Consider the following 111,134-nt stretch of genomic DNA (forward strand, 5'->3'; position numbering starts at 1 on the left):
AGACGTTGTTGTAGATCAGCGGGCCGGCGGCGTTCTCCCGACCGGCCCGGTTCAGCAGGTTGAACAGCACGATCAGGCCGATCTGGCTGACCGCGACGTAGCAGAACATCCACGCCCCGAGCCGGCCCAGCTCGCGCAGGCCCAGCTCGCGGAAGTCGAAGCGCAGTTTCCAGCGGAAGCCGACCTTGCGCAGCGCCGGCAGCAGGCCGGCGGCCTGGATGGCGACGCCGAGCAGGGTGCCGCCGCCGATCAGCAGGATCCGCCCGGTCGTCATTTCCTCCGGCTTGATGATGTCCGCGCCGAAGATCGCGATGTAGAGGCCGGCGGTGGCGATCACCACCAGGTTGTTCAGGATCGGCGCCCACATGGGGGCGGCGAAGTGACCCCGGGTGTTGAGCACCGCGCTGATCAGCGCGCTCAACCCGGAGAAGAAGATCATCGGCAGCATCAGGCGGGCCAGCGCCGTGACCAGGCCCGAATAGCCGTCGGTCGACTCGCCGCTGCCGTAGAGCCAGGTCAGCGTCGAGGCGAACCCGACCGCGAGCAGGGCCGCCACGCCGAGGGCGAGGACCGCCAGGGTGAGCAGCCGCTGGGCGTACGCCTGGCCGCCGTCCGCGTCCGACTTGCGCCGCCGTACGAGCACCGGGATCAGCACGCTGGTGAGCACGCCGCCGAGCAGGAACTCGTAGACCATCCCGGGCAGGATCTGCGCGGTCGTGTACGCGTCACCGACCAGCGCGCCGCCGAGCGCCGCCGCGATCACCAGGTTGCGCAGGAAGCCCGTACCCCGGCTGACGAGGCTGCCGATCGCCATCACCGCGCTGTTGGTCGCGGCGCTGGCCTCGCCGACCTGCTCCTGCGGCGGCGCGGTCGACTCCAGGGCCGGCTGGTTGAGCGGCTCGGCGGAGATGAACGTGGCGCCGTCCGACGGCCGGCCGGGCGCGGCGCCGCCCTGGGCGGCGTTCGCGCTGCGGTAGAGACCGCCGCTCATCTTGTCGCCTCCAAGGCAGAGAGGTACGTCGCGGCCGGGGCCCGGCCCGCACGCCACAGACGATAGTCAACGGGCACCCGTTACCCGCGCCCGGCGGACCGCATCCCCGCCGGGACCGATAGTCTGGCGCTCCCATGTCCGAAGCCTCCGCTCCCCACGCCGCCGACCGCCGCGAACTCACCGCCGCGCAGCGCAACGCCGTCGCCGAACTGCTCCGGGTCTCGCCGGTCGCCGACGAGCTGGGCCGCCGGTTCGCCCGGGCCGGCCACGAGCTGCACCTGGTGGGCGGTTCGGTACGCGACGCCCTGCTCGGCCGCCTCGGCGACGACCTCGACTTCTGCACCGACGCCCACCCCGACGAGACCCTGCGTGTCGTACGCGGCTGGGCCGAGTCGATCTGGGAGACCGGCCGGGAGTTCGGCACCATCGGATGCCAGCGCGACGGCCTGCGGCTGGAGATCACCACCTTCCGCGCCGAGTCGTACGACCAGGTCAGCCGCAACCCGATCGTCGAGTACGGCACCGACCTCGCCGAGGACCTGCGGCGGCGTGACTTCACCATCAACGCGATGGCGGTCAGCCTGCCCGAGCACCGGTTCACCGATCCGCACGGCGGGCTGGACGACCTCGCCGCCAAGGTGATCCGCACCCCGGGCACCCCGGCGGAGTCGTTCGGCGACGACCCGCTGCGGATGCTGCGCGCGGCCCGCTTCGCCGCCCAGCTGCGCTTCGCGGTGCACCCCGACGCGTACGCGGCGATGACCCGGATGGCGCGCGACCTGGACCGGATCACGGCCGAGCGGATCCGCGACGAGTTCACCAAGCTGCTCTGCGGCGCGGACCCGATCACGGGGCTGCGGCTGCTGGTCGACACCGGCCTCGCCGAGCGCTTCCTGCCGGAGTTGACCGGGCTCAAGCTGGAGATCGACGAGCACGCCCAGCACAAGGACGTCTACGAGCACACCCTCACCGTGGTGAGCAACGCCGTCTCGTACGAGACCGAGGGGCCGGACTTCATCCTGCGGATGGCCGCGCTGATGCACGACGTCGGCAAACCGGCGACGAAGGCGGTGGGCTCGGACGGCCGGGTCAGCTTCCACCACCACGAGGTGGTCGGCGCCCGGCTCACCAAGGCCCGGATGAAGGCGCTGCGGTACCCCAAGGAGATCACCTCCAAGGTCACCGCGCTGGTCGCGCTGCACCTGCGCTTCTACGGCTACGGCCGGGGCGAGTGGACCGACTCGGCGGTGCGCCGCTACGTCGCCGACGCCGGTGACCTGCTGCCGCGCCTGCACAAGCTGACCCGCTCGGACTGCACCACCCGCAACCGGCGCAAGGCGGCCCAACTCGCCGCCGACTACGACGCGCTGGAGGAGCGGATCGCCCGGATCGCCGCCGAGGAGGACCTGGCGCGCGTCCGGCCCGACCTGGACGGCAACGCCATCATGGAGCTGCTGGGCGTACCGCCGGGGCCCGTCGTCGGCCAGGCCTGGAAGCACCTCAAGGAGCTGCGCCTGGAGCGCGGCCCGCTGGACCGCGACGAGGCCGAGGCGGAGCTGCTGCGCTGGGCCCGCGAAGAGGGCATCGTCGGATAGCGCGGCCGGGTGCCGTGGGATACGCCGGCAGCGGCGGCACGGCCCCGCACGAGAAGGGCGCCGCCCCTGGTGGGGACGGCGCCCTGTCGCGCTCAGCGGTCCGACCGCTGCCCGGGTGGCGTCAGCGGGTCTCGACCGCCGTGCCGTCGACCGGCGGCTTGCCGTTGCCGGTGGCCGCCGACGCGGACCCGAGCTTCGCCAGCAGGCCGGCGAGGTCGATGCCGGTCAGGTCGCTGCCGAGCTGGAGCCCCTGGGCCACGTTGCCCGCCACCGACTTGGTCAGCGACGAGGCGCCGTCGGTGGAGATGACGGTCATCTTGTCGATCGCGCCGATCGGGGCGCTGGCCGCCTCGACCACCTGCGGCAGCACCTTGACCAGCAGGTCCAGCACCGCGGCCTCGCCGTACGCCGCGAAGGCCTCGGCCTTGCGGGCCATCGCGTCGGCCTCGGCCTGACCCTTGGCCAGGATGGCCGCGGCCTCGGCCGCACCCTCCCGCTCGACCGCCTCGGCGATGGCGGAACGGCGACGCTGCTCGGCCTCACCCTCCTTGGCACCCTCGATCGCGTTGGCCTCGGCCAGCGCGGCCCGGCGGGCCCGCTCGCCCTCACCGGTGAGCCGGGCCTGCTCGGCGGACGCCTGGGCGGCGGCGATGACGGCCTGGCGCTGCGCGTCGGCGTTCAGCACGGCTGCGTTGCGGGCCGCCTCGGCCTCCTGCTCCACCTTGTAGCGGGCGGCGTCGGCCGGCTTGCGCACCTCGGTGTCGAGCTGACGCTGCTTGAGTTCGGCGTTGCGCTCGGCGACCTTCTGCTGCTCGGAGAGGATCGCCTGGTCCCGCTCGGCCTGGGCCAGCGGCCCGGCGGCGGCGGACTTGGCCTTGGCCGCGTCGATCTCCGCCTGGATGGCGGCCTGCTTCAGCGACAGGTTCCGGTTGGCCTCGGCGATCGCCTCCTCGGCGAGCAGCCGCTCCTGCTCGGCCTGCTGCCGGGCCCGCGCCTCGGCGATGGCCGCGTCCTTGAGCACGCGGGCCGCCTCGGGCCGGCCTAGGTCCTGCAGGTAGGAGCCCTCGGCGAGGATGTCCTGGAGCTGGAAGGTGTCCAGCACCAGGCCCTGGTTAGTCATCGAGTGCTCGGCCTCCTCGGCGACCGCGCTGGCGAACGCCGCCCGGTCCCGGATGACCTCCTCGACGGTGAGCCGGCCGACGATCGAGCGCAGTGCGCCGGCCAGTACCTCCCGGGTGAAGTCCTCGATCTCGTCCTGCTGGTGCAGGAAGCGCTGCGCGGCGGCCCGGATGGCGTCCTCGGTGCCGCCGACCTTGACGATCGCGACGCCGTGCAGGTCGGCACGGATGCCCTGCTTGCTGACCGCGCCCTTGATGCCCACGTCGATGCGCCGGCTGGACAGGTCGAGCGACTGGAGCTTCTGCACCACGGGCAGCACGAAGACGGACGCGCCGAGCACGACCTTCTGCCCGGAGTTGTCGGTCGACCGGCCGCCGTCGGCGGTCTGCGTGGTGCGACCCTTGCGGCCGGTGACGATGAAGGCCTCGTTCGGCCCGGCGACCTTGATCCGGGAGAGCACGAAGAGGACGAGGACGAGGACGAGGAGAACCGCGCCGCCGATGGCGATGAGAAGGGGCATGTGACCGTCCTGTTTTCTATGAGGGGGTTCAGTAGGTCTCGACGTGCACGCTGGTCTCGCTGAGCGCCTCGACCACGAAGATCTGGGCGCCGACGGGGATCGGTCGGTCGGCGCGGGCGTTGAGCTTGACCGGCTGGCCGGCCACCCGGACCCGGACCTCGCCGTAGCCGTCGGCGGGCACCGGGGTGACCACCAGGCCGAGCGCGCCGACCAGGTGGTGACGGGTGGGGGTGGGGTCGGTGCGCATGTCGCGGGCCGCCCGGCTCAGCCGGGCCGCGGCCCAGGCGGTGGGCAGGGCCGCGACGACGCCGCCGGCCAGGGCCACCGCGATCATGCCGGGGGTACGCCCACCGACCAGCTCGTTGACGATCGCGGCGCCGAAACCGAGCGCCCCGGTGAAGCCGGCGACAGCCTCGACCGACACCGGACCGTCGAAGTCCGGGTTGCCGAAGTGGAACAGCTCGGCGCCGAAGAGGGCGAGCGCCAGGACCGCGACGCCCGCGCCGCCGATGATGAGGAAGATCAGCGTACCCGTGGCCACGGCCTGCACGGTATCGCTGCTCCGCAAGGTCGTCTTGGGGCGTCGGCCGGCCAGCGGGAGCGCTCGTCATCACGTCGACGCCTCCGGTCGCACGTACCCCCGGCGGCTCGGGCGGAGGGTGTCGGGGCCTCGGGGACAATCGGTGGATGCGCTGGACCGTGCTCGACTCCCCGATCGGCGAGTTCTCCGTCGCCACCGACGGGGCCAACGTCTGCCGGGCCCACTTCGGCCGGGCCCCGGGAGCCGTCGAGGAGCCGGGCGACGAGGCGGCCCGGCAGGCGTTGGCGGAGCTGCGGGCGTACTTCGCGGGCGAGCTGCTCGCCTTCACCGTGCCGCTGGCGGCGCCGGACGGGTCCGACTTCGAGCGGGGCGTCTGGCGGGAGATGACCCTCATCCCGTACGGGGAGACGCTCACCTACGGCGAGGTGGCCCGGCGGTTGGGCGACCCGGGCGCCGCCCGCGCGGTCGGGGTGGCCTGCAACCGCAACCCGATTCCGGTGCTCGTGCCGTGTCACCGGATCGTCGGCGCGGGCGGCAAGCTGGTCGGCTTCGGCGGTGGCCTGGAGCGCAAGGTGAAGCTGCTGGAGCTGGAGGCCGGGGTGGCCCTGCGGCGCGCCTGGTCCTGACGCGACGCACCGCGCGGCCCGGTCAGTTCGGTGCGGGTAGGCAGCCGCCGTCGGCGATGCGGGTGCCGATCTCCACGACGACGGCGTCCGCCCGGACGCTGCCGAAGACGCACGCCCGGCCGGTCCAGCCCGCGAAGACGAGCCCGCCGGCGGGGCCGAGGTCGAGTCGCCCCGGTGCCCGCACGGTGATCTCGGTCAGCCCGGTCGCCTCGACCGTCCGCCGTACGGCCTCCTGCCCCGGCTGGTCCCGGCCGCCAGCGGTCAACAGGTTGAGACTCCTCCTGAGTTGCGCCGCGCAGGCCCGGGCGCCGCTGGCCGCCTCTTCGCCGAGCGTGCCGCGCTGCCGGAAGCCGTCGTTGGCCGCCTGCTGGCGGCGGAACTCCTCCGCGCGACGCTGCTCGTCGGTCGGGGGCTGTCGGGGAACGGACGAGCCCGACGCCGCGGTGCCGCCGGGCTGGGCGACCGGCCCGGGACGGGTGGCCGGGGTGCCCTTCCTGACGCAGTCGGCCTGGGCCGGCGCTGTGGAGGTGGCCGGCAGGCCCGGTGCCGCGATGCCACCCGGTGCCACGACGCCACCCGGGGCTGTGCCGCCTGCCGGCACCACGTCCCCTGCCGACGTGGCGCCCGGACCGGTGCCCGGCGCCGCGCATCCGACGAGGACGGGAAGGAGCACCGCGCCGGCGACCGCCGCCACGACCCGTCGTGCCCCACGGGGCGAAAGGGACGTCACGGCGGTCAGCCTAACGGCACGTCGCCGACCGTTCGACCCCGTGTGACGCCGGCACCCGGTTGCGCTGGGCAGGGTGGACGCGGCGAGGGCCGGGTCCCTCACGGACCCGGCCCTCGATGGTGCTGCTGTCGGCGCGTCAGCGCTCGACGTCACCGGCGATGAACGCCTCGACGGCGGCGTGCGCGTCGTGGTCGGCGTACTGCACCGGCGGGGACTTCATGAAGTACGACGAGGCCGACAGGATCGGGCCGCCGATCTTGCGGTCCAGCGCGATCTTCGCGGCCCGGACGGCGTCGATGATGACACCGGCCGAGTTCGGCGAGTCCCACACCTCGAGCTTGAGCTCGGCGTTGAGCGGGGTGTCACCGAAGGAGCGACCCTCCAGGCGGATGTACGCCCACTTGCGGTCGTCGAGCCACGGCACGTGGTCCGACGGGCCGATGTGCACGTCGCTCTTGCTCATCTCGTGGGGGATCTGCGAGGTGACCGACTGGGTCTTCGAGATCTTCTTCGAGACCAGGCGGTTGCGCTCCAGCATGTTCATGAAGTCCATGTTGCCGCCGAAGTTGAGCTGGTACGTGCGCAGCAGCTCGACGCCCCGGTCCTCGAACAGCTTCGCCAGCGCCCGGTGCACGATGGTGGCGCCGACCTGGCTCTTGATGTCGTCACCGACGATCGGCAGGCCCGCGTCCTCGAACTTCTTGGCCCACTCCGGGTCGGAGGCGATGAAGACGGGCAGCGCGTTGACGAACGCGCAGCCGGCGTCGATCGCGGCCTGGGCGTAGAACTTGTCGGCCTGCTCGGAGCCGACCGGCAGGTACGAGACCACGACGTCGACCTGCGCGTCGCGCAGCGCCTGGGCCACGTCGACCGGCTGGGCGTCGGACTCCTCGACGATCTCGCGGTAGTACTGGCCCAGGCCGTCGAAGGTCGGACCGCGCTGCACGGTGACGCCCGTCGGCGGCACGTCGCAGAGCTTGATGGTGTTGTTCTCGCTGGCGACGATCGCCTCGGCGAGGTCCATGCCCACCTTCTTGGCGTCCACGTCGAACGCCGAGACGAACTGCACGTCCGAGACGTGGTAGTCGCCGAAGGTGACGTGCATGAGACCCGGGACGCGGTCGTTCGGGTCGGCGTTGCGGTAGTACTCCACGCCCTGTACGAGGGACGAGGCGCAGTTACCCACACCGACGATGGCGACGCGGACGGAGCCCATAGCGTCTGCCTCCTTCTTCTTCATCACGGCCGCTCTGTCCTGGACTCTCCAGGCGGAGGCGGGCTGTTGTCTTCTCGTCGACCGCCGGCTGTCCCGGTTGACGGGACCGTCGGGGCACGGCCGGAGCGCTCGTTGGCGATGAGCTCCTCCAGCCAGCGGACCTCGCGCTCACAGGCGTCCAGGCCGTGGCGCTGCAGTTCCAGCGTGTAGGCGTCGAGCCGCTCGGCCGCCCGGCCGAGCACGTCACGAAGCCCTTCGCGGCGTTCCTCGATCTTTCGCCGGCGGCCCTCCAGGATGCGGAGTCGGGTCGCCTGGTCGGTCCGGGCGAAGAACGCGAAGTGCACGCCGAAGCCCGTGTCGTCGTACGTCTCCGGCCCGGTCTGTGCGATCAGTTGGGCGAAGCGTTCCTTGCCTTCCGCGGTGATTTCGTAGACCACCCGACCCCGTCGGCTGGTCAGGGCGGGAACCTCCTCGGCGGTGGCGGGCGCGTCACCGGCCTCGGCGATCCATCCCGCCGCCTGCAACCGGCGCAGTGTCGGGTAGAGCGAGCCGTAACTGATCGCCGCCCTGATCGCGCCGAGCTTGGCGGTCAGCTCCTTGCGCAGCTCATAGCCGTGCATCGGAGTTTCCTGCAGCAGGCCGAGGATGGCGAGCTCGAGCACGGGCCATCCTCTCTGTACCCTCTACGCGGAGCGGTAACCGCCGCGATGTATCGGACCGATACATCGCACGCTAGCGGATCCCCGTGATCAGGGCAATTCCCCGCTCCGGGGTGTCCTGGTCACGCATCGTCACCGTGGTCGCCTCGCCCGGCCGGACCGCGTACCCTTCTCCGCATGCGTACGCAGCGCCAGGTGGTCGACTACTCGCTCCGGAAGCGGGCAGTGCTGCGTGAACTCCTCGCCGGCCGGATCGGCACGTACGACGTCTGCGACGCATCGCCCTACCTGAAGAATGCGGCCCGTTTCCATGGCGAGCCGACCGACGAGCGGTGCCCGATCTGCCGGAGTGAGAACCTGACCCACGTCCACTACATTTACGGCGACGAACTCAAGCAGTCCGCCGGGCAGGCCCGGACACTGGCCGAGTTGCCGGTGCTGGCGATGACGGTGCGTGAGTTTCAGGTCTTCGTGGTGGAGGTGTGCCTCGGCTGTGACTGGAACCATCTCGTCGAGCAGTACCTGCTCGGCCGGGACGGGCTGACCGGGAGCCCGGAGGGCGGGCCGGAGCAGGACGCGGTGGGCGGCACGGCCGCCTCGGGCAGCGGTGCGGGCGGCCCACGGAGGCGAGAGGCGCAACGGTGATCTTCGTTCGATCGGCCGACCCCGAACGGCGTACGCACGCCTGGGGGGACCGACGGATCGTTGGTCTGATTGGCCCGATTGATTCGCAAGTGGCACTGGTCGACCGGCACGCACGTGCCGCCCTCGACAGGTGTCCCATCTCACGGCAAACCGGTGGCGGCGCAGCTGCGTCCCACCGCGACGGCAGGGTGTGAGGAATGAACTCGTACGGCGATTCCAGTTCCCCGCGCGGGCGGGCCCAGATTCCGGGCCAGCACGGCGACCCCGGCGGTGACGCCCGCGGGGACGGCTGGTCGGCTGCACAGGACGGTACTGCACCCGCAGGCCGCGCCTCGGTCGCGCCCCGGCCCGCCGGAGGGCGGGCCTCGGTCGGCGGCTCGGCGGCCGTTCCGCCCACGTCCGGCTCGGCGGCCGTTCCGCCGAGGCACGGCTCCGCGTCGGCGGCCGTCCCGCCGCGCGCCGGATCCGCTGCGGGCTCGGCCTCGGTGGGCTCCACAGGTCGGGCAGGGCCGGGCCGCGCGTCGGTGCCGGTTCCGCCCGCGCCCGGCGCGGGCCGGGCTGCGGGCGCGGGTCGCGCGTCGGTGCCGGTCTCCCCGGCTGCCGGCGGGTCGGCCGGGCGTGCCTCGGTGGGCTCCGCCGCCGTGGGTGCCGCCCCGGCGGGGCGGGCCAGCGTCGGGTCGGCAGCCGTCGGCGGCGTCAGCGCCCGGGCCTCGGCCCGGGCGAGCGTCTCGCCGGCCGCGGGCGGCCCGGGCGGGCCCGGCGGGCCGACCGGCCCCGGTCGGCGTGCGCGCGGCGCGGGCGACCCGGCCGCGGCGGCGCGGGCGAAGAAGCGCAAGCGGGTGAACATGCTGATCGCCGCCTTCGCGGTCTTCATCATGCTCGCCGGGGTCGGCGTGGTCGGCTTCACCTACTACTCGACCAACGTCGTCCTCCCGGACGAGGTTCCGCTGCCGCTCTCCACCACGATCCTGGCCAGCGACAAGAAGACCCAGGTGGCCCGGCTGGGTAACGAGAACCGCACCTTCGTCACGATCAACGACATTCCCGACTACGTCGAGAACGCGGTGGCGGCGGCCGAGGACCGTAACTTCTACAAGCACTCGGGCGTGGACTACAAGGGCATCGCGCGGGCGGCCTGGAACAACCTCAGCGGTGGCGACAAGCAGGGCGCCTCGACGATCACCCAGCAGTACGCCCGCAACGCGATCGAGAATCTCAAGGAAGACACGTACGCCCGGAAGGTGAAGGAGGCGATCTTCGCCTCCAAGCTGAACGAGAAGTACACCAAGCCGGAGATCATGCAGCACTACCTGAACGTGATCTACTTCGGGCGCGGCGCGTACGGCATCGAGGCGGCCGCGCAGACCTACTTCGGCAAGCCGGCCAGCAAGCTTACGATCGCCGAGGGGGCAGTGCTCGCGGCCCTGATCAAGCAGCCGCAGTCCAGCGCGACGCACAAGGGCTACGACCCGGCGGTCAACCTCCCCCAGGCCAAGGAGCGGTGGGACTACGTGCTCGGCGGCATGGTCGAGGAGGGCTGGTTGAACGCCGCGGAGCGACCGACCGCGTACCCGAAGGTGCTGGCACCGAAGAAGGACGGCAACGGGTTCGGCGTGAAGAGCCCACGGGGCAACGTCGTCAACTACGTCCGCCAGGAGATGGAGCAGTGGGGGATCTGCTCCGACTCCAACGCGCCCGGCAAACCGACCTGCGTCGACGAACTGCGCTCCGGCGGATACCGGATCACGACCACGATCAACGCCAAGATGCAGGACGCGCTGGAGAAGGCCGCCCAACCCGACCGGAAGGGGTCGGTGCTCAACGGGCAGCCGAAGAACCTGATGGCGGCGGCGGTGTCCATCGATCCGAACTCCGGCCGGGTGCTCGCCTACTACGGCGGTGACAGCGGCGCCGACTTCGACTACGCGGGCAAGAACACCAACGCCAACGGCGACATCGTCGGTGGGCACCCGCCGGGCTCGTCGTTCAAGGTCTACACCCTGGCGGCGGCCATCGAGGCCGGCATCTCGGTCAAGTCGCGCTGGGACGCCACGCCCTTCAGGCCGGAAGGCTTCAAGGACAAGGTGCAGAACGCCGGCCGTAACGCCACCTGCGGCAAGTCCTGCACGCTGGAGGAGTCGACGATCAAGTCGTACAACGTGCCGTTCTTCCACGTGACCGAGAAGATCGGTGCCGACAAGGTGGTAGGCATGGCGCGGCAGGCCGGCGTCAGCACGATGTGGACGGTTGACCCGCCCCAGCCGTACGACCTGGTCAAGGAGAAGCCGGAGAACCTCGCGCCGAGCAAGTTCGACCGGGTCGTCGGCTACGGCCAGTACCCGATCACCGTGCTCGACCACGCCAACGGGCTCGCCACCATGGCCAACGACGGCGTCTACCACAAGGCGCACTTCGTTCTCAAGGTGGAGAAGCAGAACAAGTCCACCGGTAAGTGGGAGCAGGTTCCCGGGACCGGTGAGAAGCTCAAGCCGCAGCAGCGCATCAAGAGGGAGGTCGCCCAGGAGGTGACCGCGGTGCTGAAGGAGATCCCGGAGAAGAGCAACGCCAACCTCGACAACGGGCGGGACGCGGCCGGCAAGACCGGCACCTGGGAGCACAACGGCACTCCCCGTAACGCCCACGCCTGGATGGTCGGCTACGACGACAACGTCGCCACCGCGGTCTGGATCGGCAGCCGTGACCCCAGGAAGCCGACCATCGTCGCCAAGAACGGGAGCGACATCGGTGGTAGCAGCTTCCCGGCGGAGTTGTGGAAGCGGTACATGGACGAAGCGCTGAAGGGCAAGGAAAGGTCGTCCCTGCCGAGCGTCACCGGCATTGGTGACGACAAGGCCGGCAACGGCGAGGAACCGCCGCCGCCCGCGCCTGAGCCCGGTCAGCCGTGCACCGACCCGACCGGCCTGTTCTGCCCGGGCGGTGGGAACAACGGCGGCGGCAACACGCCCGGTGGCCCTCCCGGCGGCCCTGGCGGAACCACCACCCCGACCGACCCACGGCCGGGTGGGAACGGCGGAGGCGGGCTGCTACCGAGCCTGACCCCCCGACCCGACGACAACTGATCGACGAACGCCGCCGGCGGCCGGAGCACCTTCTCCGGCCGCCGGCGGCGTTTCGCGTACGGACGTGTCGTGAGCGGGAGGGGACGCGGAGGCCCGACGTACGGCAGGATGCACCCTCATGAGGACGCAGTCGACGCGAGGCATCGACGACGCCGGTGCCCCTGACCACCCGTCCCGCTCCGACGGCTTCGTCCGGGGCGTCTCCGGCGCGATCGGCGGCCCGCTGGGCGACCACGCCGTCGCGCTGGACCGGCCCGTGGGCAGAGAGAACAGATTCTGGACGGCGGCCCGGATCGTCCTGGCGCTGGTCTGCCTGACCCTGGCACTGCACTGGGTGCAGAAGTCGCCCTGCCAGGACGGCGCCTGGCAGAACAACGTGCAGTACACCCGGTTCTGCTACACCGACGTGCTGGCGCTCTACTACGCCGAGCGGCTCAACGAGGGCGCCGTGCCCTACCGGGACCACCCCGTCGAGTATCCCGTGCTCACCGGGTACTTCATGGGGGCCCTCGGCCTGCCCGTGCACGCCCTCGGCCAGAACGACCCGGGGCTCAACCAGGGCCAGTGGTTCTACAACCTGAACGCGCTGGTGCTCGGCGCGCTGGCGGTCGCCACGGTGGCGGTGATCCTCGCCCTGCGCCGCCGTCGACCATGGGACGCCGCGCTCTTCGCGCTCGCCCCCGCACTGATGCTCACCGCCACGGTCAACTGGGACCTGCTCGCCATCGGCCTGGCCGCGTTCGGCCTCCTCGCCTGGGCCCGCAGCCGACCGCTGGCGGCCGGCGTCCTGCTCGGCCTCGCCGGGGCGGCCAAGATGTGGCCGCTGTTCATCCTCGGCCCGATCCTCGTGCTGGCACTGCGCACCGGGCGCCTCCGTGCCGGCCTCACCGCTCTCGGCGCAGCCCTGGCCTCCCTGGTCCTCGTGAACCTTCCGGTCGCCATTCCCTACCGGGAGAACTGGGACCGCTTCTTCGAGCTGAACTCGACCCGGCCCATCGACTGGGGCACCCTCTGGTACATCGGGCGTTACGTGGACGGCAAGTTCGGCAACGCCAACCCCGCCGACCTCGGGCCGTTCGAGTGGCTGAACGTCAACATCCCGACGTTGAACTACCTGTCGTACGCCCTCTTCGGGCTGGCCTGCCTCGGGGTGGCCGCGCTGGGGCTGCTGGCCCCGCGCCGGCCCCGGCTCGCCCAGCTCGCGTTCCTGGTGGTCGCCGCGTTCCTGATCTTCAGCAAGGTGTGGTCGCAGCAGTTCGTGCTCTGGCTGCTGCCGCTGGTCGTGCTCGCCCGCCCGAAGTGGGGTGCCTTCCTGGCCTGGCAGCTGGCCGAGGTCTGCTACTTCGTGGCGTTCTACGGCGAACTGCTCGGCGCGGCGACCGGCAAGCCGGTCTTTCCGGAGGGGGTCTTCGTGCTGGCGGCGACGCTGCGCCTGACCACCGTGGTCGTGCTCTGCGTGCTGGTGGTCCGGGAGATCCTGAACCCCGGGTTGGACGCGGTCCGCAACACCTATCCGGATGATCCGGACGGCGGCCTGTTCGACGGAACCAGGGACGCACCCTGGGTGGCCCGCTGGCGTCGACGCGCCCCGGCCTCGCCGCAGCCGGCGGAGCCGGTGGCCGGCTCGACACTGCCGGCCTCGCTCGCCGATGGCGGGGGGTGGGCGGACGGTGGGCGGAAGATGAAGTCCTGATGGCGGCCTGTCGGATCCTTCGGGCGTTCGACAGGAGCCGGAAGGATCGTCATGTTGAGGAAGAAGTTCGCCCACCTGAGCGCTGCGCTGGCGATCGGCCTGACCAGCGTCGTCGCCCCACAGGCAGCGTTCGCCGCCCCGCCAGCTGCCCCGAGTTCGGCGGTGGAGCAGCCGGCAACGGTGACTGCCGAGGAGTTGGACCCGCAGACCGCGACCATGATCCCGGAGGTCGAGCTGGCGGCGACCGGCTGCGGATCGGTGTGTGACGGCAAGAATCCCGCGACATACAAGATCTACCACAGCGGGTGCTCGACCTGTTACCACTACTGCGCCGACGATGCGGAGACCGTCGCGAGCAACACCAGCGGCATCAACCTCGAACTGCGGTACAGCCCTCGCTGCCGGACCGCCTGGGCCCGGGTCTCCTCGGACTTCTACTACCCGACCGTTCGCAGCTACCACCTGAGCGGCGCGGTCCGGACCTCGTACAGCGGCTTCGCGGGCGCCTACTACACGCTGATGGTCAACGACGCGGGTCTGCTGGCCCGGGCAGAGGCGAGCGCCGGGCCCACGACCTGGTACACGTCGAAGTACTGAGCCTGCAACCAACCGCGTCGGTGCCGGGGAATCACCCGGACCGCAGAGCGTGGCCAGGGTTTCTTCCCAGTCCAAGGACCGGTGACGGCAGATACGCGCGATCGCCCGCGCTTCCAGGAAGCGCGGATGGTCGCGCGCGTCTGCCTTCAGGTCGAACTCGCGTTCATCGGCACGACAGACTCAGGGAGTTTCACATGACCGACGAGATGGTGCTCCGGGCGCAGCAGTGGGTGAACGCCACCTATGGCGGGGTGCCGGGTTACAACAGGTGCACCGAGAACGGCCGGACCGGATGGCAGACCATCTACTCGCTCACCCGAGCGCTACAGCACGAACTCGGCATCACGGCGTTGTCCGACAGCTTCGGCCCGACCACCCTGGCCAGACTGACCGCGTACGGCACCGTGGGGCAGAACTCCGGGAACATGAACATGCGGACCATCGCCGAGGCCGCCCTCTACTGCAAGGGCTACAGCGGCGGTCAGATCAACGGCGCCTTCGGGCTCGACACCCAGTCCGGGCTGGCCGCGATGGTGGGCAACATGGGCCTCCCGGTTCCGCAACTGCCGCTGATGCTCAACGGGGTGGAGCCCAAGGTCTTCAAGGCGCTGTTGAGCATGGACGCCTACGTCCTCGTCAACAACGGCAGCGCGGCCATCCAGGAGTGCCAGCGCTGGCTCAACGGCGCCTACATCGGCCGGGGACAGTACTTCATCGGCCCGTGCGACGGGCACTTCTCCCGCAACGTCCAGCAGGCCCTCGTGCTGGCCATCCAGTACCAGTTGGGCATGACCGACAGCCAGGTCACCGGCTACATCGGCCCGGGCACGCGCAGCGGTCTCCAGAACAGCGCCCTCGTGCAGAGCGGCTCCCAGGACAGCGGCCCGACGGGCTGGGTCCGGCTCTTCCAGTGCGCCATGGCCTTCAACCGGTACGGCAACCGTTGGGGCGAGGGCGGTGGCGTCTTCAACGATGAACTCGCCCGCATCGTCAGCGTCTTCCAACGGTTCTGCATGCTCCCGGAGACGGGGAAGGGCGACTACCAGACCTGGATGTCGTTGCTGGTGTCGACGGGCGACCCGGAACGCAGAGGCACCGCCATCGACTGCATGTACCCGTTGAACAGCACGACGATCCAGACCGTGAAGAACGCGGGCTACAAGTACGCCGGCCGGTACCTGACCGGAGGCACCAACAAGGTGCTGACGCACTCCGAGATCGCCCTCATCTTCGACAACGGGCTTTCGATCTTCCCCCTCTACCAGGAGTGGGGGGACGCCGTGCAGTACTTCGACTACACGCAGGGCTTCACGGCCGGTACGGCGGCCTGCGCGGCGGCCCGCGGTTTCGGCATCCCGTACGGCACCGTCATCTACTTCTCGGTCGACTTCGACGCCCTCGACGAGGAAATCACCAGTGCGGTGATCCCACACTTCAAGGGGGTACGCGACGCGGTGGCCGCAGATGGCAACCGCTTCGCCATCGGCGTCTACGGGTGCCGGAACACCTGTCTGCGGCTCGAGGCGGAAGGCCTCACCACCCGTAGCTTCGTCAGCGGCATGTCCACCGGCTACAGCGGCAATCTGGGCTACCCGCTGCCGGGCAACTGGGCGTTCGACCAGATCAGCAACTTCGTCCTGGGCGCGGGCACCCCGGGGGCCCTGGAGATCGACAACAACATCGTCTCCGGCCGCGACCTGGGGGTGGACAGCGTCACCCGCCCACGGGACCCCAACGACGGCTTCTACACGATGCTGATCTGGCTGGAGGCTCGCGCCAAGCAGTGGCGCGAGGACCACGGTCACACCGCCCGGTCGGCGCCCGAGCTGGTGGCCCAGTTCCTTCGGATGCGATCGAACCAGTACGCCTTCACCGGCTCGAACACCGTCTTCGGCGAGTTGGACAGCGGGTTCATCGACTTCGTCCGGGGCTACCCCGGGCGTCCGGACGACCGCCCGTTGCGGGACCCGAAGCACCTGTGGGACCTGGACATCGACCACTTCGGCGCTTCGTTCGGGGCGATCCTCAACCACAACCTGGTGTCGGACCTCACCGAGGTGAACCTCGCCGACTTCGGTTCCTGGGGCGGTGACGTGCTCAGCGTGCTGGGTCAGTGGACGACGAGCGGGCTCCCGGCCTCGCAGGCGTACGCCTTCGCCATGGAGCGGATCGCGACGAGGGCGGACAACTCCTTCCTGACGCTCAGCGACCTCTTCGCCGACGTGGACGCGTTGGTGCTCGGGCACCAGAGCCGGGCCAATCCGCAGGTGCCGCTCTCCACGCTCTTCCAGAACTGGTACGCGACACCCGCGGCCGCGGAGGCACGCTTCGCGAACTTCTACGCGCGCCGGTTCAAATCGTCCGCGAGCATCGCCGACGCGGCCTGCAACCGCATGTTCGGACTGATCGTGGACACCAGTACGGGGCCGATCCGGGACGCGTTCTGGGTCGAGCAGTTCAGCGACAACTACCTGCACCCCACCCTGGTGCCCGAGGAGGCCCGCAAGGGCACGGCCAGGGCGTTCGTCGATGTCGTAAAGAACTATGCCGGTGTCAGCTGAGCCCGGTGCCGCCGCTGCCAGAAGGAGATTCTCGTGACGATGCCCCAGCTGTCCCGCCGGCAGGCGCTGACGATCGCCGGGTTCTCGCTCGGCGTGGGTGTCATTGAACTGGGTGTACCGATGGCTCCGGCGTCGGCCGCCAGCTCCGTACCCGTCCTGGAACCGGTCGGCGGCCAGCCGGTCCGCGTCCTCTCGGGGGACGGTGCGGCCCCCGCGGTGTGCCCCCGGCAACTCGCGGTCAAGGTGGTCCGCAAGACGCCGCTGCCGGCGGGCACCCGGATCACCGTGACGTTCGATCCACGCGTCTACGCCCCCGCGCAACCGGCAGTCATGACGCTCGACGGGCGGGTCGTCGCCGCCGGCAGCACCACGAGCACGGACCCTGCCACCGGGCTGCGCTCCTGTGTGGTCGAACTCACCGAGACGGTACCGGCCGCCGGTGACCTGGTGGCGGTGATGGGCACCGCGCATCCGCTCCGGTACCCCCAGGACCTCGTCCGCGATCCCGCGGAGGCCAGCGCCAAACTGGGGAGCAGCTCCCGGCGTAGCCTCCAGCCGGCCCGTCCCTCGTCCTTCGGGGGGCCCGCTCGCCCCTGGGGGATCGAGCTGTCCGGGGCGTGGGGCCGGAAGACCTGGGGCGACGGCGACCGGTTCCGCTACGACTACCCGGTCCGGGTCACCCTGCGCGGCGTCGGGCCCGGTAGGTCTCCATCGTCGACGGTGTTCGGCATCTCGGTCGATCCCCAGGTGGTCGCCGACATCCAGGTCGCCTCGGTCAGGCTCAACGACCGGAGCCGCCCCGGCGCGGTACGCCCGCAGGCGACGACACGCCACTCCTCCGTCTATCACGTCGCCTGGCGGGCGGCGGTGCCGTTGGGGCCGGACGATGTCCTGGATGTCGTGTTCCGGGTGTCGACGTTGACGCCGGCTGGTGCGCTGAGCACGATCAAGCATCCGGTGGTCGAACTGATCTCCACCGCCGCTGGGGCTGCCCAGCGGCGTACCGGTCGGGAGTCCCTGACCCGGTCGGACGCGGTCTGGGAATGAGCCGGGACCACACGCCGGACCGGGTGAGGGGGCGGTGACGGAAGGACTGACATGGATGTGGCCGGTGTGGGCGCCGTCGACGTGATCCTGCCGGCGTTGCTCCTCGCGACCTGGCTCGGCCTGGCCCTCGCCCACCGGGTGTCCGGCTGGTTCTTCGGCCTGGGCGGCTGCGTCGCTCTGCTCTGCCTTCCCGCCGGATTCGTCGCTGGCCGGTTCGAGCTCGGCGACACCGACTGCACGCCGGGGAACCTGTGCTTCTCCGCCACCATGGTCGACTGGTGGCTGAACGGGCTGTTCGGCCTGTTGACGGTCGCGCTGTTGGCGGTCCTCTCCGGGGTCCGCAAGCTCTTCGCGGGCGTGGACGCGCGGGAAGCGGATCCGGAGGAACGAGAATGACCCGGTGCCGGAGGAGGCTCTGACGCGTCAGAGCCTCCTCCGGCGCTCCCCGGGCCGGTCCGGGATCGGCGCGCGTCGTGCCTGCCCGTCGTCCGGCGGGGCGCGTTGTCAGCCGGGCGTCAGGGAATGCGCCCCTTCGCCGCGACGATCTCCGCCGAGCCCTTGGTGCCCGCATCGTTGATCAGAGTCTGTACCGCCTGGGACAGGTCGACGAGCGCGGCCTGGATCGCCTTGAGCGTGGGCAGGTCCGCCGTCTCGCTCGGGTGGGCGTCGTGTGCCGGAGCCCGCAACTGTGTCTCCAACCGGAGCAGGGCGGGACCCGGGCCGAGCCCCAGTTCCTGCTCCAACCGCTGCCCGAGTCGGCGGAGCACCTCCAGCGCTTCGGCCGTCCGGGACGCGTGGTGCAGTGCCTGGGCCAGGCAGGAGTGCAGGAACTCGTTGTAGGGATAGATCTGCGTCCACAGGCTCAGATCAGGGATCAGCTCCGCGTACCGGCCCTGACGGAACTCCCAGTCGACCAGTTGTTCCAGGGCCCGGACCCGTACCTCCTCCAGCCGGACGACCTCACCGGCGAGGCGCTCGGAGTCGATGTCCTCCATGGCGCCACCGCGCCAGAGCGCCAACGCATCCCGGAGGCGCTCGATCGCCCGGGCGTGGTCGCCGGTCTGCGCGGTCTGCGCCGCCGCCTTGTATTCGGCGCAGAAAAGGCGCTCGTCCACCGAGCTTTCGTCCAGTTCCAGAATGTATTGGGAACCGTATCTCAGTACGGTCCGCGGATGCCCGTATTCAATTAGTCGAGAATTGAGTGAACCGATGCAGTTCTGCACCTGTTGACGAGCCGTGGCCGGTGGATCGCCCGGCCAGATGACATCGATCAGTCGGTCCACCGACACGGCGGCGTTGTTGCTGATGAGTAGGGCGGCCAGGAGTTTCCGTTGGCGTGGGCTGGAGAGCGGGACAAAGGTGTCCCCACTGGAAATCGCCAATGGGCCGAGAATTTTGAACTGCACCATATGCACCCCCGTACTGGCGTAGTCACGCGACTGTGTCAGCAAAACACCGGCAAGTCAAGAGACTCGATGTCTTCACCGGGGGATGCTTCGGGTTAATGTGATCGTGACGAATGTCACAAGCGATAAAGCACGGTGTTCCCTATTTCCTCCCGCGTGATGCCCAGCCCGTCGACCGGCGCGTCGACAGTGATCTCCCAGGGCGTGCCGGCGATGTGGTCGCGCATCAGCAGCACGTTGCGGACCCCGAGGACGCGCAGGTAGTCGACGCTGGCCTGGTCGGGGAAGGCGAGCGTCACCCGGCGTACGTCGTCGAGCTGGCTCGGGGTGAAACCGCTGCCCCCGTTCACCACGTCCTGGAACCTGCTGGTGGACCACAGCATCACCGGCTGGTCGAGGCTCTGGTTGCTGGGCAGCACCAGCAGCGGCCCCTCCACGGTCCGCATCGCGGCCGGCTGGGGCGGCACGATCGGGTGCGGGGTGGAGTTCAGCCCCTCGCCGATCACCAGCACCAGCGGCAGCAGGGTGGCCAGCCGCAGCCACGGGCTCGGCCAGGAGGGGATCCGCTCGGCGGAGATATCCCGGACCCGGGCGGCGAACGCGCTGACCGCCCCTGCCGCGAGCAGCCCGAGCAGCAGCGTCGTCCAGAGCATCAGCCGGCCCGGCGTACGCAGGCCGTTCCAGCCCGGCACGTACTCGAACAGCGGCACGTAGGTGAAGGTGCCGTCGAAGAACCGGGTGCCCATGGCGAGCACCATCGTCACCACCACCCCGGCGAGCAGCAGCAGCCGGTGGCGCAACTTCCACACGGAGAAGAACAGTCCGCCGGCGGCGAGCGCGTAGAGCACGAAGCCGGGCAGCAGGGTCATCTCCGGGTGCCAGGGCAGCAGCGCCCGCGCCCCCTCGTGCAGCCCACCCCAGACCCGCGACTCGGCCGGCGCGGTGAAGAAGCCACTCGCCGGCGGGGAGAAGATGTCGATGTCGCCGATGGAGCGCTTCGCGTTCGGGTGCGCCTCCGCCACCGTGAAGAACGGGATGGCCAGCAGCACGCCGACGCCGGCGAAGAGCAGGCCGCCCACCAGGTCCGCGATCAGCAGCCGCCGGCCGAACGGGCGCTTGACCGGCCGCACCACCCACCGCCGCAGGAACCAGGTCACGGCCGCGACCAGCACGGTCCCGGCCAGGAAGTACGCGAACGGCAACCCGATGCCGAAGCCCAGACTGAGTTGCCAGGCCGCGACCAACCAGCCGGTGTAGACCCAGCCGTCGTGCCGACGCTCGGGCCGGTACCCGTGCCGCAGCGACCAGCCGTGGCCCCGGGCGAGCATGGCCAACGCCAGCGGGATGCCACCGTTCGAGATCACGTGCAGGTGCCCGGCCTGGGCCAGCAGCCAGGGCGCGTACGCGAAGCTCACCCCGGCCACCGCGGAACCGATCCGGCCCGCGCCGAGCTGCCGGGCCAGCGCGTACGCCCCGAGCGTGGCGAGCGCGTGGGCCAGCACGAACATGATGTTGTAGCGGAGCACGGCGGCCTCGGGCCCGGTGCCGATCATGCCCGCCGGGGCGTACCCGAGCAGGGTGTCGGAGAAGGCGAAGCTCCAGGGCTCGGGGAAGAAGGTGTTCGACTGCCACAGCTGTGCCGGGTTGGTCAACAGGATGTGCCCCGACCAGGCCATCTGCCACGCCTGGAGGCTGGGGTCCCAGTAGTCCTGCGGCAGGGTGTGACGCGGGTAGCGCAGCGTCGGCCAGGTCAGCAGTACGGCCAACGCCAGCGAGGCGAGCGACGCGAGCGTCCACTCGTGCACCAGCAGGCGGCCGGTCGCCCGGGTCCCGGCCCGTACGACGCGTCCCAGCCAGGAGGGCACCGGTTCGGGGGCGGACGCGAAGGCCTTCCACCGGTCCGGCTTCGCCTCCTTGCCGCCCCCGTCCTCGTCGGCGCCGTCGGCACCCTTGTCGCCTGCCTTTTCGCCGGCCTTCGTCGTGCCCTCGGTGCCGGTCCCGGTCGTACCGGCTGCGCCCGCCTTGGTCTCCGTCCTGCCGGTTGCGTCCGACGTGGTTTCGGTCCTGCCGGCTGCGCCCGCCTCGGCGTCGTCCTTGTCGGCCCCGCCCGCTCCGGCTTCGGCCTTGCCGTTCTTGGCCTCGGCTTGGTCGTTCCCGAGCTTGGCCTCGGCTTGGTCGTTCCCGACCTCGGCTTTGCCGTTCCCGAGCTTGGTCTCGGCCTGGCCGTTCCCGAGCTTGGCTTTGCCGTCCCCGGTCTTGGTCGGGTCGGCCTTCTCGGCCTTGCCGTTCCCGGTGTCCGTCGCGTCGGCCTTCCCGGTCAGCTCGGTCTTCCCGGCCGGGTCGGTCTTCCCGGCCGGGTCGGTCTTCCCCGTCGGATCGGCGGGGGCGTCGCCACGGGAACTGCCGGTGGCGGACTGCTCGGTCGTCATGCCGCCGGGCTCCCCGCGCCCAGCCGGTCACGCAGGAAGGTGATGTCGGCGCCCTGACCGTCGACCCCGCCCGGGGTCTCGACGATGACGGGTGCGTCGGCCGCGCGGATCACCGCCACCAGCAGCTCCGGGTCGATCGTCCCGCCGTCGAGGTTGTCGTGCCGGTCCTGGCCGGAGTTGAACGCGCCCTTGGAGTTGTTGGCGTGCACCAGGTCGATCCGCCCGGTGATCGCCTTGACCCGGTCGACCAGCCCGAGCAGTTCCTCGCCGCCGGCGTGGGCGTGGCAGGTGTCCAGGCAGAAGCCCACCTCGTAGTCGCCGAGGGCGTCCCAGAGCCGGGCGAGCGCGTCGAGTCGCCGGGCGCAGGCGTTGTCGCCGCCGGCCGTGTTCTCGATCAGGACGGGCACGCCGAAGCCGCCGGAGTCCGCCGCGTACGCGAAAGTCTTGCGCCAGTTGTCGAAGCCCACGGCGAGGTCGTCGCCGGCGTTGACGTGCCCACCGTGCACGATCAGCCCCTTCGCGCCGACGGCGGTGGCCGCCTGGGCGTGCCCGAGCAGCAGCTTGCGGCTGGGGATCCGGATCCGGTTGTTCAGGGTGGCGACGTTGATGACGTACGGCGCGTGCACGTAGAGGTCGACGTCCGCGGCCCGCAGCCGGTCCGCGTCCTCCCGTGGCTTCGGTGCCTTCCACCCCTGCGGGTCGGAGAGGAAGAACTGCACGGCCTCGGCCCCTCGGGCGGTCGCCTCCGCCATCGGGTCGGTCGAATCGACGTGGGCTCCGATACGCATGCACGGGAGCCTACGTCGCATCGCTGACAGCCGGGTTGACGGCGGTGGCGGACGCGCCGCCCCCACGCGTCACCTCCCGCCGTCGGCCGTCGTTGATGCGAGTGGGATCCACGGTTGGCGCAGCCCGACTGGAAACGGCCGCTGGTCGCCTGGCGGAGCACGGGTCGCATGGCATGCGTGAATCGCCCGAGAGCAGGGGCACCCCCGTCGCGCGGCCCGGCGGGGCGGGGGCCTGCCCTGACGGAACGGGCTCAACGGGAAATTTGTCGGAGAATTCCGCCATTTCCCCCGACAAGGGGCAAGAGCCGTTGTAACGTCAGGTAACAACACGATAAAGCTCCGCGGGGCGTCCCCGGTCCAACCTCATCGGTGTGGTCGTTCCTCCCCAGGTCCCACCCAAGGAATGCGGACGGGACGCCCCGCGGCCTCGTGCACGGGGGCTCGCATCGACACCGACGTCGACGCGGGCCCCCGTCGCCTCGTCGGGCGGGATCGGCCCGCCGGGCACCTCGGGCATGATCGTCGGGACCGGCTATCCTGGTCCGGTTGTCCGCGTCCGGCCGGGTTCCCCCGCAACCGGTGCGGGCCACGACGCACGACCTCCTGCCACGGAAGGACCGTGGCCGCTTAGCCCACAGGAGGTGAGCACGTCTTGCGTCATTACGAAGTCATGGTGATCCTCGACCCCAGCCTCGAGGAGCGCACCGTCGCCCCGTCGCTCGACACGTACCTGAACGTGATCCGGACCGCGGGTGGCTCGGTGGAGAAGACCGACGTGTGGGGCCGCCGGCGCCTCGCGTACGAGATCAACAAGAAGGCCGAAGGCATCTACGCCGTCATCGACCTGCAGGCGACGCCCGCAGCGGTGGCCGAGCTGGACCGTCAGCTGCGGCTCAACGAGTCCGTGCTGCGCACCAAGGTCATCCGGCCGGAGATGCGCTAAAGCATTCAACCCGGTTCACCCGGATCAGCCTCATCGGCACTGTCGGAGGGCTCTGAGAGCCTGTACGGCGGAACTGATGAGTGCGCGAGGAGATGGTCATGGCAGGAGACACCACCATCACGGTCATCGGCAACCTGACCGATGACCCCGAGTTGCGGTTCACCCCCTCCGGTGCGGCGGTCGCCAAGTTCCGGGTCGCTTCGACGCCCCGGTTCATGGACAAGGCCTCCGGCGAGTGGAAGGACGGCGAGCCGCTCTTCCTGGCTTGCACCGTGTGGCGGCAGGCGGCGGAGCACGTCGCCGAGTCGCTCCAGCGGGGCGCCCGCGTGATCGTCTCGGGCCGGCTGCGTCAGCGGTCGTACGAGACGCGCGAGGGCGAGAAGCGCACCGTCATCGAGCTCGAGGTCGACGAGATCGGCCCGTCGCTGCGCTACGCCACGGCGAAGGTGCAGAAGATGTCCCGCTCCGGCGGCGGTGGCGGCGGCTTCGGCGGCGGTGGTGGAGGTGGCCAGGGCGGCGGCGGAGGCAACTTCGACGACCCCTGGGCCTCGGCTGCACCGGCACCCTCGCGCGGTGGTTCGGGTGGCGGCAACTTCGACGAGGAGCCCCCGTTCTAATGGCGCCGAGCGCCCGCGATCGCAAACCAGGAGCACGAGCAATGGCCAAGGCCGCTGCACTTCGCAAGCCGAAGAAGAAGGTGAACCCGCTCGACAAGGACGGGATCACCTACATCGATTACAAGGACACCGCGCTGCTGCGCAAGTTCATCTCCGACCGCGGCAAGATCCGCGCTCGGCGGGTGACCGGCGTGACCTCGCAGCAGCAGCGGCAGATCGCCCGTGCGGTCAAGAACGCCCGTGAGATGGCGCTCCTGCCGTACACGGCCACGGCGCGCTGAGAGGAGGCACCGAAATGAAGATCATCCTGACTCAGGAGGTGTCCGGCCTCGGTGCCCCGGGCGACATCGTCGAGGTCAAGAACGGCTACGGCCGTAACTACCTGCTGCCGCAGGGCTTCGCGATCGCCTGGACCAAGGGTGCGGAGAAGCAGGTCACGGTCATCCAGCGGGCCCGTTCGGCCCGGGAGATCCGCGACCTCGGCCACGCCAACGAGGTCAAGGGCCAGCTCGAGGGCCTCAAGGTCAACCTGAAGGCCCGCGCCGGCGACGGCGGGCGGCTCTTCGGCTCGGTCACCCCGGCCGAGATCGTCGAAGCGGTCAAGGCCGCCGGTGGTCCGACCCTCGACCGTCGTCGGCTGGAGGTGTCCGGTCCCATCAAGTCGACCGGCTCCTACCCCGTGCAGATCAAGCTGCACCCCGAGGTGACCGCCAAGTTCGACCTCAACGTCGTCCAGGGCTGACACCTCACCCAGCACCATCGACAGGGCCCGCACCGACCAGGTGCGGGCCCTGTCGCGCTGCGGAACCGTCCCGCCTCTGGTTCGCCCCCTGTCGAGCTGAATCGTCCGCCGGGACACGTCAGGTCTTCGGCCTCCCGCACCCCGAACGACAACCCGGTCTCATCCGCGCGCAACCAGCCGTACGACACGACCGCCGGGCGGATTCTCGGCGGCCTCGCACACCCGCGGCCCGACCCGGCGGCGGCCACCGCCTGGCAGGCCGCCCTCAGCCGATCGGCTGACCGGTGAACGCGCTGATCATCACCGTCGAGAGGCCGCCGCCGACCACGGCCGCCGCCAGCGCGACGCTGGCCGAACGCCATGTCGTCCCGACCCGGCGCAGCAGCAGCGCCACGACCAGACTGCTCGCCAGCGCCAGCCCGAAGCGCGGCAGACCCGCCGCCAGCGAGCCCAACGCTCGCGACCGGGGCGAGTCGCAACCCCCTCCGGTGATGTCCGTGACGCACCCCGCCGGCACCTGAGCGTCCAGCGTCAGCAGCCACACGAAGACGAGCACCGCCGGCACCAGATAGCAGCCGAACGTGTAGAGCAGCGGCAGCCACGGGCCACCCTGATCGGGATCGAGCAGGTCGTCCTCGATACGACGGCCCCAACCCTCCGCCCCGGCCCGACGTCGTACGGCCGCCGCGTCGCCGACCGGCTCCGCCACCCGGCGACTCGGCCTCGGACGCGGCGCGGTGTAGGGCACCACCGGTGACCGGGGCGCCGACACCGACGGATCCGCCCACCGGGGATCGTCGCCCGCCAGCCGGGTGCCCGACCAGAAACCCTCGCTCCCGTCGTCCCGCCCGGCCCAGGACCAGCCCTCCGCGGGACCTCCGCCGGAGCCCGGCGCGGCCCGCTCCCCCGCGACACCGTCGGCGTACCGATCCCACGGCCCGGGGCCGTCCGGCCGGTCCCACTGCCCGGTGTCGTCCGGCTGGCCCCACCGGCCGGTTCCGTCGGTGCGCTCCCACCTGCCGGAGTGCTCCCAGCGGTCGACCTCACCAGCCGGCCGCCACGCGTGCACCCCTGACGCGTCCCAGGCGTCCACGGTCGGAAGACGGGCGGGCGGGATCTCGGACGCGGCGGGCTGCGACTCCCGGTCCCACGGATCGACGGCAGGTGGGTCCTCCGCCGCCCGCCGGCCCCGGCGGCCCTCCCGACGCGGCACGGACTCCGCCGCCTGCCCCTCCTCCAGCCCCGACCAGACGACCTGGGGTCGCTCCGACGGCAGGCGCCTCGGCCGGCTCGGCGGCACTGCTCCCGACACGGGGTCGTCCGCAGCCCGCCGCCGCCCGGAGTAGCCCGGCTCCCGCAGGTCGTCGAACGTCCACTCCCCGGTGTGCTCCGAGTCGCCACCGGTGCCGACCGCCGGGTCCTCAGCCCAGTTCGTCTCGCTGACCCGACGCCAACTGCTCGTGGTCTCGGTGGTCCGCCAGGCGGCACCGGAAGGCGGCCAGGCGACCTCGACCTGCTCCTCGTCGTCGGGAGCGGCGTGCCGGCCCCCGCCGTCCGCGCTGCGGACTCCCGACTCCAGCGCCCAACGCGGCAGGTAGCTGTCAACCGGCTCCCGCTGGCCGCGCTCGACGGCCCGACGCCGACTCGGCGTACCGTGCCGGTCGGAGCCGCGCTCCCGGGGATCGACCGGTGACGGATCGGCGGGGTCGTCCCAGGGGGCGACCGGTCGCCCGCGCGGACCATCCTCTCCGCGTCCCCAGTCCCGGTTACTCACGGCCGGAGCGTGACCCTTCTCAACCGATGGCGCAACCCGCCGTTCAGGTGTAGCCGTTCGCTGGAGATAGTACGGGACGTTCGATCCCGTAGTTCGACCGAAAACTTTCTGTCCACAGGCTGGGGATTGCGTTTGTGCAGCTCAGAGGCGTGCGCTGGAGAATTCCCCAGTCGTTGTCCACAGGCTGTGCACACCCTGCGCACATGTTCTCCACCGGCGTCCACAGGTTGTCCCGAGGCTCGTCCACCGGCGTGCTTGAGGGGCTGACCTCGGGTTCCGTATGGTTGGCCCCCGACCGGCCGTACGATGCCCCCGATCGACCGGCAGGTCGAGGTTGTCGTACCTGGTGGTAGGGCTCAATCCGGATCCGACGCTGTGGAGGGGGAACCCGTGTCGGTCACCGACGACATGCGGGCGGACTCGCGATCGGGCGGGGGGCAGGCGTCCCCGCCGCCGCAGCGCGACGGCCAGTTCGACAAGACCCCACCGCAGGACGTCGCCGCCGAGCAGTGCGTCCTCGGCGGCATGCTGCTGTCCAAGGACGCCATCGCCGACGTCGTCGAGATCCTCAAGACCAACGACTTCTACCGGCCGGTGCACGCCACCATCTTCGACACCATCCTGGAGATCTACGGTCGGGGCGAGCCGGCCGACTCCATCACCGTGGCGGCGGCCCTGGCCGACTCCGGTGACCTCGTCCGCATCGGCGGCGCCCCCTACCTGCACACGCTGATCGCGAGCGTGCCGACCGCCGCGAACGCGGCGTACTACGCCCGCATCGTCAGCGAGCGGGCGGTCCTGCGGCGTCTGGTCGAGGCGGGCACGAAGATCGTGCAACTCGGCTACGGCACGGGGCAGGGCGGCAGCCGCGACGTCGACGACATCGTGGACCTCGCCCAGCAGGCGGTCTACGACGTCACGGAGCGGCGCGTCAGCGAGGACTTCGCCGTGCTCGCCGACATGCTCCAGCCGACCCTGGACGAGATCGAGGCCGTGGGCGCCCAGGGCGGCGTGATGACCGGCGTACCCACCGGCTTCACCGACCTGGACCGCCTGCTCAACGGCCTGCACGCCGGGCAACTTGTGATCGTCGCCGGACGCCCTGGCTTGGGCAAATCGACCGCAAGTATGGATTTCGCGCGGAATGCTGCAATTCGGGCTAATCAGGCATCGGCGATCTTCTCGCTGGAAATGAGCAAGGTCGAGATCGTCATGCGGCTGCTGTCGGCCGAGGCGCGGGTGCCGCTGCACGTCCTGCGTAGCGGCCAGCTCTCCGACGACGACTGGACCAAGCTCGCCCGCTGCATGGGAGAGATCAGCGAGGCCCCGCTCTTCGTCGACGACACGCCGAGCATGAACCTGATGGAGATCCGGGCCAAGGCGCGCCGGCTCAAGCAGCGCCACGACCTCAAGCTGATCGTGGTCGACTATCTCCAGCTGATGACCTCCCCGAAGCGCACCGAGAGTCGGCAGCAGGAGGTCGCGGACCTGTCCCGTGGCCTGAAGCTGCTCGCCAAGGAGGTCGAGTGTCCGGTGATCGCGGTGAGTCAGCTGAACCGTGGCCCGGAGCAGCGTACCGACAAGCGACCGCAGTTGTCGGATCTGCGTGAATCTGGCTGCCTGACGGCAGAGACCCGATTGATCCGGGCCGACGACAACTCCGAGGTCACCCTCGGCGAGCTACTTGCCAGCGGAGCCAAGGACGTCCCGGTGTGGGCGCTGGACGAAAGTCTTCGCTACACCCCGCGAACGATGACGCACGTCTTCCCGAGCGGCAAACGGGAAGTGTTTCGCATGACAATGGCGTCGGGTAAGCAGATCGACGCCACGTCGAACCATCCCTTCCTCACCCTTGCTGGATGGAGGCCGCTCGGGGAGTTGGCGCCCGGGGCGCGTCTCGCCACCCCCCGACACATACCACCTCCACTCGCAATCCGGCCGTGGCCGGAGGCCGAGGTCGTCCTGCTGGCACACCTCCTGGGCGACGGCTCATTCGTACGCCGCCAGCCGATTCGATATGCCAGTCGCGACGAGCAGAACCTTCAAGCTGTGGCGGAGGCAGCCAAGCACTTCGGCATTACGGCCATCCGTGACGAGTACGAGGCGGCCAGAGTTACGACCCTCCGGTTGCCCGCGCCCTACCGTCTCGCTCGCGGCCGTCGCAATCCGATCGCCGAATGGTTGGACGGTCTGGGCCTGTTCGGCCTTCGGTCACACGAGAAGTTCATCCCGGCGTCGGTCTTCGGCATGCCGAAGGAGCAGGTCACTCTTTTCCTCCGGCACCTGTGGGCAACGGACGGCTCGGTGAACGTGAACAAGTCCGGTCGCGGTGGTCGCGTGTACTTCTCGTCAACAAGCCGCCGGATGCTTGAGGACGTATCCCGTCTGCTGCTGAGGTACGGCATCAGCGCTCGTCTCAGGGTGGTACCTGTCGAGCGTCATCGACCCCAGTACACCCTTGACGTCTCCGGACGGGATGACCAGTTGCGGTTCCTCCGGGAGATCGGCGTACACGGGGACAGGGCACGCAACTGCGCCGACCTGCTCGCATCCCTTGCGGCGATGCAAAGCAACACCAACGTCGACACGGTCCCGCGCGAGGTGTGGAGCCGAGTTCGGGAGATCCTGGCGGAGAACGGGATGACCCACCGCGAGTTCGCGACGGCGATCGATTCTCAGTTCTGTGGCAGTGCCCTATGGAAGCATGCACCTAGTCGATCCAGGCTTGCGAAGATCGCTTCGGTTCTAGACGCTGCTGATCTGGATCTGCACGCTACCAACGACATCTTCTGGGACGAGATCGTGTCGATCGACTCCCTGGGCGAGCACGACGTCTTCGACGCCACCGTCCTGGGAGCTCACAATTTCATCGCCAACGGCATTGCCACCCATAACTCGATCGAGCAGGATGCCGACGTTGTCATCCTGCTGCACCGCGACGACTACTACGACAAGGAGTCGCCGCGGGCCGGGGAAGCGGATTTCATTGTCGCCAAGCACAGAAATGGTCCGACCGACACGGTGACGGTGGCCGCGCAGCTCCACCTGTCGCGCTTCGTGGACATGGCCATCGTCTGAGGCCGGTCGCGCCGGTCGGCCAGCAGCGCGGGAACGGGTCAGCCCAGCAGCGGGAACCAGCCGGCGACCTCGCCGAGTTCGAGCTGGTCGCGGTCGGTGAGCGGCATTCGTCCGGTGGCCTTGAGCAGGTACTCCGCGTCGCTCCACGCGGCCGGTCGTACGGCGTCGTCACTCAGCAGACCGTCCATGGTGGTCACGGCGACGCCGGTCGCGAGCGCTCCGGGCAGGGGTGCTCCCGGCAGGTCGAGGACCAGGTCCAGGTGGTGCACGACGGCCTCGGTGGTGAGAGTGGCGAGCAGGTCCGGCACCCGCAGCACGTGCCCCTGCGTGGTGACGTGGCCGTCGGGATCGGCCACGCTCGCGGCGCGTACGGCGGCGGGGGCGGTGTCGGCCCAGAGCCGGACGATCCCGTGGGGGCGGTCGAAGGCGGCGGCGGAGCGGCGGGCACACCAGGCGTGCCGCGCGTCGTCCCCGTCGGGCGGGAACCCGCGCCAGTAGCTCACGTCGTCCACGTCGGGCGGGCCGTCGGTGGGACTGGCCAGCGCGACCAGCGCCCGCTGGGCGTCGCAGAGCACGTGGAACAGCAGGTCCGCGACGAGCCAGCCCCGGCACCGGGTGGGCCGTTGCAGGTCGGCGTCGTCGAGGTCCGCGACGACCCGGGTGATCCCGTCGTACGCCTGCGCCAGCGGGTGGTGCAGCCTGTGCGGCGTCATGGAGGGCAGCGTCGCACGGCCACCGCCGGTCGGCACGGCGAACGGTGGCGGCGGGTGGTGTGCGACCACGGGTGACCGGGCCGGTCGAGGCGCCGGCCCGGTCGACGGGAGTGGCTCAGCCGAACATCTCGTCCAGGAAGCTCTTGTGCTTCTTGCGCTTGTAGTGCCCGTGGTAGCCGTAGTGCTGCTGGCCGTAGGCGGGGGCCGGCGGGTAGCCGTGCGCGGGCGGGGGCGGCGGCGGGACGGCGCCGTAGCCCGGCTGGTGCGGGGCGGGGGCGGGCGGCGGCGGGGGCGGCGGAGGCGCGTAACCGCCCTGCTGGTGGCTCGGCTGGCCGGGGTGGCCACCGTGCTGCTGGGCGGGCTGCGCCGGGGCCGCCGGGGCCTGCTGGCGGTTCCAGTTGGCCTCCGCCTCGAACAGCTTCTCCAGCTCGCCGCGGTCGAGGAAGATTCCCCGGCACTCGCCGCACTGGTCGATGACGACGCCGCTGCGCTCGTACTGGCGCATTTCTCCGTGGCACTTGGGACAGGTCAGGCTCATCCTCCGACCGTACCCGGTCCGGTCATGCGGTCGCTGTCAGCGCTTCCGCGACTTCGGAGTCCGACACCTCGTGGAAGTCCTCGTAGTAGGCGCTCACCGCCATGAACTCGGGCGGATGCTGGGCGCAGACGACCTGGTCGGCCTCGGCGGCCAGCATCTCGTACGCCTCCTGCGAGCCGACCGGGACGGCGACCACGACCCGGCGGGCGCCGAGGTGGCGGGCGACCTGGATGGCGGCGCGGGCGCTGGCCCCGGTGGCCAGTCCGTCGTCGACGATCAGGGCGATGCGCCCGGTCAGGTCGAGCGGCGGCCGGCCGGCGCGGTAGAGCCGCTCGCGTCGCTCCAGTTCGGTCTGCTCGCGGTGGACGACCTCGGCGACGTCGCCCTCCGTGAGCCGGCTGGCCACGACGTCGTTGAGGACCCGCACGCCGTCGGGGCCGAGCGCGCCGAAGGCCACCTCGGGCGCTGCCGGCATGCCGAGTTTGCGGACGACCAGCACGTCCAGAGGTGCGCCGAGACGTTCGGCGACCACTCGGGCCACGGGCACACCGCCGCGTACCAGCCCGAGCACGATGACGTCGGGTTCACCGATGAGCGCGGTGAGCCGTTCGGCGAGGATCCGGCCCGCCTCTTCGCGGTCGCGGTAGGTGGTCATGCCTCAGGTCTACGCCGTGTCGCCGGCCTCCGCCCGCCAGTTGCCGGAACCGGGGTGACGCAGGGCGGGGGCCCAGGCCAGGAGGGCGAGTGGGTAGAGCAGGTAGCCGAAGCGGGTCGAGGGCATCAGCAGGATCGCGGCGAGCAGACCGTACCCGCAGATCAGGGCGGTGGTGACGGCGGTGCGGGGCGGTCGGCGGGCGAGCCGGACGGCGATAGCCAGCCCGGCGGCGAGGAGCAGCGCGGCGGCGACGGCGCGGCCGGCGGGCAGGGTGGTGGCGATCAGGTGGCCGGGGAACGGCGACTGTGCGGGGCTGGTGACCAGGCCGTGCCCGAGCGGGAAGCGGAGCACGTTCTCGACCAGCGCGTCGCGGTCGACGAGCAGGGCCGGCAGCAGCGCGGCGGCGGGCAGGCCGATTGCGCCGGCGGCGACCCGCAGGCCGGCCCGCCGGGTCAGACCCCAGATGATCAGTACGAGGGCGACCGGCCACGCGAAGAGCTTCAGCGCCCCGGCCAGGCCGACCGCGAGGCCGGCCCGACCCGGCCGGTCGGTGGCGGCGAGGGCGAGGGCGAGCAGGCAGAGCGCGAGTACGGGCAGGTCGTCGCCGCCGGTGGCCAGGGTGAGGGCGCAGACCGGGAGGACGGTGGCGGCCTGTACGCCGCGCAGCACGGCGGCGCCGGTGCGGTGGTCGGTGGGCCGGTCGGCGCGGCGGGTGAGGACGCGGACCGCCAGGGTGAGGGCCAGCGCGGTGCCGACGGCGAACCAGACGCGGGCGTCGGTCAGCCAGGTGTCGACGGCGGCGCGGGGCAGCCCGAACAGGGCCATTCCCGGCTGGTACGGGGTGTAGCCGAGCAGTTGTTCGCCGGGCGGCAGGGCGGCGATCGCGTCGTGCCCGAGGTAGGGGGTGCCGGTGTCGACCAGCCGCCGGCCGGACTCCTCGACGACGAGCACCTCCTCCTGCGCCCGGTCGGTGCGTCCGCCGGAGCGTTGGATGCTCTGCCAGGCCAGGGGCAGCAGGGCGGTGGTGGTCCAGGCGAAGCCGGTGACCGCCCAGCGTGCCCGCAGCCCGGTCAGCGGCGATCCGGGGGCGCGCCGCCGGAGCAGGAGCTGACCTGTCGCGGCGAGGGCCGCGAGGAGGTATCCGACGGCGGCCACGGTGCCCCAGGCGCGGTGCGGGACCAGGGTGGACGTGGCCGCGGTGACCGCGGCGAAGGTCGCGGAGGCGGCGTAGAGGGTGAGGTCGAGGGCGAGGCCGCCGGCGGCGGAGTCGAGGCGTTGCCAGCCGCGGCGGCGGGCGGTCGGGGCGGCGGTCACGCCGGCCAGTCTGGCAGCAGGCGCGCGTCGCCGTGTCAGGCGGGCAGGTGGCGGTCGTTGCGCCCGCGTCCGACTTGGCGGCGGCCCGGGGCGAGCCGGATGACGGCTCCCGCGTCGTGCAGCGGGGGCGCGAGTGTGCCGGGGCTGCCTCCGGAGCCGCGCCGGAAGGTCGCGAGGAGCGTGCCGGCGGGTACGGGCCGGGCGAAGAGGTGCCCCTGGCCGGCGGTGCAGCCCAGTTCCCAGAGGGCACGGCGCTGGGGTTCGCTCTCCACGCCCTCGGCGACCACGTCGAGCCCGAGGCTGCGACCCAGGTCGAGGGTGGAGCGGATGACGGCGGCGGCCTCGGCGGAGCTCTCCATGGCGGTCACGAAGCTGCGGTCGATCTTCAGCTCGTGCACGGGGATGCGGGAGAGCAGCGACAGGGAGGAGTAGCCGGTGCCGAAGTCGTCGAGGGCGAGCCGTACCCCCTCGTCGCGCAGGCGGCTGAGCACCCGGTCGACGACGTCGAGCTGGCTGAGGGTGAGGGTCTCGGTCAGCTCCAGCACCAGCCGGTCGGGGGGCAGGTCGTGGGCGCGTAGCCGGGCCAGCACGGAGCCGGGGAACCGGGCGTCGAGGAGGCTGCGCGGCGACACGTTGACCGCGACGGGTACGTCGAAGCCGGCGTCGCGCCAGTTGCCCGCCGCGATCAGGGCCTGGTCGAGGATCGCCTCGGCGAAGGCGGGGAGCAGGCCCGAGCGTTCGACGGCCTCCAGGAAGCGCAGCGGGTCGATCATCCCGTGGGTGGGGTGGTGCCAGCGGGCGAGGGCCTCCGCGCCGGTGACCCGGCCGCTGCCGAGGTCGACGATGGGCTGGAAGTTGACGGTGAACTCGTGGTCGGCGACGGCGCGTGGCAGTTCGCCGCCGAGGGTGAGCCGGCCGAGGTCGGCGGTGTCCCGGGTCGGGGCGTACGTCGAGATGCGCTGGCCGGCCCGTTTGGCCTGGTACATCGCCACGTCGGCGCGGCGCAGCAGTTCGGGCATGCCTCCGGTGGCGGGTGCGGCGGCGATTCCGCCGCTCGCCTCGACGCTGATCCGCATGCCGTCCAGGTCGAAGGGCTCGTGCAGCGCGGCGAGCAGGCTCTCCGCGCGGTGCGCGGCCACCGCCGGGGCCGGCAGACCCCGCAGGAGTACGGCGAACTCGTCGCCGCCGAGCCGGGCCACCAGGTCGCCGTCCTGGGCGGCGTCGCGTAGCCGCTCGGCGACCTGTATCAGGACCTGGTCCCCGGCGGCGTGCCCGAGCGTGTCGTTGACCTCCTTGAAGTGGTTGAGGTCGATCAGGACCAGCGCGGTCACTCCGTCGGCGTGCCGGGTGTTGAGGTGTTCGCTGCCCTGGTCGAGCAGGTGCCGGCGGTTGGCCAGCCCGGTCAGGGCGTCGTGGGTGGCGGCGTACGCGTGTTCGTCGGCGACCCGGGCGAGTTCGGCGTACGCCTGCGCGTTGCGTACGGCGGTGCAGAGCGCCGAGGCGAAGGTGCGCAGCGTGTACTCCTCCCGCTCGGAGAGCTGCACGGGCCCGCGGAAGCGCAGTCGCAGTACGCCCACGTCGACGGTGCGGTCGTGCCCTTCGAGCGCGGCGGGGATCACGGTGCCGTCGACGGAGGTCGGCTCGCCGGCCGGCCCGTCGTGGGTGATGGCGACCGCGCCACCGCGCACGGTCCGGCCGCCGTCGCGCAGTTCGATCTCCACCTCGTCGGCGGAGAAGAGTTCGGCGGCCTGGGTGACCGCGGTGGTGAGGACCTTGTCCAGGTCGACCACGTTGAGCGCGTCGGTGGTGCGGGCCAGGCGCTGCCACGCCTGCTGTTCGGTGCGGGCCTTGACGCGGTTGGAGTAGAGCAGGTGGAGGCTGAGTACGAGGGGCGGCACCGCCAGCAGGAGCCGGGCGTCCGCGTGGAGGATGAACAGCGTGGTGACGATGAGGACGAAACGCGCCAGCGCGCTCGTCAGCCGCAGTCCGAGGTCGTCGCGGAAGAGTCGCCGGAGCCGGGTGCCGGTGGCGAGTGCGATGACCGGGAGGGTCAGCAGTTCGTCGAGGACCACCGTGACGGCGTAGGCGAGCGCGAGCGGGCCGAGGGCCGGCCAGAGGTCGTCGACCGGTGGAGACGCGCCGGCCGCGTGCAGGGCCGCCCCGCCGCCCACCGCGAGCAGCATGGTCTTGGCCACTCCGAAGGCGGCCTTCAACGGCGGGAGCTTGGCGAGGTACTGGGCGATCGCCACGCCGATGCCGGTGGCCAGGATCACCAGCGGGGTCGGTGCGACCGCCAGGCTCAGGATGATCGCCGTCTCGCTCCAGGAGATCGCGTGCACCGTCGCACGGATCCGGATCCGCCACTTGATCGTCATCGCGAGGAGGGCGAGACAGATCAGAGTGACCGAGAGTGTGAGGTGGTTGCGGGACCAGTCGAGCTTGGTCAACTCGCGGAGACACAGGGCGGCCGCGAAGGCCGCCACAACGCAGACGAGGCCGACGTGCAGCGTCAGCCGCCGCTCGGCCTCTGTCTTGCCCACGTCCGGTCGTGTCACCGCGCCCGACTGCTCTCCCTTGCTAAGCAGGCCAAGATTACCCGCGGTCACGCGCCAGCCACAATGCTCAGTTCCACTCGTGTGCCGACATCGCTACCCTCCCCGGTTTCGCGTTGGCCCTTGCGCGGCGGTGTTCCGCGCCGCCGACAGCCTAAGTGCGGTTCGGGCAATTATGGAGGGATATATGTGACTATGGGCAATGGATGAGAACCGTGCCCCGTGACGTGACTTTCTGCTTCTGCGTGGGAACTCAGTGCTGTGTTTCTGTCGTCTTCCGTTAACGCTAGATAATGAACCGTCGATGGCCGCGTGGGTATCGGACACGACGGTGCAGTTTGCACGGCCGACAGCTTCGGCACCGGGGCCGTGGGGCGCGACCCGGGCCCGCCGAGTGGCCGGGTCCACCGCTTCCGCGCCGGTACGCGCGATCCGCCAACCGGTTCCGTGAGCGCCGACGACGCGCGGGCGAACCCGGCGACGTCACGGAAATGACGCGGCAAGATGCACTCCGTACCTTGCTCCCTGTCGCTCCGGCCGGCCGGTCGCCGGCCAATTCCCCTCGATGGCGATGATCGCTTTCCGGGGCGGCGGAGAGCCTATGCCGGCACACCGTTGCGGCACGGCATCCCGGTCCACCGCCCCACGGGGACCGCTATCGCGTCACACCCGGAAGCGGGATGGAAACGGTTCGTGGGGTGGCGGGCCGAAACGCGTTCCTACTTGCGTCCAATTCACGACAGCGTGGCGTACCGGAAAGATAGGCTCGCGACCGTGACCGATCCCGCGCAGCTCACCCACGTCGATCCGGCGGGCGCGGCCCGCATGGTCGACGTCTCCGCGAAGGCGGTCACCGGCCGCCTGGCCGTCGCCGCCGGCCGGCTCCGCACCACGTCCGAGGTCGTCGAGCTGCTGCGCCGCGACGGGCTGCCCAAGGGCGACGCGCTGGCGGTCGGCCGCCTCGCCGGCATCATGGGCGCGAAGCGCACCCCCGACCTGATCCCGCTCTGCCACCCCATCGCCCTGCACGGCGTCACGGTCGACCTGGCGCTCACCGACGACACCGTCGAGATCACCGCCACCGCGCGGACGGCGGACCGCACCGGCGTGGAGATGGAGGCGCTGACGGCGGTGGCCGTCGCCGGGCTGGCGCTGGTCGACATGGTCAAGGCGGTCGACCCGGCGGCCAGCGTCGACGCGGTCCGGGTGCTGCGCAAGGAGGGCGGCAAGACCGGCCTGTGGGTCCGGCCGGAGGAGCGGCCGTGATCCGGGCGCGCGTGGTGGTGGCGTCCAACCGGGCCGCCGCCGGGGTGTACGCGGACACCAGCGGCCCCCTGCTCGTCGCCGGCCTGCGCGATCTCGGCTGCGAGGTGGACGGGCCGGTGGTGGTGCCCGACGGCGAGCCCGTGGGCGAGGCGCTGCGCGCCGCCCTGGCCGACGGGATCGACGTCGTGCTGACCAGCGGCGGCACGGGGATCAACCCGTCGGACCGTACGCCCGAGGTGACCCGGGCGCTGCTCGACCACGAGGTCCCCGGCATCGCCGAGGCGATCCGGGCGCACAGCCGCGACAAGGTGCCCGCCGCCGCGCTCTCCCGGGGGCTCGCCGGCGTGGTCGGCCGGATGCTGGTGGTCAACCTGCCCGGTTCGACCGGCGGAGCCAGGGACGGCCTCGCCGTGCTCGCGCCGATCCTCGCCCACGCCGTCGACCAGCTCCGCGGCGGCGACCACTGACGACGGACGCGGGCGGACCGACCGGTGGGTGCGGGCGGACCGACCGGTGGGCGCGGGGCCGCTGACGGCGCGACCGGCGTACCGCACCGTTAGGCTCGGCCGGTGAGCACGGAAACCGCACCGGCCGCCGAGCCGGTCAGCGCGCCCCCGCCCGCCGGCTGGGAGGAGGCCCGGTCCCGGGTGTACGCCGTCGGTCTGGCCGCCGCGCTCACCGCCGTCAGCCGGCCGCTCGCCGAGATCGACGGACACACCCTCGCCGAGCCGCTGACCACCCGTACGGACCTGCCCGCCTTCCCCACCTCCAGCGTCGACGGCTGGGCGGTGCGGGGCGCCGGGCCGTGGCGGCCGGTCGGGCGGGTGCTGGCGGGCGGCACCCCCGCCCCGCTGACCGACGACGGGACGACCGTCGAGATCGCCACTGGCGCGATGGTGCCGGAGGGCACCACGGCCGTGCTGCGGGTGGAGGAGTCCCGCCGTACGCCGGAAGGGCTGGTCGACGGCACGCCGCGCCCGGCGCCGGAGTGGCGCGAGCCGGGCGAGGAGGCGTACGCCGGGGAGGAACTCGTCCCCGCCGGCACCCCGGTGGATCCGGCGCTGATCGGCCTGGCCGCCTCCTGCGGGCACGACCGTCTGCTGGTGCGACGGCAGCCCCGCGCCGCGCTGCTGGTCTTCGGCGACGAGCTGCTGACCGCCGGCCCGCCCGGCGCCGGCCGGGTACGCGACGCGCTCGGGCCGGCGGTGCCGGCCTGGTTGCGCCGCTACGGCTGCCTGGTGCGCCCCTCGGACGTGGTGGGACCGGTGGCGGACACCCTCCCCGCGCACGTGGCGGCGCTGCGCGCCGCGCTGGGCACCGCCGACCTGGTGTGCACCACCGGCGGCACGATGCACGGACCGGTCGACCACCTGCATCCGACGCTGGAGGCGCTCGGTGCCGACTACGTGGTCAACACGGTGGCGGTGCGCCCCGGGTTTCCGATGCTGCTGGCGCGGCTGGCCGACCCCGACGGCCGGGTCCGGTTCGTCGCCGGGCTGCCCGGCAACCCGCAGTCCGCCATCGTCGCCCTGGTCTCGCTGGTCGCCCCGCTGCTGGCCGGCCTGACGGGCCGTTCGATGCCGGTGCTGCCGCACGCCACGCTCGCCGAGCCGGTACGCGGGCGGGGCGCGTACACCCATCTGGCGCTGGTACGGGTGGACCGGGTCGCCGGCACCGCGCACCCCGTCCGGCACGTCGGCTCCGCGATGCTGCGCGGGCTGGCCGGCGCCGACGGGTTCGCCGTCATCCGACCCGGCAGCTCCGGCGAGCCCGGCGACCGGGTGCCGGTCGTACCGCTGCCGCTGCTGCCGGGGGAGCGTGCGTGGTGACCGCGCCGACCACCGACGCGGCGGACCGTCGCCCGAGGACGTTCGGCGAGGTCACCGACCGCCCGCTCGACCTCGCCGCGCACGAGGCGGCGGTCGCGGACCGCCGGGCCGGCGCGGTGGTCTCGTTCCAGGGGGTGGTCCGCGACCACGACCACGGTCGCGCGGTGACCAGCCTGGAGTACGAGGGCCACCCGAGCGCCGGGCGGATCCTGCGCGAGGTCGCGGCCGAGATCGCCGCCGATCCGGACGTGTACGCGGTCGCGGTGTCGCACCGGGTCGGTCCCCTCGCCATCGGCGACGTGGCCCTGGTGGCGGCCGTCAGCACCGCCCACCGGGCCGCCGCGTTCGCGGCCTGCGCGCGGCTGGTCGACGAGGCCAAGGCGCGGCTGCCGATCTGGAAGCGGCAGGTCTTCGCCGACGGCACCGAGGAGTGGGTGAACTGCCCCTGAGCGGGGCGGCTCGGCTCCACCCCGTCAGCGGCGGACGCCCGTCATGGCCTGGCGGCCGAACCGGTCGGCGTAGAAGGCCGGCTCGGCGCCGGGGCGCCACGGCAGCGCGGCGACCAGCAGGATCAGGGCCAGCGCCAGCGAGTTCTCCATCAGGGCGCCGAAGAGGCCGTCCTGGTAGTGCGACACCTCGGGGAGCTGGTGCTCGTACGGCCAGATCGGGGAGATCAGGAAGAGCAGGTAGAGCCCGATCGCGGCGCCGCCGTGCCGGAGCCCGGTCAACGTCGGGTACCAGATCGGCGAGCGCAGCCCGGTCACCCCCGGCGGTCCGCCGTACCCGCCCTGGCCGGTTCGCAGCGCCGGCCCGCGGCTGGCGTCGCGACGGCGTACGGCCGCGTCGGCCAGCACGATGATCGCGGGGATCACCCAGACCAGGTGGTGCGTCCAGGAGATCGGGCTGATCACGTTGGCGGTGAGACCGACCAGCGTGAACGCGGTCAGCTCGTCGCCGTCGGCGCGGGCGTTGACGGCCCGGGAGAGGCCGAGCGCCAGCATCAGCACCGAGAACGCCAGCCAGAGCAGGCCGGGCGTCTCGATCGAGTCGTACAGCCGGGCCAGCAGCCCCGCCAACGACTGGTTGGGAGTCATGTCGGCGGCCCCGACCCGCTCGGTCTGCCAGAGTACGCCGCCGAAGTAGGCCCGGGACTCCGTGCCGACGACCGCGAAGGAACCGACCGTCACGGCGATCGCGGTGCCGATCGCGGTGGTCGCGGCCCGCCACTGTCGGGTGATGACCAGGTAGGCGATGAACAGCGCCGGGGTGAGCTTGACCGCGGTGGCCAGGCCGATGCCGACGCCGGCCCAGGCGCCGCTGTAGACGAAGCGCAGCAGCAGGCCGTCGCTGGGCGCGATGTGGGTGCCCCGGCGGGACCGCCAGCGGAGGCCGATCAGGTCGGCCATGATCAGCGCGAAGAGGAGCAGGTTCACCTGGCCGTAGCCGAGGGTCTCCCGGGCCGGCTCGACGGCGACCGCCAGCGGCGTCGCGATCCCCACGGTGAACCACAGGGGCCAGCCGAGCCGGTCGACGATCGGGCGGAGCAGCCCGGCCAGCACGATGGCCAGGGCGGCGATGCTCGCGAGGGCGTTGACCATCCCGGCCAGCTCGACCGGCAGGTGCGCCATCGGCAGCATCACCAGGCCGCCGAACGGCGGGTAGGTGAAGCCCAGGGTGGTGCCGGGTGCGATGAACTCGTAGAGCTCGTGACCGCTCGCCCACCACACCACCGCGCCGTGGTAGATCTTCATGTCGAAGAAGTTGTACGGCCGCCCGAAGGCACCGATGGCGAGCCATGCGGCATAGGCGACGGCGGCCACGATGCCAGCCCGTACGACTGTCCTACGATCGATCCCACGCGTTACGCGACGGACTGGGGCGAGGCGGTCCACCCGTCTTCCGACGGTCGCCGGCATGGCGTGGCCACCCCCGTACCAAGGTCGTCCTACCCGTCCAGGTCCTGCACGGAGCCTAGAACGGCGCCTCACGTTAATGCCTCCCGCGTTATGCGACCGTGTCCGATCCCACACAAGTTTTTGACATTTCCACCGCGTTAACGCCTGTCGGGTGGTTCAGGTGATTCGCGGTGTTGACGCGTGAGGGGTCGGCCGGGGGAAGGTATCGACGCAGGTCAGCCGGGCAGTCGTCGGGCCGTCGCTGCTGATCGTACGGCGATCCGGGCCTCCCTGCGGGCGGTACGGACGGCTCGCTGCACGGAACGTCGGGAGTGGCCGATCCGGTGTCCGGTCCGCCAGCGCAGTCCCGGCCTGCCGCCGGTGTCCGCGGCGGCGAGCAGCAGCCCGCCGAAGAGGCCGAGGTTCTTCAGGAAGTGGACCTGGTTGGCGCGCCGCGCCGCCGGGTCGTCGTTGTTCCAGAAGGGATGCCCGGCGAGGGTCACCGGGACCAGCGTGCCGGCGAGGACGAGCGCCGCAGGCCGGGCGAACCGACCGGTGGCGAGCATCAGCCCGGCGCCCACCTGCACCGCCGCGTTGATGCGGATCAGCGTCTCGGTGTCGGTCGGGATGCGGGGGTCGGCCTTCTCCAACAGCGGCGTCACCCGGTCCGTCACGGGCTTCGCGGCCGGGACGAGCTGCCCGGGGTTGCGGAGATTCGTGAACCCGCTGACCACGAAGATGCCGCTCAGCATGGCGCGGGCGAGGGAACGTACGGGTTTCATGGGTCAGTCATACCCCGTCGCCGGCCCGGCTACCCCCGCAACCGCCGATCCGGATCGGCGGCGGTGCACGCCACGCCACGCCGATCCGAGCGACCGTCGCTGATGGACCGCCAGTGAGGGGTAACGTGCCCCGCGTGACGACGCTGCGGCTGCGACCCGAGGACCCGGCCGACATCGGCGCGGTCCGGCGGGTGCTGGCCGCCGCGTTCGCCCGCCCCGACGTGGCCACGCCGCCCGAGGTCGGGCTGGTCGAGGAGTTGCGCGGCAGCGACGCCTGGCTGCCGGAGCTGGCGATGGTCGCCGAGTACGGCGGCGAGGTCGTCGGTTACGCCCTGCTCTCCAGGGTGCGGGTGAAGTCCGACGACCACACCGCGCCGGCCCTGGCGCTCGGCCCGGTGGCGGTCGCGCCGCACCGGCGGCGGATCGGGCTGGGCGCGGCGGTGGTGCAGGCCGCCGTCGAGGCGGCCACCGAGCTGGGCGAACGGCTGGTGGTGGTGCTGGGTGACCCGGCCTACTACCACCGGTTCGGCTTCGGGCGGGCCGACCGGTTGGGCCTGAGCAGTCCCTGGTCGGGCCTGGGCGACCCGTGGCAGGCGCTGGTGCTGCCGCCGTCCACGAGCGGCGAGGGGCCACCGCCGCGCGGTGAGGTGATCTTCCCACCGCCCTGGTCCAAGGTCTGACGCCGGCCTGATCCCACGCGCGAAGCCCGCGCCGCGCCGGACCCGGCCGTCCCGCGCCGCGCTCATCGGGTGTGCGCCCGTCGCGGCCCGTGGTGGCCGGTCAGGCCGGTTGGGTACGCAGGTAGCGGCCGAAGTGGGGGACGGTGAAGGCGACCGTGCCGCGTTCCCCGGAGTAGATCAGGCCCTTCTTGATCAGCGCGTCCCGGGCCGGGGAGAGGCTGGCCGGCTTGCGCCCCAGGGACCGGGCGATCTCCGCCGTCGGTACGGCGGCGTCCATGTCGTCGCGGCCCCCGCCGTCGGTCTCGCCCTCCACCAGGGACAGGGTGGCCATGGCCCGCATGTATTCGCGCTCGGCGGGGGTGGCCCGTTCGAAGCGGGAGCCGAAGAAGCCCACCGCCAGCTCGGCCTCGGCCTCGGGCGCGGCGACCCGTACGTCGGCGGCGGTGATCGGCGAGCGGGGCGCGTGGTCCCAGGTCGCCTTCCCGTACGCCTGGACGAAGTAGGGATAGCCGCCGGACTTCTCGTAGAGCAGGTCGAGCGCCTTCTGCTCGTACTCGACCTCCTCGCGCTCGGCCGGCGCGCAGAGCGCCTGGTCGGCGGCGATCCGGTCGAGCCGGTCGATGCGCTGGTAACGGAAGAGCCGCTCGGAGTACGACTTGGCCGCGCTGAGCACGGCCGGCAGGTGCGGCAGCCCGGCGCCGACCACGATCAGCGGCGCGCCGAGCTGGGACAGCTCGTGGCAGGCGGCGCAGAGCGCGGAGACGTCCTCCGGGCCGAGGTCCTGCATCTCGTCGATGAAGACCGCGATGCCGGTGCCGACGTCGGCGGCCACCGCCGCGGCGTCGGTGAGCAGCTCGACCAGGTCGATCTCGATGTCGCCGGAGTCGGCGCGGCCGCTGGCGGCGGGCACGTCGATGCCGGGCTGCCACCGGTCGCGCAGCTTCGGGGCGGCGTTGCCGCGACCGGTCGGCGCGGTCCGCTGGGCGAACGCCTTGAGTACGCCGAGGAAGGCGTCGATCCGGTCGGGCGCGCGGTGCCGGGGTGCCAGCTCACGGACGGCCATGTGCAGCGCGGCGGCGATCGGGCGACGCAGCGACTGGTCCGGCCGCGCCTCGATCTTTCCGCTGCCCCAGAGGTGGTTGATCGCCTGGGAGCGGAGGGTGTTGAGCAGCACGGTCTTGCCGACCCCGCGCAGGCCGGTGAGCATCAGGCTGCGTTCGGGCCGGCCCCGGGCGATGCGCTCCAGCACGACGTCGAAGACGTCCAGCTCGCGCCCCCGCCCGGCGAGTTCGGGGGGACGCTGGCCGGCGCCCGGCGCGTACGGGTTGCGGACCGGATCCACGCATCGCACAGTATCGGGCCGTCTAGCTGCGGGACTAGACATGCGTAGAGGGGGCAACCGGCGTGTCGGGCCCTCGGGAGGAGTCTCGACGCAAAACTAGGGCTGTCTAGCGTGGATGCTAGACAGCCCTAGTTTCGGCAATCAGCGCTTCTTCAGGCAGAGCACGTAGTCGAGGAAGTCCAGCGAGTTGTTGTGCGTGTAGTTCGCGGTCGCCTCCGGAGCCCGGGTCTTGCAGAGGTTGCCGTTCGCCGTACCGGGGATCCGCAGCAGCACCTCGTACGTGTTGGGGCCACAGGGCACCTTCCGCAGCTCGGCGTCGCTGGCCGTACCGTCGTTGACCACGCAGTCGCCCTTGGCGAACTCGGCCCTGGTGGGGCTCGGACGGGCGGAGGTGGGTGCCGGGGTGGGCTCGTCCGTCGGCTCGGTGGTCGGCTCGACCGTCGGCTTGGCGGGAGCACTCATCGTCGGGGTCGCGATCGGGTCCTCGTCGTCGTCGGACTGCCAGAACGCCCAGCCGGCGAGGCCGAGGCACGGGCAGAGCAGGAGCACCACCACCAGGCCGATGACCAGCGCGATCTTGCCGCCGCCGCCTTTGGCCGGCGGGGCGGCCGGGGGCATCCCGTACCCGCCCGGCAACGGCGGCGGCGGGGCACCCCACTGGCCGCCGGGCGTCGGCGCGGGCCCCGGCCCGGCCGGCGGGTAGCTTCCGTGGACCCCGGCCGGCGGATACCCGGCCCCGGCTCCGGAGGTCGGCGGCGGCGGATAGCCGGCCCCGGACGTGGGCGGCGGCGGGTAGCCGGCCCCGGAGGTCGGCGGCGGATAGCCGGCCCCCGACGTGGGCGGCGGGTAGCCGGCTCCGGAACTCGGCGGCGGGTAGCCCGGATCCTGGGCCGGCGGCGGCGGGGACTGGTTCCACATCGGGTCCGGCTGGCCCCACTGCGGGGCGGCCGGCGCTTCACCACGGGACGGCGGCTGACCCCACTGCGGTTCGCCCCCGGACTGCTGGCCCCACTGGCCGGCAACCGGCGGCTGGCCCCACTCGGGCAGCGTCGGGTCGATGGGGGGCGGGCCGCCCGGAGTGCCGGGCTGGCGCTGGTAGGGGTCGTCCGGCTGCGCGGGTGATCCGTAGGTCGTCATCTCTTCCTCAGGGGTGCGGTCGCCCAGGGGCGCGGTGGTTCAGGGGTTGGTCGCTCAGGGGACGCTGCGGCTCAGCGCTGCGGCGCAGCGCGCTGGCCTAGCGCTGCTTCAGGCAGAGCACGAAGTCGAGGGTGTCCAGCTCGCTGTCGAAGAAGTACCAGTTGGTGTAGCCGTCAACCTTGGCGCACTTCGCCGCCGCGTCCTTCTCGCCGCTGGTCGCGCCGTCGATCCGGCGCAGCACCTCGTACGTCTGCGGGGCGCAGTCGCTGATCAGCAGCTTGGGCTTGCCACCGGCCGGGCCGTCGTTACGGACGCACTGGCCGGCCTTGACGAAGCGCGGGTCGGCCGAGGAGTCGGGGGCGGGCGTGATCGGTGCGGGGGCCGTCGCGCTGGCCGGCGCGTCCGACGGGTCGGCCTTCGCCACGGGCGCGGATCCGGTCGGCGTGGCGACGGGCGTCTCGTCGTCCTGGTCGAGCAGGTAGAGCACCGCTGCCCCGCCGACCAGGACCAGCAGCACCACCGTGGCGAGCACCGCGACGACCGGGGCCGCCCGTCCGCGTCGGCGCTGCGGGGGCGGGCCGGGACCTCCCGCGTACGGGTCACCCCAGGCGTCCGGCCAGGACCCGTCCGACGGGCCGTACGGCTGATCGGGGCGCCGCCCGTGCCACGGGTCCGGGTCCCCGTGACCCGGTGGTCCGTAGTTCGCCATGCACGCCTCCCGTGCGAGTGGTGAGAGGCCGGCCACCAACGAGGGACGCCGACGCCCCCGTCACCGTAGCGTGTCCACCGATGAGCCCACCTCCACCGAGCGCACCGCCGCCGACCGCGGCCGGGACCGGAACCGGACCGGTCGCCGGGGCGGGTCGTACGGCTGCCGCCGGGCCGGCACTGCTCTGGACCGCGTTGCTGCTGGTCTATGTCCTCTGGGGCTCCACCTATCTGGGCATCCGGATCGCCGTGGAGTCCATGCCGCCGCTCACATCGGCGGCTGCCCGGTTCGCCGCCGCCGCCCTGGTGCTGGCGATCGTGCTGCGGGTGCGGCGGGGGCGCGGCGCGCTGCGGGTCGACCGGCGGCAGCTCGCCTCGACGGCACTGGTCGGGGTGCTCCTGCTGGCCTGCGGCAACGGGCTCGTGGTGCTCGCCCAGTCCGGTCCGGCGGGAGTCGCGGTGCCCTCCGGGATCGCCGCGCTGCTGGTGGCCACCGTTCCGCTGCTGGTGGTGCTGCTGCGTACGGTCACCGGCGACCGCCCCCGGTCGTGGACGCTGGCCGGGGTGACGGTGGGCTTCGTCGGCCTGGTGCTGCTGGTGCTGCCGACCGGAGGGGCGGGCGCCGTACCGCTCACCGGGGCGCTGACCGTGGTCGCCGCGGCCACCTGCTGGTCGATCGGCTCCTTCATCTCCGGGCGCATCCGGATGCCCGCCGACCCGTTCGTCGCCACCGTCTACGAGATGCTCGCCGGGGCGGTCGCACTCGCCGTCCTCGCCGTGGGCCGTGGCGAGTTGCGCGGCTTCGACCTGGGCGCCGTGACCACCCGGTCGTGGCTCGCGCTCGCGTACCTGACGGTGGCCGGCTCGCTGGTGGCCTTCACCGCGTACGTCTGGCTGCTGCACAACGCCCCGATCTCGCTGGCCTCCACGTACGCGTACGTCAACCCGGTGGTCGCGGTGACGCTCGGCGCGTTGTTCGTCGCCGAGCCGGTCACCGCGCGGGTGGTGCTCGGCGGCGCGGTCATCCTCGCCGGCGTGGCCCTCGTGGTGAGCACCGAGAGACCGCGACGTCCCGCCCGGGGTACCGCGCCGGAGCCGTCGCGCCGGTAGCGTCCGCCCGTGTCGACCGGGCTGCTGGCATGCGTGGCGCTGCTCGGTGCCCTGAGCGGCCTCGCCGCGCCCCGGGCCGCCCGCCACTTCACCGCCCCGCCCGCGCCGCGCGAACGAGATCCGGCCCGAGATCACGCCGCCGGCACCGGGACAGTGCCGGGCACGGTTCCGCACGCGGAGGACACGCCAGCCGTGGCGCGAGACGCGGACAAGGCGCCAGCCGTGGTGCGAGACGGGGAGGCCGGGCCGTCCGTCGTACGCGTCGTCAAGGCCGCGTGGGGCGCGTCCGCGGGAGCCCTGGTGTTCGCCGGGCTCGCCGCGACCCTGGGGGCCGACCCCGCCCTGCCGGTCCTCCTCGCGCTGGCGGCCGTCGGGCAGGTGCTCGCCCTGGTCGACCTGGCCTGCCTGCGGCTGCCCGACCCGCTGGTGGGCACCGCCGGGCTGGTCGCCGCCGTCGGCCTGACCGGCGTGGCGGCAACCTCCGGCAACCCCGGGCACCTGCTCGGCGCCGTGGCCGGGGCCGTGCTCTGCTTCGCCTGCCACGTGCTGCTGGCGTTGCTGCCCGGTTCCCGGCTGGGCTTCGGCGACGTGAAACTCGCTGCCGTCCTCGGCCTGCCGCTCGGTTGGCTCGGCGGGCCGACCCTGGCGCTCGGGCTGCTCCTGCCGCACCTGCTCCACGGTGTGGTGGTGCTCGTCCTGCTGGCCGCAGGAAGGGTGCGCCGCGACACGCCGCTTCCGCTCGGCCCGGCCCTGCTCACCGGCGCCTGGCTGGCCGCCCTCACCGCCTGAGCCGCGCTGACCGCGTACACCGCATCGACAGTTAGGCCGCACGGGCAGGCCCAACCCGCGCCTGGCCGGCCGCGCCCTGACCGCCGGACGCTGTGTCGCACGTCAGGCGGGGCGGTGGAGCCGGCGGGATCAGATGAGGCGGAGCTGGCGGTCGCGGGGGCGGCGGGGCTCGGTCTCGCCGAAGCGTTCGAAGAGGCCCGGGTCGATGACGTCGAGGAACGGCGACGGGGCGCACTCGCGTTCCGTGCCGTGCCGGCTCCGGCGGGCGGCGTGGGTCACGTAGAGCCGGTCCTGGGCCCGGGTCAGCCCGACGAAGAAGAGCCGCCGCTCCTCGGCGATCGCGTCGGAGTCGGGCGTGCTGCCGGGCCAGCGCAGCGGGAGCAGGCCGTCCTCGGCACCGACCAGGAAGACCACCGGGAACTCCAGCCCCTTGGCGGCGTGCAGGGTGAGCAGGGTGACCGCCTCGGCGCGGGGGTCGAGCGCGTCCACCTCCGCCCCGGTGGCGAGCTGGGAGAGGAACAGCGGCAGGTCGTCGCCGCAGCGGCGGGCCAGCGGGGTGAGCAGGTCGACGGCCGAGCGGACGTCCTCCGGGCGTACGGCACCGGCGCCGTCCAGCGTGGGCACGGCGAAGCGCTCCGCCAGCACCTGACCGGCCAGCCGGACGCGGGCGGCGAGCGAACCGTCGAGCCCGTCCGCGTGGCGCAGCTCGCGCGCGATGGCGGCCACCCCGGGCCGGTCCCGCAGCCGGTCGTGCGAGCGCTTCTGCACCGGGATGTTCGCCCGTGCCAGCGCGTCCACGATCGGGGCGGCCTGCGCGTCGGTGCGGTAGAGCACCGCGATGTCGGAGAAGGAGAGCGAGGTGGACCGGCCGTCGATCCGCCCCGAGTCGAGGGACCGGTGCGACAGCCCGCCGACCAGCTCGTCGATGGTGCGTACGACGAAGTCGGCCTCGTCGGCGACGGACGCCGCCGGGTAGCGACCCACCAGCGGGGCCTCCGGGTCGAGCCGGGCCGGGTCGAGCCGGCGGCCCCGCACCAGCGACGACGGCGCGATGGCCTGTACGGCGGCGGCCAGGATCGGCGCCGACGAGCGGTAGTTGCGGTTCAGCCGGACCAGCCGGGCGTCGGTGAAGTCCTGCGAGAAGCGCAGGAAGTAGCCGACGTCGGCGCCCCGGAAGGAATAGATCGCCTGGTCCGGGTCGCCGATCGCGCAGAGGTTGCCGTCGGCGGGGCTGAGCAGGCGCAGCAGCTCGTACTGCACCTCGTCGACGTCCTGGTACTCGTCGACGAAGATCCACCGCCAGCGCTCCCGGTACCGCTGCACCAGCTTCCGGTCGGCCTTCAGCAGCGCGACCGGCAGGGTCAGCAGCTCGTCGAGGTCCACCAGGTCCTGCTTGCGCAGCAGCGCCGCGTAGGCCGCGTCGTCGTCGCCCGCCTCGGCGCGGGCCTCCGCCCGCTGGGCGTCGTCGGCGATCCGGAAGTCTGCCGGCAGGCCGGCGGCGTCGGCGTTCTCCCGCAGGATCGTCAGACCCAGCGAGTGGAAGGTGCCGACGGTGACGTCCTCGGCGACCGGCCCGAGCAGCCCGTCGAGGCGGTGCCGCAGCTCCTCGGCGGCCCGCCGGGTGAAGGTGATCGCCAGGCACTGCTCGGGGAAGACGTTCAGCTCCGCGCAGAGGTAGGCGATCCGGTGGGTCAGCGTCCGGGTCTTGCCGGTGCCCGGCCCGGCGACGATGAGCAGCGGCCCGCCCGGCGCCGAGGCGGCCACCCGCTGCATGGCGTCCAGCCGGTCCAGCAGGCCCGTGCCGACCTCCTCCATGCCGGCGAGCATCGGCTCGAACGGCTCGTGCGGTGAGGGCGTCGGCGCGATCGGGGGCGGCGGCGCGGGCGGCGCGGCCTTGCGCTTCGGCTCGGCCTTCGCCGCCGCCGGGCGCTTGGCGCGGGGCTTCGGCGCCGGCTCCGCCGGGGTGCGCTGCGCCGGCACGGGTACGTCGAAGAGGGTCTCCTGCGCCGCACCCGCGTTGCCGCCCAGCTCGGCCGGGTCGAAGAGGGTGATGACGCCGTACTCGCCGTCGTAGCCGGGGACCCGGCGCACGTCGCCCCGGCGCAGCCGGCCGATGCCCTCGGCGAGCAGTTCCCCGCCGACCCGGCCGATCTCGTCGAGCGGCGTGGTGGTGAGGATCTCCAGCTCCGGGCCGAGCGCCGCGACCAGCTCGTTGAGTTTTCCTTCGACCTTCTTGGACCGGGCACCCACCTTGTTCAGCTCGCCGAGGATCTCGGCCAGCGGCACCAGGTGGGTGACGTCGCGGGCGTGCGCGGGGCGGTGCCCCGACGGCCGGTCGGCCAGCTCCTCGACCCGGCTGAGTACGCCGACGGTCAGCGGCTTGCCGCACTCCGGGCAGCGGCCACCGGCGGCCCGGGTCTGCTCGGGCGACCAGTTGACCCCGCAGAGGCGGTGCCCGTCCGCGTGGTACTTGCCCTCCTCGGGGAAGAACTCGATGGTCCCGGCGAGCCCGTCACCGGTACGCAGCGCGTCCCGGATGGCGAAGTAGTCGCGGGCGGTGGCGAAGACGGTGGCCTCCCGGGCCAGCGCCGGCGGCGAGTGCGCGTCCGAGTTGGACACCAGCCGGTAGCCGTCCAGGCTGCCGACGCGCCAGTTCATCTCGGGGTCGGAGGAGAGGCCGGTCTCCACCGCGAAGATGTGCTCGGCGAGGTCGGCGTAGCAGTCGGCGATCGCGTCGAAGCCCGACTTGGAGCCCAGCGCGGAGAACCACGGGGTCCAGATGTGCGCCGGCACCAGGTAGCCGTCGGCGCTGGCCTCAAGGGTGATCTCCAGCAGGTCCCGGGAGTCCAGACCGAGGATGGGCCGGCCGTCCGAGCCGAGGTTGCCGATCCGCCCGAGCGCGGTGTTGAACCGGGCCACCGCGTCCAGGTCGGGCAGGTAGATCAGGTGGTGCACCTTGCGGGTGCGGTCGTCTCGCTTGTAGATCGTGGAGATCTCCACGCTGAGCATGAACCGGACCGGGTCCGCCTCCGCCTCGCTCGCCAGGCGGGGCGGCAGCCGGCGGGCGATGTCGCGCTCCGCCTCCGGGCTGAGCCGGTGCAGGCCGGGCTCCGCCGGGTGCAGCGTCTCGCGGAGGTGGTCGTACCAGGCGGGGTGGGTGAAGTCGCCGGTGCCGAGCACCCCGATGCCCTTGCGCCGCGCCCACCAGCCGAGGTTGGGCAGGGTGAGGTCACGGCTGCACGCGCGCGAGTACTTCGAGTGGATGTGCAGATCCGCGACGAACGGCGAAGGGCCGCCGGGGGGTGCGGGACTGAACGGAGGCACGCCGCATCCTGTCACGCCCGCGCCAATACCCACCTGTCGCCACGCACACCCGTGACCTGAGCATCCGGTGCTGGACAACACCGGCCGCCCGCGCTATGGGCTCAGCGGGAGCGCAGCTCCACCAGGGTGATCTGGGGTTCGGCGCCGACGCGGACCGGCGGGCCCCAGAATCCGGCGCCGTTGGTGACGTAGACCTTGGTGCCGTCGACCTCGCCGAGCCCGGAGACCACCGGCTGCTGGAGCTTCACGAGCAGGTTGAACGGCACCATCTGGCCGCCGTGGGTGTGCCCGGAGAGCTGGAGGTCGACGCCGAACTTCGCCGCCTCCACGGCGGCGACCGGCTGGTGGGCGAGCAGCACCACCGGCCTGCTCGGGTCGCGGTCTCCGAGGGCCGCCGCGTAGTCCGCCGGGGCCGCCAGGCCGGTGCCGGAGGCGGTGACGTCGTTGACCCCGGCCAGGTCGAGCACGCCGCCCCGGGCCTGGATCTCCGTCCGCTCGTTCTGCATGACCCGCAGGCCGAGCCGGTCCAGCTCCTGGACCCACTCCTCGACCCCCGAGTAGTACTCGTGGTTGCCGGTGACGAAGTAGCTGCCGTGCCGGGAGCGCAGGCCGCGCAGCGGCTCGGCGGCCTCGCCCAGTTCGGCGACCGAGCCGTCGACCAGGTCGCCGACGACGGCGACGATGTCGGCGTCCAGGCGGTTGATCGCGGCGACGATCCGCTCGGTGTGCGCGCGTCCCCGCAGCGGGCCGAGGTGGATGTCGGAGACGGTGGCGATCCGCAGGCCGTCCATGCTCCGGGGGAGCTTGGCGAGCGGGATCTGCACCCGGTCCAGCTGCGGCGGGCCGAGGGCGGTGCGGATGCCGTACCCGGTCAGGCCGGTGGCGGTGAGCCCGGCGAAGATCGCCGCGCCACGGGTCAGCAGCAGCCGGCGGGCCGGGTCGTGGTCGGGCTGCCCGACGGCGCCGGCGGCCGGCGGGCCGGCCGGACCGGCCGCGCCCCCCAGGATGGGCTCGGGCGCGGCGGGCTCCGCGGCGGGGACCATGGCGGGCTCCGGCGCGGCGGCCGTGGGCTCCGCGGCGGCGACCCGGCGACGCAGCACGAGCTTCGCCACCGCCATCGGCACTTCCAGCGCCACGAGCAGGACGAGCAGATAGAACATGATGGCGAGCCAGAGGTAGCCCGGCCACGCGAGCCAGTAGAGGCCCGCCTGGGTGCCGGCCATGGTCGCCGGTACGAGCAGCGCGAGCACCAGGGCGGTGACGCCGCCGATCCGCCGCCAGCGCCCGGGGACGGTGGTGTCCCTGACCAGGCGCTTCCACAGGTAGAGGTGGATCAGGCCGGTGATCAGTGCGATGGTGGCGACGAACGCCAGTGCCGCCAGCATGTGTGCGCCTCTCCCTCAGCCGCCCGCGAAGGGCGGCAGGACGTCGATCGTGGCCCCGGCCGGTAGCGGTGCCCGCCGATCATGACAGGTCACGCCGTCGACCAGGAAACTCGCCACCGCCAGGACGGCGGCGAGCCGCGCGCCGTGCCGGTCGGTCAGTTCCACGACGATTTCGTCCAGGGACCGGCCGGCGGATGCGGGCTCCTCGGACCTGCCGGCGGCGGCCCGCGCCCCCGCGAAGTAGCGGACGGTCAGCGTCGTTCCGGAGCCGGTCGCCTGCCCGGCACCACGGGCCGGGGGTGTCGATGCTGCCACGGGTCAGCCTCCGATCGCGGACATCGGCCGGGCCGGCTGGAGGAAGGCCGGGTCGTCGATGCCGTGCCCGGCCCGTTTGCCCCACATCGCGGCCCGCCAGCGCCGGGCCAGCTCGTCGTCGTCGGCCCCGGCCCGCAGGGCGCCGCGCAGGTCGGACTCCTCGGTGGCGAAGAGGCACGCGCGTACCTGCCCGTCGGCGGTGAGCCGGGTGCGGTCGCAGTCGCCGCAGAAGGGCCGGGTGACGCTGGCGATCACGCCGACCCGGGCGGGGCCGCCGTCGACCAGCCAGGTCTCGGCCGGTGCCGCGCCGCGCTTCGCCGGGTCGGGTGCCAGGTCGTACGCGCCGCGCAGGGAGGCCAGGATCCCGTCGGCGGTGACCATGCTGTCGCGGTCCCAGCCGTGCTGGGCGTCCAGCGGCATCTGCTCGATGAACCGCAGCTCGTAGCCGTGGGCGAGGGCGAAGCGGAGCAGCTCGGGGGCCTCGTCGTCGTTGACACCGCGCATCAGCACCGCGTTGATCTTGACGGGGGTGAGGCCGGCGGCGGCCGCCCCGGCCAACCCGGCCAGCACGTCCGCCAGGCGCGGGCGCCGGGTCAGCCGCGTGAACCGCCCCGGGTCCAGCGTGTCGAGCGACACGTTCACCCGGTCCAACCCGGCGGCGCGCAACGCGGGGGCGAGCCGGTCCAGCCCGATGCCGTTGGTGGTCAGCGAGATCCGGGGGCGCGGCTCCAGCGCCGCCACGGCGGCCACGATGCCGACCAGGCCGGGCCGGATCAGCGGCTCCCCACCGGTGAACCGCACCTCGGTCACGCCGAGCAGGCGCACCGCGACGCCGACCAGCCGGACGACCTCGGCGTCGCCGAGCAGTTGCGGGCCGGGCAGCCACGCCAGCCCTTCGGCCGGCATGCAGTAGGTGCAGCGCAGGTTGCACTTGTCGGTGAGGGAGACCCGCAGGTCCCGGGCGACGCGGCCGTACCGGTCGGCGAGGGCGCCGTCGGTCGGCGGGGCGGCGGTCACCCGTCGACGGTAGCTCGCCCGAGCCCGGCCAGGGCCGACCGGGCGGTGCGGGCCACCGCATCGCGGTACGCCCCGCCGAACAGCGCGGCGTGCACCAGCATCAGGTGCAGCTGGTGCAGCGGCACCCGCTCGCGCCACCCGTCGGCCAGCGGCCACTGCTCGGCGTACGCGGAGCGGATCCGGTCGAGGTGCGGTGCGCCGCCGAAGAGCGCGAGCTGCGCCAGGTCCGTCTCGCGGTGCCCGCCGTGCGCCGCCGGGTCGACCACCCAGACCCGGTCGTCCGCGCCCCAGAGGACGTTGCCCGGCCAGAGGTCCCCGTGGATCCGCGCCGGCGGCTCGTCCCCGCCGAACTCGCCGATCCGCTCGACGACCTGCTCGACCAGGCGGGCCTCGCTGCCGGTGAGCGCGCCGCCGTCGACCGCCGCCCGGAGGTACGGCGTGAGCCGCGCCCGGGCGAACCAGGCCGACCAGGGGCCGTGGTCGGGCGTGTTGTCCGCCGGCAGCGCCCCGATGAACCCGCTCCACCCGGCGCCGAAGGCCGACGCCCCGGCCCGGTGCAGCCCCGCCAACTCCCGGCCGAACCGCTCGGCCGCCTCGGGCGTCGGCTCGCCGGGGTCGACCCACTCCAGCGCGAGCAGCCCGGGCAGCGCCACGATCACCTCCGGTACGGCCACGGCGCCCGCCTCGCCGAGCCAGCGCAGACCGGCCGCCTCGGCGGCGAAGAAGCCCTCGGGCGCGGGCCTGCCGGCGCTCTCCGGCCAGCTCTTGGCGAAGACCGAGTGCCCGTCGTCCAGCGTGAGCCTCGACGCCGCGCAGATGTCGCCGCCGGCGACCGGCGTCTCCCGGATCCGCTGGTGGGTCAGGAAGGTCGGCAGGTGCTCCGGGTGCGCCCGTAGGTACGCCAGATCCATCTGCGCAAGGTAACGCCTCCCGCCGGCCGTGCGGCTGCCGCCCACACCATGTCGCGGGGCATTTCAGGTTCAACGTGTATTACTGGGTGTCCGACAACGGCGTATTCGACGCTGCGGCCCAGCGGCAGAACGTCGCATGTCATGAACTAGGTCACAGTGTTGGCCTCCGCCACAGGAGCGATACCACCGCGAGTTGCATGTGGACCTACGCCGGCGATAACGGTGGCGCCACTTACGATGGACACGATCGCGCGCACATCAATGCTCAATGCTGACGATTAGGGGACGCTCATGAACTCGACGTGGAGAACAAGGATCACCGCAGGTCTCAGCGTAATTGTCATCGCGGGTTCTGGTTGTGCAAGTCAGCCGGGCGTCGGGGACAAGGGTGCGCAGATACAGAACGAGCCAGCACCAGGTGCTATAACGAGCGTTGACCGGTATCACCCTGGGGACGAAAAATTCTACGACAGCCTGCGGCTCGACGGGGCGATGCTCGTCGCGCCTCCGGCGGACGTCCGAGCCGCTACCGGCAATGCCGATGCGGTGGTCGTCGCAACCATCACCGACGTCAAGCTTCTACGGGTCATGAGTGATCTGCAAACCGTTGGCCTCAGTCTCGGTGTCTCGGAGACGATCAACGGCAGTCTGCAGCCGGAACTGATGGGAAAGATTGTCGTGGAGTTTCCACTGGGGGAACCCCAGAGCGCTGCGAAGCAGTTGGCAGAGCTGCAGTCGAGTCTTCCACAGGGAAGCGCCGTATGGTTCCTCGAGTGGCAGGGGAACAAGAGGCCGGTCACGAAGCCCGAAGTCACCGAGAACACCGACCCTGCAGATCCGGCCCTGTACGCTCCGCTGCACATGCACGCGATGTTCGCGCAGGGAGACGCAGCAGTCGTGAAGCCGCTCGGCGAGCACGGCGAGAACGACAAGCCTCTACCCGGGGTGCAGGCGGACGGCGAGAGGTTCGACAAGCTCAGCAGTCTGATCGGACACATTCGCGCAATTGGTGGATAGTTCTTCCGCAACGTCTCGACGTGAAGCCGATAACCGGCGTTGTCCCGGGCCGCGCTCCGGGTCACCCGGTGCCGCACCTCGGGGGCGGGGTCGCCGCCGCGGAGCTTGAACCCGTTGCCGCCGCCCGCAAGTCGAAGGGCTCGGCGTTCAACCCGAGCAGCTTCTACTCGTACACCCTGCACAACGCCGCGGACATCCCGGCCCTGCTGCGTACCCACGCCGGGCCGCAGGCCAGCATCGGTGCCTGACCGGTTCGCGGTGGCGTCGGCGGTCCCGCCGGCCGGCGCCACCGCACCCCACGCGACCTCAGCCGCCGTCGGCCACGGACACGGCGGCGCGCCCGCGCCGGGCGGCCAGCAGCGCCAGCATCCCGGCGGCCTGGACCACCGTGAGCACCACCAGGGCGGTACGGAAGCCGGCCAGCCCGCCCCCGGCGGCGGTCCAGCACAGCGCGGCGACCGCCGGCGCGAGCGTCGTCGCGATCATCCGGACGGTGCCGCCGACGCCGCCGGCGGCACCCGTCGAGCCGGCGGGCGCCGCCGCCATGACCGCCGCGATGACCGGGGTGTTGAACAGGCCGAATCCGACGCCGAGCAACGCGACCTGCCAGGCGAGGTGCGCCAGCCCGGAGTCGGCGGAGAGCGTGACCGGCAGCAGCGTCGCCCCGGCCGTCAGCGCGGCGCCCGTCGCCGCCGCCGGCAGCGCGCCGACCCGGTCGGCGAGCCAGCCGGCGACGGGCGAGGTGACCGTCATGGCGCCGATCTGGACCAGCAGCAGCATCCCGGCCACCTCAGGTCCCTTGTGCAGCACGTCGGCGAGGAAGTACGGCAGGAGGAAGACCGTCAGCGCGACGTTGAAGCACACCAGGAACAGCCCGAGGGCGGTGAACCCGAAACGGCGGGCGCGGACCAGCGCGATGACCGGCCGTGAGGCGGGCAACCGCGCCCAGGTCACGCCCAGCCCCACGGCCAGCGCGCCGAGCCCTGCCGCCACCACCGGCCGGGTGACGATCTCGTCGACGGCGACGAGCACCGCGGCGACCGTGCCGCCCAGCAGCACCGCCTCGCGCAGCAGCGGCAGCCCGGGGACGGGCAGACCCCGGCCGTCGCGGGGCAGCGCCCACAGGCCCAGCCAGAGCGCGCCCGCGACGAGGGGCAGCTTCAGCAGGAACACCGCGCGCCAACCGGAGGTGCCGGCCACCAGCCCGCCCAACGAGGTGCCGGCCATTCCGCCGATGGTCATGATGGTCACCACCGCGCTGATCGCGCGGGCCCGCTGGTCCGCCCGCACGGTCGCGGCGATCACCGGCAGGTAGACCGCCAGCGTCAGACCGCCCGCGACGCCCTGGAACAGCCGTACGGCCAGCAGCACCCACAGCGCCGGTGCGCAGGCGGCGAACACGCTGGTGACCCCGACACCGGCCATGGACACGGCGAAGATCAGCCGGGCATCCGCCCGGTCGGCCCAGCGGCCCGCCGGGATGGCGATCGCGGCCATCGGCAGCGCGTACGCGAGCAGCACCCAGGTGGTGGCGGCCGGGTCGGCGCCCAGGTCGGCGCCGATCGAGGGCAGCACGACGCCGGCCATGCTCATCTCGGAGGTCGCCACGAGCATGGCGAGGGCGACCGCCACGACCGGCGCCCAGCGGGTGTGCACGACCGGGGTCGACGGCTGCGGTGCGGGTGCGGCGGTCATGGGCACCGACGGTAGGGACGCGGACCCTCGCCGGGCATCTGTCGAACGACCGTAGCGGCCACCGGCGCGGGGCCGGGCCCGGCGACCGGTCAGTTGACAGATGGCGGGGCCCCGCCGGCTGCCTAGCGTGGTCGGCACATCCACCCCGAGCACCCAGGAGAGCACCATGACCACGCAGAGACTGCGGCTCGCCGTCATCGTCGGCAGCACCCGGCAGGGCCGCTTCGGCCCGGTGGTGGCCGAGTGGTTCGTCGACCAGGCGTGCCGGCACGACGGCTTCGAGATCGACGTGGTCGACCTGACCGAGGTCGACCTGCCGCCGTCGCTCGGCGGGTTCGGCGCCCCGCGGCCGGCGGCGGTGGAGGCGCTAGCGCCACGGCTGGCCGCCGCCGACGCCTTCGTGGTGGTGACGCCGGAGTACAACCACAGCTACCCGGCCTCGGTCAAGATCGCGATCGACTGGTACCGCGACGAGTGGCGCGCCAAGCCCGTCGGTTTCGTCTCCTACGGCGGGGTCTCCGGCGGCCTACGTGCGGTGGAGCACCTGCGGCTGGTGTTCGCCGAGTTGCACGCGACGACCGTACGGGACACCGTGAGCTTCCACAGCTGCTGGGAGCGGTTCGACGAGTCGGGGACGCCGGTGGAGCCGCAGGGCTGCAACAACGCCGCCAAGACCGTGCTGGACCAGCTCGGCTGGTGGGGGTGGGCCCTGCGGGACGCCCGGGAGCGCATCCCGTACGCGGCCTGAGGTTCGCGCCGGCTGCGCCCGGGAGCGCCCTGCGGGGGCGCGGTACGTCTCGACGGGCCCGGTGGGCGCGTAGCCTTGACCCCCGTGCTGCACGGCCGAAGCGAGGAGACCGCCCGGATCGACGCCATGCTCGGGCAGGCGCGGGCCGGGCGCAGCGGTGTGCTCGTCCTGTGCGGTGAGGCCGGCATCGGCAAGTCGGCGCTGCTCGACGACGCCGCCGCCCGCGCCGACGACATGCGGGTGCTGCGCACCGACGGCACCGAGTCGGAGGCGGGCTTTCCCTTCTCCGGGCTGCACCTGCTGCTGGGCCGCCAGACCGGCCGGCTCGACGCCCTGCCCGCCCCGCAGGGCCGGGCGTTGCGGGTGGCGCTCGGTCAGGAGACCGGCGGCGACGTCGACCGCTACCTCGTCGGGCTGGCCGTGCTGACCCTGCTGGCCGAGCTGGCCGAGGAACGCCCGCTGCTCTGCCTGGTCGACGACGCGCACTGGCTCGACCCGGCCTCGGCGGAGGCGCTGATCTTCGCCGTACGGCGGCTCGACGCCGAGGCCATCGCGGTGATCGTGGCGGTCCGCACCGACGAACCGTCCCCGTTCGACCGGGCCGGTCTGCCGGAGCTGCCGATCGGGCCGCTGGCCGAGTCGGCCGCCGCCGAGGTGCTGGCGCAGCGGTCGGATCCGGTGCCCGGTCATCTCCGGCCCGACCTGCTCACCGAGGCGCAGGGCAACCCGCTCGCCCTGCTGGAGCTGCCGGTCGACGGCGAGCCACGCCGGGTGCCGTCCTCGCGTTTCCAGCGACTCCACGAGGTCTTCGCCGAACGGGTGCGGCGGCTGCCCGAGGCGACCCGGCGGCTGCTCGTCGTCGCCGCGTCCTCCGCCGACGCCTCCGTGGTGTTCCCGGCCGCGGAGCGCCTCGGCTGCACCCGTGACGACCTGGCCCCCGCCGAGCAGGCGCAGCTCGTACGGCTGGTGGAGGGCCGGCTCGTGTTGCGCCATCCGCTGTTGTTCTCGGCGCTGCGGGAGACCGCGGAGGCCGGCAGCCGGCTGGCGGCGCACGAGGCGTTGGCGGAGGTCTACGCGGCCCGGGGCGACGTCTGCTCGTACGCCTGGCACCGGTCGGCGATGGCCACCGGGCCGGACGAGGAGGCGGCGGTCGCCCTGGAGACCGCGGCCTCGACCGGGGCGGTCCGGGGAAGCGCCGCCGTCTCGGCCATGTACGAACGGGCCGCCGAACTCACCGCCGACCGGGCCCGGCGCGGGCGGCGGCTGACCGTCGCGGCGGAGGCGGCGGCCGACACCGGCCAACTGGATCGGGCCGCGACGCTGGCCGACCAGGCCGCCGACCACGTCACCCACCCCCTGCAACTGGCCGACATCGCCCTGGTCCGCGCCGCCGTGCTGGACTCGCGGGACCGGCCCAGAGAGGCCCACCGCCTGCTCTCCGACGCCGCAGTCGCGGTGGCCGACCTCGCTCCGAGCCTGGCCGGTCACCTGCTCTTCCGCGCCGGCCGGGCGGCCGCCCACGCCGGTGACTTCGGTGCGCTGGACCGCACCGCGGCCCGGGCCGAGGAGCTCGGCGTGCCCAGCGCCCACCTCGTCGCCGCGCTGTCCCGCGCGTTCGCCGCGCAGAACGCCCTCACCGACGCCTCCGTCGCACCGCTGCGGGTGCTGGTCGAGGAGACGACCGGGTGCGACAGGCACCTCGAACTGCTCGACATCGGGTGGTGGCACATCATGCTGGCCGATTTCGACAGCGCGGACGACATCGCGGCGCGGCTGGCCGCCGTGGCCCGTCAACAGGGTGCCGCCGGCCTGCTGGCCTCGGTGCTGCCGCTGCTCGCCTGCGCCCAGCTCATGCGGGGCCGGCACGACGACGCGGAGGCCAACGCGACGGAGGGGCTACGGATCGCCGCCGACACCGGGCAGCGCCGGCACGCCGTCACCCTGACCACCGTGCTCGCCTCCCTGGCCGCCATCCGGGGTGCGGAACAGCGGTGCGTCGAGCTGACGGCGGAACCCATCGCCCGGGGCGTGACGCCGGGCAACATCCACGCGGCGGGTGCGCTGAGCCTGCTCGACCTGGGCCTCGGCCGGTACGAGGCGGCCTTCGGCCGGCTCTCCGGCATGCTGGGCGCCCGGCACCGGGGCGGCGCGATGGTCAGCCTTCCCGACCTGGTGGAGGCCGCGACCCGGGTGGACCGGCCGGCGGACGGGCTCTCGGCCGCCCGGCAGTACGCCGAATGGGCCGGGCGCGTCCGGCAGCCGTGGACGCGGGCGATCGCACTGCGCTGCCAGGCGCTGCTGGACGGCAACGCCGACGACCGGTACGCCCAGGCGGTGGCGCTGCACCAGCAGGGCGGCCCGCCGTTCGAGCGGGCCCGCACGGAACTGCTGTACGGCGAGTGGCTGCGCCGGGCACGCCGGATCAGCGAGGCGCGGATCGTGCTGCACTCGGCGCTGGAGATCTTCGACCGGCTCCAGGCCCAGCCCTGGAGCGCGCGGGCGCGCGCCGAGCTGCGCGCCGCCGGGGAGAGCGTCCGGGCCGCCGACACGGGTGCCGTGCAGCGGCTGACCCCGCAGGAACACCAGGTGGTGCAGCTGGCGGCCCGGGGGCTGAGCAACCGGGAGATCGGGGCGCAGCTCTTCCTGAGCCCCCGTACGGTCGGCTACCACCTCTACAAGGCGTATCCCAAGCTGGGCGTCGGCTCCCGCAGCGAGCTGGCGTCCCTGGTGGCGGCCCGGCCCGAGCACCCCGCCCGCGCCGGGGCGTAAGCCGCCGACCTGGCCGAATACGTTCGGTGACTGTGGATAACCCGAGTGTCGTCCACAGGGGACGTCGACCGGTCCACGCGCGCCGCAGGCTGCCAGCCATGACCCCCACCGACCGCCTCCGCCTCGCCGTCCGTTCCCCCGCCGACCTCATCGCCGCCGTGCCCTACCTGCTCGGCTTCCACCCGACCCGCAGCGTCGTCGTGGTGGCGATGCGGGGCCGCCGGATCACCTTCGCCGCCCGCGCCGACCTGCCCGATCTCGCCGACCCGCGCGACCCTGCCGGCCATCTCGCGGGCGTCGTCGCCCGGCAGGACGCCGAGACCGCCACCGTGCTGGGATACGGCCCGGCACACCTGGTCACCCCGGCGGTCGACGCCGTGCGCGCCGCGCTGAGCGCCGCCGGGCTGGCCGTGCTCGACGCCCTCCGGGTCACCGACGGCCGCTACTGGTCGTACCTGTGCGTGGAGCCGGAGTGCTGCCCGCCCGACGGCAAGCCCTACGACGTCGCCGCCAGCGAGGTCAGCGCGGCGGCCGTCTTCGCCGGCCAGGTCGCCCTGCCCGACCGGGACGCCCTCGTCGCGCAGGTCGCCCCGGTGACCGGTCCGGCCCGGACGGCCGTACGCGAGGCCACCGCCCGTGCAGGGCGACGGCTGGCGGAGCTGTCGGACCGGGCGCCGACGGCCGACCCGCGCGGCGAGCGGGCGGTCCGCTCCGCCGGGGCTGCCGCCGTACGCAGCGCACAGCGCCGGTACCGGCGGGGCGGGGCGCTCACCGACAGCGAGGTGGCCTGGCTGAGCCTGCTGCTGACCCACGTGCCGGTACGCGACCACGCCTGGGAACGCACCGACGGCCGGGACGCGGACATCGCGCTCTGGACCGACGTGCTGCGCCGGGCCGAACCGGAGCTGATCGCCGTGCCGGCCGCGCTGCTGGCGTTCGCGGCGTGGCGGGCGGGGCAGGGCGCGTTGGCGGCGGTGGCCCTCGAACGCGCCCTGGCCGAGCACCCCGGCCACTCGATGGCGCTGCTCCTCGACGACCTGCTGCGCCGGGGCGTGCCGCCCTCCGAGCTGGACGGCTGGCCGGCGGTGGGAACGCCCGGAGTGCTCCGCCGCCGGCGCCGCCGACGCGGCCCTCGCTGACCCCTGTCAGAGCATCCCGAGCGCGGCGCCGATGACCGCCTGAGCGGTACGGCCGAGTTCCTGACCCTTGGCGTCGGTCCCGGTGATCGAGTACTGCATCCGGAACCGGCCGTCGCGGGTGGACGCCACGCCGGTCAGGTACCCGAACCGGGAGCCCGTCTTGATCCACAGGAGTTCGCCCCCGGGCAGCGGGAACGCGGTGAGCCCGACGCTGTACCGGGCCGGGCCGCCGGAGACGTCGGGGACCGCGGGCAGGGTGAACATCTCGGCCAGCTGGGCCGGGGGCACGACCCGGCCGGCGAAGAGCGCGGTGACGAACGTGTCCAGGTCGTCGAGGCTGGAGATGACGTTGCCGGAGGCCGGGGTGAAGGTCTGGCTCCACGTCGTCGCGTCCACCAGCTCGGTGGCTCCGTCGCGCACGACGGCCTGGTATCCGTGTGCGTGCGGACCGAGGATGCGTGGGTCGTCGCCGGGGGCGTACGTGTCCCGCAGGCCGAGCGGGCGGGCGATCCGCCGATCCAGCTCCCGCGCGTACGGGTGGCCGGTGACCTTCTCCACCAGCAGGCCGGCGACGATGTAGCCCATGTTGGTGTAGTGCTGCCTCGTCCCGGGTTCGAACTCCCGGGGGTTGCGCAGGCCGAGCCGCACAATCTGCTCCGGGGTCCACCGGTCGTACCGGTGGGCGAGCTGCCACTCGATCCCGTCCGGCATGCTCGGGCTGGGGATGCCGTTGGTGTGGTCGAGCAACTGGCGGACGGTGACGGTCGGGTAGTCGGCGGGCAGCAGCCCGGGCAGGTGCCGCTGCACCGGATCGGCCAGGTGGATGCGGCCCTCGGCGACCAGTTGCAGCACCAGCGCGGCGGTGAAGACCTTGGTGACGCTGCCGATCCGGAACCGTGCGTGCGGCGGCACGGGAGCCTGGCTGCGCAGGTCCCGGACGCCGGTGGTGCCGGTCCAGCAGCCGTCCGGGGTGCTGATCCGGACCTGGGCGCTGGTGGCGTCGGAGTTGGGCAATTCGGCGATCGCCTGCCGGAGCGGGCCGGGGTCGAGGGTGCCGGGGTGGCAGTCGGCGGTGGGGCGGGCCGGAGGAGCGGCGGTGACCGCGCCGGGGGTCACGACGGTCAGCACGGTGGCGAGCGCCGTCGCGACGAGCGCAGTTCGGCTATTCATGATCTTCATGACGTCGAGCCTGTCGTCCGTGCCGGCCGGAGGCATCGGGGAGATCCCCCTGACGTACCCGGACCGGGTGCCCCGGGAAAACCCGGTATTCGTAGCAGGAATTGCACCCAACGGGCAACGAGGCGTTTTCTACGGGGTCCTTTTCCTGCGGCTCGGTCAGCACTGATAGGAAGCGGGCGGGCGCGGCAGGATCCAGCCGTTGCTGCGCAGGAACGATTCGGAGACGTAGCTGTGCTGCTGGGTGCCGGCCTTGCGTACGTGCCCCCAGAGCGGACTCGTGACGCCCGCGACAACACCAGCGGCACCGAGAATGAGGACGAAGATTGAAGGCAGCAACCTGCGCATGACGCGTAGTCGACCATGGCCGCAAACCGTCCATCAAGTACGGTCGGCGAAACTACCGCGAGGGTTTACGGGCGAATACCGCGAGGGTTTACGGGCGCTTCGGGCAGGAGACACGTCGGTCCAGCCAGGAGAGCAGGACCTGTTCGTACTGCGGGCTGACGCCGGCCAGGCCCTCAAACCCGGGAAGGGTGGGCGCGTGGTCGCAGCCGGTCAGCCGGGCGACGGTCAGCTCCGCGGCGCGGGCAGCCCGGTGCCACACCGCCAGGCTCTCCTCGATCGGGATCCAGGCGTCGGTCTCGCCGTAGCAGAGCAGCACCGGGCAGGACAGCGCCGCGAGGACCGGCTCCGGGTCGAAGTCCAGGTCGGTCCAGGCGCCGGGCTCCGGCACCTCGCGCGGCAGGAACGCCAGCGGAAACCAGGGGCGCTCGAACGCGGCGTCCAGCTCCGCCTGCGCCACCGCCCGGGACAGCCCGCCGCGCAGGTACGCCTCCGCGACGCCACGCAGCCGGTCCAGCTCGGCGAGGTCGGCGTCGCCGTACCCGTGGCGGCGCAGCTGCTCGGCGGTGCCGTACCGCATCTGCCGCGCCGGGCTGACCCCGCTGCACCCGACGAGCGCGAGGAAGTCGACCCGGTGGCGGCTGGCGGTCAGCGCCGCCGCCCAGGCCCCCTGGCTGAACCCCCACAGCCCGACCGGGACGTCACCGACCTGCCGGCGGAGCACGTTCAGGGCCGCCGCCGCGTCGTCGGCCTGGGCGCTCAGCGGCACGTCGCGTCCGTCGATCCGGGGGCGCCGGTCGAAGCGCAGCACGGCGATTCCGGCCGGTGGGAGCAGCCGGGCAAGGTGCTCGTAGAGGAAGTACGACCGGCTGCCGGCGTGGGAGCCGTGCAACACGGCGAGGGCACCCCGAGGCGGCCCGGCCGGCAGGTGCAGGGTCGCGGGAAGCTGCTGCTCGCCGACGCTCAGCTCCATGCGGGCAGTCAACCACCGACGGGGCGCCTCCGTCTCACCCGATCGTTCCTGGCCGGGCCTCGTCCATCGCGACGGGGCCTTCCTGTTGCCCGACGGGCTGACGCTACGAGCTAGATGCCGGACGCCTCCTCTACCTGTTCGGCGGTTCCTGTGTCAGGGCTGTGCCCCACTTTTGCAGCCTTGTGGTGAGACCAGTACCCCGAACCAGCGTCACGATGCCGCCGCCGATGACCGCTACCCCGGTGCCGACGGCCGCTGCGGCGGGAAGGGCAGCCCCGATCTGGATGCCGCTGTCGACCAGGATCGCGACGCCGAGGCCGATGGCCGCCACCCCGGCGCTGGTGCCCGCTGCGCCGAGCAGGATGCGGCTGTTGACCAGGATCGCGACGCCGAGGCCGATGATCGCCACCCCGAGGCCGAGGGTCGCTGCGCCGATCAGGACGCCATCGTCGACCAGGATCGCGATGCCGAGGCCGATGGCCGCCACCCCGGCGCTGGTGCCCGCTGTGCCGAGCAGGATGCGGCTGTTGACCAGGATCGCGACGCCGAGGCCGATGCTCGCCACCCCGGCGCTGATGGTCGCTGCGCCGATCAGGACGTCGCTGTTGACCAGGATCGCGACGCCGACGCCGATGCTCGCCACCCCGAGGCCGATGAGCGCTACACCCACCATGGGCGCGACGCCGAGGCCGATGGTCGCCACCCCGAAGCCGATGATCGCTGCGCCAACCAGGATGCGGCCGTCGATCAGGATCGCGACGCCGAGGCCGACGGCCGCCACCCCGAGGCCGATGACCGCTGCGCTGAGAAGCAGGTTGAGGGCGATGTCGGTGGTGTTGGTGGTGAGGAGGGCGGTGATGGTCAGGGCGATGGCGGTCAGGGTGGCGTAGGCGGTCCAGGGCGCCGGGCTGATGGCGGCGACGATGGTGGCGGTCAGGGCGAGGGCGAGCAGGGTCCGGGTGGTGTGGCGGACCAGGGGCGCCTGTGGGGGCAGCCGGCGCAGCGAGGCGACGGCGGACAGGACCGCGCCGGCGGCGGTGACGGCGGCGACGCCCCGGTAGCCGACGTCGTTGCTCAGGACGTTGATACCCATGCCGCCGGCTGCGCCGAGGAGCACTCCGGACAGCCGGCTGCGCCAGTCCAGCTGGGCCTGTGGCGGGTGGGGTTCACCGTTGGTGATCACCCGATCAGCATGACGTGGGCGATCGAACATGACCGGAGCAGCCCGCCGTTCGGTCGCCAACCCTGTTCGATGCCCGAATTGCCGCAATCTGGGGAACGCCCTAATGCTTCGGTTGCAGCCCACCGACCGGCCCGCTTGTTGCTTCTCATCTTTCCCCGGAGTCCGCTCGGATGCTCGCCCGGCAGTCTTCCTGCGAGGCGTGGTCATCCAGTACACATTGCGTGTGGAACACCTCTACTGGAACCTCGGTACGTACGCGGGCGGCGCCATGTTCGAGGTGGAGCTGCGTGGCTCGACCGCCCGGGTCTGCCTGATGGACGGCGACGAGTACCAGGCGTACCTCGACGGCGACGAGTACGAGTTCTTCGGCGGCTTCTATGACCTGAGCCCCGTGGTCCTGGAAGTGCCGTACGACGACCACTGGTACATCGTCGTTGACAGCTATCCCCAGCGCATCAAAGTCACGGTCGGGCAGGTGTTTTGACAGGCGGCGCTGCCAGCGGCCGGAGCTGGGGTTACTGGTAGTGGTTCTGCGAAGCAGAGGTAGGCGCTTGACAGTCGAGCAGAAGGTGGTCATCCCGACCGACGAGCAGATCCGTGCGCTGCACGAGCGGTACGCGCCGACTGAGGAAGCTTTCCTGCTCGTCTACACCCATTGCCAGATCGTCTGCGCCGTGGCGGAGCAACTGCTCGACAGGAACCGCTCGGCCCTGAGCGTCGCTCTGGTACGTGCGGGAAGCCTCTTGCATGACATAGGCGTCTACCGTCTGTACGACGCGACGGGGCAGCTCGATCACGAGAACTACATCCGTCATGGAATCCTCGGCCATGCGTTACTACGCGATCTCGGTTTCCCTGAGCTGATCAGCAGATTCTGTTCCCATCACACTGGCGTAGGCCTGACTCAGGAGGACGTGCTGCGGCAGCGTCTGCCATTACCTGTGAACGACTACACGGCCGACACTGTGGAGGAGCAACTCGTGATGTACGCGGACAAGTTTCACAGTAGGACGACGCCGCCCACGCTCGTGACCACGGCGTCCTACGCCGCGACCGTTCGGCGGTTCGGTGCGGACAAGGTGGCCCGGTTTGCGGCGCTGGTGGAGAAGTTCGGTGAACCGGACCTCCTACCCATCTCCCGCCGTTTTCAGCAACCGCTGATCTGAGTGACCCCCAAACGGCTGCTAAGGCTGGTGAGGCCGGCGACGAATCCGACCCGCGGTGGTGATAGCGATTCCGCCGCGCGGCAGCCAGCTCACGATGGTCGGGCGGTGCCGGCGGTAAGAGTGAGGTGCCGGGCGCGGCCTGCCGACGAACCGAGCCCGACAGCTCTAACGTGTCGGGCGTGAACGATGCGGGCTGGTTGGCGGACACCAGGGACTCCTACGACACCGTCGCCGCCAGCTATGCGGAACTGGTTCGCGACCTCCTGGCCGACGCGCCGCACGAACGAGCGGCCCTGGCGTCGTTCGCCGAACTGGTGCTGGCCGCAGGCGGAGGCCCCGTTGCCGACATCGGCTGCGGGCCCGGACGCGTCACCGCCCATCTCCACGAGCACGGCCTCGACGCCTTCGGGATCGATCTCTCCCCCGCGATGGTCCAGATAGCCCGCCGGGACCATCCCCATCTGCGGTTCGAGGTGGGCTCGATGACCGATCTCGCGCTCGCTGACGCTTCGGTCGCCGGCGTGGTGGCCTGGTACTCGCTCATCCACGTCCCCGACGAGGAGGTCGGCCCGGTCTTCGCGCACTTCCGGCGGGTACTGCGCCCAGGGGGTCTCCTGCTGCTCGGTTTCCATGTCGGCGACGAATCCCGACTGAAGACCGAGGGCTACGGGGGTCATCCCATGAAGGTCCACGTCCACCGCCGCCGGCCCGAAAAGCTGGCGGTCTGGCTGCGGGCCGCCGGGTTCACCGTGGTGGCGGAGACGATCGTGACCTCGCCGGAGAGCAAGCTCGGCGGGATCCTGTTCGCGCGCCGGCACCCGTAGGCCCTCCCGCGATTCATCGTCGTGGATCGTCAGTCCGGTCTGATCCGAGCGGTACGGGCCAGTGGCAGACCCCGCCGGCCGGTAGGGTCGCCCGCGTGGACCTGGACGACACGGCCGCCCGGCTCGGGGTACCCGTCGAGGACATCGACCGCGTACACCGGCTCGCCGGTGACCGGCCGTCGGCTCCGCTGCCCGCCAAGGCCGACGCGCCCGCGATCCTCGCTCGGCTCGCGGTACGGCCGGACGACGCCGCCGAGATCATGGCGGGCTGGCCCGACCCGGACTCGACACTGTGGACGCCCGAGCTGCGCTGGCTGCTCGACCGCTCGATCGCCCTGATCCGCGCCGACCTCGGGGGCCACGGCTGGCTGCCGCCCGGCCCGGAGCTGCCACGCGAGCGGGGCCCCGCCTGGCGGCACCTCTACGTGTACGCGTACCTGGCCCTGTTCGACGTTGTCCGGGCGTACCACCGCGAGCACGGCATCCCCGACGCCGTCTCGTGGGCGACCCTCGCCGACCTGGGCCGCAACCTCGCGATCGACCGGCGGATGCACCGCGAGGGCTGGCCGGTCATGCAGAGCTGGCTGACGCTGCACGCACGCGGCGGCCTCTACGAGCTGGGCCGGTTGCAGCACCAGCGCGGCGGCACCGCGATCGCCCTGCACATCCCCGAGTCCGGGCCGATGACCCCGGAGGCGGTCGAGGCGTCGCTCGACGAGGCCCGCGCGTTCTTCCCCCGCCACTTTCCCGACGAACGCTACACGGCGTTCTCCTGCAGCTCGTGGCTGCTCGACCCGCAGCTACTGGAGTACCTGCCCGAGGACTCCAACATCGTCCGGTTCCAGCGCAGGTTCGAGCTGGAGCCCTACGAGGAGCCGGACGGGTTGGACGGCGACGTCGAGGTGCTGCGGTTCGTGTTCCGTACCCTGACCACGCCGCTCGACCAGTTGCCGCGCCGCACCGTGCTCCAGCGCGCGATCGTCGACCACCTGAGAGCCGGCCGCCACTGGCAGGTCCACCGAGGCCGCTTCCCGATCTAGTGCCGTGTCGGCCAGCCCATGGACTCGCGGTGGGTTTGCGTGAGCAGCAGCACGTCGACCATGCTCTGAGCAGAATGGCGCGCTTCCCGATCCGTGCTGCGGGCAGGCTGTCGAAATGAAAGCGAGCTTCAGCGGCGAGGTGGCGACGTACTACGCGAGGCACCGGCGGGGTTACCGCCCGAGGTGCTCGACGCCCTTGTCGAAGCGTTCGGCCTCGGTGCCGACGACACGGTGGTCGACCTCGGCTGCGGCACCGGCCAGTTGAGCCTCCCGCTCGCCGCCCGGGTCGGGGCCGTGGTCGGCGTGGACCCGGAGCCGGACATGCTGGCCCTGGCCCGCCAGGCCGCCCTCGACGCCGCAGCGGGCAACACCACCTGGCTGCTCGGTGCTGACAGCGACCTGTCCGCGCTGGGTCGGCTACTCGGCGAGCGGACGGTCGGCGCGCTGACCGCCGCTGTCGCTATCCACTTCATGGACCGCGACGCGCTGTTCAGGGCCGTCCGGCCGCTGCTGCGTCCCGGCGGTGGCGTCGCCGTGGTCACCAACGGAGCACCGCTGTGGTTGCAGGACGCCGAATGGTCCGGGGCACTGCGCGAATGCCTGGAACGGCTGCTCGGGCACCCCGTGACAGCCAACTGCCAAACCGACGAGGCGGGCCGCCTACTCAACCAGGAGGCCCTCGTGCGCGCCGGCTTCCGGTACACGGAGTCGTCGGTGCAGTACGACGCGCCGCTCACCGTCGATGACATGGTCGGCGGCGTCTTCTCCGCCCTGTCGGCCGACCGGCTGCCCTCCGCACAGGGCCGCGCCGCGTTCACGGCCGAGGTACGTGACGCCCTCGGCGGACGCGACGAGGTCACCGAGCGGATCCGCGTCTGGCTGCAATTCGGCACGCCCGATTGAGACGCCGCATCTCTCCGACTACAGCCCTATGTCTCCACGGCCCGCCAGCCTGGTATGCGCCCCGGACGATCAGGCCGGCTCGGTCAGCTTGGCGACGAACGCGCGCCACGCCGCCGGCGCGAAGGTGAGCATCGGGCCGGCCGGGTCCTTCGAGTCTCGTACGCCGACAACGCCGGGAAGATTGTCGGCGACCTCGACACAGTTGCCGCCGTTCGAGCTGCTGCGGGTGGTCTTGCGCCACTGCGCGCCGGTCAGGTCAGCCATGATCTTGCCTCTAGGAAGTCGATGGATTGGTTTCGCGGAAGCGCGAGTGATCTCACGGTATCCCAGACGGCCCAGAGTGGAGCAACGTCATTAGTGATGCGGCCGGTCGCCTGATCATCGAGGTAGCCGACATCCTCGCCGTCCTTCGTCGTGGCAATCACGAACGGCCCGGCCTGCCCGGGGTGGAGGCCCGCATCCAGCGGCAGGACATGCACCATGACGTTAGGCCGCTGAGCCATCTCGGCGAGGTGGTCGAGTTGAGGCAGCATGACTGCTCTCGCACCTCGCCGCAATGTGGCCTCATCGATCACGAAGACCGCCAGAGGCGGGCGGGGTCGCTCGAATACCGCTGCCTGACGTCGTAGCCGTGTCTCGACGTAGCCGTCTGCGTCGGCAATGAGAGGGCCGCTCGCGAGCACCGCACGGGCGTAGTCTTCGGTCTGAAGGAGTCCGGGAATGACGGTGGATTCATAGCAGCGCAGCCCGGCTGCCTCGCGCTCGATGTCCGTCCATGGCTGGAACCAGGCTGGTTCGCGGCGCTTCAGTGCGTCCGGCCAGAGTTCCTCTATGTCCTTGTTCAGAATCTCGGCCACCCGCGCACGATGACGGGTCTGCGGGATTCGTCCCTGGCTCACCCACCGTGCCGCCGTCTTCGGATCGACGCCGACCTGAGCTGCGAGGCTCTCCGCAGTCTCACCAGCCTTCGCCATTGCTACCTGCACCGCCCGGTTCATCCCTGCTCCTAGCCCGAACGTCCCGAATGTCTCCGGTACAGACTGCTACGTAGTGCGATCGGCTGGCAACCCTCGGCATGGTTCTTTGTAGACGACGCGAGCCGGTGGAGGCATCCCGAGGCCCGCCGGTCGCGTCGCGAGGGGGTCGCCGCAGGGCGAGCATCCGTGGTGGCCCCCTCATCCATACCCGACGGACGAGGGGGAAGACCTTGCCGGAGCGCCAGCCATCGCCGGACCCGAAGCCGAAGCCGGAGCCCGCTCCGACGACACCGCCGGCCCGCCCGGTCGTGCCGGGGCCGATCGGCCCCTTCGTCCCGCCATATCGGGCGCCGGGCCGGATCAACCTCGCTCCCGTGTCCCGCTGGGTCGCCGGCCGCAACGTGAAGCCGGTCCGGTGAACCAGCGGCAGATCAGGTCGGGCGACATCCTGTACCTGACCCGGTCCGCGAGCCCGCAGTTCGTCCGCCCGATCTTCGTGCGCGTGATCCGCGTCCTGACCGACTGGCACACGTACCACGGTTGGTGCTGGGTCGACGTCTACCAGCTGGACGCACGCGGCGACGCCGTGGACCGGCGCTCGCTCTACGTGTGGTGCGAGGGGGTGCGCTGGCGTACCGCAGCTCCGGTCCTTGCGGCGCGTGCCCGCCGGTCGGCTCCCCGCCAGGAGGTCTCGGCATGAGCCGTCGCCGCGCCCACCTGCCCACCCGCCCCACCTGGCGCTGCGCGGCCTGCGGCATCGCCTGGCCGTGTTCGCCGGCGAAGCTGCGGCTGCTCGCCGAGTACCGGACGGACCGGTCCGCCCTGCTGATCCACCTGGCGGCGCTCCAGGCCGAGGCGGGCGAACAGCTCGCCACGCTGGACCACGCCGCGACGCCGGCCGACCTGACCGTCCGCTTCACCGCCTGGGCCCGTCCACGCTGACGCCACCGTCGGCATCGGTACGGCTCGGCGCTTCCCTCAGGAGGGTCTGGCGGAGGTTACTGCGTGGGGCGAGTCGAGGCGCCGTTGCAGAATGGTCGCGTGCCCTCACCCGGTGAAAGACCCGCATGAGCGTAGGACTGCTGCTGTCGCTCGCCGGCCTGGCCCTGGTCGACAGCACGAGCATCGGCACGCTCTTCATCCCCGTCTGGCTGCTGCTCGCGCCCGGGCCGGTCAACGCCCGACGGATCCTCGTCTACCTCGGCACGATCGCCGTCTTCTACTTCGGCGTCGGGCTGCTGCTCGCCCTCGGCGGTAGCCGGCTGGCCGACGTCCTCGGCGGGGCGATGGACAACCGACCGGTGCTCTGGGCGCAGCTCGTCCTCGGGGTCGGGCTGTTCGCGCTCAGCTTCCGCTACGACAGCAAGCGGCGTCCGCGCAGCGGCGGGGTGCTGCGCTGGCGGGACCGGGCCACCGCCGGCGACTCCTCGGCGCGGTGGCTGGTGGGGCTGGCGCTGCTCGCCGCGCTCGCGGAGGTGGCGACGATGCTGCCGTACCTCGGCGCGGTCGGTCTGCTGACCACCTCGGAGCTCGGTGCGGGGCAGATGGTGGGGCTGCTGGCCGGCTACTGCCTGGTCATGGTCCTGCCGGCGGTGCTGCTGCTGGCGGCCCGGGTGGCCCTGCCGAGACTGGTCGAGCCGGTGCTGGCCCGGCTCAACGCCTGGATCATGCGGACCTCCGGCAGCATGCTCGGCTGGATCCTCGGCATCGCAGGCTTCCTGCTGGCGCGGGACGCCGCGGTCCGGTTGGGGCTGTTCGACACGTGGATCAGGTTGTGACCTGCTCGGCGGACCCGGCCGGTGAGGCGCAGCGCGACGGTGCGTCGCGCGCCTGCCCGACCGGGTCCGTGAGGAGTGGCCCGCCAGGCTCAGCGAGTGACCCGGGCCGTGTCGTCGATCTGCCCGTACTCGCAGGTGTCCTCGTTGCACAGTTCGGTGCCGCCGGTGAACAGCGCCTCGCCGGTACGGAAGATGGCGCCGTCGTGCTGCGCGAGCACCCGGGCCGGCACCGCCTGCGGCTGGCCCGTGCACGAGAGTGGGGCCCAACCGGACCCGTACGCGATCCTGTTGCCCGAGCGCTGCCTGACGTTCAGCTCGAAGGAGCCGGACATGCCGGCCGGGCACGTCACGGAGACGGTGACGTCCACGGCGACGCCCCGGGCGACCAGGGTCGCGGACGTGACGTCGGTGGTGCTCGCCGCGCTCGCCGGCGTTGCCCCCAGCAACACGAACAGTGGCAGGCCGAGCAGTACGGTGGCGGTCCTGATGCGGCGCACGATGGTTCTCCCCTGTGACGACGGTCGCTTACCGGCGTCAACCATAAGTCCGATCAACACCCTGTGTGATCAGCCGATGGCACAGCATCACGCGACGGGACGGTGACGTCGATCCGGTCGGGGCGGGCGTAGACGTTCATAGCGTTGCCGCGTAGGAAGCCGACCAACGTCAGCCCGGCCTCCTCGGCCAGCTCAACCGCCAGGGTGCTCGGCGCGGAGACCGCCGCGAGCAGTGGCAACCCCGCCATCCAGGCCTTCTGGGTCAGCTCGAAGCTCGCCCGCCCGGAAACCAGCAGGACGTGCCCGGCCAGCGGCAACCGCCGCTCGCGTACCGCCCAGCCGACCACCTTGTCGACGGCGTTGTGCCGGCCGACGTCCTCGCGCAGCACCACCAGGTCGCCGTCGGCGGTGAAGAGGCCCGCTGCGTGCAGGCCGCCCGTGCGGTCGAAGCCGCGCTGCGCCGCGCGCATCCGGTCCGGCAGCGCGGTCAGGACCGCCGCCGGCACGGTCAGCGGGTCGTCGTCCACCGCGAAGACCGATCGGGTACGCACGGCGTCGATGCTCGCCTTGCCGCACACGCCGCAGGAGCTGGTGGTGTAGAAGTTCCGGGCCGGGTCGACGGCGGGTTCGGGCACGCCGGGGGCCAGCACCACGTCCACCACGTTGTACGTGTTGGGCGTCTCCGCGCCGGCGCAGAGCTGGGCGGTACGTACGTCGTCGGCGGAGCGGATCAGCCCCTCGGTAAGCAGGAAGCCGATCGCCAGGTCGAGGTCGTCGCCGGGCGTACGCATGGTCACCGCGAGCGGCCGTCGCCGGCCGGGACCGGCCGCACCGACCCGGATCTCCAGCGGCTCCTCGACGGCCAGGCTGTCCTGCCGGCGCACCGAGGTGCGGCCGGTGGCCGCGTCGAGGTCGATGCGGAGCACGCCGCGCCGGTCAGTAGCCCGTCCCATCCCGCCATCCTCCACCCCCGGGCCGGGGCACCGCGCGGGGACGGCCGACAGCCGGGTGAGCTCTGGCCCGGCCCATCGAGCACAGCCGTGAGGGCGACACGACGACGCCCTCACGGCCGGTCCTGCGAAACGTCGTCAGGCCCTGGTCCTCACGAGGAACGAGTAGCCGATGTGCTTCGTGCCGTCCCAGTTGTACATCTTGTAGCACGGCCCTGGAGAGGTCCACGAGCTGACGTACGACGGCCGTGCGGCGTTGCACGCCTTCAGCGTCGAGTAGAGCGGGCTGGTGTAGTCCGCGTGGGCGGGCGCGGCAAGGCCGAGCACGCCACCGCCGGCCACGGCGGCTACCGCGATGAGGCTGCGGACGCGCGGGCGACGCAGAGTCTTCGCCATCGTTGTTCCCTTTCTTCGCCTCGACCCGTCGAAGGCAGAGGGTGTCACCGGTGGAGGTTCTCGTCGTCCCTGTCCACCGCCGCTCGTCGAGCCTCGTCGCTCGGTAGAGCCGGGTTACCGGACCAGACCCTATCGGGGGCCGTCCACAGTGCCGTCCCACCTCCGGGGCCGGCCGCCGCCCGACGCCACAGCCCCACCCGCGTCAGGTGCCCGTCCCGGTCGGCGCCCCGGCACTCGTGTCCCGCCGAGGCGTCCGGCGGCTACCGTGGCCGGGTGGACGCGTACGCGGCGGTGGTGCTGGCGGGCGGGGCCGCGCGCCGGATGGGGGGCGTCGACAAGCCCGCCCGTACGGTCGGCGGCCTGCCCATGCGGGAGCGCGTGCTGGCCGCCGTCGCCGACGCCGCGCCGCGCATCCTGGTCGGCCCGCCCGGACCGGCGCCTGCCGGGGTGCGGGTGATCCGGGAGGAACCGCCGGGCGGCGGCCCCGTCGCCGCCGCGGCGGCCGGGGTGGCCCTGCTCGGCCCCGGTACGCCGGTGGTCGCACTGCTGGCGGCCGACCTGCCCCTGCTCACCCGCCCGGCGGTCGGGGAACTGCTCGCTCAGCTCCACGCCGGCCACGACGGCGCCTGTTACGTCGACGGTGCCGGCCGACGGCAGCCCCTCTGCGGCGTGTGGCGGCTGGAGCCACTGCGCGCAGCCCTGGACCACCTCGCCACCGAGCGCGCCGACGGGCCGGCCGGCGGGGGCGTCGAGCGCGTCGACGGGCCGGCCGGCGGGGGCGCCGCGCCGCTCGCCGGGGCGTCGATGCGGGCGCTGCTCGCCGGCCTGCGGGTGCGCGAGGTGCCGTGGGTCGGTGCCGGCCCGCCGCCCTGGTTCGACTGCGACACTGACGAGGACGTACGCCGGGCGGAGGAGTGGGCGCGATGACGGTCATGGACGACTGGGTGACGGCGGCCTGCGCCGAACTGGACCTCGACCCCGCCCAGGTGCCGGTGCCGGCCGTGCTCGACCTGGCCAGGGACGTGGCCCACCAGGTGCTGCGGCCGGGCGCGCCCGTCACGGCGTACCTCCTCGGGCTCGCGGTCGGGCGGGGCGCGGACCCGGCGGGCGCGGCTGCCCGGCTCAGCGCGCTGGCCGCCTCCTGGCCGGTCGGGCTCGGCGCCGAACGCCCGGACGGGACGCCGGGCTGACCTCCGCTGTCCGATCACGGTCGGGCTGATTCGTCTCCCACGTTCCGTGGGTAGGGTGACCTCGACGGACGGAGGCGATCATGACGGCGGACCACCCCTCGGCGCCGGGCGACGACTCGCCCGGCAGCCTGCCGGCGCACCACGAGCCGATCCTGCTCGACGAGCCCAGCACGGCCGACCTGCGGGCCAAGGTCACCCAGGCCTGGCACGAGTTCGCGCACGCACTCGCCGGTCGGTTGGCGGCGTTGCCCACGGGCACGCACGTCGAGCTGACCCTCGACCCGACGGCATCCGGCACCGGCGACGCGGTCTACTCCGTCAGCATCGATGTCGGCGAGGGGGGCCGGCTGGCCGCCCGCGCGGTCGGCAACGCCACCCTGCCGGACGGCTACCGGCTGGACCGGGCCGCCGTGGCGGACATGATCGCGCTCGGCTGGTCGCCGCCGGGCGTGGTGGAGGGCTCCGGCGAGTCATTCGGGCTGGACAGCGGCACCGCCGAGGCCACCCGGCTGGCGGCCCTGCTGACCCGTACGCTGCGCGACGTCTACGGCGCCCCGCACCCCGCCTTCCTCGTCTACCTCATCCACGACGCCGAGGGCGACCCGCTGCCGGTGGAGCCGCTGGGCACCGCGCGCAGCGAGTTCGGCCCCGACCGCAACGTCGAGGCCGACCTCGACGAGGCGCTCGCGGCGGCCGCCGCCGCCCAGGCGCCCGAGCAGGACGTGGCCGTGCTCGCCGAGCAGGTCCGCACCGTCGTCTCGACCATGCTCAAGTCGGACTCCGAGCGGTTGCAGATCGACTCCGACGGCGACATCAACATCCGCGCCGGCTCGGCGATGGTCTTCGTCCGGGTCCGCGACAACCCGCCGCTGGTGGACGTCTTCTCCCCCGTGCTGACCGAGGTCGAGCCGACCGAGCGGCTCTACGTCAAGCTCTCCGAGCTGACCAACCGGATGCCCATCGGCCGGCTCTACTGCGCCGACGACACCGTGTGGGCGTCCATCCCCGTCTTCGGCCGCAACTTCCAGGCCACCCACCTCATGCTCGCGGTCCAGGTGATGACCGGCCTCGCGGACGAGCTGGACGACCGCCTGCACGGCGAGTTCGGTGGGAAGCGGTTCTTCGGCGAGGGCGACAAGCCGGTCAAGCGGGACCAGGGCGAACACCGCACCGGCATGTACCTCTGATCCACCCCGCACCACCGCCGACGAGATCCCGTCGCGCAAGAAGCTCAAGCGGGCCCGGACGTCCGGGCCGTGGCCTCGCCGAGCCGTGCCGGTGGTGGCGGGGTGGGGCCCGGAAACCCCGAGAACCGGGCCCCACCCGCCGAGGGAGGGATGATCAGGTCACCGGCAGCCAGTCGAGGCTCCGGGCGGTGGCCGGGTCGGTGGCCCGCAGGCCGGCGTCGGAGACGGTCCAGAGCACATCCCCGACCAGCAACGACCGGAGGACCGGGCCCGCCCGGCCGGCGTGCGAGACCGTGCCGACCTCGCCGATGTCGGTCCCGGACACCCGCAGCAGGCGTACGTCCTCGCCGACCGGCAGGGCGACCAGGCCCGTCCCCGGGTGGTGCAGGAAGGCGTGCGTGTCGTGCTCCAACGCGGAGTACGCCCTCGGCACGTGCCACTGGTCGAGCCGGGTCGGACGGGCCGGATCACGGACGTCGAACAGGGAGACCTGGAGCCCCTGCGCGCGTCCCCGTCGGTCGGCCTCCTGGCCCACCCCGAGCAGCCGGCCCTCCGGCAGCGGGTGCAGGTACGCCGAGTACCCGGTGATCTTCAGTTCGCCGGTGACCCGGGGCGCTGTCGGGTCGGTCAGGTCGACCGCGTAGAGCGGGTCGGTGAGCCGGAACGTGACCACGTACGCGGAGCCGCCGAGGAAGCGTACGGAGTAGATCCGCTCGCCGGGGCCGAGGCCGGTGACCGCGCCCGTGCGGACCAGCGAGTTGCCGTCGGGGCGCAGCACGTACACGGCGGACTCCGAGGTCGGCCGGGTGCCCCAGGCGTCGCCGGTGGTGGTGGCGACCCGCAGGTGCCCCTGCCACTCCGAGAGCGCGTACTGGTTGACGAGTGAACCGGGGACGCTGCCGGAGGCCACGTACCGGGGGCGCCCGGGCCCGCTGGTGTCGAAGCCGTGGATCTCGGTGACCGGCGGCTCCGGCGGCCAGTCGCCCACGCGGGCGGGGCGGGGTCGAGTCGAGCCCGACCGCTCTCCGGCGAGGTAGAGGCTCGTCCCGGTGCCGTAGACGGTGGTGGCGTCGGCGGCGACGCTGACCGGGTCGCCGTCGCCGAGGCGGTCGCCGGCGAGGTCGAAGCTCAACACGGTCAGCATGGACGTGCCGGACCAGGCGGGAGGACGGCTCAGCCGCTCGCAGCCGACCCGGCCGACGTGCCGCTGCGCCCCGTCGGTCCACTCGTACGCCGGCAGCCACGCCTCGACCCCGGCGCTGGCGATCACCGCCCGGTTGGCGGCGGTCCGCGTCGCGTCGGTGCCCCGTTCGGCGTACGGGAAGACCAGCCGAGGGTGCGTGCGGACCACGACCCGCGCGGTGGACCCGGTCTGCCGGGCGTCGACGAGGCTGCCGTCCATCCGGTAGGTGCCGAGCACCCGTGGCGCACCCGCGAGGTCGACCAGGATCAGGCGCGGCGCGGTGCCCGGCCGCGCCTCGCGGGTCGCCCGCTGGAGTTCCGCGCCCGTGCGGGTCAGCACCAGCGCCCGGTCGCCGTGCAAGAGCAGGCTGGCCTGCTCCCCCCACCGCAGCTCGGGCGTCGACCGCGTCAGGTCGAGGCGGCCCGTCTCCCGCCGGACGGCCGGATCCACCACCCGCAGCACGCCCCGGGTGACGGTCACGATCCGCCGTCCGTCGGTCTTGACGAGGTCCGGTTCGTCCGCGCCGGCCTCGTGCACGTTGGTCGTGGAGTGCTCCGGGGCGGGCTGGGCGGACTGGGGCATCGCCCGGGCCCCGGTCGCGTCCTTGGCGACGTCGCCGAAGGCCGCCCCGGTACGCCAGCCGTTCCCGCCGAAGCCCCACGGACCGACGGAGGCCCCGGCGGCGGCGCGCAGCCCGGCCAGCGCCTGGGCGCAGGAGTCGTAGGAGACGAGCAGGGGCGCGGCCGTCGGCTGCCGCGGGGCCGGTGGGCCGGGCGGTGCCGCCGGGAACGCGCTGCCGCCGAGCAGGGTGAGCGCGGCCAGCGTGCCGACCGCGAAGATGGGGGCTCCCCGTGTCATGGCCGGTTCGACGCACCCGCCCGCCGGGAGGTTCCGGCCCGTCTCCGGCCTTCCGCGCCGTTCGACACGCGGCCTGCCCGCGCCGCCTCTCCCGCGCCTGCCCGCGCCGGCGGGCCGGGGGTCAGCGGGGGGAGGGGCCGACGCCGGGGGACTCGACGAGCCGGGAGAGCACGATGGTGCTCCGCGTCGAGGTCACGAACGGCTCGGCCCGCAGCCGCTCCAACGCCGCCTCCAGGTGCGCGATGTCGGCGGCCCGCAGGTGTACGAGCGCGTCGGCCTCGCCCGAGACGGTGTACGCGCCGACCACCTCGGGGTGCCGGCGGGTCGCCACCCCGATCTGGGCCGGGGTGGTCCGCCCGGCGCAGAACAGCTCGACGAACGCCTCGGTGGTCCAGCCGACGGCGGCGGGGTCGACGATGGCGGTGAAGCCCCGGATCACGCCGGCGGACCGCAGCCGGTCCACCCGTCGTTTGACCGCCGGAGCGGAGAGCGACACCCGCTGGCCAATGTCGGCATACGAGGCGCGGGCATCCGCGACGAGCAACGCAATGATCCGCTGGTCAACGGCGTCTATCTGCAACGTTCCGCCTCTGGGAAGCAATGGTTGTGGCTGTTACCAAAGTTCGAGCGTACCTACCCTTGGTCATCGTGAACCAGCAGCGAGTCGCGCGAAAGCGGACATATCTCATGTGCTCGCCCGAGCACTTCGCGGTCGAGTACGCGATCAATCCGTGGATGGACGTGACCACCCCCGTCGACTCCGAGCTTGCCGTCAAGCAGTGGGACCGACTGCGGGAGACCCTGGTCGGTCTCGGCCACGAGGTGCACCTGCTGACCCCCGAGCGGGGCCTGCCCGACATGGTCTACGCCGCCAACGGCGCGTTCGTGGTCGACGGCACGGTGTACGGCGCGCAGTTCAAGCACGAGCAGCGGGCCGCCGAGGCCGCCGCGCACCGGGCGTTCTACGAGTCGCGGGACTGGCGGTTCATCGCCCCGATCGAGACCAACGAGGGCGAGGGCGACTTCGCGTACCTGCCGGAGGCGCACGGCGGGCTGATCCTCGCCGGGCACGGCTTCCGCACCGAACTGCCGGCGCACGCCGAGGCGCAGGAGGCGCTGGGGCGGCCGGTGCTGTCGCTGCGCCTGGTCGACCCGCGCTTCTACCACCTGGACGTCGCGCTCGCCTCGATCGACGACGAGAACGTCGTCTACTACCCGGGCGCCTTCTCCGCCGCCAGCCAGCGGGTGCTCACGCAGCTCTTCCCGGACGCGGTGGTCGCCGACGCCGAGGACGCCCTGGCCTTCGGCCTGAACCTGGTCAGCGACGGGCTCAACGTGGTGCTCAACAGCGAGGCGACCCGGCTGGCCGGCAAGCTGAAGGCGGCCGGCTACCACCCCGTACCGGTCGAGTTGGCCGAGCTGAAGAAGGGCGGCGGCAGCGTGAAGTGCTGCATCGCCGAACTCCGCCCCTGACCCCACCCACCCTCGCGCCCCCCGCGCCCGTCATCGCGTCGATCATGCACTTGTGGTGCCGGTTGAATACCGGAATGCGTGATTCCTCCCCCTCCACGACTGCATGATCGACGGCGCGGGGCGGGCCGGGCCGGGCCGGGGGGCGGAGTGGGGGAGGGTGGGGTCAGCCGAGGGTGGCCAGTTCGGTTACCAGGACGTTCGACAGGACCTGGCCGTCGAGCTGGACCTCGCGCAGGTACCACTTCTGTTGCGGCGTACGCGGCTGGTTGAACTGCCACAACCCGCGCGGGCTGTCGATCTGGCCGATCTTGCCGAGCGCCAGGTTGACCTGCTGCGGGGTCGGCGAACCGCCGGCGATCCGGATCGCCTGGTCGAGCACCTGCGCGGCGTCGTACGAGGCCATCGCGTACGTGGTGGGCGAGGTGCCGTGCTTCTTGCGGTACGCGGAGGCGAACCGGCGGTTGGCCGTGTTGTTCAGGTCGGACGAGTAGTTCAGCGACGTCTGGATGCCCAGCGCGTCCTCGGCCTTGACGCTGCTCAGCACCGCCCCCTCGGTGAGGAAGCCGGGGGCGTAGACCTTGCCGTCGTACCCCTCGATGCGCAGCTGCTTGATGAACTCGACCGCTGCCGGCCCGGCGAAGAAGCAGAACACCGCCGACGGGTTCCGGCTCAGCGCGCTGCGGATGTCGGCCCGGTACGCGGACTTCGACGGGTTGGTGTGGTCCTCCGTGGTGACCATTGCGTCCTTGATCCGGGGGTCGGACTCGCCGAACTCCTGCCGGAAGCCCCGCACGACGTCCTGCGCGGCGACGCTGTCCGGCACGATGATCGCCAGCCGCGCCGACGGTTCCAGCTGCTCGCGCAGGTAGCGGCCCAGCGCCCGACCCGCCTCGTCCAGCACGTACGACGTCCGCCAGATGTAGACGACGCTCTGGAGGCTGGACGGCGAGGCGTTGGAGCCGATCAGGGGCACCCGGGCCTGCTCGACGGTGTCCCGGATACCGGACATGACGTTGGCGTCGACCACGCCGGTGAGGGCGAGTACGCCCTGCTTGAGCAGCCCTTCGACGGCGGCCTTGCCGGTCTTGACGCTCTCGCCCTCGTCGGCGGTGAGCAGGGTGGTGGGGTGCCCACCCAGCAGTTCGTCGTTCAGGTCGAGGAAGAGCTGGAAGCCGTTGGTGATCTCGTCACCGATGGCCTTGAGGCCGCCGCTGGTGGGCGCCACGAGGCCGATCTTGATCGGGCTCCCCGCCCTGGCCGAGTCTCCGGCGTCGTCGGTGCCGCACCCGGCGACCAGTCCAGCCGTACCGAGAGCGGCCAGCAGTTGCAGGGCCTGCCTGCGGTTCATCTGCGACACCGAGTTTCCTTCCGGGGGAGCATGCAGGGCGGATCGCGCCCCCTCGGCGTTCTACCCGGTCAGCGACGCTGCGTCAATGCTTAGCGATCTTCTCCCAAAGATCGGAAAGCGGCCGTGATCTGCGGCCACGTCGCCGACTCCGGATCGATGAGCCCGAAATGCTCGCATTCTGGCAGCTCGACAAGGGATATATCGCCGCCTGCGGCGCGGCTGGCGGCCACGTACTCCCGGCTCATCGTGATCGGCACCTGTTGATCCAGTGCACCGTGAACGACTACTGTGCGTGTTGATGTTGGTACTGACTGGCGTGGGTCGGCCTCGGCGTAGCGCGCGGGGACGTCCGCCGGCCCGCCGCCCAGCAGCGCGGCCACCGCCCCCTCGTCGAGATCCAGCCGGTACGCCTCCGCGAGGTCCGACACCGGGGCCAGCGCCAGCACCCCACCGACGGCGGCCGGGGCGTGCGCCGCCACGTACAACGCCAGGTGTCCCCCCGCCGAGTGGCCCACCAGCAGCGGCGGTCCGGCGGCGACCCGGCCGGGCAGCGCCTCGGCCGCGAGCCGGGGCAGCTCCGTCACGCCGGTCAGCACGTCGGTCAGCGTGGTGGGCCAGCCGCCCCCCGGCTGCCCCGTCCGCCGGTACTCCACCTGGGCCACCGGATGGCCCAGCGCGGCCAGCGCGGTGGCCAACCAGTCGGTGTGCCGGCGGTCGTACTCGGCCCGCCAGAAGCCGCCGTGCACCACCACGACCAGCCGCCGTGCCGGGCCCGACCCGGCGGGGACACGCAGGTCGGCGACCTGGTCCGGATGGTCGCCGTAGGAGACGGTGGCGTCGGGTGCCGGAGCGGGCCGGCTGAGCACGTCGCGTGGGTCGGCGGGCATGGCGCGACCGTAGCGCGGATCACGCGCGGATCCGAGGTCGGGGATCGGTCCCGGGGCGCATGGGCGCTGGCGACTGGGTAAAGATGGTTCCCATGACCGAAGCGCACTCCGCTGGACAGAACGACGAGCCGGGCCAGGATGGCACCGGTCGCTCCGGAACGGTGGTGGTGGTCGGCCCGGACGGGCGGCCCGTCGGCACCGTGCAGACCGACGAGGCACACGGCGAGGACCCGACCCGACTGGTCGAGCAGCCGGCCAAGGTGATGCGGATCGGCAGCATGATCAAACAGCTGCTGGAGGAGGTCAAGGCCGCCCCGCTCGACGACGCCAGCCGGCACCGGATGCGGGAGATCCACGAGCGGTCGATCGTCGAGCTGAAGGAGGGCCTCGCCCCCGAGCTGCGCGAGGAACTGGAGCGCATCTCGCTGCCCTTCACCGAGGAGAAGGCGCCCAGCGAGGGCGAGCTGCGCATCGCGCACGCCCAGCTCGTCGGCTGGCTGGAGGGCCTGTTCCACGGCATCCAGGCGGCCCTGGTGGCGCAGCAGATGGCCGCCCGCGTGCAGTTGGAGCAGATGCGCTCGGGCCGGCAGGCGCTGCCCAGCGGCCCCGGCGGCATGCTGCCGGGCATGCCGGGCATGGGTCAGCCGCCGCAGGGCGTCGAGGGGCACAGCACCGGCCAGTACCTCTGATCCACGGGGGCGGCCAGGGGCCGACCGCTCACCCCGCCCCGAAGACCTTCTCCAGGTACGCCGCCACGCCGTCCGCCGAGTTCGCCGCCGTCACCTCGTCGGCGATCTCCAGGACGGCGCGGTGCGCGTTCGCCACGGCCACCCCTCGCCCCGCCCAGGTCAGCATCGGCACGTCGTTGGGCATGTCACCGAAGGCGAGCACGTCGCGGGCGTCGATGCCGAGCCGGGCGCAGTACCACGCCAGCCCGGCCGCCTTGGTCACGCCGGCGGCGGAGATCTCCACCAGCCCCGAGTACGACGAGTGGGTCGCCTCGGCCAGCCCCTCCAACGCCCCCGCCACCAGCGCGACGAAGGCGTCCGGATCCTGGTCGACCGCCCGGGCCAGCAGCTTGACCGCAGGTGCCGCCAGCAGCTCCTCCGGGGTCTCGACCGCCCGGATCGCCCCGTGGTCCGCGTCCCAGCGCAGCGGGTAGTGCGCCTCGTGCCGCATCTGCCGGCTGTCGACGATCTCCACCGCGAAGCTGACCTCGGGCACCTCGGCGCGCAGCCGTCGGGCCACCTCGGCGAGGAGCTGCGGGGCGAGCGGGTCGGCCCGCAGCACCTCGTCGGCGACGGGGTCGTAGACCACCGCCCCGTTGGCGCAGATGGCCGGCAGCGGCTCGGCGAGCTGCTCGTACACCATCTTCAGCCAGCGGATGGGACGGCCGGTGACCAGCACGACCGGCGTGCCCTCCGCGGACAGCCGGGCCAGCACCCCGGCGGTGTGCGGGCTCAGTGTGCGGTCGTCCCGCAGCAGGGTGCCGTCGATGTCGGTGGCTATCAGCCGTGGTGCCTCTTCCATCAGCGGGACAGTAGCCGATCGAGATACACCGCCACCCCGTCGTCGTCGTTGCGCAGGGTCACCTCGTCCGCGGCGGCGCGGACCGTCGGGTGGGCGTTGGAGACCGCGACCCGGGCCCAGCCGGCCCACTCGAACATCGGCAGGTCGTTGGGCATGTCGCCGAAGACCAGCACCTCGGCCGGGTCGACGCCCAGCCGCTGCGCCACCACGGTCAGCCCGGTGGACTTGTCCACCCCCGGCGGGCAGATCTCGACGAAGCCCAGCCCGGCCTGGGTGAGCGTGGCCACCTCCGGTGGGACGATCTGCCGGGCGACCGCGAGCAGTTCGTCGACGTGGTGATCGGCGGTCCGGACGAACGCCTTGATCACGTCGTGGGAGAGGCACTCGGCGCGGGTGCGCGCCTCGAACGCGTCCTGGTAGGGCCAGCTCGGGTGGTAGTCGCCCCAGAGCGGCGCGTCGTGCTCGTCCGACGCCTCGACCATCACGGTCAGCGGCCCGACGGCCGCCTCCAGGCTGGTCAGCAGCGTGGTCAGCACCTCGGCGGGGAGGCGCTCGTCGCGCAGCACCACCGGCCCGGCCGGGTCGCTCTGGTCGACCACCCGGCCGCCGCCGGCCATCACCAGGAAGTCCGCGGCGCGGATGTCGTTGCGGGTCAGTTCGGCCAGCCGGGGGCCGCGACCGGTCGCGCCGACCACCGGGATCCCGGCGGCCCGCACCCGGTCGAGCACCTCATGGGTGTACGCGGACACGGTCTCGTTACTGCGGACGAGCGTTCCGTCGAGATCCGTGGCGATCAGCTTGGGCAGCCCCGGGCGGGTCATCGTTCCTCCTTCGCCCGCCGCCGTCGCAGCCAGCCGTCGCGGTCCTCGGTGCCTCGACCCTAGTGACGGCGGGCAGCAAACGTACCTCGCGCGAGGAGCACCGGCCATGGCGTTCCGGCGAATGCTGTGCCAACGGACGACGGCCCACCGGTGCCCCCGTCCGGGGACCCCTGCGCAGGGCTGGTGGCCGGGTCAGTTCCGGGGTTCGGGGCGGGCGAAGGGGATGGCCGGCCCGACGGTGAGGTCGGCCGGCGCGGGCGGCACATCGTCCGCCGCGTCCCGCGACCTGCGGCCGCGCCGGCGCCAACCCACCGGTTCGGCCTCGTCCGCCCCGCGCCCGTCGTCCGCCCCGCGCCCGTCGTCCGTCCCGGGCCCGTCGTCCGCGTTCCCGGGGAGCGGGGGCGCGCCGGCCGGGGCCAGCTTCAACGCCGCCGCGAAGAGGACGCAGGCCAGGAACGCCATCACCAGACCCCGGCCGTACTCGACCCGGAACCCGTCGTCGGTGGAGTAGAAGAAGACCCGCTGGCCGGCCTCGTCCAGCGAGGCGGCGGTCGCGACCAGCAGCCCCAGCAGCGCCCCGGCCAGGGCCAGCCCGGCGAGCCGGGCGTTGGAGCGCACCGGGCGGGTGCCGCGCAGCGCGAGCACCACGGCGCAGACCAGGGCGAACAGCCCGACCAGGTAACCCACCCCGAAGCCGCCGATGTCGGACACCCCGCCCGGCACCCGCAGCGGCGTGTTGCCCTGCGGGCCGGCGTTCGGCAGGGTCATCACCTGCCACTCGCCGAGCATCGACGCGAGAGCGGCCACCGCGCCGAGCGCCGCGAGCAGCACGGGGATCCGGCGGTCCCGGCCCAGGCCGGAGAACGTACGCCCGAACCGGCCCGACCCGATCGGCTCCGTCGTGCCCCACTCCAGGACGGTCGCACCGTCGGACCGGTGTTCCTGCCGGGGAATGGGGGATTCCTGGGACATCGGCCACCCTTCCGCGTTCGCGGGCCTGCCCCGAATCATGACACAGTACGCACCCGGTGACCCGGAGCGCGAACGGTCGCCGGCCGGTCGCGGTTGGGCTAGCGTCGGACGTATGCCTATCCGTACCGCTTCCGCACAGTGGCAGGGCAACCTCACCGAGGGGTCCGGCACGATCCGCACCGGCAAGGGCGGGCTGGAGGGGAACTACTCCTTCAAGTCCCGCTTCGAGGAGGGTGAGGGCACTAACCCCGAGGAGCTCATCGGTGCCGCTCACGCCGGCTGCTTCTCGATGGCGTTCTCCAAGGCGCTCGCCGAGGCCGGCTCGCCGCCCACCTCCGTGGAGACCACCGCCAAGGTCCACCTCGACAAGACCGACGCCGGAATGACGGTGACCCGGATCGAGCTGGAGACCGTCGGCCAGGTGCCCGGCATCGACGAGGCCCAGTTCACCAAGCTCGCGGAGACGGCCAAGGAGAACTGCCCGATCTCCCGGCTGCTCGCCCCGGGCGCGCAGATCAGCCTGACCGCCCGCCTCGCCTCCTGACCGTCCCGCTCACCTCCTGGCCGTAGCACCTCGCTTCCCGGCCGTCCCGCAGCGGTCGTCGGCCGCCACGCCAGCCGTGCTCGCCGTGGCGGTCCGACCCGCGCGGCCGGTACGCGGGCCGCCCGCCGGTCTCGCTCCGCGCCGGCGGTGCGTGCCGTCAGGCAGAATGGGCGGGGTGCCGGTGGAGATGAGTCGCGAGCGCTTCGAGGAGCTGGTCGGCGACGCGCTCGACGAGGTGCCCGAGGAACTCCTCGCCCTGATGAGCAACGTCGTGGTCCTGGTGGAGGACGACCCGCCCCCCGGTGAGGACCTGCTCGGCCTCTACGAGGGGCACGCCCTCACCGAGCGCGGCTGGGACTACGCCGGCGTGCTGCCGGACCGCATCCTGATCTACCGCAACCCCATCCTGCGCATCTGTGACGACGACGAGGACGTCGTCGACGAGGTGGCGGTGACGGTGGTGCACGAGATCGCCCACCACTTCGGCATCGACGACGCCCGCCTGCACGAGTTGGGCTGGGGCTAGAGGTCCGCTCGCCCGGATACCACAGGTGTCCGCACGCCCCTCAGGTACCAGCGTTCCGGCGGCGACGGTTCACCAGTTGCACGCGCCGCCGGTCAGCCGGACACGCCGCGCAGGACCATGGCCACGGTCCGGTCGACGAAGGCGTCGTCGACCGGACGCCCCCGGAACACCGCGCGGCACCAGACGGCACCGGCGAGCGCGTCCATGATCGTCATGGGGTCGGCGTCGGCGGCCAGTTCGCCCCGGCGGGCGGCCCGCTCGAAGATGGGACGTTCGCGGGCCAGCCGGTCGGCGAAGAACCGCTGGGTGGCCGACGCCAGTTCGGCCCGGTGGGCGGAGGCGGCGAGCGCCGCGACCGCGACGTCCGAGGCCGGCGGCGTGGTGAGGAGCGCGACGATGGCGCCAACGACCGCCGTCAGGTCGCCGCGCAGGGAGCCGGTGTCCGGGGTGGCGAGGTCGAGCAGCGGCGCTTCGACCAGCGCGTCCGCCAGAAGGGCCGCCTTCGACGGCCACCACCGGTAGATCGTCGTCTTGTTCACCCCGGCACGTTCGGCCACCGCCTCGACGGTGAGCCCGTCGTAGCCCTTCTCGGCGAGGAGGGCCAGCGTGCTGTCGAAGATCTCCTGCTGTCTGCGCGGTGCCATGACGGCCACAATAGCAACGCACCGTTGCGTTGTGTTCTACTGGAGTGCAACGAACCGTTGCGTTTTCTCTGAAGGAGCGCAGATGGCCCTGCCCGTCGTCCTCGTCCATGGCATCCGCGTCAGCCGCACCATGTGGGACCCGGTGGTCGGCCGCCTCGACCGGCCCGCGCTCGCGGTCGACCTGCCGGGCCACGGCAGCCGCCGCGGCGAGACATTCGCCATGGCCGCCGCGACCGAGGCGGTCGCCGACGCTGTCGACCACGTCGGCGGGCGGGCGCTGCTCGCCGGCCTGTCGCTCGGCGGTTTCGTCGGCATCGCCGCCGCCGGCCGTTACCCCGAGCGGGTGGCCGGGCTGGTCGCGATCGGCTGCACCGCCCGGTCCACGCACCTCGCCCGGCTGTACCGCGCGGCGGCCGCGCTCGCCGCGCGCTTCCCGGCGCAGGCGAACCAGTTCAGCGCGTACGCCTTCCGTCGCGCCCTACCGCGCCCGGCGGCGGACGCCGTCCTCGCCGGCGGTCTGACCAGTGAGGTGCTGCCCGCGGTGGTCACGGCGGTCGCCGGCCACGACCAGCTCGGCGCCCTGGCCGGTTATCCCGGCCCGGTCTGGCTGGTCAACGGCGACCGGGACCCGTTCCGGGCCGACGAGCGGGCGTACCTGGCCGCCTGCCGCGACGGCCGGCTGGTCCGGCTGCCGCGCACCGGCCATGTCACGGCGCTGGCCGACCCGGTCCGGCTGGCCCGGCTGATCGAGGACGCGGCGGCGCACGCCGAGCGGCACGATCGCACCCGCTCGGCCATCTGACGTCGGTCGGTGGTCGGTGGTCGGCGGTTGCCACCGTCACCTACGGTCGGACCAGGCATCACGAACCCAGGAGGCACTTCCATGCGCAGCGAGCTGTTCTCGGCGGAGAACCTTGAGAAGGAGTCCGCGCAGCCCGGCATGCGGCTGCAGAACTCCAAGATGTTGAAGATCGGGCTCAACGGCGAGGCGATGGCCCGGGTCGGGTCGATGGTCGCCTACCAGGGGCAGGTGCAGTTCCAGGCGCTCGGCTCCGGCGGGCTCGGCAACTTCCTCAAGCAGAAGCTGACCGGCGAGGGCGTCCCGCTGATGAAGGTCACGGGCCGGGGCGACGTCTTCCTCGCCGACTTCGCCAAGGACGTGCACGTCATCGACCTGGAGCCCGGCGACGCGCTCTCCATCAACGGCTCCAGCGTGCTGGCCTTCGACACCACCCTCCAGTACGACATCCGGATGGTCAACGGGGCCGGCATGGCCTCCTCGTCGGGCCTGTTCAACTGCGTCTTCACCGGTCACGGCCGGATCGCCATCACCACCAAGGGCACCCCGGTGGTGCTCAGCGTCGACGCCCCCACCTACGTCGACCCGCAGGCGGTGGTCTGCTGGTCGGCCAACCTCCAGACCGGCTACCACCGCGCCGAGCAGTTCGGTCTCGGCACGCTGCTGGGCCGGCGCACCGGCGAGGCCTTCACGATGAGCTTCGCCGGGCAGGGCTTCGTCGTCGTCCAGCCCTCCGAGGAGCCCCCCGTCATGGGCAGCGGCAGCCAGGAGCAGCAGGGCGGCCTCCTCGGCGGCCTGCTCAGCTGACCCGTACCGCCCGCACCGCCCCCGCTGCGCGTCGACCGGTCCCGCCGGATCCGACGCCGGTCGGGGGCGGTTCTCGTCGCGGGCACGAGCGCGCCGTCGAGCGGCAGCGCCGTCAGTTGAGGTCGCCGGCGCGCAGGCGGGCCAGCCAGGCGGCGGCGTCGGCGTAGTCGGTGTCCGAGAGGCCGGGCGGTGCCGGGATCGGCCGCTCTCCCGTCCCCGGGAGGCGGTGCCGGGGGTACGAGCCCAGGAACCGCACGTCGGCGCAGACCCGGCGCAGCCCCTGCAACGCCTCACCGAGCCGTACGTCGGCCACGTGCCCGGTGCAGTCGAGGAAGAAGACGTACCGACCGAGCGCCTCGCCTGTCGGGCGGGACTCGATCCGGCTCATGTTGACCCCGCGGACGGCCAACTCCATGAGCACCGACAGCAGCGCGCCCACCCGGTCGTGCGCGATGTAGACCGCCAGGGACGTCACGTCGTCGCCGGTCGGCGGCGGGGGCGGCCCGGGGCGGGACACCAGCACGAAACGGGTCACCGCGTCCGGATGGTCGGCGATCTTGTCGGCGAGTACGTCGAGCCGGTGTCGCCCGGCCCCGATCGGCGCGCAGATCGCCGCGTCGTACTCGCCGGTGGCGGCTCCGGCGGCGGCCGCGCCGTTGGAGAGCACGTCGACGACGACGGCGTCGGGCAGGTGCGCCCGCAGCCAGCCCCGGCACTGGGTGGACGCCTGCGGGTGGGCGGCGACGCTGCGTACGCGCGGGAGCGTCGTGCCGGGCCGCGCGGCGAGCACGAAATCGACCGGCAGGACCACCTCGCGGGTGATCACCAGGGGTTCGCCCTCGGCGAGTTCGTCCAGGGTCACCCCGACCGCGCCGCCGATCGAGTTCTCCAGCGGTACCAGGGCTGCGTCCGCCTCCCCGGCCCGTACGCTCTCCAGCGCCTCCGGCACGCTGCGGGCCGGCGTGCGGCTGCCCCGCTCGGCGGCGTGGATGCTGTTCAGCGCCTGCTCGGCGAAGGTGCCCTCCGGTCCGAGGAAGACGAAGCGCGTCGGCGGTGTTCCCGGCATGGCGACAGCCTACGCACCCGGTACGCCCAGCGACCCGGCGTCGCAGACGCGCGTCCGGATCCCGGGCGGCCCGGCGGCGCGGACCTCGGCGGTGCAGACGTCGGTACCGGCGGTGACCAGCCGCGGAGCGCCCGGCCGGCCCTGCGTGATCACCTGGAGCGTCTCGTGCCCGGTCACGTCGAGCACCGTGTAGTGCCAGTCCCCGGCGCAGAGCGGCCCGGTACGCACCCGGACCCGGGCGCCGTTCGGCAACACGCCGCCCCGGCCGCGCACCAGACCCACGATCCGTGCCCCCGAGGGGCCGTCAGGGCAGGGGACCGCGACCAGGCCAGGGTCGAGGGTGGGGGTGACCGCCCCGGGGCCGGGCAGGCCGGTGGTGGGCGCAGGCGTCGGTACGGCGCTGGGCGGGGCGGGGACGGCGGTGCGGGTCGGGACGGCGGTCGGGGCGGGGTCGCGCAGTTCCGGAGGGGTACCGCAACCGGCCAGCGGCAGCGCGGCCAGCAGCGCGACGGCCGCGAGCCGGCGGGCGTACGAGGGCGGTGGACCTGCTGGTGCTGACCCGCGTGCATCCGGACGCCGGGAGGGCGGGGCCGGGCACGACGCGTCGACGGCCGGTCGGGGTGACCCCGGCTGCCGGTCGGTGCGGGCGCGCGGCCGACCCGCTCCGGGGCCGGCGGCGGAGCCGGGCGGTCGGGCGGGAGTGTCGCGGGGCGAGGGGGTGGGCGGCACGGCCGATCCTCGGGACATCGGGAAGCGTCACTGCGGCCGGGAGGCCGAGCCCATCCTAGGAGGAACCGGGCGTCCGGTGAAGATCAGCCGAGGACGCGATGGCCGGCGCGCTCCAGGGCGGCCGTCGCCTCGCCGAGCCGTACGGCGGGAACCAACAGGTAGTCGGTGTCGTAGGTGGAGAAGGCGACCACGCTGACCCGGGCCGCGGCGAGCGGGTCGACCAGCGCGGCGAGGGTGCCGCTGACCGCCAGGTCGAGCGGCCCGGCGACCCGCAGGCAGCGCCAGGCGGTCTCGGTGACGGCCTGCTCGGGCGCCCGCTCGGCGGGGCAGATCAGCGAGATCCCGTCGGCCGTCCAGCTCACCGTGACCACGTCGCCGTCGCCCAGCCCGCCCGACAACTCGGGCGGCAGGGCGGAGCCGGCGGCCAGGCGGCACACGGCGTACTGCCCCGGCAGCAGAGCGATATCGAGCATGAGGGCACCTTACGGCCTCGGAACGGGCCCGCCCCAGATTCGCCGCATGCGGCGAACGCCACATCCCGCCGCTGGTCAGACCGGGGAGAAGAACGTGAGCGAACCGGTGACCGTCCCGCCGGTGAACACCGGGGTGGAGATCGCGTCGACGGTCGAGTCCGGCGCGTCGGCCGACGCCCCCTGGACCCGGAGCAGCCCGCGGGCCAGCCGCCCGGACGAGATGGCCAGCAGCGGCGGGATCTTGTCGATCTCGGGCTCGGTCAGCTCGCAGCGGTTGGCGGTGAAGTCGAGCAGCCGTAGCCCGCCGTCGAGCAGTGGCAGCCCGGTCACGTCTTCGGGCTCGCCCAGGCAGAGCAGCTCGCAACCGGTGGCGGAGACGGCGACGACCCTCGTCCCGGCGTCGATGAGCAGGCACGGCTCGTCGGCGTGGGAGACGGTCGACGACCACCGACCGAGGTTGTCGAACTGCTGCTCTGTCGATGTCCCCGCCGCAGGCGCGAACACGTCAGAGAGCGAGAGTTCGACGTGGGCCACCGCGCCTCCTATGTACACCGACCGTCCGTCCACGCTAGCCGGTCGTCGCGGGTGATGCCGACCGCGTGGGGTCGCCGGGCCGCCAGCGGGTGAGGGAGTGCCCTGACCAGGCGGCCGGCGACGGCGCGACCGACGGGTGCCGACCGGCGCCCCGGGTGCGTGGCGTCGCCGGTGACGTTACCGTCGGTTGGCCGGCTTGTCAGCGGCCGTTCGGCCGCCCTCGTACCACCGGTAGTCCGCGGCCGGACGGTAGGCGCCGTTCATCCAGGTGTCCGGGTGCTGCGCGACCCGGGAGAGCTTCTCGGCCGTGGCCGGGCTGATCCGGCTCCCCCCGGCGACGAGCAGGCGGTCCAGCTCGCGGTGGGTGGCCATGAGGCAGTCCTTCGGCAGGCCGTAGACGCTGATGACACCCGAGCCGACGAAGGTCAGCACCGGCGACACCGGGATCGGCAGCCCCACCGCGTCGGAGAGGGCCTTGCTGGCGCGCTTGGCGTCGCGGCGGGCCTCGGCCACGTAGGGCGGCCGCTTGCCGTTGATCTGGACCACGTCTCCGGCCACCAGCACCCGGGCACGGCCGTGGTCGGCGATGGTGACCGCGAAGAGCCCGCTGGGACCGATGGCGAGGAAACCGGCGCGGTCGTCGCGCTCGTGGTCGAGCAGGAGGTCTGAGGCGTCCGTGCGGGGCCACTCGATGACGTGCCACGCGGGCCCGAGATGGTCGAGCCGGCCGAGCGCCCGGGCTCCGGCCGCTTCCAGCCGGCGTGCGCCCCGCTCCGCCCGACGGCGGCGGGCCCACTCCAACGGGGACGGACGGACGGGTGCGAGCGCTCCCGGCGGCTCCACGCGGGGGTGTGGCACCGCCACGGGCGGCAGTGCCCTGGCGGACGGTACGGCTCGACGAGCGGGAAAGACAGTCATCGCGACCTCCGGCAAAAGGTCCCTCGAAGTTATGTCCTCACTACCCTACGTTGCCAGTCCCCCGTGTCGGCAAGTTGGAACGCCGGAGTGAGTGCGGATGAATGCCATATTCATCCACCCCTGTTTTATCGGATGCCGCCAAACCCTGCCCTACGCTGCGAGGGTGACCCACTACGTGGACAGCGAAGTCGGTCGGCTCGGGACGGTCCTGCTGCACCGTCCCGGCCCTGAGCTCGCCCGGCTCACCCCCCGGAACAACGACTCACTTCTCTTCGACGCCATCCCATGGGTTGGACGGGCCCAGGAGGAGCACGACGCCTTCGCCGCCGCCCTGCGCGAGCGCGGGGTCGAGGTGCTGTATCTCGCCACCCTCCTCGCCGAGACGCTCGCCGTCGCCGACGCGCGGGCCGAACTCACCGAGGGGGTGCTCCGCTCGCCCCGGCTCGGCGACTCGTTGCGCGCCCGGGTCGCCGACCACCTCGCGTACCTCGATCCCGTCGCGCTCGCCGACGTGCTCATCGCCGGGCTGGCCCACGAGGAGCTGCGGGTCAGCCGGGAGCGGCCGGGTGGCCTCGTCTACACCCTGATGGACCGGCACGACTTCGTCATCGACCCGCTGCCCAACCTGCTGTTCACCCGGGACTCCTCGTTCTGGGTCGGCGACCGGGTCGGGGTCACCAGCCTGGCGATGCCGGCGCGGCGGCGGGAGACCACGCTGACCGACGCCATCTATCGGCACCACCCGCGCTTCGCGGGCACCGAGTTCGTCTACCAGCCGGGCCTGGAGCACCTGGAGGGCGGCGACGTGCTGCTCCTCGCGCCCGGGGTGCTGGCCGTCGGCGTGGGCGAGCGGACCACCCCCGCCGGCGCGGAACGCCTCGCCCGGCAGGTCTTCGCCGCCGGGCTCGCGCACACCATCCTCGCCGTCCCGATCGCCCAGGAACGGGCGACCATGCACCTGGACACCGTCTGCACGATGGTGGACGTCGACGCCGTGCTGATGTACCCGAACATCGCCCACACCCTGTCGGCGTACACGGTCATCGCCGGGGTGGACGGCGAGGACCCGCGGGTGGACGGCCCGGCGCCGTTCCTGCGGGCCGCCGCCGACGCCATGGACCTGCCGCAGCTCCGGGTCATCGACACCGGCCTGGACCCGGTCACCGCCGAACGCGAGCAGTGGGACGACGGCAACAACACCCTGGCCATCGCGCCCCGGCTCTGCGTGGGCTACGAGCGCAACACGGAGACCAACGCGCAGCTCGAGCGGGCCGGCATCGAGGTGATCCCGATCGCCAGCTCCGAGCTGGGCTCCGGCCGGGGCGGCCCGCGCTGCATGTCCTGCCCGCTGGTGCGCGAGCCGCTCGGCACGCCGGCGACCGCCAGGCTCAGCGCGGGGTGAGCTGGCGGTCGCGCGGGTTCACCGCAGCGTGCGGTGGCGACCGGGCAGGCTCACCGCAGGGTGAGCTGGCGGCCGAGCAGGCCGTGGCGGGCCCGCCGGCCGGCGGCGTCCAGCGGGGTGGGCTCGGCGAGCGCCTCCGCGTACCGCTTGGCGAAGTCGGCGACCGGCTGCTCCCAGTCGGCGGCCGGGACGTCCTCCGGCAGGTCCCAGACGGGCACCAGCCGGCCGTGGGCCCGGAACATGCCCGCGAAGCGGGTGTTCTCGCCCAGGACCAGCGTGCCGGCCACACTCAGCCGGGCCAGCGCGTCCAGCGCGGCGTCCTCGTCGTCGGGCAGCACCCAGCGCACGTGCGCCTTCTCCGGCACCTGGCACCAGTACGCGGCGCGGGCGGCGGCGAGCCGGACCGTCGGGTAGATCGCGGCGTTCGCCCGCTCCAGGGACGCCTGCACGTTGGGGTCGTCGCCGGCGCCCGGGTCGAGCCAGAAGTCGAACCCGTCGTGCATGCTGACCTCCAGCGGGCCGTCGACGAGGACGTCCTGCAACCGGGGGCCGGGGCCGGGCAGCGGCGGTACGGGCACCGGGCGGCCCGGCTCGGTCCGCAGCGCGCAGAGCAGCGCCTCCGCCAGGTCCCGGGAGACGTCGCCCGACTGGAGGTGACGCTGGAGCCCGATGAGGACCCGCCCGTCCGGCTTGGTCATGGCCGGGCTGGCCATCGGCAGCACGGTGGCGAGGACGACCTCCCGGTCGCCGAACTCCTCGACCAGGGCGGGGGCCAGCCGCAAGGGCGCCGAGGCGGCCGGCACCAGTTCCCGTAGGGCGATCCACTCCGGCTCGTCGGCCAGCCCCTCGAACGGTCGGGGCACGAAGATGTCCCGTACCTTCTCCCGCTTGGGGGTGGCTTCGGCGGCCCGCTGGCTCTTTCGACGCTTGCTCACGGCGAGACAGCCTAGAGCCCCCGGGTACCCGGCGGGGGCAGGACCCGCCCTCGCGGTCGCTCAGCCGGCCACGGCCAGGTCCGACCGGGTGATTTCCACCGGGTCGAACTCGGCCCACACGCTCTGGCCCAGGCCGTCACGCTCGACGCCCCAGCGGTCGGCCAGCCCCGAGACGATGTGCAGCCCCCGCCCGTCGACGGCGTCGTGGTCGGCGATCCGCATCGTCGGGCCCGCGGCGGCGCCACCGTCGGTCACCCGGAGCTGCACCTGTTGCCCGCCGACCGAGGCGCGCAGCCGCCAGGCCACCCGGACCACCCCGCCGGGCAGGGGGTCGGCGTGCCGGACGGCGTTGCCCACCAGCTCGGCCAGGACCGCGACGAGGTCGGCCAGCAGCGGCGGGGGTACGACGTCGGTCAGCTCCTCGGCGAGTCGGCGCCGTGCCAGCCGTGCTCCAGCGGCGTGGTGGGGCACCACCACGCACCACGCCCGATCGGCAGCTCCCGTCGACACCCTTTTCCCTTCCCGCCCCCCGCGGCCCGCCGGTCACCCGCGGGGCAGCCGCACCTCTGCGACCGTACCGCCACCGGCCCTCGGTCGTAGGGATACCCATCCATTCTGCTGTTCAACGATCCGTCGGACGAGATAGAGGCCGAGCCCGGCGCCGGGATAGCGGCGGCGGTCGCCCGACTCGCCCTGCCAGAACCGGTCGAAGGCCCGCTCCGCGTGCTCCGGTCGGATGCCGACGCCCCGGTCGCCGACCTGGAAGGAGACGGTCGACCCGTCCGCCGCGGCGGTGATCTCGATGGGCGAGTCCGGCGCCGAGTACTTGCCGGCGTTCGTGCACAGCTCCGTGAGCACGGTGGCCAGGCTCAGCCGGTGGCCGAGCGCCTTGGGCAGGTCGGCGGGAACGCGCAGGACGAGCCGCTGCCGCAGCTCCGCCGGCAGGTCGCCAGCCGCCGTGCGCAGCGCGTCGCCCAGGTCGTACGGGGCGGGAGGCTCGTCGCCCGGCCCCGCCTCGGCGGCGGAGGAGAGCAGCCGGTCCACCAGTCGGGCCAGTTCGTTGGCGCGTTGCCCGATCACCCGGGCCGCCTGCCGCCGGTCGGTCTCGGTCAACGACTCCCAGTGGTCGGTGAGCGTGTCCGCGTAGCCCTTGATGACGGTCACCGGCGTACGCAGCTCGTGGCTGGTCACCGCGACGAAGAGATCCCGGTCGTGGTCGCGGCGCTGCTGGTCGGTGATGTCCCGGAAGGTGACCACCCGCAGGGTGCCGGGGCCGGGCAGCTCGCCGGAGGTGATCCGGAGCCAGCGTCCGTCGGGCAGCCGGTGGTCGCGCACCTGCCCGCAGGGGGGCAGCGGGAAGGGCAGCGGCCGGTTGATCGCCTGGTCCGTGGAACGGCCGGTGACCCGCGCGGCGGCCGGGTTCCAGAGCCGGACGTGCCCGTCCCGGTCGACCACGGCCAGGCCGTCCGCCAGCGCCGCCACCACCGGCCCGTCGCCGTGCACGGGCAGCCCGGTCTGGTCGCCGTACATGTGGGCGATGCAGGCGGCCACGTAGCCCACGACGGCGTGCTGCTCGACGTCCAGCCGGTCGTGGCCGTCGGGGTAGAGCACGTGCAGGCTGCCGACCGTCAGCCCGCCGATCTCCGCGCGGGAGACCACCATCCGCAGCAGGCCCCGCTCGGCGAGCTCACCGCAGAGCCTGCCGGTGAGTTCGTCCGTGCGGACCTGGCGTACGCGGGCGCCGGAGAGCAGGCAGACGGTGGCGGGGTCGTCGGCCGGCACGGGGTGGCCGACGGCCCACTCGGCCGCGCCGGTCGCGGCGATCACCCGGCCGCCGGTCGGCGCGAACTCGACGAACGCCACGCCCGCCGCGCCGAGCGCCGACCGGGCCACGCTGAGCAGGTGGGTGAGCACCGGGAGGCCGGAGCCACCGGAGTTGATCATTTCGATCACCGTGGTGTGGCCGGCGATGAGAGCGGAGAGGTCGGGACGCTCCGGCATGCTCCGAGTGTGCCCCGCCGGCCGGGCCCGGGACACCCCTGCCCGACCCGGTCCCGCACCGGCGCCACCCCGGTCAGCGGCCCAGCCGGGCGAGCGTCTGCGCCGGCCGGTCGGTGATGATGCCGTCCACCTCGGCAGCCAGGACGAGGTCCAGGTCGGCCGGCTCGTTGACGGTCCACACGTAGACCTGGCTGCCCGCCGCCCGCAGCGCGGGCACCAGCTGCGGCCGGGCGCGCACCAGGGCGACGCCGGGGCCGGCGATCGGGGTGCCGAACGGCAGCCGCCCCAGCGGCAGCCAGCGCGGCAGCACCTCCAGCAGCAGCACCGTGGGCAGCGCGGGGGCCAGCCCCCGGAGCCGGCGTACGGCCAGCGGGGAGAACGACATGACGGTGACCCGTACCGGATCGTCCGGTTTCGGCTCCGTCAGGCCGAACCGGCGCAGCAGCGCGACGAGCCGGCGCTCGACGTTCCGGCCGTAGCGGGAGGGGTGCTTGGTCTCCACCAGCAGCCGCACCGGCCTGCCGGCGGCCAGCACCGCCTCCAGCAGCCGCTCGAGGGTGAGCAGCCGGGTGTGCGACTCGTCGAGCACCTCGTCGCCGTCGGCCGGTACGCAGCCGGGGTGCCAGGAGCCGAAGTCCAGCGCCTCCAGCTCGGCGAGGGTACGGGCGCTGACCAGTCCCTGGCCGTTGCTGGTGCGGTCGAGCCGGCGGTCGTGTACGCACACCAGGTGCCCGTCCCGGGTCAGCCGGACGTCGCACTCCAGCCCGTCAGCGCCCTCGTCGAGGGCCCGTAGGTAGGCGGCGAGGGTGTGCTCGGGCAGGTCGTGGGAGGAACCGCGGTGCGCGAAGACGAGCGGGGCGTCCATTCCTTCCGCCCGCCCTAGAGGACCCGGCCCGGCTGCCCGTCCTCGCCGACGACTTCTCGCCCGGCGGCGGCCCACTCACCCATCCCGCCCTCGACGTTGCGCACCTGGTCCCAGCCGTTGCGCAGCAGGTAGGCGACGACCTGCGCGGAGCGCCCGCCGGAGCGGCAGATGACGGCGACGTCGCGGTCGGTCGGCACCTCGGCGATGCGGGCCGGCAGCTCCATCATCGGCAGGTGGTGCGCGCCGGGGGCGTGGCCGGCGTTCCACTCGTCGTCCTCCCGGACGTCGAGCAGGTACGCGTCGGCGACGATCTCGGTCACGGTCACGGAGGGAACCTGGGATCCGAACACGGGCCAAGCCTAGATCCTCGCCCGGTCGGCCGACGGCGGGCCGGCCCCCGGCGTCACAGTCGGGTGATCCAGCGCGGGTTGGCCCGCGCCCAGTCCGGCACCCGGGTGCCGCGTACCGCCTCGAAGAGGCCGTTCCCGCCGTTGTCGAGGACCACGTACGACACCTGGTCGATGGTCTGGGGGTGGGAGGGGACCTGGACGCCGCGCAGCGCGTCGGCCGGCAGGTCGCGCAGCGCCAGGACGAGGTCCTCCAGCGGTACGCCGTTGGTGTCCACGGTCAACGAGCCGCCCACCGCGCGGATCACCTGGTCGAGCTTGACCGGGTTGGTCCGCAGCGACGTCTCACTCGTGCGCTCCAGCACGGCCCGGAGCAGTTGCTGCTGATGGGTCTGCCGGTCGTAGTCGCCACCCGGCAGGTCGTAGCGCTGCCGGACGTAGTCCAGCGCCTCACCGCCGTCCATCTGCTGGCAGCCGGGCGGGAAGACGCGGCCGGTGTGGATCGAGCGGACCTCGGTGTCGACGCACATGCGTACGCCGCCGAGCAGGTCGATGACCTTGCGGAAACCGGAGAAGTCGATCAGGGCCGCGCCGTCGAAGCGGATGCCGGTCAACCGGGTCAGGGTGGCCGACAACAGCCGGGTGCCCGGCTGACCGCCCCCGCCGTGCTCGTACGCCGCGTTGATCTTGTCCTGGCCGCCGCCGTAGCCGTTGCCGGCGGGAATGGCGACGAGCAGGTCCCGGGGGACGGAAACCAGGTACGCCTCGCGCCCGCCCGCCGGGACGTGCACGATGAGGATGGTGTCCGAGCGCCGGTCCGCCGCGCTGCCGCTCTGCCACCGGTCCGTCCCCACGAGCAGGTAGTTCAGCGGCCCGTCCGGGTCGGTGCGGTTCCGGCGGGCGGTGGGGTCGAGCAACTGCTCCCGCACGACGCTGCGCTCGTAGCGGTCGGTGAGGGTGTGCAGTCCCACCACGGCGAGCCCGGCCAGCAGCACCAGGGCCAGCCCCAGGCCGAGCAGCAGCCGGGGCCAGCGGACGCGGCGCGGCCGGGCGGTCCGGGTGCCGGCCCCGGCCCGGCCCCGACCGTCGCCCGCCGATCTGGACGTGACGCCTCCCCGCGACCCGTACGTGAATCTGTCTCACGTCAGGCTACGAGGCGAGCCGGGTGCCCCGGGCCGCTTCGGCGACATTGCGCGGCCTGGGCCGGTATCCCGGTCCGCCGGGACACCCGGGCGGCTCGGGCCGCGGACCACGGCACCCGGCGGCTACTCGCGGTTCGAGACCACCTCGGGGTTGGCGAAGACGAACTCGGCCAGCTTGTCCTGTTTCACCGCGCGGAACATGTCCATCGTCTGCTCGCTGAGCGTCTCCCGGGTGCCGTCGCTGTGGAAGGTGCCGCCGTTCGTCTTCAGCATCACCAGGTCGTTGCCGGTCACCCCGCGCATGGTGAAGACGAAGTCGGCGACCGGCACGCCGCCGGTGTCCAGGGTGAACGCCTTACCGGCCGCGTCGATGAGCTTGTTCAGCTTGATCGGGTTGGTCAGCGTCCCGTCCTGGGTGGCCTTCTTCGCCATCGCCTTGATGAGCTGCTGCTGGTTCTGCTGCCGGTCGTAGTCGCCGTTCTTGAGGCTCTTGCGCTGCCGGGAGTAGTCCAGCGCCGCCCAGCCCTCCATCTCGCGGCAGCCCTTCTTGTGCAGCACGGGCGTCATCCGCTTGCCGGTCTTCTTCGCGTCCGCGTTCCACATCGGCTTGCCGTCCACGTACGACATGTGGATCGACTCGACCTCCTGCTTCACGCAGATGCGCACGGTGCCGAGGGCGTCGATGACGTTCTTGAAGCCGCCGAAGTTGATGATGGCCGCGCCGTCGAAGCTGATCCCGGTCATCTTCTTGATCGTCTGCGCCATCAGCTGGGCGCCGCCCTCCCAGCCGCCGCCATTGCGGGCGCCGGCCTGGAACGCCGCGTTGATCTTGTCGGTGCCGCCCGAGTAGCCGCTCTTCTTGAAGGCCGGGATGTGGGCCTCGGTGTCCCGGGGGATCGAGATCAGGTACGCCTGGTCGTGCGTCGCCGGGATGTGCAGCACGATGATGCTGTCCGCCCGTACGTCGTCGGCGGCCCACCGCTCCCGGGCGTCCACGCCGAGCAGCAGCATGTCGATCGGGCCGTCCAGGCTGGCACCGCCCTCCGCGTCGGTCTTGCCCGCGTCGCCGAGCAGGTTGCGCTGCGCGATGTTGCCGGTGGCGCTGCTGATCAGGGCCTTGCTGCCCACGATGGCCGCGCCGCTGGCCACCATCAGCACGGCGCCGAAGATCAGGGTGAGTCGGGCCCAGAGCGGGTCCTTGCGACGCGACCGCTTCTTCGCGGACCCGCCACCGACCTTGCCGCCCTTGACGGGCTGCTTCGGGATGCTCGTGGAGGCCCGGACCGGGCCACGGGAGGGCTCCAGCGCCGGAGGGCGACGGCTGGTCTGAACCGGCATGCGTGCTCCAGCTCGCGTTGTCTCAGGGGGCGGGATCACTTTACGGACGCTTTCCCGTCCTGGCGAGGTCGTCCGGCCGTCAAATACCGTTCGTTCGGCCGTCATCCAGGGAAACTGACCGAACGGTCAGATCGATACGGCCGATTGGCGGTTGGCTCACAGGAAGCGCCCGGCCGGCCCCCCGAGTCGTGACGACGCCTGTCGATCACGGGAGGGCCGGCCGGGCGGAGCTGGTCAGTTTCCGGTGTCGTCCTTCTTCTTCTGGTTGGCCTCGACCCAGGTCGTCATGGTGTCGGCCGACATGGCCTTGTACATGGCCAGGGCCTTCTCCTTGTCGGAGACCACCACCGACTCGCCGTTGATCGTCTGGCTGCCCACGTGCGGGCTGGTCACGAAGGTGAGGTTCTCGCCGCGCAGGTTGCGGAACTGGACCCCCATGTCGACCAGCGAGAAGCCCTGGTCGACGGTCACCGCGGCGGTGACCGACTTGAGGAAGTCGTTCAGCTTCTTCGGGTTGGACAGCGTGTCCGTGCTGGCCGCCTTGTCCATCAGGGCGCGGAGGAACTCCTGCTGGTGCCGCATCCGGGCGAAGTCGCCGTCCGGGAACTGCTTGCGCTGCCGGATCCAGTCCAGCGCCTCGGCGCCGTCCATGTGGTTGGTGCCCTTGGTGAACGTCCGGTACGGCTTGTGGATCGAGGTGATGGTCCGCTCCACCTTCAGGTCGACGCCGCCGAGGGCGTCGGTGACCTGCTTGAAGCCGGCGAAGTCGATCGCCATCACGTGGTCGAGCCGCACGTCGGTGAAGCACTCCACCGTCCGGACGGCCAGCGGCAGCCCACCGAAGGCGAAGGCCGCGTTGATCTTCCCCCGCTGCCCGGAGCCGCAGTCCGCGTTGGCGCTCTCCGGGATCGGCACGTAGAGGTCGCGGGGGATGGAGACCAGGTAGGCCTTCTGGTGGTCGGACGGGATGTGCATCACGATGATCGTGTCGGCCCGCCACTTGCTGGACTTGTCCACCGGGGCGTCCGGGTCCCGGGAGTCGCTGCCGACCAGCAGGATGTTCAGTGCGCCGTCCACCGCCTTGGCCGGCCGACCACCCGTGATCTCGGAGAACGGGTCGGTGCGGGCCAGGTCGTCGTCGAGGCCGCGGGCGTAGACCCAGGCGCCGATCCCGCCGAGCAGCGCGAGCACCAGCACGGCCACGCCGGCCACCAGGGCGATGCGGCCCCACCGGGGGCGTGCGCCGCGCCGGCCGGGCCCGCCCGGTCCGGTCGTGCCGCCGGGGCCGCCCGGGCCCAGAGGTCCGCCCGGGCCGCCGGCCCGTGGCTCGTCCGGGGACGGGGACCAACGGGCCTCGGCGGGCCGGGCGCGTCCGGCGTCCCGGCCGGAGCCGGGCACCGAGGCGCGCCCGGCGCTGCGGTGCAGATGCGGGAGGGGAACTCCGGCGGGCGTGGTCGCTGACATGTAACTCAGGGTACGTACGCCCGGCCACCATCGCCCTGAAGCGCCACCGGCGGCGTACGGCGGCGGGCCGCGTCCGTTAAGCCGTGTGCTTGCGGAAGTACTCGATCGTGCGCCGGAGGCCGTCCTCGGGCGTCACGGTCGGCTCGTATCCGAGCAGCTCGCGGGCGAGGGTCAGGTCCGGCCGGCGCATCTCCGGGTCGTCGGCGCTACGGGTGATGTACGTCACCTGGGAGGCGCTCCCGGCCAGCGACACGATCGTCTCGGCCAGCTCCCGCATGCTCATCTCGTGCTCGGTGCCGCAGTTGATCGGCCCCGTTTCGCGCGAGTCGAGCAGCAGCAGGATGCCGCGTACCAGGTCCGAGACGTAGCAGATCGAGCGCGTCTGGTTGCCGGTGCCGTGCACGGTGATCGGCTCGTCGCGCAGCGCCTGGGAGATGAAGGTCGGGATGGCCCGGCCGTCGTCCGGACGCATCCGCGGGCCGTACGTGTTGAAGATCCGGACGATGGCCGTGTCCAGCCCCCGGCTGCGGTGGTAGGCCATCGTGGCCGCCTCGGAGAAGCGCTTCGCCTCGTCGTAGACGCTGCGGATGCCGATCGGGTTGACGTTGCCCCAGTACGACTCGCGCTGCGGGTGCTCCTTCGGGTCCCCGTACGCCTCGGAGGTGGAGGCCATCAGGAAGCGGGCGCCGTCGGCGACCGCGCGGTCCAGCAGGTGCAGCGTGGCCACCGAGCCGACCTTGAGGATCTCCACCGGCAGCTTCTCGAAGTCGGTCGGGCTCGCCGGCGAGGCCATGTGCAGGATGGCGTCGAAGCGCTCGGCCAGCGCCGGGTGGGCCGGCAGGCCGTCGGAGATGTCGGCCTCGACCAGGGTGAAGCGCGGTTCGTCCAGCAGGTGGGCGACGTTCTCCTTCGACCCGGTGACGAAGTTGTCGAGCGCGACCACGGTGCAGCCGCGGTCGATCAGGGCGTCCACCAGGTGTGACGGTACGAAGCCGGCGCCGCCCGTGACGAGGATGCGGTGACCGGGTCCGAAACGGGCGACAGCGTTCATGCCGGTCAGCCTACCCAGTGCCGGAGCCGCCCCGGCGCAAGGAAGGGGCCCTGTCGGCGAGGGCCCCTTCCGCGCGCTGCCGGCCGTCAGTGGGCGCCGGCGCCGGTGACGGAGCGCACCTCCAGTTCGGCGTACTTCTCCTCGTCGTGCTCCTTGGAGATCACGGTGCCGATCCAGCCGCACAGGAAGCCGAACGGGATGGACAGGATGCCCGGGTTGGACAGCGGGAACCACTGCCAGTCATGGTCGGGGAACATCGAGGTGGGTGCCCCGGAGACCACCGGCGAGAAGAACACCAGCAGGACGGCGGAGAGCAGGCCACCGTAGATGGCCCACACCGCGCCCGAGGTGTTGAACCGCCGCCAGAACAGGCTGTAGAGGATCGCCGGCAGGTTGCCCGAGGCGGCCACCGCGAAGGCCAACGCCACCAGGAAGGCCACGTTCAGGTTCTGCGCGTAGATCGACAGCACGATCGAGATCGCGCCGATCACCAGGGCGGAGACCCGGGCGACCCGGACCTCCTGCCGCTCGGACGCCTTCCCGTCCTTGATCACGTTGGCGTAGAAGTCGTGCGCCAGGCTGGACGAGGAGGCCAGGGTCAGGCCGGCCACCACGGCCAGGATCGTGGCGAAGGCGACCGCCGCGATGATCGCGAGCAGGGTGGCGCCACCGAGATCGCCGCCGAGGAAGTCGATGCCGAGCGCCTCGGCGAGTTGCGGCGCGGCCGTGTTGCCGGCCTTGTCCTGCGCGGTGATCGCCTCGCCGCCGACCAGGGCCGCCGCGCCGAAGCCGAGGGCCAGGGTGAGCAGGTAGAAGGTGCCGATGATGCCGATCGCCCAGAGCACGCTCTTGCGGGCCGCCTTCGCCGTCGGCACTGTGTAGAAGCGGATCAGGATGTGCGGCAGGCCGGCCGTGCCGAGCACCAGCGCGATGCCGAGCGACAACAGGTCCACCTTGTTGTAGAAGGTCTGTGTCGCGTTGCCGGCGACCTCGACGCCGTAGCGCAGCCCCGGTTCGAGGAAGGCGCTGCCCTTGCCCGAGGAGGCGGCGGCGTCGCCGAGCAGCGACGACAGGTTGAACTTGTACTTCGCCAGCACCAGCAGCGTCATCACCAGGGCGCCGCCCATCAGCAGGAACGCCTTGACGATCTGCACGTAGGTGGTGCCCTTCATGCCGCCCACCGTGACGTACACGATCATGAGGGCGCCGACCATGATGATGGTGGCGACCTTGGCGGTGTCGGCGTCCATGCCGAGGAAGGTCGTACCCGGCTTGATGCCGAGCAGCAGGGCGACCAGCGCGCCCGCGCCGACCATCTGCGCCAGCAGGTAGAAGATCGACACCGTGATGGTGGAGACCGCCGCGGCGGTCCGCACCGGGCGCTGACGCATCCGGAAGGCCAGTACGTCGGCCATCGTGTACCGGCCGGAGTTGCGCAGCAGTTCCGCGACCAGCAGCAGCGCCACCAGCCAGGCGACCAGGAAGCCGATCGAGTAGAGGAAGCCGTCGTAGCCGTAGAGGGCGATGATGCCGGCGATGCCGAGGAACGAGGCGGCCGACATGTAGTCGCCGCCGATGGCCATGCCGTTCTGGAAACCGGAGAAGGACCGGCCGCCCGCGTAGAAGTCGGTGGCCGTCTTGGTCTGCCGGCTGGCCCAGATGGTGATGGCCAGCGTCACCGCCACGAAGATCAGGAAGAGCGTGATGGTGAGGTTGCGGGCGGTGGTGCTGCCCGCCTCAGCCGCGAGGACCGTGTTCATGGCCCACCTCCCCGATCTCGGCGCGGATCCGGTCGGCGACCGGGTCGATCTTCCGGTCGGCGAACCGGGAGTAGAGCCAGGCGATGAGGAAGGTGGAGACGAACTGGAGCAGGCCGAAGACGAGGGCGACGTTGATGTTGCTGCCGAAGAGCTTCGTGCCCATGAAGTCCCGCGCGTACGCGGACAGGATCACGTAGAGCGCGTACCACAGGAAGAACGCGACGGTCATCGGGAAGATGAAGCCGCGCAGCGTACGCCGCAACCCGGCGAACTCGTCCGATCGCTGTACGGCGACGTACCGGTCCGCCGCCGAGGCGGGCGTGGACGCGGGTGTGTCCGTGGACATTTGTGGATCACCACCTTCACGGGGCGTGGGGAGTTTCGCGCACGGTAGAAAGCGCGCTCCCCGCCGGGGAAGGGCGTGATCGACGCCGGTCGGTGGCTGCGCCGAACGGCACGGTGGCTGCGCCGAGTGACCCAGCTCACTCCGTTCACCGGTCAGCGGTGCGGCGTCGGCCCGGCCGAACGGTCGCCGTCGTCAGGTCAGCTCGCGGTAGCGGCCCCGGTAGTGCAGCAGCGGGTCCGTCTCGCCGGTCAGCTCGACCACCTCGATGGTGGCCTCCACCAGCAGGCCCCAGCCGTACTCGCGGGCGTTGTCGAGCCGGCACCCCGCCCAGCCGCCGACGTCGGCCGGCACCGGACCGTAGGGGGTGTCGGTCCACGCCCCGGTGGCGAACAGTCCGCCGGGAGACGGGAAGAGGCCCGCGAACCGGTCGGCGAGCTGCCGGTGCGCCGGGCCGAGCGGGGCCACCGCGAAGCGGCCGGCGGACTCGATCGCCGCCCACACGTCGGACTCGGGGTCGACCAGGCCGAGCAGCCGGTCCGGCTCGCCCTCCGCGACCAGCGTGGAGGAGACCGTCAGGCCCGCCGGCTCGGGCGCCGTCCAGAGCGTCACCGGCGACGCCAGCCGACCCCGCAGCCGGCGTACGGGCGAGCGCTGGTCAGCGGGCACGGCGAACGGGTCGATGTGGTGGATCTCGGCGCCCGGCTCATGATTCACGTGAAACATTGTCCGTCCTGCCCCGCCCCCGACGGGCCCGGACCGCCGCTTGAGATCTTGGACGATTTCGGCCCCTCGAAGGGCCGTTCCCTACCAGGATCCCGGAACTCGGTCGCGCCGCCGTCAGGGCTGGGCGTACGCCCGAGGGTCAGTCGTCGGGGGTCAGTGACCGGCGGGCGGCGGCCAGCACCTCCGGGTCCGCGCAGCCGGCGGCGTACCCGGCGATCCGGCGGCGGATGTCGCGGCCGAGCAGCCAGGAGCCGATCCGCTCCGCGACCGGGCGGAGGAACGCCGGCCGGCAGCGGAAGCTGTAACGCCAGGTGGCGAGCGTGTGGCCGGGCTCCGGGGCGGGCGCGAACCGCCACCCACCCGCGAACATCTCGAAGAACCACGGCCCGCGCACCATCTTCATGCCCACGTGGCTCGGCGGGGCCCAGGAGACGTACTCGCTGACCATCGCCAGGCCGTGCCGGGAGCGGGTGAAGGTCCGCACCCCCTTGCCGGGGCGGGTCGCCCCGTCGGTGAAGTGCTGCTCCCGGACGAACGGGTCCCAGCGGTAGCGCACGGGTGCCGTGGTCTGGGAGACCGCGAAGGCCAGCTCGGGCGGGACCGGCACGGTGACCACCGCTTCGACGACGGGCATCAGGCCATTCTGCCCCCAGCCGCAAAGACCCGCCGCGCCGAGGAGGAACGGCGGCGGTGCTCAGCGGCGCGGGGTCACCGTGGCGAGCAGCTCCGGCATCCGGCGGTCCAGCACGTCGCCGGCCAGGTACGCGCCGAGCAGCGCCGCCCCCAGGCCGTACGCCGCCCCGACCGGCAGAGCCAGCCAGAGCCAGGCGTCGCCGAGGAGTGCCGCGGCCACCACCATCGGCACCGCCGCCACCGCCGTGGCGAGCATCGCCAGCAGGGTCAGGAAGCCCTTCGCGATCCCGGCGCCACTGTTCAACGCGAACGGGTTGCTCGTCTCCGGCAGCGAGTACGCCCCGAGCACCGAGACGAAGCAGTTCACCGCCAGCCCTGCGCCGTACGTGGCGAGCAGGGTGCCCGCCATCAGCCCGATCCAGCCCGGCTCGCCGACGAGCACCGCGACGACCACGGAGATCACCGCCAGCATCGGCAGTACGTAGATCGAGAAGGCGGCCATCCGGGCGCGCAGCTCCTGCCCGCCGGAGACGCCCGCCACCACGTTCGCCGCGTACGCGCTGCCGTCGAAGCCGAACTGGTTGGCCAGGGTGACGGCGGCGAGCAGCCCGACGAAGAGCATCGACAGGCTGGACAGCAGCGGGGACGAGTCGGGACTGACCGTGAACCCCTCAGCGCCGTCGACGGCGAAGCCCGAGCCGCCCACATTGACCATGACCGGCACGAAGAGACCGACGACCGCGACGGTGATCAGGTTGGCCCGGCGTCGGGCGTCCCGCCACCAGTAGCGGGCCTCCCTGGCGACGAGGGCGCCGAACCGGTCCCGCCGCGCCCAGCCGGCGATCCTCGGGAAGAGCTGGGCGACCGCCCCGCCGGTCGTGCCGCGCTGGGCGCGGGCCGGCCCGGCACTCGCCGCGCCCACCATCGCCGACTCGAGCGAGCGGGACCACCAGGCCAGCAGCGCGACGATCGTCGCCGCCGTGATCAGCAGCTTCACCGGCGCGGCCCAGACGCGGCCCTCGGCCACGTCGATGCCGGCCGTCCAGGGGGCGCCGAACGGCGTCCAGCCGACCACCTCGGCCACCCCCTGGAGGCGGTCCCAGTCGGTGTCGGAGAGCGCGGCGACGCCCAGCAGTTGCAACGGCCCGATCAGCGCGGCGAGTACGGCGAGCAGCACGGCGGCCAGGTCGCGGACCCGGCGGGACCGCAGCGCGGTGGCGAAGGCGCTGGTCACCGCACGTGCCGCCGCCACGCAGAGCAGCAGCCCGGCGAGCACCCCGACGAGGGCGACGGCGGCGGCGGACCAGCCGCCCAGCGCTCCGGCGGTGACCACCAGCCCGCACAGCGCCAGCAGCACCGCGATCGTCGGGACGCTGACGAACGCGGCGGCGAACAGCCCGGTGACGAGCGTGCGGCGGGGCAGCGGCAGCAGCGCGAACCTCGCCGGGTCGAGCGTCTCGTCCACCCCGAAGAAGACCAGCGGCAGCAGCAGCCAGCCGAGCACCGCCAGGCCTCCGCCGAAGGAGGCGACCATCAGCGCGAAGCGGCTCTCGTCGGCCAGGCCGGGCGCGGCGAAGAGGAAGAAGCCGGTGCCGCCGAACCAGAGCCCGGCCACCGCGCCGCCCACGAAGAGGGCGACCCGCCAGCCCTGGCCCCGGAAGTTGTTGCCCATCACCCGCAGCTTGAGCTGCACGAAGTGGCGGGCCGAGACGCGCCGGACGGGCGGGGCGGCGACGGTCGGTCCGGTCACCGCGACAGCCACGCCAACTCCTCGCCGGTCGCCGTACGGCCGCCGACCACCTCGACGAAGACCTGCTCCAGCGAACGGCCGCCGCGTACCTCGTCGATGGGGCCGACCCGCTTGATCGTGCCCGCCGCCAGGATCGCCACGTGCGAGCAGAGTCGCTCGACGACCTCCATCACGTGGCTGGAGAAGACGACCGTGCCGCCCCCCGTCACGTACCGGTGCAGGATGTCCCGGATCAGCGCGGCCGAAACCGGGTCGACCGCCTCGAAGGGCTCGTCCAGCACCAGCAGCCGGGGCCCGTGCAGCAGCGCGCAGGCCAGGCCGATCTTCTTCTTCATGCCCGCCGAGTAGTCGACCACCAGGGTCCGGCCGGCGTCGCCGAGCGCGAGCACGTCCAGCAGCTCCGCCGCCCGCTGGTCGACCACCGCCGGGTCCATCCCCCGCAGCAGCCCGTGGTACGCGAGCAGCTCCGCGCCGCTGAGCCGGTCGAAGAGCCGTACGCCGTCGGGCATCACGCCGAGCAGCTGCTTCGCCCGGACCGGGTCGGCCCAGACGTCGTGACCGAGCACCCGGGCGCTGCCGGCGTCGGGCCGGAGCAGCCCCACCGCCATCGACAGGGTGGTGGTCTTCCCCGCGCCGTTCGGGCCGAGCAGGCCGTAGAACGAACCGGCCGGCACGTCGAGGTCGACACCGGCCACCGCGACCTTGCCGTCGAACTGTTTCGCCAGGCCACGCAGGGCGAGCGCCGGGTGCTCAGCAGTCATGCTCCGACCGTATCCGGCCTGGACCAGCGGCTGCTCCGGCCGCAGGATGATCCCCCGGGTCATCCCCGAGGCGTACCCGCCGGCGTCCGCGCGACGGCCGGCCCGCCCGAGGGGGAGGGCCCTACCGGAGGCGTCAGCAGGGTGCCCTTCCTCACAGGCGCAGCGCCTCCGGGGCGTGCAGGCGGAGCATCGTCGCCCCGACGTCGGCCGGCGCCCGGCGCCGGGTCGCCACCGAGACCGCCACCATCACGGTGAAGGCGAGCGGCACCGTCCAGGCGGCCGGCTGCGCGGTGAGCGTGGCCGGCCAACCGGACAGCGGCGGCCCCAGCACCGTGACCAGTACCGCCCCGACCGCGGCGCCGCCGCCGACCAGGATCCCGGCGGCGGCACCCAGGTCGGTCAGGCCCCGCCACCAGATGCCGAGCACCAGCAGGGGACAGAAGCTGGAGGCGGCGACCGCGAAGGCCAGCCCCACGACCTGCGACACGTCCAGCCCGGCGAGGTTGAGCGCGAGGACCGTCGGCACGGCCCCGGCGATCACCGTGGCGAGCCGGAAGCCGCGTACCGAGCCGCGCCCCAGCACGTCCGTCGAGATCACCCCGGCGACGCTGGTGAGCAGCCCCGACGAGGTGGACAGGAACGCCGCGAACGCGCCGGCCGCGACGAGCGCGGCGAGCAGCCGGCCGGTGGCGCCGTCGCCGAGCGCGGCGCCGGGCAGCAGCACCACCACCGCGTCGGTCTGCCCGGTCACCAGCAGTTGCGGGGTGTAGATCCGGCCGAGCACGCCGTAGATGGTGGGCAGCAGGTAGAACGCGCCGACCATGGCGAGCACCACCAGCGTGGTGCGGCGGGCGGCGGCGCCGTCGGGGTTGGTGTAGAACCGCACCAGCACGTGCGGCAGGCCCATGGTGCCGAGGAACGTGGCCAGGATCAGCGAGTACGTGGCGAACAAACCCCGGTCGTCGTCCCCGGCGGTGCTGGGCAGCAGCCAGTCGGCGGCTCTCGTGGCCACCCCGGAGACCTCCGGCACCGGCTCGCCGGCGGCGAAGGACAGCTCGTCGCCGGGGCGTACCTCCTGGATCCGGCCGTCGGGGAGGGTGAGGGTCGCGCGGTGCTCGACCACGACGGTGGTCGCGGTCCGGAACGTCGGCCCGTCGGGCGGGGTCACCGCCGGCCGGGCGTCGGCCTGCCACTGCAACGCCAGGAAGATCGCCGGTACGGCCAGCGCGGTCAGCTTCAGCCAGTACTGGAAGGCCTGCACGAAGGTGATCGCGCGCATGCCGCCGAGCGCGACGTTCGCGGTGACCACCACGGCCACCAGCAGGGCCCCCAACGGGTACGGCGAGCCGGTCACCGTGGCCAGCGTCAGCCCCGCCCCCTGGAGCTGCGGCACCAGGTAGAGCCAGCCGATGAAGATCACGAAGACGGTGGCCAGGACGCGCAGCCGGCGCGACCCGAGCCGCAGCTCGCAGAAGTCGGGCAGCGTGAACGCGCCGGAGCGGCGCAGCGGCGCGGCCACGAAGAGCAGCAGGGCGAGATAGCCGGCGGCGAAGCCGACGGGATACCAGAGCACGTCGACGCCGTACTTGAGGATCAGCCCGGCGACGCCGAGGAAGCTCGCCGCCGACAGGTACTCCCCGCCGATCGCGGCGGCGTTCCAGGTCGGGCTGATCGCCCGCGAGGCGACCAGGAAGTCGGAGGTGGTCCGCGCCAGCCGCAGCCCGTAGAAGCCGATGCCGACGGTGACCAGGGTGACCGCCACGATCGCCGGTACGACGAAGCCGTTGCCCACCTCAGCGCTCCGGCCGCTGGACCAGGTCGGTGAAGTCCTGCTCGTTGCGTTCGGCCAACCGCACGTACGCCCAGCCGACGGCGATCAGGAACGGGAACGACGCCACCCCGAGCAGTAGCCAGGGCAGGTTGACGCCCAGTACGGTCACCCGGCCCACGGCGGGCGCGACGGCGAAGAGCCACGGCAGCCCGCCGAGCCCGATCGCCACCACCAGGGAGAGCCGCAGGGCCAGCGCGAACTGGGCCCGGACCAGCCCCCGGACGAGCGCGTCGCCGACCCGGGTCTGCTCGGCCAGTTCGGCACGGGTGCGTTCCGTCCGGTCCTCCCGGCGGGACACCTCGGCCAGCACGATCCGCGTCCGGGGCTGGACGACCGGAGCCTGCACCGAGCCCTCCGGCTGGCTCGCGTGCTCGGACGCCCCGGACCCGCCCTGCCGGGGCACGGGGACGGGATCGTCGGCAGCAGCCACCCCGGCAGTCTCGCCCGATCGCCGCGATTGTCAAGGGCCCACGTGGGCGGCGGGCCGGCCCGCGTCCGGCCCGCCGCACCGCCCTGTGGACTCCGCGCACCGCCCTGTGGACAACTTGTGGAGAACTGCTCACCCCTGTGGATAACTCTGTGGGAACCCTGGGGTGGGCGACCGATTGCCTGCCACCCCGCCCCGGCATTTACTCCGCGTTGACGTGTTCCAGGCCGACGCGCTCCGGGCGGGCGGAGGCGGAGCCGAGCCACGTGTGCGGGTTGCCGTACCAGCACCAGCCGAGCTTCGGCGCGTTCTGGCTGATCCAGAGCGCGGGTACCCGCTTGTCGCCGCAGCGGGAGCCGACCAGCGAGAAGCACTTGTTCTTGGCCAGCGTCTCCGGGTACAGGGTGACGAAGGCGAGGCCCTCGTCGATGGTGAGCGGCAGCCGGCCCTGGCCGGTGATCACCTCCATGGCGGCGGCGGGGGCCAGGTTCAGCGTCTCCTCGCCCCGGTCGACGTCGAAGAGCAGGTACGCCGGGCCGGCCGGCACCTCCAGCTCCTTGATCGGGTCGAACTTCGGCAGGTCGTTCTCGGCGTAGTGCCGGTCGACGATCCCGGGCTTCCGCTTGCCGGCCAG

111 protein-coding genes (2 of these 111 only partly in view) are annotated in these 111,134 nt (G+C 72.6%); 45 read left to right on the plus strand and 66 right to left on the minus strand.

The window, feature by feature from the left end; all coding sequences use genetic code 11:
- On the minus strand, positions 1-991 hold the 5' portion of the coding sequence (gene murJ / locus ACGFIG_RS20875) for a murein biosynthesis integral membrane protein MurJ (RefSeq protein ID WP_393005192.1). The gene continues 761 nt to the left of window position 1, outside the view; only the first 991 of its 1,752 coding nucleotides appear in the window; its start codon is at positions 989-991; the stop codon falls past the left edge of the window.
- 134 nt (positions 992-1,125) lie between these two features.
- Between murJ and ACGFIG_RS20880 the strand changes: the two genes are divergently transcribed.
- The gene (locus tag ACGFIG_RS20880) at positions 1,126-2,586 is read left to right on the plus strand and encodes a CCA tRNA nucleotidyltransferase (protein WP_393005194.1); all 1,461 of its coding nucleotides are present in this window, start codon (positions 1,126-1,128) and stop codon (positions 2,584-2,586) included.
- A 121-nt stretch (positions 2,587-2,707) separates the two neighbouring features.
- On the opposite strand, the gene ACGFIG_RS20885 is transcribed toward ACGFIG_RS20880, so the two are convergent.
- Both ACGFIG_RS20885 and ACGFIG_RS20890 read right to left on the minus strand, forming a co-directional pair.
- On the minus strand, positions 2,708-4,225 hold the full coding sequence (locus ACGFIG_RS20885) for a flotillin family protein (RefSeq protein WP_393005196.1): 1,518 nt from the start codon (positions 4,223-4,225) through the stop codon (positions 2,708-2,710).
- Positions 4,226-4,253: 28 nt separating this feature from the next.
- Positions 4,254-4,775, minus strand: coding sequence for a hypothetical protein (locus ACGFIG_RS20890; RefSeq protein WP_393005198.1), 522 nt, complete (start codon positions 4,773-4,775; stop codon positions 4,254-4,256).
- Positions 4,776-4,912: 137 nt separating this feature from the next.
- On the opposite strand from ACGFIG_RS20890, the gene ACGFIG_RS20895 reads away from it, so the two are divergent.
- Positions 4,913-5,392, plus strand: coding sequence for a methylated-DNA--[protein]-cysteine S-methyltransferase (locus ACGFIG_RS20895; protein WP_393005200.1), 480 nt, complete (start codon positions 4,913-4,915; stop codon positions 5,390-5,392).
- 22 nt (positions 5,393-5,414) lie between these two features.
- Here ACGFIG_RS20895 and ACGFIG_RS20900 read toward each other — a convergent pair whose 3' ends face one another.
- From ACGFIG_RS20900 to ACGFIG_RS20910, 3 genes are all read right to left on the minus strand, one after another.
- On the minus strand, positions 5,415-5,960 hold the full coding sequence (locus ACGFIG_RS20900; protein WP_393005202.1) for a hypothetical protein: 546 nt from the start codon (positions 5,958-5,960) through the stop codon (positions 5,415-5,417).
- A 298-nt stretch (positions 5,961-6,258) separates the two neighbouring features.
- The gene (locus ACGFIG_RS20905; RefSeq protein WP_393005204.1) at positions 6,259-7,338 is read right to left on the minus strand and encodes an inositol-3-phosphate synthase; all 1,080 of its coding nucleotides are present in this window, start codon (positions 7,336-7,338) and stop codon (positions 6,259-6,261) included.
- A gap of 23 nt (positions 7,339-7,361) precedes the next feature.
- Positions 7,362-8,000 carry a PadR family transcriptional regulator gene (locus ACGFIG_RS20910; protein WP_393005206.1) on the minus strand — a complete coding sequence of 213 codons (639 nt, stop codon included), beginning with the start codon at positions 7,998-8,000 and terminating at the stop codon, positions 7,362-7,364.
- A 174-nt stretch (positions 8,001-8,174) separates the two neighbouring features.
- On the opposite strand from ACGFIG_RS20910, the gene ACGFIG_RS20915 reads away from it, so the two are divergent.
- The 7 genes from ACGFIG_RS20915 (at position 8,175) to ACGFIG_RS20945 (ending at position 18,016) form a co-directional block, all read left to right on the plus strand.
- A complete protein-coding gene (locus ACGFIG_RS20915; protein ID WP_393005208.1) occupies positions 8,175-8,642 on the plus strand; it encodes a DUF5318 domain-containing protein in 468 nt (155 codons plus the stop codon).
- A 197-nt stretch (positions 8,643-8,839) separates the two neighbouring features.
- The gene (locus tag ACGFIG_RS20920; protein ID WP_393005210.1) at positions 8,840-11,722 is read left to right on the plus strand and encodes a transglycosylase domain-containing protein; all 2,883 of its coding nucleotides are present in this window, start codon (positions 8,840-8,842) and stop codon (positions 11,720-11,722) included.
- A gap of 118 nt (positions 11,723-11,840) precedes the next feature.
- Positions 11,841-13,415, plus strand: a complete 1,575-nt coding sequence (locus ACGFIG_RS20925) for a glycosyltransferase family 87 protein (protein ID WP_393005212.1) — start codon at positions 11,841-11,843, stop codon at positions 13,413-13,415.
- Between the two features lie 51 nt (positions 13,416-13,466).
- On the plus strand, positions 13,467-14,012 hold the full coding sequence (locus ACGFIG_RS20930) for a DUF2690 domain-containing protein (RefSeq protein ID WP_393005214.1): 546 nt from the start codon (positions 13,467-13,469) through the stop codon (positions 14,010-14,012).
- Positions 14,013-14,206: 194 nt separating this feature from the next.
- Positions 14,207-16,573, plus strand: coding sequence for a glycoside hydrolase domain-containing protein (locus tag ACGFIG_RS20935; RefSeq protein ID WP_393005216.1), 2,367 nt, complete (start codon positions 14,207-14,209; stop codon positions 16,571-16,573).
- 33 nt (positions 16,574-16,606) lie between these two features.
- Positions 16,607-17,620 (plus strand): hypothetical protein, encoded by a 1,014-nt coding sequence (locus ACGFIG_RS20940; RefSeq protein ID WP_393005218.1) that lies wholly within the window; start codon positions 16,607-16,609, stop codon positions 17,618-17,620.
- A 51-nt stretch (positions 17,621-17,671) separates the two neighbouring features.
- Positions 17,672-18,016: a hypothetical protein gene (locus ACGFIG_RS20945; protein ID WP_393005219.1), complete on the plus strand. Its 345-nt coding sequence runs from the start codon at positions 17,672-17,674 to the stop codon at positions 18,014-18,016.
- 119 nt (positions 18,017-18,135) lie between these two features.
- Here the strand turns inward: ACGFIG_RS20945 and ACGFIG_RS20950 are convergent, their stop codons facing one another.
- The 3 genes from ACGFIG_RS20950 to ACGFIG_RS20960 form a co-directional block, all read right to left on the minus strand.
- On the minus strand, positions 18,136-18,735 hold the full coding sequence (locus tag ACGFIG_RS20950; RefSeq protein WP_393005221.1) for a BTAD domain-containing putative transcriptional regulator: 600 nt from the start codon (positions 18,733-18,735) through the stop codon (positions 18,136-18,138).
- A gap of 407 nt (positions 18,736-19,142) precedes the next feature.
- A complete protein-coding gene (locus ACGFIG_RS20955; protein ID WP_393005223.1) occupies positions 19,143-21,455 on the minus strand; it encodes a hypothetical protein in 2,313 nt (770 codons plus the stop codon).
- Positions 21,452-22,243, minus strand: coding sequence for a deoxyribonuclease IV (locus ACGFIG_RS20960; protein WP_393005225.1), 792 nt, complete (start codon positions 22,241-22,243; stop codon positions 21,452-21,454). Before ACGFIG_RS20960 ends, ACGFIG_RS20955 begins: the two co-directional genes overlap by 4 nt.
- A 652-nt stretch (positions 22,244-22,895) precedes the next feature.
- Between ACGFIG_RS20960 and rpsF the strand changes: the two genes are divergently transcribed.
- The 4 genes from rpsF to rplI all read left to right on the plus strand — a co-directional run bounded on the left by rpsF (position 22,896) and on the right by rplI (position 24,545).
- Complete coding sequence (rpsF, locus tag ACGFIG_RS20965; RefSeq protein WP_121397433.1) at positions 22,896-23,186, plus strand: 30S ribosomal protein S6; 291 nt, start codon at positions 22,896-22,898, stop codon at positions 23,184-23,186.
- 80 nt (positions 23,187-23,266) lie between these two features.
- Positions 23,267-23,803 (plus strand): single-stranded DNA-binding protein, encoded by a 537-nt coding sequence (locus ACGFIG_RS20970; RefSeq protein ID WP_172896610.1) that lies wholly within the window; start codon positions 23,267-23,269, stop codon positions 23,801-23,803.
- A gap of 41 nt (positions 23,804-23,844) precedes the next feature.
- Positions 23,845-24,084: a 30S ribosomal protein S18 gene (rpsR, locus tag ACGFIG_RS20975; RefSeq protein ID WP_007073789.1), complete on the plus strand. Its 240-nt coding sequence runs from the start codon at positions 23,845-23,847 to the stop codon at positions 24,082-24,084.
- A gap of 14 nt (positions 24,085-24,098) precedes the next feature.
- Positions 24,099-24,545, plus strand: coding sequence for a 50S ribosomal protein L9 (gene rplI / locus ACGFIG_RS20980; RefSeq protein ID WP_393005227.1), 447 nt, complete (start codon positions 24,099-24,101; stop codon positions 24,543-24,545).
- Between the two features lie 265 nt (positions 24,546-24,810).
- Here the strand turns inward: rplI and ACGFIG_RS20985 are convergent, their stop codons facing one another.
- A complete protein-coding gene (locus tag ACGFIG_RS20985) occupies positions 24,811-26,319 on the minus strand; it encodes a hypothetical protein (RefSeq protein WP_393005229.1) in 1,509 nt (502 codons plus the stop codon).
- Between the two features lie 375 nt (positions 26,320-26,694).
- On the opposite strand from ACGFIG_RS20985, the gene ACGFIG_RS20990 reads away from it, so the two are divergent.
- Complete coding sequence (locus tag ACGFIG_RS20990) at positions 26,695-29,397, plus strand: replicative DNA helicase (RefSeq protein WP_393005231.1); 2,703 nt, start codon at positions 26,695-26,697, stop codon at positions 29,395-29,397.
- 38 nt (positions 29,398-29,435) lie between these two features.
- On the opposite strand, the gene ACGFIG_RS20995 is transcribed toward ACGFIG_RS20990, so the two are convergent.
- The 5 genes from ACGFIG_RS20995 to ACGFIG_RS21015 form a co-directional block, all read right to left on the minus strand.
- Complete coding sequence (locus ACGFIG_RS20995; protein WP_393005233.1) at positions 29,436-30,110, minus strand: maleylpyruvate isomerase N-terminal domain-containing protein; 675 nt, start codon at positions 30,108-30,110, stop codon at positions 29,436-29,438.
- A 115-nt stretch (positions 30,111-30,225) separates the two neighbouring features.
- The gene (locus ACGFIG_RS21000) at positions 30,226-30,648 is read right to left on the minus strand and encodes a zf-TFIIB domain-containing protein (RefSeq protein ID WP_393005235.1); all 423 of its coding nucleotides are present in this window, start codon (positions 30,646-30,648) and stop codon (positions 30,226-30,228) included.
- Positions 30,649-30,670: 22 nt separating this feature from the next.
- The gene (locus tag ACGFIG_RS21005) at positions 30,671-31,303 is read right to left on the minus strand and encodes a phosphoribosyltransferase (protein WP_393005237.1); all 633 of its coding nucleotides are present in this window, start codon (positions 31,301-31,303) and stop codon (positions 30,671-30,673) included.
- Positions 31,304-31,312: 9 nt separating this feature from the next.
- Positions 31,313-32,617, minus strand: a complete 1,305-nt coding sequence (locus tag ACGFIG_RS21010) for a glycosyltransferase 87 family protein (protein ID WP_393005239.1) — start codon at positions 32,615-32,617, stop codon at positions 31,313-31,315.
- 35 nt (positions 32,618-32,652) lie between these two features.
- On the minus strand, positions 32,653-35,157 hold the full coding sequence (locus tag ACGFIG_RS21015) for a putative bifunctional diguanylate cyclase/phosphodiesterase (protein ID WP_393005241.1): 2,505 nt from the start codon (positions 35,155-35,157) through the stop codon (positions 32,653-32,655).
- A gap of 786 nt (positions 35,158-35,943) precedes the next feature.
- Between ACGFIG_RS21015 and moaC the strand changes: the two genes are divergently transcribed.
- The 4 genes from moaC to ACGFIG_RS21035 all read left to right on the plus strand — a co-directional run bounded on the left by moaC (position 35,944) and on the right by ACGFIG_RS21035 (position 38,713).
- Positions 35,944-36,435, plus strand: coding sequence for a cyclic pyranopterin monophosphate synthase MoaC (gene moaC / locus ACGFIG_RS21020; RefSeq protein ID WP_393005243.1), 492 nt, complete (start codon positions 35,944-35,946; stop codon positions 36,433-36,435).
- Positions 36,432-36,902, plus strand: a complete 471-nt coding sequence (locus tag ACGFIG_RS21025; RefSeq protein ID WP_393005245.1) for a molybdenum cofactor biosynthesis protein B — start codon at positions 36,432-36,434, stop codon at positions 36,900-36,902. Before moaC ends, ACGFIG_RS21025 begins: the two co-directional genes overlap by 4 nt.
- 102 nt (positions 36,903-37,004) lie before the next feature.
- Positions 37,005-38,264 carry a molybdopterin molybdotransferase MoeA gene (locus ACGFIG_RS21030; protein ID WP_393005247.1) on the plus strand — a complete coding sequence of 420 codons (1,260 nt, stop codon included), beginning with the start codon at positions 37,005-37,007 and terminating at the stop codon, positions 38,262-38,264.
- On the plus strand, positions 38,261-38,713 hold the full coding sequence (locus ACGFIG_RS21035; RefSeq protein ID WP_393005249.1) for a molybdenum cofactor biosynthesis protein MoaE: 453 nt from the start codon (positions 38,261-38,263) through the stop codon (positions 38,711-38,713). The genes ACGFIG_RS21030 and ACGFIG_RS21035 overlap by 4 nt, the downstream gene beginning before the upstream one ends.
- Before the next feature lie 24 nt (positions 38,714-38,737).
- Here ACGFIG_RS21035 and ACGFIG_RS21040 read toward each other — a convergent pair whose 3' ends face one another.
- Positions 38,738-40,180 carry a glycosyltransferase 87 family protein gene (locus ACGFIG_RS21040; protein ID WP_393005251.1) on the minus strand — a complete coding sequence of 481 codons (1,443 nt, stop codon included), beginning with the start codon at positions 40,178-40,180 and terminating at the stop codon, positions 38,738-38,740.
- Between the two features lie 215 nt (positions 40,181-40,395).
- Positions 40,396-40,941 carry a DoxX family protein gene (locus ACGFIG_RS21045; protein ID WP_393005253.1) on the minus strand — a complete coding sequence of 182 codons (546 nt, stop codon included), beginning with the start codon at positions 40,939-40,941 and terminating at the stop codon, positions 40,396-40,398.
- Positions 40,942-41,066: 125 nt separating this feature from the next.
- Between ACGFIG_RS21045 and ACGFIG_RS21050 the strand changes: the two genes are divergently transcribed.
- On the plus strand, positions 41,067-41,621 hold the full coding sequence (locus tag ACGFIG_RS21050) for a GNAT family N-acetyltransferase (RefSeq protein ID WP_393005255.1): 555 nt from the start codon (positions 41,067-41,069) through the stop codon (positions 41,619-41,621).
- Between the two features lie 100 nt (positions 41,622-41,721).
- On the opposite strand, the gene ACGFIG_RS21055 is transcribed toward ACGFIG_RS21050, so the two are convergent.
- The 3 genes from ACGFIG_RS21055 to ACGFIG_RS21065 form a co-directional block, all read right to left on the minus strand.
- Positions 41,722-42,963, minus strand: a complete 1,242-nt coding sequence (locus tag ACGFIG_RS21055) for an AAA family ATPase (protein WP_393005257.1) — start codon at positions 42,961-42,963, stop codon at positions 41,722-41,724.
- 141 nt (positions 42,964-43,104) lie between these two features.
- A complete protein-coding gene (locus ACGFIG_RS21060) occupies positions 43,105-44,100 on the minus strand; it encodes a hypothetical protein (protein WP_393005259.1) in 996 nt (331 codons plus the stop codon).
- Between the two features lie 97 nt (positions 44,101-44,197).
- Entirely contained in the window at positions 44,198-44,809 is a 612-nt protein-coding gene (locus ACGFIG_RS21065; protein ID WP_393005261.1) for a hypothetical protein, read from the minus strand.
- 80 nt (positions 44,810-44,889) lie between these two features.
- Here ACGFIG_RS21065 and ACGFIG_RS21070 point away from each other — a divergent pair, with 80 nt between their 5' ends.
- Both ACGFIG_RS21070 and ACGFIG_RS21075 read left to right on the plus strand, forming a co-directional pair.
- On the plus strand, positions 44,890-45,918 hold the full coding sequence (locus ACGFIG_RS21070) for an EamA family transporter (RefSeq protein ID WP_393005263.1): 1,029 nt from the start codon (positions 44,890-44,892) through the stop codon (positions 45,916-45,918).
- A gap of 9 nt (positions 45,919-45,927) precedes the next feature.
- Complete coding sequence (locus ACGFIG_RS21075) at positions 45,928-46,707, plus strand: prepilin peptidase (RefSeq protein WP_393005265.1); 780 nt, start codon at positions 45,928-45,930, stop codon at positions 46,705-46,707.
- A gap of 129 nt (positions 46,708-46,836) precedes the next feature.
- On the opposite strand, the gene ACGFIG_RS21080 is transcribed toward ACGFIG_RS21075, so the two are convergent.
- The 5 genes from ACGFIG_RS21080 to ACGFIG_RS21100 all read right to left on the minus strand — a co-directional run bounded on the left by ACGFIG_RS21080 (position 46,837) and on the right by ACGFIG_RS21100 (position 53,659).
- Positions 46,837-50,031, minus strand: coding sequence for a UvrD-helicase domain-containing protein (locus tag ACGFIG_RS21080; protein WP_393005267.1), 3,195 nt, complete (start codon positions 50,029-50,031; stop codon positions 46,837-46,839).
- Positions 50,032-50,132: 101 nt separating this feature from the next.
- On the minus strand, positions 50,133-51,416 hold the full coding sequence (locus ACGFIG_RS21085) for a metallophosphoesterase (RefSeq protein WP_393005269.1): 1,284 nt from the start codon (positions 51,414-51,416) through the stop codon (positions 50,133-50,135).
- Between the two features lie 15 nt (positions 51,417-51,431).
- Complete coding sequence (locus ACGFIG_RS21090; RefSeq protein ID WP_393005271.1) at positions 51,432-51,731, minus strand: MoaD/ThiS family protein; 300 nt, start codon at positions 51,729-51,731, stop codon at positions 51,432-51,434.
- Positions 51,732-51,734: 3 nt separating this feature from the next.
- Positions 51,735-52,748 carry a GTP 3',8-cyclase MoaA gene (gene moaA, locus ACGFIG_RS21095; RefSeq protein ID WP_393005273.1) on the minus strand — a complete coding sequence of 338 codons (1,014 nt, stop codon included), beginning with the start codon at positions 52,746-52,748 and terminating at the stop codon, positions 51,735-51,737.
- On the minus strand, positions 52,745-53,659 hold the full coding sequence (locus ACGFIG_RS21100; RefSeq protein WP_393005275.1) for a fructosamine kinase family protein: 915 nt from the start codon (positions 53,657-53,659) through the stop codon (positions 52,745-52,747). Before ACGFIG_RS21100 ends, moaA begins: the two co-directional genes overlap by 4 nt.
- An 86-nt stretch (positions 53,660-53,745) precedes the next feature.
- Here ACGFIG_RS21100 and ACGFIG_RS21105 point away from each other — a divergent pair, with 86 nt between their 5' ends.
- The 3 genes from ACGFIG_RS21105 to ACGFIG_RS21115 all read left to right on the plus strand — a co-directional run bounded on the left by ACGFIG_RS21105 (position 53,746) and on the right by ACGFIG_RS21115 (position 54,924).
- Positions 53,746-53,934, plus strand: coding sequence for a matrixin family metalloprotease (locus ACGFIG_RS21105; RefSeq protein WP_393005277.1), 189 nt, complete (start codon positions 53,746-53,748; stop codon positions 53,932-53,934).
- Between the two features lie 16 nt (positions 53,935-53,950).
- Positions 53,951-54,676 carry a hypothetical protein gene (locus ACGFIG_RS21110; RefSeq protein ID WP_393005279.1) on the plus strand — a complete coding sequence of 242 codons (726 nt, stop codon included), beginning with the start codon at positions 53,951-53,953 and terminating at the stop codon, positions 54,674-54,676.
- A 68-nt stretch (positions 54,677-54,744) separates the two neighbouring features.
- Complete coding sequence (locus tag ACGFIG_RS21115; RefSeq protein WP_393005281.1) at positions 54,745-54,924, plus strand: hypothetical protein; 180 nt, start codon at positions 54,745-54,747, stop codon at positions 54,922-54,924.
- A gap of 58 nt (positions 54,925-54,982) precedes the next feature.
- Here ACGFIG_RS21115 and ACGFIG_RS21120 read toward each other — a convergent pair whose 3' ends face one another.
- On the minus strand, positions 54,983-56,371 hold the full coding sequence (locus tag ACGFIG_RS21120; RefSeq protein WP_393005283.1) for an MFS transporter: 1,389 nt from the start codon (positions 56,369-56,371) through the stop codon (positions 54,983-54,985).
- 166 nt (positions 56,372-56,537) lie between these two features.
- Here ACGFIG_RS21120 and ACGFIG_RS21125 point away from each other — a divergent pair, with 166 nt between their 5' ends.
- From ACGFIG_RS21125 to ACGFIG_RS21135, 3 genes are all read left to right on the plus strand, one after another.
- Complete coding sequence (locus tag ACGFIG_RS21125; RefSeq protein WP_393005285.1) at positions 56,538-57,119, plus strand: NADPH-dependent FMN reductase; 582 nt, start codon at positions 56,538-56,540, stop codon at positions 57,117-57,119.
- Positions 57,120-57,203: 84 nt separating this feature from the next.
- Positions 57,204-59,888, plus strand: coding sequence for an ATP-binding protein (locus tag ACGFIG_RS21130; protein WP_393005287.1), 2,685 nt, complete (start codon positions 57,204-57,206; stop codon positions 59,886-59,888).
- A gap of 98 nt (positions 59,889-59,986) precedes the next feature.
- The gene (locus ACGFIG_RS21135) at positions 59,987-61,027 is read left to right on the plus strand and encodes a DUF4192 domain-containing protein (RefSeq protein WP_393005289.1); all 1,041 of its coding nucleotides are present in this window, start codon (positions 59,987-59,989) and stop codon (positions 61,025-61,027) included.
- A gap of 6 nt (positions 61,028-61,033) precedes the next feature.
- Here ACGFIG_RS21135 and ACGFIG_RS21140 read toward each other — a convergent pair whose 3' ends face one another.
- The 4 genes from ACGFIG_RS21140 to ACGFIG_RS21155 form a co-directional block, all read right to left on the minus strand.
- Positions 61,034-62,206 carry a serine hydrolase domain-containing protein gene (locus tag ACGFIG_RS21140; RefSeq protein WP_393005291.1) on the minus strand — a complete coding sequence of 391 codons (1,173 nt, stop codon included), beginning with the start codon at positions 62,204-62,206 and terminating at the stop codon, positions 61,034-61,036.
- A 156-nt stretch (positions 62,207-62,362) separates the two neighbouring features.
- A complete protein-coding gene (locus tag ACGFIG_RS21145) occupies positions 62,363-62,551 on the minus strand; it encodes a hypothetical protein (RefSeq protein ID WP_393005293.1) in 189 nt (62 codons plus the stop codon).
- A gap of 88 nt (positions 62,552-62,639) precedes the next feature.
- On the minus strand, positions 62,640-63,521 hold the full coding sequence (locus ACGFIG_RS21150) for an alpha/beta hydrolase family protein (protein WP_393005294.1): 882 nt from the start codon (positions 63,519-63,521) through the stop codon (positions 62,640-62,642).
- A gap of 130 nt (positions 63,522-63,651) precedes the next feature.
- Positions 63,652-64,764 carry a hypothetical protein gene (locus ACGFIG_RS21155; protein WP_393005296.1) on the minus strand — a complete coding sequence of 371 codons (1,113 nt, stop codon included), beginning with the start codon at positions 64,762-64,764 and terminating at the stop codon, positions 63,652-63,654.
- Between the two features lie 163 nt (positions 64,765-64,927).
- On the opposite strand from ACGFIG_RS21155, the gene ACGFIG_RS21160 reads away from it, so the two are divergent.
- From ACGFIG_RS21160 to ACGFIG_RS21180, 5 genes are all read left to right on the plus strand, one after another.
- Entirely contained in the window at positions 64,928-65,188 is a 261-nt protein-coding gene (locus tag ACGFIG_RS21160) for a DUF1883 domain-containing protein (protein WP_393005298.1), read from the plus strand.
- Between the two features lie 67 nt (positions 65,189-65,255).
- Complete coding sequence (locus ACGFIG_RS21165) at positions 65,256-65,870, plus strand: HD domain-containing protein (protein WP_393005300.1); 615 nt, start codon at positions 65,256-65,258, stop codon at positions 65,868-65,870.
- Between the two features lie 170 nt (positions 65,871-66,040).
- A complete protein-coding gene (locus ACGFIG_RS21170; RefSeq protein ID WP_393005595.1) occupies positions 66,041-66,694 on the plus strand; it encodes a class I SAM-dependent methyltransferase in 654 nt (217 codons plus the stop codon).
- 95 nt (positions 66,695-66,789) lie between these two features.
- A complete protein-coding gene (locus tag ACGFIG_RS21175) occupies positions 66,790-67,734 on the plus strand; it encodes an acyltransferase domain-containing protein (RefSeq protein WP_393005302.1) in 945 nt (314 codons plus the stop codon).
- A 183-nt stretch (positions 67,735-67,917) separates the two neighbouring features.
- Positions 67,918-68,637 carry a class I SAM-dependent methyltransferase gene (locus ACGFIG_RS21180; RefSeq protein ID WP_393005304.1) on the plus strand — a complete coding sequence of 240 codons (720 nt, stop codon included), beginning with the start codon at positions 67,918-67,920 and terminating at the stop codon, positions 68,635-68,637.
- A 69-nt stretch (positions 68,638-68,706) separates the two neighbouring features.
- Here ACGFIG_RS21180 and ACGFIG_RS21185 read toward each other — a convergent pair whose 3' ends face one another.
- Positions 68,707-68,901 (minus strand): DUF397 domain-containing protein, encoded by a 195-nt coding sequence (locus tag ACGFIG_RS21185; protein ID WP_393005306.1) that lies wholly within the window; start codon positions 68,899-68,901, stop codon positions 68,707-68,709.
- Entirely contained in the window at positions 68,889-69,635 is a 747-nt protein-coding gene (locus ACGFIG_RS21190) for a Scr1 family TA system antitoxin-like transcriptional regulator (RefSeq protein WP_393005308.1), read from the minus strand. The genes ACGFIG_RS21185 and ACGFIG_RS21190 overlap by 13 nt, the downstream gene beginning before the upstream one ends.
- A 394-nt stretch (positions 69,636-70,029) precedes the next feature.
- Between ACGFIG_RS21190 and ACGFIG_RS21195 the strand changes: the two genes are divergently transcribed.
- The 3 genes from ACGFIG_RS21195 (at position 70,030) to ACGFIG_RS21205 (ending at position 71,392) form a co-directional block, all read left to right on the plus strand.
- Positions 70,030-70,314, plus strand: a complete 285-nt coding sequence (locus ACGFIG_RS21195; protein ID WP_393005310.1) for a hypothetical protein — start codon at positions 70,030-70,032, stop codon at positions 70,312-70,314.
- Complete coding sequence (locus tag ACGFIG_RS21200; RefSeq protein ID WP_393005312.1) at positions 70,311-70,556, plus strand: flavin reductase; 246 nt, start codon at positions 70,311-70,313, stop codon at positions 70,554-70,556. Before ACGFIG_RS21195 ends, ACGFIG_RS21200 begins: the two co-directional genes overlap by 4 nt.
- A 125-nt stretch (positions 70,557-70,681) precedes the next feature.
- Complete coding sequence (locus ACGFIG_RS21205; protein WP_393005314.1) at positions 70,682-71,392, plus strand: GAP family protein; 711 nt, start codon at positions 70,682-70,684, stop codon at positions 71,390-71,392.
- 89 nt (positions 71,393-71,481) lie between these two features.
- On the opposite strand, the gene ACGFIG_RS21210 is transcribed toward ACGFIG_RS21205, so the two are convergent.
- The 3 genes from ACGFIG_RS21210 to ACGFIG_RS21220 all read right to left on the minus strand — a co-directional run bounded on the left by ACGFIG_RS21210 (position 71,482) and on the right by ACGFIG_RS21220 (position 73,235).
- On the minus strand, positions 71,482-71,889 hold the full coding sequence (locus ACGFIG_RS21210) for a hypothetical protein (RefSeq protein ID WP_393005316.1): 408 nt from the start codon (positions 71,887-71,889) through the stop codon (positions 71,482-71,484).
- 53 nt (positions 71,890-71,942) lie between these two features.
- Positions 71,943-72,842, minus strand: coding sequence for a formate dehydrogenase accessory sulfurtransferase FdhD (fdhD, locus tag ACGFIG_RS21215; protein ID WP_393005318.1), 900 nt, complete (start codon positions 72,840-72,842; stop codon positions 71,943-71,945).
- A 135-nt stretch (positions 72,843-72,977) separates the two neighbouring features.
- Positions 72,978-73,235: a hypothetical protein gene (locus tag ACGFIG_RS21220; protein ID WP_393005320.1), complete on the minus strand. Its 258-nt coding sequence runs from the start codon at positions 73,233-73,235 to the stop codon at positions 72,978-72,980.
- Between the two features lie 273 nt (positions 73,236-73,508).
- Between ACGFIG_RS21220 and ACGFIG_RS21225 the strand changes: the two genes are divergently transcribed.
- From ACGFIG_RS21225 to ACGFIG_RS21235, 3 genes are all read left to right on the plus strand, one after another.
- Positions 73,509-74,162 carry a molybdenum cofactor guanylyltransferase gene (locus tag ACGFIG_RS21225; RefSeq protein WP_393005322.1) on the plus strand — a complete coding sequence of 218 codons (654 nt, stop codon included), beginning with the start codon at positions 73,509-73,511 and terminating at the stop codon, positions 74,160-74,162.
- The gene (locus ACGFIG_RS21230; RefSeq protein ID WP_393005324.1) at positions 74,159-74,425 is read left to right on the plus strand and encodes a DUF6457 domain-containing protein; all 267 of its coding nucleotides are present in this window, start codon (positions 74,159-74,161) and stop codon (positions 74,423-74,425) included. The genes ACGFIG_RS21225 and ACGFIG_RS21230 overlap by 4 nt, the downstream gene beginning before the upstream one ends.
- 80 nt (positions 74,426-74,505) lie before the next feature.
- Complete coding sequence (locus ACGFIG_RS21235) at positions 74,506-75,612, plus strand: hypothetical protein (protein WP_393005326.1); 1,107 nt, start codon at positions 74,506-74,508, stop codon at positions 75,610-75,612.
- Between the two features lie 154 nt (positions 75,613-75,766).
- Here ACGFIG_RS21235 and ACGFIG_RS21240 read toward each other — a convergent pair whose 3' ends face one another.
- Together ACGFIG_RS21240 and ACGFIG_RS21245 are read right to left on the minus strand one after the other, a co-directional pair.
- Positions 75,767-77,653 (minus strand): beta-propeller domain-containing protein, encoded by a 1,887-nt coding sequence (locus ACGFIG_RS21240; RefSeq protein WP_393005328.1) that lies wholly within the window; start codon positions 77,651-77,653, stop codon positions 75,767-75,769.
- Between the two features lie 121 nt (positions 77,654-77,774).
- The gene (locus ACGFIG_RS21245; RefSeq protein WP_393005330.1) at positions 77,775-78,233 is read right to left on the minus strand and encodes an Lrp/AsnC family transcriptional regulator; all 459 of its coding nucleotides are present in this window, start codon (positions 78,231-78,233) and stop codon (positions 77,775-77,777) included.
- A 59-nt stretch (positions 78,234-78,292) separates the two neighbouring features.
- On the opposite strand from ACGFIG_RS21245, the gene ddaH reads away from it, so the two are divergent.
- Positions 78,293-79,126 carry a dimethylargininase gene (gene ddaH, locus ACGFIG_RS21250; protein WP_393005332.1) on the plus strand — a complete coding sequence of 278 codons (834 nt, stop codon included), beginning with the start codon at positions 78,293-78,295 and terminating at the stop codon, positions 79,124-79,126.
- Between the two features lie 163 nt (positions 79,127-79,289).
- Here the strand turns inward: ddaH and ACGFIG_RS21255 are convergent, their stop codons facing one another.
- Positions 79,290-80,483, minus strand: coding sequence for an ABC transporter substrate-binding protein (locus tag ACGFIG_RS21255; RefSeq protein ID WP_393005334.1), 1,194 nt, complete (start codon positions 80,481-80,483; stop codon positions 79,290-79,292).
- Positions 80,484-80,563: 80 nt separating this feature from the next.
- Complete coding sequence (locus ACGFIG_RS21260; RefSeq protein ID WP_393005336.1) at positions 80,564-81,361, minus strand: alpha/beta hydrolase family protein; 798 nt, start codon at positions 81,359-81,361, stop codon at positions 80,564-80,566.
- Positions 81,362-81,444: 83 nt separating this feature from the next.
- Here ACGFIG_RS21260 and ACGFIG_RS21265 point away from each other — a divergent pair, with 83 nt between their 5' ends.
- Positions 81,445-82,050 carry a bacterial proteasome activator family protein gene (locus tag ACGFIG_RS21265; RefSeq protein WP_393005338.1) on the plus strand — a complete coding sequence of 202 codons (606 nt, stop codon included), beginning with the start codon at positions 81,445-81,447 and terminating at the stop codon, positions 82,048-82,050.
- A gap of 28 nt (positions 82,051-82,078) precedes the next feature.
- Here the strand turns inward: ACGFIG_RS21265 and ACGFIG_RS21270 are convergent, their stop codons facing one another.
- The 3 genes from ACGFIG_RS21270 to ACGFIG_RS21280 form a co-directional block, all read right to left on the minus strand.
- Entirely contained in the window at positions 82,079-82,891 is an 813-nt protein-coding gene (locus ACGFIG_RS21270; RefSeq protein WP_393005340.1) for a Cof-type HAD-IIB family hydrolase, read from the minus strand.
- Positions 82,891-83,712, minus strand: coding sequence for an HAD family hydrolase (locus tag ACGFIG_RS21275; RefSeq protein WP_393005342.1), 822 nt, complete (start codon positions 83,710-83,712; stop codon positions 82,891-82,893). Before ACGFIG_RS21275 ends, ACGFIG_RS21270 begins: the two co-directional genes overlap by 1 nt.
- Before the next feature lie 192 nt (positions 83,713-83,904).
- Positions 83,905-84,684, minus strand: coding sequence for a hypothetical protein (locus ACGFIG_RS21280; RefSeq protein ID WP_393005344.1), 780 nt, complete (start codon positions 84,682-84,684; stop codon positions 83,905-83,907).
- Between the two features lie 112 nt (positions 84,685-84,796).
- Here ACGFIG_RS21280 and ACGFIG_RS21285 point away from each other — a divergent pair, with 112 nt between their 5' ends.
- Positions 84,797-85,228 carry an OsmC family protein gene (locus tag ACGFIG_RS21285; protein WP_393005346.1) on the plus strand — a complete coding sequence of 144 codons (432 nt, stop codon included), beginning with the start codon at positions 84,797-84,799 and terminating at the stop codon, positions 85,226-85,228.
- A gap of 181 nt (positions 85,229-85,409) precedes the next feature.
- On the plus strand, positions 85,410-85,754 hold the full coding sequence (locus ACGFIG_RS21290; protein WP_393005597.1) for a metallopeptidase family protein: 345 nt from the start codon (positions 85,410-85,412) through the stop codon (positions 85,752-85,754).
- 92 nt (positions 85,755-85,846) lie between these two features.
- Here ACGFIG_RS21290 and ACGFIG_RS21295 read toward each other — a convergent pair whose 3' ends face one another.
- Positions 85,847-86,398, minus strand: coding sequence for a TetR/AcrR family transcriptional regulator (locus tag ACGFIG_RS21295; protein ID WP_393005348.1), 552 nt, complete (start codon positions 86,396-86,398; stop codon positions 85,847-85,849).
- A gap of 82 nt (positions 86,399-86,480) precedes the next feature.
- Between ACGFIG_RS21295 and ACGFIG_RS21300 the strand changes: the two genes are divergently transcribed.
- Together ACGFIG_RS21300 and ACGFIG_RS21305 are read left to right on the plus strand one after the other, a co-directional pair.
- Positions 86,481-87,200, plus strand: a complete 720-nt coding sequence (locus ACGFIG_RS21300) for an alpha/beta fold hydrolase (RefSeq protein WP_393005350.1) — start codon at positions 86,481-86,483, stop codon at positions 87,198-87,200.
- A gap of 81 nt (positions 87,201-87,281) precedes the next feature.
- Positions 87,282-88,004 carry an AIM24 family protein gene (locus tag ACGFIG_RS21305; RefSeq protein ID WP_393005352.1) on the plus strand — a complete coding sequence of 241 codons (723 nt, stop codon included), beginning with the start codon at positions 87,282-87,284 and terminating at the stop codon, positions 88,002-88,004.
- Positions 88,005-88,116: 112 nt separating this feature from the next.
- Here the strand turns inward: ACGFIG_RS21305 and pheA are convergent, their stop codons facing one another.
- The 5 genes from pheA to ACGFIG_RS21330 all read right to left on the minus strand — a co-directional run bounded on the left by pheA (position 88,117) and on the right by ACGFIG_RS21330 (position 91,724).
- Positions 88,117-89,070, minus strand: a complete 954-nt coding sequence (gene pheA / locus ACGFIG_RS21310; protein ID WP_393005354.1) for a prephenate dehydratase — start codon at positions 89,068-89,070, stop codon at positions 88,117-88,119.
- 9 nt (positions 89,071-89,079) lie between these two features.
- Positions 89,080-89,574 carry a hypothetical protein gene (locus ACGFIG_RS21315; RefSeq protein WP_393005599.1) on the minus strand — a complete coding sequence of 165 codons (495 nt, stop codon included), beginning with the start codon at positions 89,572-89,574 and terminating at the stop codon, positions 89,080-89,082.
- 308 nt (positions 89,575-89,882) lie between these two features.
- Positions 89,883-90,272 (minus strand): ACT domain-containing protein, encoded by a 390-nt coding sequence (locus tag ACGFIG_RS21320; protein WP_393005356.1) that lies wholly within the window; start codon positions 90,270-90,272, stop codon positions 89,883-89,885.
- Positions 90,273-90,347: 75 nt separating this feature from the next.
- Positions 90,348-90,806: a hypothetical protein gene (locus ACGFIG_RS21325; protein ID WP_393005358.1), complete on the minus strand. Its 459-nt coding sequence runs from the start codon at positions 90,804-90,806 to the stop codon at positions 90,348-90,350.
- A gap of 177 nt (positions 90,807-90,983) precedes the next feature.
- A complete protein-coding gene (locus ACGFIG_RS21330; protein WP_393005360.1) occupies positions 90,984-91,724 on the minus strand; it encodes a hypothetical protein in 741 nt (246 codons plus the stop codon).
- Between the two features lie 163 nt (positions 91,725-91,887).
- Here ACGFIG_RS21330 and ACGFIG_RS21335 point away from each other — a divergent pair, with 163 nt between their 5' ends.
- Positions 91,888-93,126: an arginine deiminase gene (locus ACGFIG_RS21335; protein WP_393005362.1), complete on the plus strand. Its 1,239-nt coding sequence runs from the start codon at positions 91,888-91,890 to the stop codon at positions 93,124-93,126.
- Positions 93,127-93,176: 50 nt separating this feature from the next.
- Here ACGFIG_RS21335 and ACGFIG_RS21340 read toward each other — a convergent pair whose 3' ends face one another.
- The 18 genes from ACGFIG_RS21340 to ACGFIG_RS21425 form a co-directional block, all read right to left on the minus strand.
- Positions 93,177-94,061 carry a DUF5926 family protein gene (locus ACGFIG_RS21340; RefSeq protein WP_393005364.1) on the minus strand — a complete coding sequence of 295 codons (885 nt, stop codon included), beginning with the start codon at positions 94,059-94,061 and terminating at the stop codon, positions 93,177-93,179.
- Positions 94,062-94,121: 60 nt separating this feature from the next.
- Complete coding sequence (locus tag ACGFIG_RS21345) at positions 94,122-94,538, minus strand: ATP-binding protein (protein ID WP_393005601.1); 417 nt, start codon at positions 94,536-94,538, stop codon at positions 94,122-94,124.
- Between the two features lie 66 nt (positions 94,539-94,604).
- Complete coding sequence (locus ACGFIG_RS21350) at positions 94,605-96,062, minus strand: ATP-binding protein (RefSeq protein WP_393005366.1); 1,458 nt, start codon at positions 96,060-96,062, stop codon at positions 94,605-94,607.
- A gap of 73 nt (positions 96,063-96,135) precedes the next feature.
- Entirely contained in the window at positions 96,136-96,927 is a 792-nt protein-coding gene (locus ACGFIG_RS21355; RefSeq protein ID WP_393005368.1) for a glycerophosphodiester phosphodiesterase, read from the minus strand.
- 14 nt (positions 96,928-96,941) lie between these two features.
- Positions 96,942-97,277 (minus strand): rhodanese-like domain-containing protein, encoded by a 336-nt coding sequence (locus ACGFIG_RS21360; RefSeq protein WP_393005370.1) that lies wholly within the window; start codon positions 97,275-97,277, stop codon positions 96,942-96,944.
- A gap of 53 nt (positions 97,278-97,330) precedes the next feature.
- Entirely contained in the window at positions 97,331-98,269 is a 939-nt protein-coding gene (locus ACGFIG_RS21365) for an LCP family protein (RefSeq protein ID WP_393005372.1), read from the minus strand.
- 270 nt (positions 98,270-98,539) lie between these two features.
- Entirely contained in the window at positions 98,540-99,754 is a 1,215-nt protein-coding gene (locus tag ACGFIG_RS21370) for an LCP family protein (protein WP_393005374.1), read from the minus strand.
- A 234-nt stretch (positions 99,755-99,988) separates the two neighbouring features.
- Complete coding sequence (locus ACGFIG_RS21375) at positions 99,989-101,218, minus strand: LCP family protein (protein WP_393005376.1); 1,230 nt, start codon at positions 101,216-101,218, stop codon at positions 99,989-99,991.
- 76 nt (positions 101,219-101,294) lie between these two features.
- Positions 101,295-102,269, minus strand: a complete 975-nt coding sequence (locus ACGFIG_RS21380) for a UDP-glucuronic acid decarboxylase family protein (protein ID WP_393005378.1) — start codon at positions 102,267-102,269, stop codon at positions 101,295-101,297.
- 86 nt (positions 102,270-102,355) lie between these two features.
- On the minus strand, positions 102,356-104,029 hold the full coding sequence (locus ACGFIG_RS21385) for a cation acetate symporter (RefSeq protein ID WP_393005380.1): 1,674 nt from the start codon (positions 104,027-104,029) through the stop codon (positions 102,356-102,358).
- A complete protein-coding gene (locus tag ACGFIG_RS21390) occupies positions 104,007-104,375 on the minus strand; it encodes a DUF485 domain-containing protein (protein ID WP_393005382.1) in 369 nt (122 codons plus the stop codon). Before ACGFIG_RS21390 ends, ACGFIG_RS21385 begins: the two co-directional genes overlap by 23 nt.
- Before the next feature lie 192 nt (positions 104,376-104,567).
- Complete coding sequence (locus ACGFIG_RS21395; RefSeq protein ID WP_393005384.1) at positions 104,568-105,098, minus strand: flavin reductase family protein; 531 nt, start codon at positions 105,096-105,098, stop codon at positions 104,568-104,570.
- Between the two features lie 139 nt (positions 105,099-105,237).
- Positions 105,238-105,732 carry an SRPBCC family protein gene (locus ACGFIG_RS21400; RefSeq protein ID WP_393005386.1) on the minus strand — a complete coding sequence of 165 codons (495 nt, stop codon included), beginning with the start codon at positions 105,730-105,732 and terminating at the stop codon, positions 105,238-105,240.
- A gap of 60 nt (positions 105,733-105,792) precedes the next feature.
- Complete coding sequence (locus ACGFIG_RS21405; RefSeq protein WP_393005388.1) at positions 105,793-107,493, minus strand: ABC transporter permease; 1,701 nt, start codon at positions 107,491-107,493, stop codon at positions 105,793-105,795.
- The gene (locus tag ACGFIG_RS21410) at positions 107,478-108,242 is read right to left on the minus strand and encodes an ABC transporter ATP-binding protein (RefSeq protein ID WP_393005390.1); all 765 of its coding nucleotides are present in this window, start codon (positions 108,240-108,242) and stop codon (positions 107,478-107,480) included. Before ACGFIG_RS21410 ends, ACGFIG_RS21405 begins: the two co-directional genes overlap by 16 nt.
- Before the next feature lie 151 nt (positions 108,243-108,393).
- Positions 108,394-110,034, minus strand: coding sequence for a cation acetate symporter (locus ACGFIG_RS21415; RefSeq protein WP_393005392.1), 1,641 nt, complete (start codon positions 110,032-110,034; stop codon positions 108,394-108,396).
- A 1-nt stretch (position 110,035) separates the two neighbouring features.
- Positions 110,036-110,419: a hypothetical protein gene (locus tag ACGFIG_RS21420; RefSeq protein ID WP_393005603.1), complete on the minus strand. Its 384-nt coding sequence runs from the start codon at positions 110,417-110,419 to the stop codon at positions 110,036-110,038.
- A 283-nt stretch (positions 110,420-110,702) separates the two neighbouring features.
- On the minus strand, positions 110,703-111,134 hold the 3' portion of the coding sequence (locus tag ACGFIG_RS21425; RefSeq protein ID WP_393005394.1) for a DUF5701 family protein. It continues 234 nt past the right edge of the window; the window shows 432 of its 666 coding nt (coding positions 235-666); the start codon falls outside the window, past its right edge; it ends in the stop codon at positions 110,703-110,705.

The sequence above is a fragment of the Micromonospora sp. NPDC049048 genome, from assembly GCF_043197615.1.
In the GTDB taxonomy this organism is placed as follows: domain Bacteria; phylum Actinomycetota; class Actinomycetes; order Mycobacteriales; family Micromonosporaceae; genus Micromonospora.

Coding starts and splice junctions, on each gene's coding strand:
- ACGFIG_RS21275 (WP_393005342.1), bottom strand. CDS start 83,712: ATGACCCGCCCGGGGCTGCCCAAGCTGATCGCCACGGATCTCGACGGA.
- ACGFIG_RS21390 (WP_393005382.1), bottom strand. CDS start 104,375: ATGTCCACGGACACACCCGCGTCCACGCCCGCCTCGGCGGCGGACCGG.
- ACGFIG_RS20960 (WP_393005225.1), bottom strand. CDS start 22,243: ATGCGTATCGGAGCCCACGTCGATTCGACCGACCCGATGGCGGAGGCG.
- ACGFIG_RS20955 (WP_393005223.1), bottom strand. CDS start 21,455: ATGACGACCGAGCAGTCCGCCACCGGCAGTTCCCGTGGCGACGCCCCC.
- ACGFIG_RS21185 (WP_393005306.1), bottom strand. CDS start 68,901: ATGGCTGACCTGACCGGCGCGCAGTGGCGCAAGACCACCCGCAGCAGC.
- ACGFIG_RS21085 (WP_393005269.1), bottom strand. CDS start 51,416: ATGCTGGCGGCACTGGCGTTCGTCGCCACCATCGCACTGATCACCGGC.
- ACGFIG_RS21300 (WP_393005350.1), top strand. CDS start 86,481: ATGGCCCTGCCCGTCGTCCTCGTCCATGGCATCCGCGTCAGCCGCACC.
- ACGFIG_RS20920 (WP_393005210.1), top strand. CDS start 8,840: ATGAACTCGTACGGCGATTCCAGTTCCCCGCGCGGGCGGGCCCAGATT.
- ACGFIG_RS20930 (WP_393005214.1), top strand. CDS start 13,467: ATGTTGAGGAAGAAGTTCGCCCACCTGAGCGCTGCGCTGGCGATCGGC.
- ACGFIG_RS21270 (WP_393005340.1), bottom strand. CDS start 82,891: ATGGAAGAGGCACCACGGCTGATAGCCACCGACATCGACGGCACCCTG.
- ACGFIG_RS21285 (WP_393005346.1), top strand. CDS start 84,797: ATGCCTATCCGTACCGCTTCCGCACAGTGGCAGGGCAACCTCACCGAG.
- rplI (WP_393005227.1), top strand. CDS start 24,099: ATGAAGATCATCCTGACTCAGGAGGTGTCCGGCCTCGGTGCCCCGGGC.
- ACGFIG_RS20925 (WP_393005212.1), top strand. CDS start 11,841: ATGAGGACGCAGTCGACGCGAGGCATCGACGACGCCGGTGCCCCTGAC.
- ACGFIG_RS21070 (WP_393005263.1), top strand. CDS start 44,890: ATGAGCCCACCTCCACCGAGCGCACCGCCGCCGACCGCGGCCGGGACC.
- ACGFIG_RS21395 (WP_393005384.1), bottom strand. CDS start 105,098: ATGTTTCACGTGAATCATGAGCCGGGCGCCGAGATCCACCACATCGAC.
- ACGFIG_RS21065 (WP_393005261.1), bottom strand. CDS start 44,809: ATGGCGAACTACGGACCACCGGGTCACGGGGACCCGGACCCGTGGCAC.
- ACGFIG_RS20880 (WP_393005194.1), top strand. CDS start 1,126: ATGTCCGAAGCCTCCGCTCCCCACGCCGCCGACCGCCGCGAACTCACC.
- ACGFIG_RS21260 (WP_393005336.1), bottom strand. CDS start 81,361: ATGCCCGCCGACCCACGCGACGTGCTCAGCCGGCCCGCTCCGGCACCC.
- ACGFIG_RS21000 (WP_393005235.1), bottom strand. CDS start 30,648: ATGAGCCTGACCTGTCCCAAGTGCCACGGAGAAATGCGCCAGTACGAG.
- ACGFIG_RS21045 (WP_393005253.1), bottom strand. CDS start 40,941: ATGAAACCCGTACGTTCCCTCGCCCGCGCCATGCTGAGCGGCATCTTC.
- ACGFIG_RS21125 (WP_393005285.1), top strand. CDS start 56,538: ATGACCACGCAGAGACTGCGGCTCGCCGTCATCGTCGGCAGCACCCGG.
- ACGFIG_RS21220 (WP_393005320.1), bottom strand. CDS start 73,235: ATGGCGAAGACTCTGCGTCGCCCGCGCGTCCGCAGCCTCATCGCGGTA.
- ACGFIG_RS21005 (WP_393005237.1), bottom strand. CDS start 31,303: ATGACCACCTACCGCGACCGCGAAGAGGCGGGCCGGATCCTCGCCGAA.
- ACGFIG_RS21320 (WP_393005356.1), bottom strand. CDS start 90,272: ATGCTCGATATCGCTCTGCTGCCGGGGCAGTACGCCGTGTGCCGCCTG.
- ACGFIG_RS21110 (WP_393005279.1), top strand. CDS start 53,951: ATGAACTCGACGTGGAGAACAAGGATCACCGCAGGTCTCAGCGTAATT.
- ACGFIG_RS21370 (WP_393005374.1), bottom strand. CDS start 99,754: ATGCCGGTTCAGACCAGCCGTCGCCCTCCGGCGCTGGAGCCCTCCCGT.
- ACGFIG_RS21375 (WP_393005376.1), bottom strand. CDS start 101,218: ATGTCAGCGACCACGCCCGCCGGAGTTCCCCTCCCGCATCTGCACCGC.
- ACGFIG_RS21230 (WP_393005324.1), top strand. CDS start 74,159: ATGACGGTCATGGACGACTGGGTGACGGCGGCCTGCGCCGAACTGGAC.
- ACGFIG_RS21120 (WP_393005283.1), bottom strand. CDS start 56,371: ATGACCGCCGCACCCGCACCGCAGCCGTCGACCCCGGTCGTGCACACC.
- ACGFIG_RS20995 (WP_393005233.1), bottom strand. CDS start 30,110: ATGACGCCGCACAGGCTGCACCACCCGCTGGCGCAGGCGTACGACGGG.
- ACGFIG_RS21135 (WP_393005289.1), top strand. CDS start 59,987: ATGACCCCCACCGACCGCCTCCGCCTCGCCGTCCGTTCCCCCGCCGAC.
- ACGFIG_RS21200 (WP_393005312.1), top strand. CDS start 70,311: ATGAGCCGTCGCCGCGCCCACCTGCCCACCCGCCCCACCTGGCGCTGC.
- ACGFIG_RS21140 (WP_393005291.1), bottom strand. CDS start 62,206: ATGAAGATCATGAATAGCCGAACTGCGCTCGTCGCGACGGCGCTCGCC.
- ACGFIG_RS21350 (WP_393005366.1), bottom strand. CDS start 96,062: ATGCCGGAGCGTCCCGACCTCTCCGCTCTCATCGCCGGCCACACCACG.
- ACGFIG_RS21265 (WP_393005338.1), top strand. CDS start 81,445: ATGGTTCCCATGACCGAAGCGCACTCCGCTGGACAGAACGACGAGCCG.
- ACGFIG_RS20915 (WP_393005208.1), top strand. CDS start 8,175: ATGCGTACGCAGCGCCAGGTGGTCGACTACTCGCTCCGGAAGCGGGCA.
- ACGFIG_RS21330 (WP_393005360.1), bottom strand. CDS start 91,724: ATGACTGTCTTTCCCGCTCGTCGAGCCGTACCGTCCGCCAGGGCACTG.
- ACGFIG_RS21205 (WP_393005314.1), top strand. CDS start 70,682: ATGAGCGTAGGACTGCTGCTGTCGCTCGCCGGCCTGGCCCTGGTCGAC.
- rpsR (WP_007073789.1), top strand. CDS start 23,845: ATGGCCAAGGCCGCTGCACTTCGCAAGCCGAAGAAGAAGGTGAACCCG.
- ACGFIG_RS21060 (WP_393005259.1), bottom strand. CDS start 44,100: ATGACGACCTACGGATCACCCGCGCAGCCGGACGACCCCTACCAGCGC.
- ACGFIG_RS21380 (WP_393005378.1), bottom strand. CDS start 102,269: ATGAACGCTGTCGCCCGTTTCGGACCCGGTCACCGCATCCTCGTCACG.
- ACGFIG_RS21235 (WP_393005326.1), top strand. CDS start 74,506: ATGACGGCGGACCACCCCTCGGCGCCGGGCGACGACTCGCCCGGCAGC.
- ACGFIG_RS20905 (WP_393005204.1), bottom strand. CDS start 7,338: ATGGGCTCCGTCCGCGTCGCCATCGTCGGTGTGGGTAACTGCGCCTCG.
- ACGFIG_RS20895 (WP_393005200.1), top strand. CDS start 4,913: ATGCGCTGGACCGTGCTCGACTCCCCGATCGGCGAGTTCTCCGTCGCC.
- ACGFIG_RS21280 (WP_393005344.1), bottom strand. CDS start 84,684: ATGTCCCAGGAATCCCCCATTCCCCGGCAGGAACACCGGTCCGACGGT.
- ACGFIG_RS21410 (WP_393005390.1), bottom strand. CDS start 108,242: ATGACTGCTGAGCACCCGGCGCTCGCCCTGCGTGGCCTGGCGAAACAG.
- ACGFIG_RS21100 (WP_393005275.1), bottom strand. CDS start 53,659: ATGGATCTGGCGTACCTACGGGCGCACCCGGAGCACCTGCCGACCTTC.
- ACGFIG_RS21040 (WP_393005251.1), bottom strand. CDS start 40,180: ATGCCGGCGACCGTCGGAAGACGGGTGGACCGCCTCGCCCCAGTCCGT.
- ACGFIG_RS20945 (WP_393005219.1), top strand. CDS start 17,672: ATGGATGTGGCCGGTGTGGGCGCCGTCGACGTGATCCTGCCGGCGTTG.
- ACGFIG_RS21190 (WP_393005308.1), bottom strand. CDS start 69,635: ATGAACCGGGCGGTGCAGGTAGCAATGGCGAAGGCTGGTGAGACTGCG.
- pheA (WP_393005354.1), bottom strand. CDS start 89,070: ATGCCGGGAACACCGCCGACGCGCTTCGTCTTCCTCGGACCGGAGGGC.
- ACGFIG_RS21385 (WP_393005380.1), bottom strand. CDS start 104,029: ATGAACACGGTCCTCGCGGCTGAGGCGGGCAGCACCACCGCCCGCAAC.
- ACGFIG_RS21355 (WP_393005368.1), bottom strand. CDS start 96,927: ATGGACGCCCCGCTCGTCTTCGCGCACCGCGGTTCCTCCCACGACCTG.
- fdhD (WP_393005318.1), bottom strand. CDS start 72,842: ATGGGACGGGCTACTGACCGGCGCGGCGTGCTCCGCATCGACCTCGAC.
- ACGFIG_RS21295 (WP_393005348.1), bottom strand. CDS start 86,398: ATGGCACCGCGCAGACAGCAGGAGATCTTCGACAGCACGCTGGCCCTC.
- ACGFIG_RS21145 (WP_393005293.1), bottom strand. CDS start 62,551: ATGCGCAGGTTGCTGCCTTCAATCTTCGTCCTCATTCTCGGTGCCGCT.
- ACGFIG_RS21240 (WP_393005328.1), bottom strand. CDS start 77,653: ATGACACGGGGAGCCCCCATCTTCGCGGTCGGCACGCTGGCCGCGCTC.
- ACGFIG_RS20935 (WP_393005216.1), top strand. CDS start 14,207: ATGACCGACGAGATGGTGCTCCGGGCGCAGCAGTGGGTGAACGCCACC.
- ACGFIG_RS20885 (WP_393005196.1), bottom strand. CDS start 4,225: ATGCCCCTTCTCATCGCCATCGGCGGCGCGGTTCTCCTCGTCCTCGTC.
- ACGFIG_RS21305 (WP_393005352.1), top strand. CDS start 87,282: ATGCGCAGCGAGCTGTTCTCGGCGGAGAACCTTGAGAAGGAGTCCGCG.
- ACGFIG_RS21150 (WP_393005294.1), bottom strand. CDS start 63,521: ATGGAGCTGAGCGTCGGCGAGCAGCAGCTTCCCGCGACCCTGCACCTG.
- ACGFIG_RS21400 (WP_393005386.1), bottom strand. CDS start 105,732: ATGCCCGTCGTCGAAGCGGTGGTCACCGTGCCGGTCCCGCCCGAGCTG.